Genomic DNA, 113,172 nt, shown 5'->3' with positions numbered 1-113,172 from the left:
CGGCGCATCGAGCAGCGGGCCGAATTCGTCCGCGTAGCCGAGCGCCTTCCACAGCTCGAACGTGATGTGCGGCACGACCGGGTACAGCACGCGCAGCAGCACGCCGTAGGTTTCGCGCAGCACGGCGGGCGTCGCGCCCTTCGCGCCGTCGATCGCGTTCAGCATCTTCATCGCGGCCGACACGACCGTGTTGTACTGCAAGCGCTGGTAGTCGAAATCGGCCTGCTTCAGCACGCTGTAGATCTCGCGGCGCAGCGCCTTGTCGGCGTCACCCAGCGCGGCGGCATCGAAACCCGCGCGGGCCGCGAGCGCTTCGCGGTTGCCGAAGCCGAAGCTCCACACGCGGCGCAGGAAGCGGCTCGCACCCTCGACGCCCGCGCCCGACCACTCGAGCTGCTGCTCCGGCGGCGCCGCGAACATCGTGAACAGGCGCGCGGTATCGGCGCCGTACTGGTCGATCAGCAGTTGCGGATCGACGCCGTTGTTCTTCGACTTCGACATCTTCTCGATGCCGCCGAGCACGACCGGCTGGCCGTCCGCATTCAGCGTCGCGCCGACCGGGCGGCCCTTGTCGTCGTGCGTGACCGTCACGTCGAGCGGGTTGTACCAGGTCTTCTTGCCCGCCGCGTCCTCGCGGTAGTACGTCTCGTTCAGCACCATCCCCTGCGTGAGCAGGTTCTTCGCCGGCTCGCCGAACTTCACGAGGCCGAGGTCGCGCATCACCTTGGTCCAGAAGCGCGAATACAGCAGGTGCAGGATCGCGTGCTCGATGCCGCCGATGTATTGATCCATCGGCATCCAGTAATCGGTGCGCGCGTCGACCATGGTCTCGGCGTCCGGCGCCGTGTAGCGCGAGAAGTACCACGACGAATCGACGAAGGTGTCCATCGTGTCGGTTTCGCGCTTCGCCGCCGCGCCGCACTTGGGACACGTGCAGTTCAGGAACGCTTCGGACTTCGCGAGCGGGTTGCCCGTGCCGTCCGGCACGAGGTCTTCCGGCAGCACGACCGGCAGGTCGGCCTCCGGCACCGGCACGTCGCCGCACGACGGGCAGTGGATGATCGGGATCGGCGTGCCCCAGTAGCGCTGGCGCGACACGCCCCAGTCGCGCAGGCGCCACGTGACCTGCTTGTCGCCGAAGCCGCCGGCCTTCAGGTCGGCCGCGACCGCGTCCACCGCTTCCGTGTAGCGCAGGCCGTCGTACTTGCCGCTGTTCACGCAGACCGCGGTTTCCTTGTCGCCGTACCACTCCTGCCATGCGTCGAGCGAGTACGTCTGCCCTTCGCTCGCGATCACCTGCTTGATCGGCAGATCGTATTTCTTCGCGAACGCGAAATCGCGCTCGTCGTGGCCCGGCACGCCCATCACCGCGCCTTCGCCATAGCTCATCAGCACGTAGTTGCCGATCCACACCTCGACCGGCTCGCCGGTCAGCGGGTGCTTGACCGAGAAGCCGGTCGCGACGCCCTTCTTCTCCATCGTCGCGACGTCGGCCTCGGCGACGCCGCCGCGCTTGCATTCGTCGATGAACGCGAGCAGCTCCGGCTTGTCCTGCGCGAGACGCGTGGCGAGCGGGTGCTCGGCCGCGATCGCGCAGAACGTGACGCCCATGATCGTGTCGGCGCGCGTCGTGAACACGCGCAGCAGCTTCTGCTCGCCGTCGAGTTCGTACGGGAAGCCGAAGTTCACGCCGAAGCTCTTGCCGATCCAGTTCTGCTGCATGATCTTCACGCGCTCGGGCCAGCCGAGGCCGTCGAGGTCGTTCAGCAGCTCATCCGCGTACTGCGTGATGCGCAGGTAGTACATCGGGATCTCGCGCTTCTCGACGAGCGCGCCGGAGCGCCAGCCGCGGCCGTCGATCACCTGCTCGTTCGCGAGCACGGTCTGGTCGACCGGGTCCCAGTTCACGGTGCCCGTCTTCTTGTACGCGATGCCCTTCTCGAGCATCTTCAGGAACAGCCACTGGTTCCACTTGTAGTAGTCGGGCTTGCACGTCGCGATCTCGCGCGACCAGTCGATCGCGAGGCCCATCGACTGCATCTGGCCCTTCATGTAGTCGATGTTGTCGTAGGTCCACTTCGCGGGCGGCACGCCGTTCGCCATCGCGGCGTTCTCGGCCGGCATCCCGAACGCGTCCCAGCCCATCGGCATCAGCGTGTTGTAGCCGTTCATCCGCAGATAGCGGTACATCACGTCGTTGATCGTGTAGTTGCGCACGTGACCCATGTGCAGCTTGCCGGACGGGTACGGCAGCATCGACACGCAGTAGAACTTCGGCTTCTGCGAATCTTCCTTCGTCTTGTAGGCATCGGCTGCGCGCCAGTCGCCCTGGGCGGCGGCTTCGACGTCGGCGGGTACGTATCTCTCGTGCATGGTGTGGTTCGGGCTAGGCTTTAAGCGGCGCGACGGCTCGCGCGCAGGATTGGATCGAAATCGTGCGTGCCCGGCGCGGGAACGGGCTGAGCGGTTCCGGGCCGGGAAAAACGTCGATTATACCGCCCGTGCGGGCCCGCACGGCCGGTCTCTCGCGGGCCGGGGCCCGCAACGACGGCGTATCAGGGTTTCGCGCCGGCGGCGGGCGCCGCGGCACCCGCCGGCGGCACGTCGGTCACGAAGCCGATCCGCGTGAGGCCCGCGGCCTGCGCGGCGCCCATCACCTGCGCGATCACGTCGTAGCGCGTCGCGCGCGACGCGCGCAGCCGCAACTCGGGCGGCGCGGCGCCCGCGGCGGCGGCCCGGAAGCGCGCGGGCAGCGCGTCGAGCGCCACGGGCGCGTCGTCCCAGTAAAGCTTGCCCGCGTCGTCGATCGACAGCGTGACGGATTGCGGCGTGTCGCGCGCGACGCTCGCCGCCACCTTCGGCAGGTCGAGCCGGATCGCGTGCGTCATCAGCGGCGCGGTGATGATGAAGATGACGAGCAGCACGAGCATCACGTCGATCAGCGGCGTCATGTTGATCTCCGCCATCGGCGCGGACGTCTTGTGGTGCTCGAGCCCGCCGAATGCCATGGTCGTTCCTCCGGGGCCGGCGCGTCAGGCGCCCTGCGCGCACACGAATACGTGCAGATCGCGCGCGAAGCCGTCGAGTTCCTCGGCAAGCTGCCGGACGAGCCGGCCGAGGATGTTGTACGCGAGCACCGCGGGAATCGCGACGACCAGCCCGAACGCGGTCATGATCAGCGCCTCGCCCACCGGGCCCGCGACGTTCTCGATCTGCGCCTGCCCGCTCGCGGCGATGCTGCCGAGCGCGTGGTAGATACCCCACACGGTGCCGAGCAGCCCGACGAACGGCGCGGTGCTGCCGATCGACGCGAGCAGCACCTGGCCGAATTCGAGGCGCCGCTGCGAGCGCAGCATCGCGTGCCGCAACGCGCGCAGCACGCGTTCGCCGCGCTCGACGCGCGCGGCCAGCGCGGCCGGGTCGTGGTCGTCGGCCGCGTCGCGCGCGGCTTCGGCGAGCGGCACGAACACGCGCTCGCGATCGGCGCCGGCCAGCGCGGCGATGCCCGCGTCGAGCGACGGCGCGCGCCAGAACGCGGCGAGCGCGCGCGGCCCCTGCCGCTTCGCGCGGACCAGCAGCCAGGCTTTCATGAAGAGGAAGCACCAGCTGGCGACGGACATCGCCAGCAGCACATAGGCGACGGCGTGCGTGATCGCATCGCCGCTTTCGAGGTAGTGGACAACGCCGGTGGGAATCGCCATCGGAGTTTCCTCGCGGGTGTCAGCGCAGGCCGAGCACGTCCTGCATGTCGAACAGGCCGGCGCCGCGCGCCGACAGGAAGCGCACCGCACGCAACGCGCCCTGCGCGTACGACACGCGGCTCGACGACTTGTGCGTGATCTCGATGCGCTCGCCGATCCCGGCGAACAGCACGGTGTGATCGCCGACGATATCGCCGCCGCGCACCGCCGCAAAGCCGATCGACGACGGATCGCGCTCGCCCGTCACGCCGTGGCGGCCGTACACCGCGCAGTCGTCGAGCGAGCGGCCGAGCGCGCCGGCGACGGCTTCGCCCATCATCAGCGCGGTGCCCGACGGCGCGTCGACCTTGTGGCGGTGATGCGCCTCGATGATCTCGATGTCGTAGCCGTGCGAGAAATGCTTCGCCGCGAATTCGAGCAGCTTCAGCGTGACGTTCACGCCGACGCTCATGTTCGCCGCGAACACGATGCCGATCTTGCCCGCGGCGGCCTGCAACTCGGCCTTCTGCTCGGCGGTGAAGCCGGTCGTGCCGATCACGAGCTTCACGTCGTGGCGCAGCGCGGCCTCGATGTGGGCCATCGTGCCTTCCGGACGCGTGAAATCGATCAGATAGTCGGCCTGCGCGAACACGGCGTCGAGATCGTCGGTCAGCTTGATCCCGGTGTCCTTGCCGAGAAACGCACCGGCGTCCTGGCCGAGGAACGGCGAACCGGCGCGGTCGAGCGCGCCGACGAGCTGCGCGTCGGCATCGTTGAGAACGGCTTCGATCAGCATCCGGCCCATTCGGCCCGATGCGCCGGCAATCGCAATCTTCATGGCTTTCTACACGACAGGTCTAAAGGCGGGCGGCGCATGCCGCCCCGTTTCCGCACGCCGGCCGCTTACTGCGCCGGTGCGGTGAGCGGCTGGTTCTGCAGGTTGTCCGAGCCTTGCGGGCCGACCGGCGGCGACGCCTCGTTCGACACGTTCGGCTGCGGCGGACGATGGAACTGGAACTGCGGCTGGATCGCCGGCGCGGCGCCCGGCGGCTGGCCGCCCGGCACCGGCGCGCCGCCCGAGGCCTGCGCGGCCGGCGTGAACCGGCGCGACGCCGCACCCTGCCCCGACACCTGGTTGGTCGCGCGGTTCGCCGCGCGCGCCGCCTGGGCGTTCGCATCCTGGTCGACCACCGCGCCCGGCGCCGGCTCGGTGGCCGGGCTCGCGGCGGCGGCAGCCTGCGCGGCGCTCGCGGCCGCAGCGGCTTCGGACGCCTTCTTCGCCGCGGCAGCGGCCTTCGCCTTCTTGCCGCCGCGGTCGCCGTCGATGTCGGCCAGCAGGTCGAGCTCGGACGGCAGGTTGTCGGCGCCGCTCCAGCTCGCGACGCGATCGCCCGAGAAGTTGATGACGAGGTCGCGCTGCTGGACGATCGACGTCGAGCCGCGCTTGAAGTAGAAGAGGTAATCCCAGCGATCCGCGTGGAACATGTCCGCCAGCAGCGGCGTGCCGAGCAGCGCGCGGACCTGCTCGCGCGTCATGCCGACCTGCAGCTGGGCGGCCTTCTCCTGCGACACGAAGTTGCCTTGCACGACGGTGATCCGATACGGCGTGATGCTCTGCGCGATGCGCTGCGTCACGCTGTCGTACGACGAACAACCCGCCAGCGCGACAACGGCGGCGGCAGCGATGATGGCACTCCGCATGCGACTCCTCTGAAAGTGCGAAAGCGATTCTGGGATCATTTCCTTCACCGTGCTGGCCCGCGTACAGGCCGCGCGTATATCTGGAACGGCGAAAAGCCGGTAACATTGAAGCCCTGCATTGTACTCTAGGGATGCCTAGCCATGACCAATCCGACGGATCTCAAGAATATCGGGCTAAAGGCCACCCTACCGCGCCTCAAGATTCTCGAGATCTTCCAGCAGAGCCCCGTACGCCACCTGACGGCCGAAGACGTCTACCGCAACCTGCTCAACGAACAGCTCGACATCGGGCTCGCCACCGTCTATCGCGTGCTCACGCAGTTCGAGCAGGCCGGCCTGCTGTCGCGCAGCAACTTCGAATCCGGCAAGGCGGTGTTCGAGCTGAACGAAGGCTCGCACCACGACCACCTCGTGTGCCTCGATTGCGGCCGCGTCGAGGAATTCTTCGACGCCGAGATCGAGAGCCGCCAGCAGGCGATCGCGAAGGAGCGCGGCTTCCGGCTCCAGGAGCACTCGCTCGCGATGTACGGTTCGTGCACGACCGAGAACTGCCCGCACCGCAAGCACTGAATCGCGCCACCCGCGCACGCGGCACGGCCCGGCCGGCATCTCGCCGCCCGGGCCGTGTGCTTTTTCGGCGCGCCTGCCGCGCGACCGGAATGCTTACGAAAGCCCTTCTACTCCCTCGCAGACCGGCTCGAACGCCAGCGTCCACGCGTGCTCCAGCGGGATCTCGTCGCAGTTCGGCTGCGGCCCGCCGCGATCGACGATCACGAAATCGCTGACCGCATCGAGCGCGAGCAGCGGATGATGCCAGACGCCCTTCGCATAATTGACGCCCTGCCAGCCCTCGGCCAGGAACGCGCGCATCGCATCGGGCCGGAACTCGCCGGCCGGCGCGACGACGATCGCATAACGCGACACCGCCGCGAGCGGGATGAACGCCTGGCTGCCGTGCGGATGGCGCTCCATCAGCGTGATCGCCACCGGCAGCGCGCGCGGCTGCGCGCGAAACACGCTGACGAGCGGCCGGCCGCCGTCCGCGCACACGTCGATCGTCGCGAGATCGTGAAAGCGCTCGGTCGTGCCGCCGTTGATCGGGAAATGCCGCGCGCCTTCGAGCGCGATCACGTCGCCGAACGGCGCGAACGCTTCGCGGGTCAGGCGCTCGACGCGCAGGATCGGAGTTCCGCTCATGCCGCCCCCCTCCCTCAAGCCGGCTCGCCCCACAGACGCAGGCGCGACACGCCGCCGTCCGGGAAGATGTTGAACCGCACGTGCGTGACGGGGCCGAGCGCCGCGAGCGCGTCGAACGTGTGCACGTGGTCCATCTGCAGCTTCTGCTCGCCGAGCAGTTCGGCCCAGAACATCGCCTGCGTGACGAGCGAATCGTCGGTGCCGCCCGTGACGTGCGCGGCCTGCAGCGAGCAGCGGTCGGGGAAATTGCCCTTGAAGAACGCCGTATCGACCTCGACGCGCCGGATGATGCCCGGCCGCGCGAGCGCGACGATCGCCCAGTCGTTGCCGGGCTCGCGGCGGCGCCGCGTTTCCCAGCCGTCGCCCATGTTCGCGCCGCGCCCCGGCATCAGCATCTGCGAGGCCGGGCCGAAGTGCTGGTTGTTCGCGGCCACGAGATAACCGCCGTTCTCGATCGCCGCGAGATCGACGAGCTCGCCGGCCGGCACGTGGCGCCAGTCGCGCTGCGGCTGGCCGTACACACGCAGCCGCGCAAGCCCGCCGTCCGGGTACAGGTTCACGCGCAGATGCGTGACCGGCCGCGCATCGTCGACGCTCACGTAATGGTGCGAATTGCCCTGCAGCGTCGTCGCGGGCACGATCGTGCGCCATTCGGCGTCGTCGGGCGGCGTGTCGCCGTCCACCGCGCAGGCCTCGATCGACGCGGCCGGCGGAAAGTTGCCGGTGAAGTGGCTCGTATCGAGGTCGACGCCGTAAATCACGCCCGGCCGCGCGAGGCGCACCACGCAGAAGTCATGGCCGGTCGTGCGCTTGCGGCGCGTTTCCCAGCCGTCCATCCACTTGCCGTGGTCGTCGTACTTGCCGGGAATGAACACGGCCGGCTCGGGATTGAGCATGCGCTCCTTGGGCGCGAAGAATTCGTCGCTGGCAAAGAGCGCCTGCGCGCCGAGGCGCGGGTCGGCGAGGTTCATGTAGCGCCGCGTGAAAGCCGGCGCGTTCGGATCGAGGATGGGGGCTGCCATGTCGTCTCCATTGTTTTGAGAAGCGCCGGCGCGTCGGCGCGCCGGCCGCGTGAAGGTCGGTCGCACGGGGTGGCCGGGCGGCCGGCCAAGGGCGCCCGGCCAGGGAACCCGCGCCGCGCGAGCGTCGGGGTCAGAGCGCGTGGGCCTGGTCGCCTGCGACGGGGGCGGCGCTGCCGGGCGCGTCGGCCACGTAGCGCAGTTCGCGATTCAGCACGCGCGTCGCGCGGGCGCGGTCGATGTCGTTCTCCCACACCGCGACCACCACCGTCGCGACGCAGTTGCCGATCAGGTTGGTCAGCGCGCGGGCGATGCCGACGAACCAGTCGACCGGCAGGATCAGCACGAGGCCGAGCACGGGAATCGCGGGAATCGCCGACAGCGTCGCCGCGAGGATCACGATGGCCGAGCCCGGGATGCCGTGCGCGCCCTTCGACGTGACGAGCGACACGAGCAGCACGACGATCAGGTCGTGCGTGGACAGCGGCGTGTTGGTGGCCTGCGCGATGAACAGCACGGCGAGCGTCAGGTAGATCGAGAAGCCGTCGAGGTTGAACGAATAGCCGGTCGGGATCACGAGGCCGACGGTCGAATCCTTGATGCCCATGTATTCGAGCTTGCTCATCACCTGCGGCAGCACCGCGTCGGACGACGCCGTGCCGAGCACGATCGACAGCTCCTCGCGCAGGTAGCGGATCAGCTTGAACACGGAGAAGCCCGCGAGCCGCATCACGACGCCGAGCACGACCGTGACGAACACGAAGCAACTCAGGTAGAACACCGCCACCAGATAGCCGAGCTGCTTGAGCGACGCGACGCCGTACTTGCCGGTCGTGAACGCGATCGCGCCGAGCACGCCGAGCGGTGCGAGCTTGATGATGAAGCCGATGATCCGGAAGAACACGTGCGACAGCTCCTCGATCAGCGAGTTGACGCGCTGCGCCTTGTCGCCGAGCAGCGACAGTGCCGAGCCGAACAGCACCGCGAACACGAGGATCTGCAGGATGTCGCCCTTCGCGAACGCGTCGATCGCGGTGTCGGGGATGATCTTCATCAGGTAGCCGGCCGTGTCCTTCAGGCTTTCGGCGTTCTTCGCGTACGTCGACAGCGACGCCGCGTCGAGCGAGCGCAGGTCGATGTTCATCCCGACGCCCGGGCGCGTGAACCACGCGAGCACGAGCCCGATGCCGAGCGCGAGCGTCGTCATCACCTCGAAGTAGACGACGGCCTTCAGGCCGACCCGGCCGACCTTCTTCAGGTCGCCTGCGTTGGCCATCCCGCTCACCACGACGCAGAACACGATCGGGCCGATCACCATCTTGATGAGCTTTAGGAAGCCGTCGCCGAGCGGACGCAGCGACTCGGCGAAGTGCGGGAAGAACGCGCCGAGCGCGACCCCCAGTATCAAGGCGACGACTACCCGGCCAAACAGCGAATTAAGGAATTTCGACACGGCGCTCTCCCGATCCAACGGTTGCAGTTTCGTCTGTTCATACTGGTAAGACCAGTGATGTTATGGTGGATAGTAGGAAGCCGATATAGTGGCGTCAAGGACGGACAAAATAGGGATTTCCCGCCCCCGCGCCCGTGCTTCCGGGGCCCGAAAGGAGGCGGATCGTGGCTTTCCCGTACGGCCGCGTGCACCGCCTGCGTGCGGATTACAATGCCGGTCAGACCGGCCATCGTTCACATCATGAGAAATGTTCCGCATACCGTGACCGACGCCGCCATCGCGACGATCCGCGACCGGATCGAGGCAGGCGTGTATCCGGTCGGCAGCCTGCTGCCGGCCCAGCGCCAGCTCTCCGAGGAGCTGGAGATCAGCCGCGCGTCGCTGCGCGAGGCGCTGTCGACGCTCGAGGCGCTCGGGATGCTGCGCATCCGCGCGGGCAAGGGCGTGTACGTCGAAAGCGCGCAGGCGTCGGCCGCGCATCCGTGGCAATTCGCCGAGCAGTCGTCGCCGCCCGACACCTACCAGATGCGCTATGCGCTCGAAGGCTTCGCCGCGCGGATGGCCGCGCACGTCGTCAGCGACGCAGACATCGCATGGTTCGAGGACAACCTCGCGGACCTGCACGTCGCGCTGACCGACAGCGCGCTCGACGAGGCATCGCGGCTCGACTTCGACTTCCACATGCGGATCATCCATCTGGCCGGCAACGCGGCGATCGAGTCGATCCTGCGCAGCAGCGCGGACATCATGAAGGAAAGCCAGCGCATGCCGTTCTACCGGCGCGAGCTGCTGCTGTCGACGTGGCACGAGCACCGCGCGATCGTCGACGCGCTGATCGCGCGCGACGCGGCCGCCGCCGGCACCGCGATCGAAACGCACATCGCGAACGCCGCACAGCGCGCGGGCGTCTTCTTCCCGACACCCGGCGCGTAATCCTTCCGCGCCGCCGCGCGGCCGTACCGGTCACCGCTCTGACCGATCGCGATGCGCCAGCATGCGGTCGATGAACGCGCGCGCCGCGACGCTGCGGCACGCGGCGGGTCACGCAGTGATGCGGCGGGCCGGCAATCCGGCAGTCCGTTTCCACCGCACGACAAAAAGGCACGCACCGCGCATCGCGGGCGTGCCTTTTTGCCAAGGGCGCTGCTGCCGTCGCGCGCTAACGCTGCCCCGTCACGCGGCCTCGTTCGCGAAATCGATCAGCACCTTCATCGCACGCTGGCGATCGCCGGCCAGTTCGAATGCGAGGTTCGCATCGCGCATCGGGAACACGCGCGTGACGGCCGGCCGCAGGTCGACGCGCCCCGCGTTGATCAGTTGCACCGCCAGCGCGAATTCCGCGTGAAAGCGGAACGAGCCGCAGATCGACAGCTCCTTCGCGACCACCACGTTCTGCGGCAGGCTCACGTCGCCGCCGAGCCCGAGCTGCACGACGACGCCGCGCGGCCGCATCACGTCCAGCCCGTCGCGCAGCGCGCGCGCATTGCCCGAACATTCGATCATCACGTCGAACGTGCCCTTGTCGGCGCCGTAGCGCTCGACCCAACCGGCATCGGCCGCCGCGTTGATCGTGCGGTCCGCGCCGAGCGCGCTCGCCACCGCGAGCGGCGCGTCGACGACATCGGTCGCGACGATCTCCGCGGCGCCGTGCACGCGCGCCGCCGCGACCGCCAGCACGCCGATCGGCCCGCAACCCGACACGAGCACGCGCTTGCCGATCAGCGGGCCCGCGCGCGACACCGCATGCAGGCCGACCGCGAACGGCTCGGCGAGCGCCGCGAGCGACAGCGGCACGTGATCGGCGACCTTCACGCACTGCACCGCGTCGCACACGAGCGCATTGCGGAACGCACCCTGCACGTGCGGCATCCGCATCGCGCTGCCGTAGAAGCGCATGTCGAGACACTGGTTCGGCAGCCCTTCGAGACAGTAGCGGCAGGCGCCGCACGGCCGGCTCGGGTTGACCGCGACGCGATCGCCGACTTTCACCGACGTCACGTCCGGAGCCACCTCCGCGACGGTGCCGGCGACCTCGTGGCCGAGCACCATCGGCTGCTGCAACCGGATCGCGCCGAAGCCGCCATGCCGGAAGTAATGCAGGTCGGAGCCGCAGATGCCACCCATCGCGACGTCGACGCGCACCTGGCCCGGGCCGATCTCGCCGGCGCCCTGCTCCTCGACCCGCAGGTCGTTCGGCCCGTGAATCACGACACACATGCAACGCATACGCATGACACGCTCTCCTCGTTAGACGGCGCTGGTCAGGCCGCCGTCGACGAACAACGTCTGGCCGTTCACGAAATCGGACGCGGCCGACGCGAGGAAGATCGCCGCGCCGCACAGCTCGTCGACCTGCCCCCAGCGGCCGGCCGGCGTGCGCTTGCACAGCCAGTCGGAAAACGCCGCGTCGTCGACCAGCGCGCGATTCAGCTCGGTTTCGAAATAGCCGGGCGCGAGGCCGTTCGCCTGGATGCCGTGGCGCGCCCAGTCGGCGCACATTCCTTTGGTCAGCATTCGCACCGCGCCCTTGGTCGCCGCATACGGCGCGATCGTCGGCCGCGCAAGCTCGCTCTGCACCGAGCAGATGTTGATGATCTTGCCGCGACCGCGCGCGATCATGTGCCGCGCGACCGCCTGCGCGACGTTGAACACGCCGTCGAGATTCACGCGCATCAGCGCATGCCAGTCGTCCGGGTCGAATGCGTCGAGCGGCGCACGGCGCTGGATGCCCGCGTTGTTCACGAGGATGTCGATCGCGCCGACGCGCGCCTCGAAGTCGTCGATCGCCGCGCGTACCTGCGCGTGCTCGGCCACGTCGAACACCGCATGGTCGGCCGCGAAGCCTTCGTCGCGGAACTGGCGCGCGAGCGTCGCCGCCTTCTCTTCATTGCGATCGTTGATGACGATCGCCGCGCCGGCTTCCGCGAGCCCGCGGGCGAGCGTCAGCCCGATCCCGCGGCCGGAACCGGTAATCAGCGCGCGGCGGCCGTCGAGGCGGAACCGGTCAAGCGCGTTAGCCATGGATGTCTCCTCGTGCCGGTCGAGCCGGCTGCCCATCGCGGCCGGTCTCGCATCGACGGTATCTTCGGCCGCCGGCCGGGTCCGCGCCAATGGTCTTTTTTGATCCGGTTATCATGAAAACTGATTACCGCCTTCTCGCACCCGCCGCCCCAATGGAACTCAAGCAATTGCGCGCCTTCGTCACGCTCGCGGAAGAGCTGCATTTCGGGCGCGCCGCGCAGCGCCTGTGCATCGTGCAGCCCGCGCTGAGCATGCAGATCAAGGCGCTCGAGGCGGAACTCGGCGCGCGCCTGTTCGAGCGCGACCGGCACAAGGTCGAATTGAGCGACACCGGGCGCGTGTTCCTGCCCGAAGCGCGGGCGACGCTGCAGCAGGCCGCGCGCGCGGAACAGATCGCGCGGCGGTCGAGCCGCGGCGAAATCGGCACGCTGCGGATCGCGTTCGTGTCGTCGGTCTTGCCGGCGCTGTTGCCGGCCGTGCTGCGCACGATGCGCGAGCGCTATCCGTTGATCGCGCTCGAGCTGAAGGACATGCCGACGCCCGACCAGATCGCCGCGCTGCGCGAGCGCCGGATCGATTTCGGGATGATCCGGCTGCCGGCCGCCTACGCGGGCATCGACACGCGCGTGGTGCTCGAGGAAGGCTTCGTCGTCGCGCTGCCGCTCGACCATCCGCTGGCCGCGCACGATGCGATTTCACCGGCCGCGCTGCGCGGCGAGCCCACGTTCGTGCTCGCGCGCCGCTACGCGCCCGGCTTTCACGACGAGATGCTGCTCGCATTGAGCCGCGCGGGCACGACGCTCGACATTGCGCAGGAGTTCGGGGAATTCACGACGATGCTCGCGCTCGTCGCGGCCGGGATGGGGATCGGGCTGATCCCGGCGGAAGCGGCCAGCGCGCTGCCGCCGAACGTGCTCGCGCGGCCGCTCGACCTGGCCGGCCACCGCAGCGGCATCGGGCTCGCGTGGACGGATCTCGACAGCCCGCTCAAGCGCGCGTTCGTCGATGCGATCGGGTAGGTGACGGCGGATTCTCGGCCAGAAAAAGAGCGTGCTCAAATTTCCGTAGATGTCGCGCACCGATGCACGTCAATCGTCCAAGTAAGCACAAGTGTCGCCTACGCACGAAAACGGCCACGGTGCATATGAACTTCATTCGGTATCGGTACGGCGATCTCACTCGAAAAAGCATAGGTCTAACATGGCAACCAACGAAAACATCAGAGAGCGAAATTTTTACTCAGGTTCCGAATCCGAGTTACCGTATTTAGTTAAACAGTACAGTACGTTCCAACTTCCTCATCCCCCTAGCATCCCTGGCTTAATCAACGGCGTGCTGGTTGCAGTCGAAATCGAGAATCGCCTCCGACATCTGGCCATGTTAGTTGACGCGGCAACCGATGCCTATCAAGCCAAGGAAATATTCAAATACTTTTTCACGGTCGAAGCGGTGCTCCTGTCCATGCGCCGAGTAATCGACGATCTTGTGATGTCGCTTTACTGCAGATCCCGATCAGAAGAAATAGCGAGAACTCGGCGCATTGAGGTCGACGGATATGGGATGCTATTTCGTTCCGGCAGGCCGACCGCGTTTGGCGCTGAAATTATCCGTGAGTACATTCGACCGAATGAAGAAATCGCCGAGATCCTCATAGAGTTATCGAATTCGTATAAGCACAGCTATCTACTGCCCGAAGCACGCGCATGGGGCGCCGACGTTCCGACAGTACTTGCTATCCATGCCCATCGAAACGACTATTCAAAGTCCATAACCATTCACAATCACAGCTTGGGGCAACTGGTAATTGGTTTCAATTCACTAATTCAACGAATCGTACAAAACTCGCGCAAGCATAACGTCTCGGAAAATGGAGACAAGGACGCTATCTAACGCTTAGCTGTCAACCGATGCCGATGATTATCGGCAGACCTACGCCCCGTTTCTGTCCGCCGGTCACCTTGGCGTCAAATGTTCGTTCTTCTAGGCGACCACCATCAATTTTTGACCGAACGCGGACGACCAGCCCCATGCTCTCCGAGAGGTTACGCCGGGCAATAAAAAACCCGGCCGGGAAACCCCGGGCCGGGTTCGTTCGCCACGCCGGCCGCCTTGCGGCGGCCGCGCGACGTGCACGATTACTTCGCGTTCGCGAATGCGACAGCCGTATCGAGCATGCGGTTCGAGAAACCCCACTCGTTGTCGTACCAGCTCGACACCTTCACGAGACGGCCCGACACCTTGGTCAGCGTCGCGTCGAACGTCGACGAAGCCGGGTTGTGGTTGAAGTCGATCGACACCAGCGGTGCGTCGTTGTAGCCGAGGATGCCCTTCAGCGCGCCTTCCGATGCTTCCTTCATGATCGCGTTGACTTCCTCGACCGTCGTGTCGCGCTTCGCGATGAACGACAGGTCGACGATCGACACATTGATCGTCGGGACGCGGATCGCGTAGCCGTCGAGCTTGCCGTTCAGTTCCGGCAGCACGAGGCCGACGGCCGATGCGGCACCCGTCTTCGTCGGGATCTGGCTGTGCGTGGCCGAACGCGCGCGGCGCAGGTCTTCGTGATAGACGTCCGTCAGCACCTGGTCGTTCGTGTACGCGTGGATCGTCGTCATCAGGCCGGTTTCGAGGCCGATCTTGTCGTTCAGCGGCTTGACGAGCGGCGCGAGGCAGTTCGTCGTGCACGATGCGTTCGAGATGACCGTGTGCTCGGCCTTCAGCACGTCGTGGTTCACGCCGTAGACGATCGTCGCGTCGACGTCCTTGCCGCCCGGCGCCGAGATGATTACCTTCTTCGCGCCGCCCTTCAGGTGCGCGCTCGCCTTTTCCTTCGTCGTGAAGAAGCCCGTGCATTCCATCACGACGTCGACACCCAGCTCGCCCCACGGCAGTTCGGCCGGGTTGCGGTTCGCGAGCACGCGGATCTTGTCGCCGTTCACGACGAGGTAGTCGCCGTCGACCGACACGTCGCCCGGGAACTTGCCGTGCGCGGTGTCGTACTGGGTCAGGTGCGCGTTGGTCTTCGCATCGCCCAGGTCGTTGATCGCGACGATCTCGAGATCGTGCTTCTTGCCGTTTTCATAGAACGCGCGCAGCGTGTTGCGGCCGATACGGCCGTAGCCGTTGATTGCGACGCGAATCGTCATGGTCTATCTCCTGATGGCTGAAAAAATTCGTTTCGTGCAGCTTCACGGTGCGACGCGCGCAACGGGTGGCGCGCGTCGCGTATGCTTTCAGGCCAGCACGGCCTTCACGGTCTCGACGACGTGCTCGACGGTGAAACCGAAGTACTTGAACAGCACGCCGGCCGGCGCCGATTCGCCGAACGTGTCGATCCCGACGACGCCGCCCTCGAGGCCGACGTACTTGTGCCAGAAGCTCGTCACGCCCGCTTCGATCGCGACGCGGCGCACGCCGTGCGGCAGCACGCGTTCGCGGTATTCGGCGTCCTGGCGATCGAACACGTTGGTCGACGGCATCGACACGACGCGGGCCGCGATGCCCTGTTGCGCGAGCGGCTCGACGGCCTTCATCGCGAGTTCGACTTCCGAGCCCGTCGCGATCAGGATGATCTTGCGCGCGACGATTTCCTCGTCCCAGTCCTTCAGCACGTAGCCGCCCTTCTCGATGTTCGCGATCTGCGCATCGGTACGCGGGTTGAACGCAAGGTTCTGACGGCTGAAGATCAGGCTCGACGGACGATCGGCGGCGACCGCGTGGGTCCACGCGACGGCCGTCTCGACCGTGTCGGCAGGACGCCACACGTCGTGGTTCGGGATCAGGCGCAGGCTCGACACGTGCTCGATCGACTGGTGCGTCGGGCCGTCTTCGCCGAGGCCGATCGAATCGTGCGTGAACACGAAGATCGACGGCACCTTCATCAGCGCGGCCACGCGCAGCGCGTTGCGGCTGTAGTCGGAGAACGTCAGGAACGTGCCGCCGAACGGCTTGTGGCCGCCGTGCAGCGCGAGGCCGTTGATCGCGGCGCTCATGCCGAATTCGCGCACGCCGTAGTTGATGTGGTTGCCGAGCAGCACGCCCGCGCCTTCCGGATTCGCGCGCACCGCCTTCGACGCCTTCCAGTTGGTCAGGTTCGAGCCGGTCAGATCGGCCGAGCCGCCGAGCAGCTCGGGCAGCGCGGCGGCGAGGCCTTCGATCGCCTGCTGCGACGCCTTGCGGGTCGCGACCGTCTCGGCGCGCTCGTTCGCGCCGGCGATGATCGCCGCGGCCTTCTCGGCCCAGTCGGCCGGCAGCTTGTTCGCCATCCGGCGCTCGAATTCGGCCGCTTCCGCCGGGAACTTCGCGCGATAGGCCGCGAACGTCGCGTCCCATTCGGACTCGGCCCGCTTGCCGGCTTCCTTCGCGTCCCAGGCCGCATAGACTTCCTGAGGAATCACGAACGGCTCCCACTTCCAGCCGAGCGCTTCGCGCGTCTTCGCGATTTCTTCCGCGCCGAGCGCCGCGCCGTGCACGTCGTGGCCGCCGGCCTTGGTCGCCGCGCCCTTGCCGATCACCGTCTTGCAGCAGATCAGCGTCGGCTTGTCCGACAACTTCGCCTTCGCGATGGCCGCGTCGACCGCGTCGACGTCGTGGCCGTTCACGTTCGGGATCACGTTCCAGCCGTACGCTTCGAAGCGCTTCGGCGTGTCGTCGTGGAACCAGTTCACGACGTCGCCGTCGATCGAGATGCCGTTGTCGTCGTACAGCGCGATCAGCTTGTTCAGCTTCAGCGTGCCCGCGAGCGAGCAGGCTTCGTGCGAGATGCCTTCCATCAGGCAGCCGTCGCCGAGGAACACGTACGTGTGGTGATCGACGATCTTCGCGCCGTCACGGTTGAACTCGTCGGCCATCAGCGCTTCGCCGAGCGCCATGCCGACCGCGTTCGCGAGACCCTGGCCGAGCGGGCCGGTGGTCGTCTCGACGCCCGGCGTGATCCCGTATTCCGGGTGGCCCGGCGTCTTCGAGTGCAGTTGGCGGAAGTTCTTCAGCTCTTCGATCGGCAGGTCGTAGCCGGTCAGGTGCAGCAGCGAGTACAGCAGCATCGAGCCATGGCCGTTCGACAGCACGAAACGGTCGCGGTCGGCCCAGTGCGGGTTCGCCGGATTGTGCTTCAGATGGCGCGACCAGAGCGCGACGCCGATTTCGGCCATGCCCATCGGCATGCCCGGGTGACCGGAGTTCGCTTGCTGGACGGCGTCCATCGCGAGCGCACGGATCGCGTTGGCCATCAAGGTGGTGGAGGCGGGAGACGAAGTCGTCATGTCGAGTCCGGAGAACGAGTCGAGGAAACGGGGGCACGGCGGCATCCGGAAGCTCGAGCGTCAATCGTTCCCGGCGCGCGGTGCGGCGCCTGACGGACGCGAAGCGGACGGAGCCAACGGACGGGGCTGCAAAGCTCGTCATTTTAACAGATGGGCCGGCATTTCCCTTGTCGGCGCGTCGTGTTCCGGCACGGTTTTCCGCCAAACCGCCCGCCTCCTATAATTCAGGCGTCGGAACTGCCCGCCTCCCGCGGCCCCACCCGTGAGCACGACCCTTCTCTTCCATCCCACGCCCAACGCCGCCTACGGCTTCCCGAACGCGCGCCGGCTCGCGCACGTGGCGTCGCCGCACCAGCGCATCGAAGTGTGGGAAACGCCGCAACTCGGCCGCCTGTTCACGCTGGACGGCCGGCCGATGACGTCGGTCGGCGACGAGTACGTGTATCACGAGTGCATGACGCACCCGGCCGCGCTCGCGCATCCGGCGCCGAAGAAAGCGCTCGTGCTCGGCGGCGGCGACGGCGGCGCGGCGCGCCAGTTGCTCAAGCACGCGTGCATCGAACGGATCGTGATCGCCGAGCTCGACCACGAGGTGGTCGGGATGGCGCGCCGCTATCTCGACGACGTGCACCAGGGCGCGCTCGACGACCCGCGCGTCGAGGTCGTGATCGGCGACGCCGCGCACTTCGTCGATTCGACGGTCGAACATTTCGATCTCGTGGTGTTCGACCTCACGCCGCCCGATTCGCCGGCGGCCGGCCTCTATACGCGTGCGTTCTACGCGCGGCTCAAGCGAATCCTCACGCGCTGCGGCGCGATCTCGATGCATCTCGGCTCGCCGGTGTTCCATGCCGCGCGCATCGCCGCGCTGCTCGACGATCTGCGCGCGAGCTTCGCGGTCGTCGACCCACTGTCGGCGCACGTGCCGCTGTACGGCTCGCAGTGGCTGATGGCGATCGCGAGCGACACGCTCGATGCGGCCGCGCTGTTCGCGCACGACGTGGACGAACGGCTCGCGGCCCGCCGCGTCGACGGCTTGCGCTACTACGATGCGCGGCTGCATGCGTCCCTCTTTGCCCTGCCCCGCGCGCTGCGCGATACACTGGGCGTTCGCCGCTGAACCTCGGCACGCCGCGCAACGTTCCGTCGTTCCAGCATGAGACCGGCGCAGGCGCCGCGGCGCCGATACCGTGCAACAGGAGATCTTCATGACCGATCCACGTCCGGCCAACGTGCCTTGGTTGACGCCCTACCTGACCGTGCGCAACGCGCGCGCGGCCATCGAGTTCTTCCAGGCCGCATTCGGCTTCACGGTACGCGACGTGCACGACGAGGACGGCGCGATCATGCACGTCGAGATGGCCTATCGCGGCCAGTTGATCGTGATGTTCGCGCCCGAGGGCGCGTTCGGCTCGCCCGCGCTCACGCCGAAGCGCGCGAACGCCACCGCGCCGCAATCGTTCTATCTGTATGTCGACGACGTCGACGCCACCTGGCAGCGCGCGCTCGACGCGGGCGCGAAATCGCTGAGCGCGCCGCAGGATCAGTTCTGGGGCGACCGGTTCGCGCAGATCGAGGATCTCGACGGCTACCGCTGGGCGCTCGGGTGCCGTCTCGACGCATGACCGAAACCGCCACACGCATGAATGAAGCCACCACCACCGCGGCCGTGCCGCGCTTTTTCGTCGACGCCGCGCCGCGCGCCGATGCCCCGCTCGCATTGCCGGCCGACGTCGCGCGCCACGTGCAGGTGCTGCGCCTGCAGCCCGGCGACGCGCTCGCGCTGTTCGACGGCACGGGCGGCCAGTACCGCGCGCGGCTCGTCGAGGTCGACAAGCGCGGCGCGCTCGTGCAGGTCGATACGTTCGAGCCCGCCGAGGCCGAGCCGCCGTATCGCGTGACGCTCGCGCAGGGCATCGCCGGCGGCGACAAGATGGACTGGGTGATCGAGAAAGCCGTCGAGCTCGGCGTCGCGGCGGTCGTGCCGCTGTCGACCGCGCGCGGCGTCGTGAAGCTCGCCGGCGAACGGGCGGACAAGCGCGTCGCGCACTGGCGCGGCGTCGTGCGCGCGTCGTGCGAACAGTGCGGACGCAACCGCGTGCCCGACGTCGCGCCGGTGGCCGGCTTCCACGCATGGCTCGACGCGCTGCCGGCCGCGCCGGCCGACGGCGAACTGCGGCTGCTGCTGTCGCCGCGCGCGAGCATCCCGTTCGCGTCGCTGCCCGACGCGCCGCCCGCGGGCGCCGTCACGCTGCTGATCGGCCCGGAGGGCGGGCTGTCGCCGGACGAGGAAAATGCGGCCCGCGCACGCGGGTTCACCGCGTTGTCGCTCGGGCCGCGCGTGCTGCGTACCGAGACGGCCGGCGCGGCCGTGCTCGCGGCGCTGGCGGCACGCTGGGGCGGGTGGTGATCGGCGACCGCGAGCGATTCGCTCCGGCTCGACTTCAACGCGCGGATCGTCTCAGGTTCATTCCGCGGCGATGAATTGCGTTGTCGTGTACGAGACGATCCGTGCAAGCGCATGCTCGTCGCCGGCATCGCTGCAATGACGTGAAGTACGCCCATCGGGCGTACGGCGCACTCGCCGATTCAGTCGCCAGATGCACAAAAACCCGCGCAATGGCGGGTTTTCGAGACGCTGCGCACCGGATTCCGGTGCCGGCGGCGAACAACGACCGGAAGCTGCGACAACGCGGCGTGCCGGCCCGCCGACGCGCTTACGCGAACGAGTAGAACACGCGGAACGCGACCTTGCGCTCGGCCCAGAACTCGGCCGCCTCGCGGAACACGTCGAGCAGCGTTTCGCGCCCTTCCTTGTCGAATTTCTGCGCGATCGGCAACCCTTCGAGGACGATCACGAAACCAGGCTGCGCGCCGGCCTTCGCGACGAGATCGGTGAGGCAATCGTACAGCGCGTCGTAGTTCTTCCCGAAATGCTTCGGAAACAGGAACGAGGTCGCGATCGTTTCCATCACTTCCTGCTTCGACTGCGCGGCGCCGCAATACGCATACAGGAAATGCTGGCCGAGCCGACCGGCTTCGTCGGCGAGATCCTGCACGCGGAACGCGCGGATCGACTGCACGAGATTGGGTCGCACGGTCGTGAAAAGGCTCATAGGCTCCTCGTTCGATGAAAGCCCGGGCTCGGCTTCCTGTTGCTCCGGCGTGCCACCGGCCTGCGCCGCCGCGTGCAGCTGAATCACACGCTGAAACAGATTGCCGTCGCCGGCCGCGAACAGATCCGCCGCCGCCGTATCGTGCGCGTAGATGGAGTCGCTCATGCCATTCGTCCCGAAGTCATTCAACAATACGTTTAAAACTGTTGTAGTGGTCGCCCGTGTAATAACAGTTGTCGATCCGGCGCAACGGCCCGCCACAGACGATCCGGCGCGCGCCGCGATTGCGCGCACGCGGCGTCGGCACCGTGTACTCATGGTAGTAGCCGCGCTTCGCCTTCGGCAGGATCCGCTCGCGGTTGCCGAACACGACGCCGTCTTTCTCGTACGGATAGGGGCCGCCGGCGCTGATCAGGCCCAGCGTGGTCACGGCCTCGCGCGGAAGACTGGCAGTCGGGATCGTATCGAGCCCGCTGGCGGCCACGTCGGCCGGAACGGCCTCCCGTGCGTAAGCGGCGGAAACCAGACTGCCCGTCGGCGTGCCGACGATACCCATCGCGAACATCGCGAAGACGGACGCGAGCGCGCCGTTGCGGAGCCACTTGCGTGCCATGAACCAGGGTTCCCGCTGTTAAATCAAGTAGTTGACGACCAACAAAGGCGTTAGCGTAGCGTTATTGGCCGCGCGAATCAATGTCCGTTTGGGAATCGAAAGCCACGCGACGCCCCGAATTCCGCATTTTTTACCGAAATTGCACTACATTTATCTTACATAGGATAAAATGCGTGCGGCATCTTTCGTATGGCAAGACCTGCCTCCTTGCCACACTCGCTACCCGGAGTGGAAAGATGCTGCTGTTGCTTATGGGAAGCGCGGTTGCGCCCTGCCCGCGGCGTGCCCCTTGCGGGCACGCCTCTTTTTGCCTTTGTTTACAATTTCGCCCGGCGCGCGGCCCCGGTTCGACCGGCGCCGCGCGTTCGTGTCGGCTCAGCGCGCGGCGTTGACGTCGGCCACCAGCAGCGCCGCCATGTTGACGATGCGACGAACGGTCGCCGATTCGGTCAGCACGTGCACCGGCTGCGCGGCGCCCAGCAGGATCGGCCCGATCGCGATGTTGTTGCCGGCGGCCGTCTTCAGCAGGTTGTACGCGATGTTCGCGGCGTCGATGTTCGGCAGGATCAGCAGGTTCGCTTCGCCTTCCAGCGTCGATTCCGGCAGGATCTCCTTGCGCAGCGCCGCGTCGAGCGCCACGTCGCCGTGCATTTCGCCGTCCACCTTCAGCTCCGGCGCGGTTTCCTGCAGGATCGCGAGCGTATCGCGCATCTTCTTCGCCGAAGGTGCGTTGCTCGTGCCGAAATTCGAGTGCGACACCAGCGCGACCTTCGGTTCGATGCCGAAGCGGCGCACTTCTTCGGCGGCCATGATCGTGATCTCGGCCAGCTCCTCCGGGGTCGGATCGACGTTCACGTGCGTATCGACGAGGAAAATCTGGCGGCCCGGCAGCACGAGGCCGTTCATCGCCGCGTACACGCTGCAGCCCGGGCGCTTGCCGATCACCTGGTCGATGAAGTGCAGGTGGCGGTGCGTGGTGCTGATCGTGCCGCAGATCATCCCGTCCGCTTCGCCCTTCTTCACCAGCATCGAGCCGATCAGCGTCGTCCGACGGCGCATTTCGACACGCGCGAGCTGCTCGCTGATGCCCTTGCGCGCCATCATCTTGTAGTACGTCTGCCAGAAGTCGCGGTAGCGCTCGTCGTGCTCGGTGTTGACGACCGTGAAATCGGTGCCCGGCGTCAGGCGCAGGCCGTAGCGCTGGATACGGTGCTCGATCACCGACGGGCGGCCGATCAGGATCGGCTTCGCGAGTTTTTCGTCGACGATGATCTGAACGGCGCGCAACACGCGCTCTTCCTCGCCTTCCGCGAACACCACGCGCTTCTTCTCTTCCGGCGCGGCGCGCGCGATCTGGAAGATCGGCTTCATCGTCGTGCCGCTGTGGTACACGAACTGCTGCAGGTGCTGCTTGTACGCGTCCATGTCCTCGATCGGGCGCGTCGCGACGCCGCCGTCCATCGCGGCCTGCGCGACGGCCGGTGCGATCTTCACGATCAGGCGCGGATCGAACGGCTTCGGAATCAGGTATTCGGGCCCGAACGACAGATCCTGGATGCCGTACGCGGTCGCGACGATGTCGCTCTGCTCGTGCTGCGCGAGCTCGGCGATCGCGTTCACGGCGGCGATCTCCATTTCGCGCGTGATCGTCGTCGCGCCGACGTCGAGCGCGCCGCGGAAGATGAACGGGAAGCACAGGACGTTGTTGACCTGGTTCGGGTAATCGGTGCGGCCGGTGGCCAGCACGGCGTCCGGGCGCACCTCGAGCGCGAGTTCCGGCAGGATTTCCGGCGTCGGGTTCGCGAGCGCGAGGATCAGCGGGCGCTCGGCCATGCCCTTCACCATCTCCTGCTTCAGCACGCCGGCGGCCGACAGGCCGAGGAAGATGTCCGCGCCGTCGATCACCTCGGCGAGCGTGCGGGCGTCGGTTTCGCGCGCGAAACGCTCCTTGTCCGGATCCATCAGCTCGGTGCGGCCCTTGTAGACCACGCCGGCCAGGTCGGTCACCGTGATGTTCTCGAGCGGCAGCCCGATGTCGACCAGCAGGTCCAGGCACGCGAGCGCGGCCGCGCCCGCGCCGGACGCGACGAGCTTGACCTTCTTGATGTCCTTGTTGACGACCTTCAGGCCGTTCGTGACGGCCGCGGCCACAACGATCGCGGTGCCGTGCTGGTCGTCGTGGAACACCGGAATCTTCATCCGCTTGCGCGCTTCGCGCTCGACGATGAAGCAGTCCGGCGCCTTGATGTCCTCGAGGTTGATCCCGCCGAAGGTCGGCTCCAGCGCGGCGATCACGTCGACGAGCTTGTGCGGGTCCGACTCGTTCAGCTCGATGTCGAACACGTCGATGCCCGCGAACTTCTTGAACAGCACGGCCTTGCCTTCCATCACCGGCTTCGACGCGAGCGGGCCGATGTTGCCGAGACCGAGCACCGCCGTGCCGTTCGTGACGACGCCGACCAGGTTGCTGCGCGCGGTGAAGCGCGCGGCGTTCAGCGGATTCTCGACGATCTCCTCGCACGCGAACGCCACGCCCGGCGAATACGCGAGCGCGAGGTCGCGCTGGTTGATCATCTGCTTGGTCGGGGCGATCGCGATTTTGCCGGGGGTCGGAAATTCGTGATAGTCGAGCGCGGCTTCGCGGAGCTTGGCTTTGGAGGAGGCTTGGGTAGACATGTGTCTCGTGACGGGCGGATTAGAATAACTGTTCGACGGCATTGTAGCGCCAATCACCGGCCGCCAGACCGGCGATTCGGGTGCGACAGTCGCGACAAAAATGAACTGGATGGTACAGGCGCGCCGCCGCCCGCCTCGTACAATGCCGTTCCTTCAACCGTTTCGGACCGCCCGCCGTGCCAGCCGCCCTCTCCGAGTTTTCGCTGATCGAACGCTTCTTCACGCGCCGCGCCGCCCGGGGCGCCCGCGCGTCGACGCTCGGCATCGGCGACGATTGCGCACTGATTGCGCCCCGATCCGGGAAATTGCTGGCCATTTCGACGGACATGCTGGTGGAAGGCCGCCACTTCTTTCCCGATGTCGCGCCCGACGCGCTGGGCCACAAGACGCTCGCGGTCAATTTGTCGGATCTCGCGGCGATGGGCGCCGAGCCGCGCGCGTTCACGCTCGCGTGCGCGCTGCCGCGCGCCGACGCGGCGTGGCTCGAAGCGTTCAGCAACGGGCTGTTCGCGCTGGCCGACCGATACGGCTGCGAGCTGATCGGCGGCGACACGACGAGCGGGCCACTGAACCTGTGCGTGACCGTGTTCGGCGAAGTCGCGCCCGACGCGGCGCTGCGGCGCGATGCCGCGCGCGACGGCGACGACGTATGGGTGTCCGGCACGCTCGGCGATGCGCGCGCGGGGCTCGGCGTCGCCCGCGGCGAATGGACCGCCGGCGCGCATGAAGCCGCCGCGTTCCGGCGCGCGCTCGAGCGGCCCGAACCGCGCGTCGCGCTCGGCCTGGCGCTCGCGGGCGTCGCGCACGCGGCGCTCGACCTGTCGGACGGCCTCGCCGGCGACCTCCAGCACATCCTGACGCGCTCGAACGTGCGCGCCGAGATCGACGCCGACGCGGTGCCGCGCTCGGTCGCGCTCGCGACGCTGCCGGCCGACGTGCAGCGCCGCTGCACGCTGGCGGGCGGCGACGATTACGAACTGTGCTTCACGGCGCCCGTCGCGGCCCGCGCGGCGGTCGAAGCGGCCGGCGCCGCGGCCGGCGTGCCGGTCACGCGAATCGGTACAATACGCGCGTTGTCCGCGCCGTCGGCCCAACCCGCCATCGCGTGGCGCGACGCCGCCGGCGCGCCCCTCGCTCTCACGTTGCACGGCTTCGACCACTTCCATGCAGACTGATCCGACGCCCGCGCACGCCGCGGCCGATTCCGGCGCCGCGCGGCCCGCGCCGACACGCGTGACGGCCCGCTTCATGCTGTCGCACCCCGCGCATATCGTGTCGCTCGGCTTCGGCAGCGGGCTCGCGCCGATCATGCCCGGCACGTTCGGCTCGCTGTTCGGCTGGCTCACGTTCGTCGTGCTCAACCGCTACCTGACGGTGCCCGAATGGTGGGCGCTGATCGCCGTCGGCTTCGCGGCCGGCACGTGGATCACCGGTTTCACCGCGAAGCAGGCCGGCGTGTCCGATCCGGGCGCCGTCGTCTGGGACGAGATCGTCGCGATCTGGCTCGTGATGCTGTTCGTCACGCCGGCGACCTTCGTCGGCCAGCTATGGGCGTTCGTCGCGTTCCGCTTCTTCGACATGCTCAAGCCGCCGCCGATCCGCTACTTCGACCGCCGCCTGAAAGGCGGGCTCGGCATCATGGTCGACGACCTCGTCGCCGCGTTCATGACGCTGCTCGTGATCGCGCTGTGGCGCTCCGTCGCCGGCTGACCGATTTCCCGACTCCCGTTTCCCGACGCGCATGCCAACCGATTCCGTCGTCCATCAGCTTGCGATCCGCGCAGGCAACAAGCTGCGTGACGAGCACCTCACGCTCGCCACCGCCGAATCCTGCACCGGCGGGATGATCGCCACGGCGATCACCGACATTTCCGGCAGCAGCCAGTGGTTCGAGCGCGGCTTCGTCACGTACTCGAACCAGGCCAAGATCGAGATGATCGGCGTGCCGCCCGACCTGATCGACAAGCACGGCGCCGTCAGCGAGCCCGTCGCGCGCGCGATGGCCGAAGGCGCGCTGCGCAACAGCCGCGCGCAGGTCGCGCTGTCCGTCACCGGCATCGCGGGCCCGGCCGGCGGCAGCGAGAAGAAGCCGGTCGGCACCGTGTCGTTCGGCTGGAGCAACCGGCTGCATACCGACGTCGAGACGCGCGTGTTCAAGGGCGACCGCGAACAGATCCGCACGCAGGCGGCCGCGCATGCGCTGCGCGGGCTGCTGAAGCTGCTCGACGAACACGAAGGCTGAGCGGCCCGGGCGCGCGTGGCGCGCCGCGCCCGCTTATTGGATCGCGTCGGGCTTCACGACGATCCAGTTCTTGTCCGCCGTCACCGGCAGGCCGAGCGCCTTCTGCTTCGCGGCCGATTCGTCCGACCACGCGCGGATCTGCGTCATCTGCTTGTCCTTCTTGTTGACCCACACGCGCACGCCGCCGCGCGCGACGTCGGTCGCGTTCAGCAGCATGTAGCCGTCGGAGCTCGGCGTGTCGCCCGCGACGAGCACCGGCTTCTTCCACTGGTCGATCCAGCCGACGATCGAACCGAGCTTGCCTTCGTACCACGTCATCGGGTTCATCAGGAACGGCGTGATCACGAGGTTGCGGTTCGCGGCCTCGTCGTACTTGCCGGCCTTGATCTGCAGCCGCGACGTGGTCAGCGCGCCGGTGGCCGGGTCGCGCAGCAGCGTCGTCACGCCGATCACGTTCTGCGGCTTCACGTTGTAGCCGTACTTCGGGTCGGACAGCACGAGCCGCGCGAGTTCCTCGTGCGCGGCCGTCATCACGTAGACGTCGATGCCGTTCTCGCGCAGCGCGTTGTACAGCTCCTGCATCCCGCGGAAGAAGCGCGGCGGATTCACCGTGCCGTCGACCACCTTGTCGCCCTGCCAGTAGCGGATCGGGATCGGCTTGCCGTCGGCGAGCATCGCGTCGACGTGGCGCTTCAGGCTGGCGAGCGACTGCCCGGCGAACGCCTGCGCGATCCACGGATAGCAGACCAGATCGTCGATCTCGCACAACCGGTAGTAGTAGCTCGTCAGCGATTCCTTGTAGTCGGCGGAATCCTTGAACGGGATCAGCTTCAGCGACGGGTCGAGCGAGTCGCGCGTCAGCACGCCGTGGTTCTCGAGATACGGCAGCAGCGATTCCTCGAGGTCGTAGCGGTAGGTCGTGTTGTCGGCGTCGAACACCGCGTAGTCGCCGCGGTTCGCGTGCGCGGCGATCATCGCGTTCAGCGCTTTCGCGCTGTCGGCCGGCCAGTGCGACAGGTCCGCCGCATGGGCGAACGTCATGCACAGCGACGCGGCGAACGCGCTCAGAAGACGGCGGGACAGCTTGGGCATGGCGTCGCTCCCTTCTTTGACATTTTTGTGACGGATCGATGACAAGCGGCAGCATCGCGCGAATAAACTGCGCGTATGCGATACGGAAGCGACGGAAAATTGTTCGCGTGCGCCAGGACGGCGAATACACGATGAAGGCGCGCGGCCCGCGAACGCGGGCGCGGCGGTCGAAGGCCGCCCGAGCGGGCGGCCGGTATTTCAGCGATGCGCGTTGATCGTGTCGCGCGTCTTCTGCGCGGCGAGCGCCGCGGCTTCGGCGAAATCCTCGCCCTTGCTCGCATACAGGATCGCGCGCGACGAGTTGATCATCATCCCGGTGCCGTCGGCCGTGCGGCCCGCGTTGACGGTCGCCTGCACGTCGCCGCCCTGCGCGCCGATGCCGGGGATCAGGAGCGGCATGTCGCCGACGATCCCGCGCACGATCTCGATTTCCTTCGGGAACGTCGCGCCGACCACGAGGCCGAGCTGGCCGTTCCTCGCGTTCCACTTGTTCGCCGCGAGATCGGCCACGACCTGATACAGCGGCCGCCCGTTCGTATCGAGGAACTGCAGGTCCGAGCCGCCCGGGTTCGACGTGCGGCACAGCACGATCACGCCCTTGCCTTCATGCTCGAAGTACGGCTCGACCGAGTCGTAGCCCATGTACGGGTTCACCGTGACGGCGTCCGCGCGATAGCGCTCGAACGCCTCGCGCGCGTACTGCTCGGCCGTGCTGCCGATGTCGCCGCGCTTCGCGTCGAGGATCACCGGCAGGCCCGGATGCTGGAGATGGATGTGCGCGATCAGCCGCTCGAGCTGGTCTTCCGCGCGATGCGCGGCGAAGTACGCGATCTGCGGCTTGAACGCGCTCGCATACGGCGCGGTCGCGTCGACGATCTGCCGGCAGAATTCGAAGATCGCGTCGGGCTGGCCGTCGAACTGCACGGGAAAGCGCGACGGCTCGGGATCGAGGCCGACGCACAGCAGCGAATTCGTGCGCTGCCACGCGGCGCGCAGCGATTCGATGAAAGTAAGCGGGGAAGACATGGCGGATACTCGCGGCAAACCGTTGGTAGACCGCGTATTTTACCCGCGTCGCCGCGCTGCCTCGCGTGTCGCGCCATTGCCGCGCGCATCGGCGCGCTCGACGGTGAACGCGAAGCGCCGCGTGAGCCGCTCGCCGGGCGCGAGCAGCGTCATCCCGTGCGCGGCCGCGCCGCCCGGCAGGTTCACCGCATTGATCGGATGATCGACCGGCTCGAAGCAGAAGAAATCCTCGCCCGGCGGCGTATAGAGCACGTACGCGTCGGCGTCGGCCGCGACGGTCAGCGACAGCCGGCGGCGCGGCCAGCTCACCGTCGCGTGGCCGCCCCAGCCGGTGAACGCGTGATTGACGAGCGTGGCCGGCAGCGGATACGCGACGCCGAACTGCCAGGCCGGCGGCACGCTGACGTGCCGCACCGGCAGGAAATCGGCGCCCGACAGCCACAGGCCGCCCGCCGCCGCGGCCAGCTCGGTCTCCGTATCGCGCACGAGGAACGGATGCACGCCGAGCCCGAACGGCAGCCGCGCGCGGCCCGCGTTCTCGATCGTCAGCGCGATCGACAGCGTCGCGTCGTCGAGTTCGAACGACTGGATCGCGCGGAACGCATACGGCGCGCCGGCCGCACGATCGAGCGACAGTTGCAGCGACGTGTCGGTCGCATCGTCCACCTGCCACGGCGCGAGCCAGCCGTCGCCGTGGATCGGCAGCGGCTCGTCGCGGCGGTTGCGCGGCACCGCGACCTTGCGCCCGTCGCATTCGAAGCGCCCGCCGCCGATCCGGTTCGAGTACGGCAGCAGCGGGTAGCACGCGAGCTCGTTCGGGTCCGTCACCGTCTCTGGGTGCTCGCAACGGCGGAACACCGGCATCAGCGCGCCGTTGTCGCCGCGCCAGTCGAAGCGCGCGATGCCGCCGCCGAGGTGCGGCAGCACGTCGAGCCGCAGCGACGCGTTCGACAGCGTGACGGCCGCCGCATGCGCGGCGCCGACGCCCTGCGCGAACACGGCCGTCTGCGGGCCGGGGCTGACCGGCTGGGCGGCGGCGGCCAGGCGCGCGCGGCGCGACTGGCTGGCGGACGACGATGCGCGCGAGGACGTGGCGGTCATGGTGAGCTCCTTTCCTTCGTCGAAGAAACGATGCAGGTCGTGCGAACGATCAGGCCCAGCCGCCGTCGACGATCACGTCCTGCGCGGTGATCATCCGGCTGTCGTCGGCCGCGAGAAACAGCGCCATCCGTGCGAGGTCGGCCGGCAGCAGTTCGGCGTCGATGCACTGGCCGGCCTTGATCGCCGCGCGGCCTGCGTCGTCGAGCCACAGCCGGCGCTGCTTGTCGGTCATCACCCAGCCGGGCACCAGCGAATTCACGCGGATGCCGAACGGGCCGAGATCGCGTGCGAGGCCGCGCGTCAGGCCCTGCACGGCCGCCTTCGCCATCACGTAGACGGGATAGCCGCCGTTCTTCAGCATCCAGCTGATCGAGCCGAGATTGACGATCGAGCCGCCGCCCTGCCGCTTCATGTCGTCGATCACCGCCTGCGCGGCGAAGAACTGGTGACGCAGGTTCACCGCGATGCCGGCATCGAACGACGCCGGCGTCACGTCGCCGATCGCATGGCGCGTGTCGTTCGCCGCATTGTTCACGAGCACCGCGATCGCGCCGATGCGCGCGCGGATCGCGTCGATCGCCCGGCGCAGCGCGTCGATGTCGGTCAGGTCGCAGGACAGGAACAGCGGCGCATGGCGCACGTGCGCGAGGCGTTCGGCCAGCGCGGCGCCGGCCGCCGCGTCGAGGTCGACGAACGCGACGCGCGCGCCCTGTTCGGCGAAGTGCTCGACGAACGACGCGCCGATGCCGGTCGCGCCGCCCGTGATCAGCACCGCGCGATCCTCGAGGCTCGGGTAGCGCGCATAGCGCGCGTCGCTCGCCGCCGCGTGCGTGCCCTGCGCTGATGGGTCGATGGTCATGCGTGTCGTCTCCGTGGATTCGGTCAGTCGCGTACGCCGCGGTTCTTCAACTGGTCGAGCAGCACGGCCGCGAGCAGGATCGCGCCGCGCACGAGGTACTGGTAGAACGCGTCGATGTTCAGCAGGTTCATCACGTTCTCGACGGTGCCCATGATCAGCACGCCGATCACGACGCCCGAGATCGTCGCGCGGCCGCCCATCAGCGACACGCCGCCGAGCACGCACGCGGAAATCACGTTCAGCTCGAAGCCCTGCGCGGCGTTCGGCTGGCCCGACGTGATGCGCGACGCGAGGATCACGCCCGCGAGCGCCGTCACCGCGCCCTGGATCAGGAAGATGTACACGCGCGTGCGTTCGACGTTGATCCCCGCGAGCCGCGACGCCTCCGGATTGCCGCCGATCGCGAGCGTGTTGCGGCCATAGATGGTCTGGTTCAGCAGCACGCCGAACCCGATGAAGCACAGCAGCGTGACCCAGATCGGCAGCGACACGCCGAACATCGACAGCCCGCCGAGCGCGATGAAGGTGTCCGACGACACGCCGACCGCCTGCCCCTTCGACACGATGAAGCCGAGCCCGCGCACGATCTCCATCGTCGCGAGCGTCGTGATCAGCGCGTTGATGCGCAGGTACGCGATCACCGCGCCGTTCACGAAGCCGATCGCGGCGCCGGCCGCGACCGCGGCGACGATCGCGACGAACGTGTTGTCGGTCGCGTTCAGCACCATCGCGCACAGCACGCCGGAGAACGCGACGGTCGAGCCGATCGACAGGTCGAAGTCGCGCGACGCGAGACAGAACATCATCGTGCACGCGACCATGCCGATCTGCGAGATCGACAGCGCGAGGCCCAGCATGTTGTCGATCGAGAAGAAGTGATCGACGGTCAGCGACATCGTGATGAACATCACCGCGAAGATCGCGATCAGGCTGTATTCGGTCAGATGCTGCCACCACTTCTGGCGGTCGCTCTGCTGCGGAACCAGCGCGTCGGCCGACGGCTTCACGGCGGCGCTGGCAAGGTTTTCGTTGGCTTGCATGGTGTGTCTCCTGCTCCTGCATCGCGCGGCCCGCGCCGCGCGTGTTCGATTCGATTGTCCCGGGCTTGTCCGGACGTAGCCGGCCGCGTCAGGCCGCCTCGGCCGCGCTCGTCTGCGGCAGCGCGAGGTTCAGCACCGCGTGCTCGTTCGCGTCGGCGCGCGCCAGCTCGCCGGCGATCCGCCCTTCGCGCATCACGACGATGCGGTCGGACACGCCGAGCACTTCCGGCAGCTCCGACGACACCATCACGATCGCGCAGCCGCGCTCCGCGAGCCGGTAGATCACGTCGTAGATCTCGTGCTTCGCGCCGACGTCGATCCCGCGCGTCGGCTCGTCGAGGATCACGACCTTCAGGTCGGGCTCCGCGAGCCAGCGCGACAGGATCGCCTTCTGCTGGTTGCCGCCCGACAGGAAGCGGATCTTCTGGCGCCGGTTCGGCGTCTTGATCTTCAGCCGCTGGATGAAGCGGTCGGCCGTTTCGCTTTCGGTCTTGCCGTTGATGAAGAGCCCCGCACGCAGCGAATGGCGGCGGCAACTGATGTTGATGTTCTCCGCGACCGACGCGATCGCGATGATTCCTTCTTCCTTGCGGTCCTCCGGGCACAGCACGATGCCGTGGCGGATCGCGTCGCCGGTGCGCTTCACGTCGATGCGCTGGCCGTCGAGCGTCAGCACGCCGGCGCGCCGGCGGTCCGCGCCGTACACGAGCCGCATCAGCTCGCTGCGGCCGGCGCCGACGAGCCCGAAGAAGCCGACGATCTCGCCCGCGCGCACCGAGAAGCTCGCCGGTTCGCGCAATGCCGGGCCGTCGACGCCTTCGGCGGAAAACCGCACGTCGCCGAGCGCGCGCGGCGCGTAATGGTAGATGTCGGCGATCTCGCGCCCGACCATCTCGGCGACGAGCCGCTCGCGCGGCACGTCGGCCAGCGCCTCGTGCGACGCGATCTTGCGCCCGTCGCGGAAGATCGTGCACGCGTCGCACAGCCGGTAGATCTCGTCCATCCGGTGCGAGATGTAGATCAGCGCACGGCCCTGCGCGCGCAGATCGTCGACCAGCTTGAACAGCACTTCCGTCTCGCGATGCGACAGCGAGCTCGTCGGTTCGTCGAGCGCGATCACGCGTGCATTGCGCATCAGCGCCTTGCAGATCTCGACCATCTGCCGCTGCGCGATCGACAGCCGCCCGAGCCGCGCGTCGGGGTCCAGATCGACGCCCATCTCGGCGAGCCGCTCGCGCACGTAACGCTTCGCCTCGCGCTTCCTGACCCAGCCGAACGCATTCGGCAAGCGGCCGAGCAGCAGGTTTTCCGCGACCGTCAAATCGGGCACGTACTGCAATTCCTGGTGAATCACCGCGATGCCGGCCGCGATCGACGCGGCCGCATTCGCGAACTGCACGGGCTGGCCGTCGACCAGCACGCTGCCCGCGTCGGGCTGGTATTCGCCGCCGAGAATCTTCAACAGCGTCGACTTGCCCGCGCCGTTCTCGCCCATCAGGCCATGCACCTCGCCCGCATGCACGTCGAACGAAATGCCGTCGAGTGCGCGCACGCCGGGAAATACCTTGCCGATATTGTCAAAACGCAGTGCCGCTGACACGTCGTCTCCCCACTTCCGGATCCATCGACCGCCGGCCGCCGCGTCGCCGCGGCAGCCGGCGGGCCGCTTACTTCGATGCGAGCCCCATCTCCTCGCGCACCTTCGACACGTTCTCGCGCGTCGCGAGCATGCCCGTCGTCAGCGTCAGCGGCGGCGGCGCCTTGCCCTGCGTGATCCACGCGTACATCAGGTCCGAGGTTTCCTCGCCGTGGCGCTTCGGGCTGATGATCACGGTGCCGTAGAAGCCCGTCGGCTGCGGCTTCTTGAACTCGTTCAACGCCGAATCGGAACCGCCGATGCCGATGCCGATCATGTTGTCGGCCTTGAAGCCGCGCCCTTCGGCCGCGCGCACCGCGCCGAGCACGGCCTCGTCGTTCAGGCCGTACGCGACCCAGTGCTTGAACTGCGGGTTCTTCGTGAGCGCGATGTTCGCCGCGTTGAACGCGTTCTCGGTATCGGTCTTCGCCTGCGGCGCCGCGATCACGTTCGCCTTCGGGAAGCCGGCGGCCACCAGCGCGTCGGTCGCGCCGCTCGTGCGGTCGTGCGCGGTCGGCAACTGCTCGTAGGTGATGTCGATCGCACCGACGTCCTTCATGTCCCAGCCGCGCTTCTTGATCTCGGCCGCGATGCCGTCGCCGACCTGCTTGCCGATGTTGTATGCGGAAATCCCCATGTGCGGCACCGACTCGATCGGCTTGCCCGCGCCGTCGACGAGGCGGTCGTCGACCGTCATCATCTTCAGGTTGTGCGACTTCGCCTTCGCGACGATGCCCGGCCCGAGCTTCACGTCGGGCGTGCAGATGATGAAGCCCTGCGCCTTCTGCGCGGACAGGTTGTCGATCGCGCTCATCACCTTCTCGCCGGACGGCGCGCCGATCTTCACGAGCGTGAAGCCCTTCTGCTTCGCGGCGATCTCGGCGAATTTCCACTCGTCCTGGAACCACGGCTCTTCCGGCTGCTTCACCAGGAAGCCGATCTTGACCGGGTCGGCCGCGTGCGCGACCGGGCTGCCCATCACCACCGCGGCCGCGGCGGCCAGCGTTACGAACGTTCTGCGTTTCATCTCCAGTGTCTCCTTGTTTTCATCGAACAGGATGCAGCCGCTTGTTGGTTTCGACGCAGCGTGCGCGCGGCCGTCGCACGTGCGGTCTTTCGAATCGTTACGTCAGTCGTGTCAGTCGTGATACAGCGCCGCGCGCCCGCCATCGACGGTGATGCACGCGGCGTTGATGAACGGCGCCTCGTCGGACGCCAGGAACACGGCCGTCATCGCGACCTCCTCCGGTTTCCCGATCCGCTTCATCGGCTGCAGCGCGAGCGTCTCGGCGCGCGCGGCGGCCGGATCGGGCTGCGCGTCCCACCAGTCGCGCGTCAGTTGCGTCTCGATGTAGCCCGGCGCGATCGCGTTCACGCGCACGTTGCGCGCCGCGTATTCGATGCCGAGCGCACGCGTGAGACCGAGCACGCCGTGCTTCGCGACCGGGTATGGAAAGCAGCCCGGAATGATCCTGAATGCATGCGTCGACGCGATGTTCACGATGCTGCCGCGGCCGCGCTCGACCATGCCCTCCAGCGCCGCGCGGCAGCCGTGCCACACGCCGTCGAGATCGACCGCGAAGCAGCGGCGCCAGTCGTCGTCGGTCATCGTCAGCGGATCGGCGAACACGTTGATGCCCGCGTTGTTCACGAGCACGTCGAGCGGGCCGAACGCCGCTTCCGTCCGCGCGAGCGCATCGCGCACCGCCTGTTGCCGCGCGACGTCCGCCTGCAGCGGCAGCACGCGCGCGCCGTCGCATTCGTGTGCGATCGCGGCGGCCGTGTGCTGCGCCTGCGGGAAGTCGAGATCGACGAGCGCGACGGCCGCGCCTTCGCGCACGAACGCACGCGCGATCGCGGCGCCGATGCCGCGGCCCGCGCCCGTCACCATCGCGACCTTGCCCGTGAGGCGGCCCATCATGCGGCTCCGCCGCGCGCCGCGCGCAAGCCGGCCTGGAACGCGCGCGCATTCACCGCGGTCGTATCCGCCGACTGGCCGGGACGGTACAGCGCCGAGCCGAGCCCGAAACCGTTCGCGCCGGCGTCGAGGAACGGCCGCATGTTGTCCGGTGCGATCCCTCCGACCGGAACCAGCGGCACCGCACGGTCGATCACCGCGCGCCACGCCTTCACGACCGTCACGCCGAGCTGCTCGGCCGGGAACATCTTCAGCACGTCGGCGCCGTTCGTCAGCGCCGCGAATGCTTCGGTCGGCGTTGCGACGCCCGGCGCGCTCGCCAGCCCGCGCTCGCGGGCGCGGCGGATCACGGCCGCGTCGCTGTGCGGCATCACGATCAGCGCGCCGCCCGCGTCCTGCACGCGGTCGACGTACTCGGCGCGCAACACCGTGCCCGCGCCGACGATCATGTCGTCGGGCAACGCGCGCCGCAGCGCCGCGATGCTGTCGAACGGCTCCGGCGAGTTCAGCGGCACCTCGACGATCCGGAAGCCGGCTTCGTAGAGCGCGCGGCCGTGGTCGGCCGCTTCCGCGGGCGTGATGCCACGCATGATCGCGATCAGCGGGCACGCATCGAACGCGCGCATCAGGGCGGCGTGGGGCGTGTACGGCGCGGGCAATGTCAGGTCGGACGGCATCGAGGATTCCTCTGCAAGCAGTTCATTGGTCGGCGCAGACGGGCTCGCCGTCCGCGCGCACGAGCCCGGCGCGCGACGCGATCCGCCACAGGCCGCGCTCGGTCGCCTGCGCGGCGACACGCGCATGCGCATGGCCGAATACCTGCAGCGCATCGACGTAGCGCGAACACAGGCCGCCGTCGCCGATCAGCAGCAGCGGCTGGTCCGCGAGCGCGATGCCGCGCTCCGCGAGCATCGCGTCGAGCGCATTGAGCTCATGGCCGATCAGCAGGCCGGACAGGTAGTCGCCCTGCGCATCGGGCGCGAGCCGGTCGGTCAGGCCGAGCGTGCGCGTGCTGAAAATCGTCGCGAGCAGCCCCGTGTGCCGCGCGCCGCGCGCGACCGCCACGCCGCGCACGAACGCGCCACGGTCGGGCGACGCACCCGCGCGCATCGTGCGGCCGAGGATCGTGTGATCGCGCAGCACCGCGAACAGCTCGCCGGTCATGAAGGTCTGGAAGCGTTCGATCAGCCCGTCCTTCACCCACGCCCATTTCGCATGCGTTCCCGGCAAGCCGATCAGTACGCCTGAACGATCGGCGCCAAGCGTGGGATCGCTCGCGAGCGCGCCGACGATCTGCGTTTCTTCGCCGCGCATCACGTCGGGCAAGTCGCCCGTCGCGATCACGCCCGGCACGATCGAGACTGTCGCGCCGCGCGCCGTCGTCACCGTGATGAGGCCCGCGACGAGCGCGTCGGCGCCGGCCGGCACCGCGACGTACGGCGCTTCGCGCCAGCCCTGCGCGCTGCCGACCATCCCGGCGGCGAGCACCGGCAGGCCGGGCGTGCGGTCGAGCCAGTCGCCGCACGCTTCCTCGAACACCGCGTCGAACGCACGCGCGCCGCCACCCGGCACGTGCATCACGCCGGCCGCCCGGCTGCGCGTGTCGATCGGCACACCGTGCGCGTCGTACAGATAGGCGCGCAGCGACGTGGTGCCCCAGTCGAGCGCGATCAGCGACGGGGCGGCGGAACAGGCATCCGGAACGGGCCGGGTCGAAGTCGTCATCGTTTGATCCTGCGGGTACCCTGCGGCGGGCTCCAGCCCAGTTCCGCGGAAATGGCTCGCGCTTCGCGCTGCACGAGCGGAATCAGTTCGTCCATCCGGTCGTGCGGCATGTACGGAATCGTGCTCGCGACCGACACCGCCGCGACGATCGCGCCCGACGCGTCGCGGATCGGCGCGGCCACGCAGCGGATCGACGCCTCGTTTTCCTCGAGGTCGAACGTATAGCCGCCGGCCGCGTAATGGGCCATGCGCTGCAGGAACGCATTCGTCTCGGGCCGGTTGTCGGGCTTGAAGTTGACGCCGGCCAGCGCGCGCCGCGCGGCTTCGAACAGCGAGCGCCACAGCTCGGGATCGAGGTCGAGCATCATCGCCTTGCCGATGCCGGTCGATGCGAGCGGCATCCGGTGGCCGACGCGCGAGCGCATCTCGAGGCCGCGCGTGCCGGGAATCTTGTCGATGTACAGCACGTCGTCGCCGTCGCGCACGCCGAGATGGATCGTATCGAGCGTCGCTTCCGCGAGCGCCTCCAGATGCGGACGCGCCACCGCGGTGAGCGGCATCTGTTCGAGCGCGATCGTGCCGAGCTCGATCAGCTTCGGGCCGAGCAGGTAGCCGCCCTGCACCTGGCGCAGATAGCGCGCCTGCACGAGGCTGCTGACGAGGCGATGCGTCGTGCTGCGCGTCGTGCCGAGCGCGGCGCCGATCGCACGCATGTCGCGCGCGCCGTTCGCGATCGCCTCGAGGATCGCGAGGCCGCGCAGCAGCGTCTGCGTGCCGGCCTGCTGCGCGGCGAGGTCGAGCGGCGTGCTGGTCGCGCCGATGCTGTCGGTCAGCGACGGTTCGGCCGGCATCGCGCGCCGGGCGTCGAGGGCAAGGGAGTCTGGCATCTTGGTCATGGGGCGGGGCTTCTTCAACGGAATCGGTGAAGCCGCTCGCGCGGCGCCGGAACTGCGTCCCGTGCTGCGGCGTGGCGGCGGTCGATGCACCGAGTAAAGCGCCCGGCGAACTTCATGGAAGGTGTCTCCGTGTGCGACGGGCGCCGCGCGATGCGTGGGTCCGAAGCTGTCGATGTGCTTCGGATTGTAGGAGCGCACGCACTCGGCTCCAATATTTGAATGCGTTGTCCAGATAATGAGAATTCAGGCGAGATCGACTCGGGGGCTCGCGCAACCGCCGGGCGATGCGCACGGGGGCGGAACCCGCCGTGCCGCAGGTTCCGCCCCCGTTTGCTCACCGCGTCCCGCGCTTACTGCTGGCTCGTGCCGCGCGCCTGCATGTAGCGCTGTACGTCGGCGAACGACACGCGGCCGCTGCCGCCCGCATCGATCTGCCGGAAGTGGTTCGCGACGTAGCCGAGGCCGGCCGCGCGCGCCTGCGACTCGGTGATCGAACCCGTGTTCTGCGTATCGGCCGCGCTGAACTGCCGCGCGAGCTTGCGCACCACCTGCGCATGCAGTGCGGCGCCGGTCGTCTGCGTGCCGGCGCTCGCGTGGCGCGCGGCCGGCGGCACGTACGGATCGCCGAGCTGCGCCTGGCGCGCACGCGCCGGCGCGACGGCGTCGCTCGCCTGTGCGAACGCGGAAACGGATGTGGCGGCGCCGACGCATGCGAGCGCCGCGGCAACGACGATGAAACGATTCTTCATGTCAGGCTCCAGTCTGGAATGAGGTCGACTGCCGGCGAGCGGCGCCGCCGAGGGCACCTGTCGCCGGCCTCGCGCATCAGTGCGCGGCCGCGTTGTAGAAGGTCACGAGGTCGGCTTTCTCCTGCGGACGCGACGTATCGTCGAGATAGACCATGTGCCCGCCCTGATAGTCCTTGATCGTCAGGTTCGGTTGCGTGCCGAGCCGCGCGAGGTCGAGCTCGGTCTGGTAGAACGGCGTCGCGATGTCGTGATACCCGTTCAGCGACAGCACCTTCAACTGCGGGTTCAGCGTCAGCGCCGCGGCCAGATCGGGGATCGTGTCGGGCATCGCGAGGCCGTCGTGCGTCCAGTCCCACGTGTTGATCGCATTGCTGCTCACCGAGTAGGCCGACTGCGCGGTGTACTTGAGTTCGTTCGGCAGGTAGCTGCCGATCGTGTCGGTGAACGGCTTCGTGATGAACGAGCTGGACGGATCGCCGTCGGCCGCGAGCGGGCTCGACAGGGGCACGTTCACGCGTGCGTCGTAGCGGCCGATCAGCGTGCCCGGAACGAGCGACAACTGGAAGCTGTTGTCGAAGAAGGTCGGGACCACGTTGAAGTCCGCATTCCACAGCGCTTGCTTCACGCCGGTCGAATTCACCATCGTCGTGACCAGGTTCGGCGGCGGCGGCGTGTGGCTCGCGAGGTACGCGTTCACGGCGGGCGCGTAGCTGCCGGCCGTCAGCAGGCGCATCTGGTCCGCATACTGCGGCAGGTTCGACGGGTTCGGGTTGTCGAGCTGGTAGTACGCGCCGACCGTGCCGTACGACGGCACGAAGCCCGCGCAGCTCACCGGGCTCGCGCCGTTGTTCGAGTTGCCGACATAGTCGCTCGCCATGTCGCAGTTGGTGTTGTAGTTCAGGATCGACGACTGCAGCACGATGCCGTCGAGCTTCACGCCGGCCGTCTCGAGCAGGTTCGCGAGCACGTCGGTGCGCGGCGTGCCGTACGATTCGCCGAACAGGTATTTCGGCGAAGCGCCGCGCTGGTTCACGTTCAGGTAGCGCGTCACGAAATCGCGGAATGCGCCGGCGTCCTGGTCGACGCCCCAGAACGTCTGGTTCGTGTTCGGCGCGATCGCCTCCGAAAAGCCGGTGCCGATCGCATCGACGAACACGAGGTCGGTCGTGTCGAGCAGCGTGTCCTGGTTGTCGACGAACGGGAACGTCGACGTGTTCGCGTTCGGGTCGCCGGTCTGGATACGACGCGGGCCGAACGAGCCGAGATGCAGCCACACCGAGGCCGAACCGGGGCCGCCGTTGTACAGGAACGTGACGGGCCGCTTCGCCGCGGGCTGGTTGTCGGCCGTGTAGGCGACGTAGAAGAACGACGCTTCAGGCGCGCCCGTCTGCGGATTGCGCGCGACGAGGTGGCCGGCGGTGGCCGTGTACCGGATCGTCTTGCCGTTCAGCGTGATCTGGTGGTGCGTGACGGCCGCCTTTTCGACCGCGGCGGCCGCGTCGAGCGACGCGTTCGCGCTCGACGAATAACTGTTCGGATCGTTGTACGCGCGGTCGACCTGACCGGCGGGATCGGCTGAATTCGCGGCGCTCGCCGCAGCGGACGACGTCACGTCGTCGTTGCAGGCCGTCAGAATCAGCGAAGAACACACCACCCCCAACAACAGCTTCGCTTTGCTCGCTGGCATCGTTGCGTTCCTTCTCTCGGATGTTTTTCGTGTCGAGCAGCCGGATAAGCCGCCCCCCGCCTCGATTGCGGCCGATGAGCCGAGGCGCCGGCCAATATACGCGAGCCCGCCGGCTTTGAAAAATTTGGAAATATTTGGCGTGCGGCCGGTGCGGCGCACACCTTTCAGGAATGCTTCGATTCGCGAAACGTTGCATTTCACGTCGCTTTCGCCGACTTTCGCGGTGACCGGAAACGACTAAAAAAGCACCCGTTTCGTGCAATGCCGACCAACAAAAGCAGGTAGTCGCCGATATTGCTCAGCAAATCGAAATAGACGGATTCGTCTAAAGGATCCGGCCCGACATGATCGCGACATGAATGCGCTGCGGTGCAGCAACCGTGCGCCAACGGCAGAACGGACAATGCAGCGGCGCGCCGCCGCTTACTCGGATTGCGGCAGCTCGGCCGCCCCCATCCGGCGCGCGATGACCGCCGCACGCTGCGCCTGGTAGGCCGAGCCGCGATGCGCGTCGAACCAGCGCGGCTTCGGCAGCATCACCGCGAGACGCGCCGACTGCCACGCGCCGAGCCGGCTCGCGGGAATCCTGTAGTAATAGCGTGCGGCCGCCTCGGCGCCGTACACGCCGCGGCCCCATTCGACCGAATTCAGGTAGATCTCGAAGATGCGTTCCTTGTCGAGCACCGTTTCGAGCATCCACGTGATGATGAGCTCCTGCCCCTTGCGGATGTAGCTCTTCTCGCGCGACAGGAACAGGTTGCGGGCGAGCTGCTGCGTGATCGTCGAGCCGCCCGCGACGATCCTGCCGCGCGCCTTGTTCTTCTCCCACGCCTGCAGGATCGCGTCGACGTCGTAGCCGTTGTTGGTCGCGAACGTCGAATCCTCGGAGGCGATCAGCGCCCGCTTCAGGTTGCGCGAGATCTGGTCGTACGGCACCCACTGGTGCCGGATCTGCGCGGGCGGCGTGTCGCGCGACAGCCACCACGCGTCGGTGCGCATGAATGCGGTCGAGCCCGGATTCACGAACGACCACAGCGCGATCTGCGCGAGATAGAACAGTTGCGTCGCGAGCCACGCGCCCGCGAACACCGACCCTGCGTAGACGAGCCAGCGAGCGACGCTCACCGTACGCGTGCGCTGCATGCCGCTCACCGCCACCACGTGCCGCTCCGTTCAGCTCGCCGCGAGCGCCTGGCGCAGCGCGGCCAGCACCGGCGCACCGTCCGGCCGCACGCCGCGCCAGATGAAGAACGATTCGGCGGCCTGCTCGACGAGCATCCCGAGCCCGTCGGCCGTGCGCGCGCCGAGCGACGCCGCGTGCTGCATGAACACGGTCGGCTGCGCGCCGTACATCATGTCGTACGCGAGCGTGCCCGTGCCGAACGCGGCCGCGTCGCATTCCGGCAGCGCGGCATCGAGGCTGCCGGCCGTCGCATTGATCACCACGTCGTACGGCTCGGCGCGCACGACGCCGGGGCCGCCGCCCGCGAGCGTGCAGCCCGCATCGTGCGCGGCCTGCATGAACTGGCCGACGAGCGCTTCGGCCTTGCTCGCGGTGCGATTCACGATTTCGATCGACAGCGGCGCGCGGTCGAGCAGCGGCAGCACGACGCCGCGCGCGGCGCCGCCCGCGCCGAGCAGCAGGATGCGCGCACCGGCGAGCGACACGCCGAGATTCGCCTCGATGTCGCGCACGAGGCCGACGCCGTCGGTGTTGTCGCCGTGGAGGCGGCCGTCGGCGTCGATGCGCAGCGTGTTCACCGCACCGGCCGCCGCCGCGCGCGGCGACAGCGTATCGGCGAGCGCATGCGCGTCGAGCTTGAACGGCACCGTCACGTTCGCGCCGCGTCCGCCTTCGGCGACGAACGCGCGCACCGCGGCCTCGAACCCGTCGACCGGCGCGAGCCGGTGCGTGTACTCGATCGGCTCGCCGGTCTGCGCGGCGAACTGCGCGTGGATGAACGGCGACTTGCTGTGCGCCACCGGGTTGCCGAACACGACATAGCGGTCGACGCCGCTCATCGACGCAGTTGCGTTCATGATGCGCGCCCCGCTTCGCCGTCGTTACCGCCCGCGGCCTCGCCGCCCTCTGCCGCCGCGTCGCCCGATTCGGCCAGCGCCTCGGCCTCGGCTTGCGCCGACGCGTCTTGCGCGTCGACCAGCGTGTCGTCGCCGCCTTCGGCGTCATCCTCTTCGTCGGCCGCGTCGCCGCTGGTCACGGTCGGCGCGTCGAGCACGTTCAAGAGCCGCACCGACGCCTCGATCGTCAGCTCGTCGAGCGACATCACGTCGAGCAGCACGCGCGTGCCGCGCGCATGCACGCCGAGCCCCGGCACGTGCAGCAGCAGCGGGATTTCCTCGAGGCGCACGAGATCGCCCTTCACGACGCTCGCGACCACCTGCTTCTTCTGCTCCTGTGCGAGCCAGCGCAGGCACCAGAAGTACTCCATCCGGCGCTGGTAGTCGGCGTAGGCCGTATACGTATCGTCGAAGCCCTGCACGACCGCGTAGAGATCGGCGTCCTTCGGCTTGAACGGCGCGGCGAGCTTCGCGGTGACGCCGTGCTGCACGCACGCGAGCAGTTGCCACTGGTTCACGAGGTCGACGTAGCGGCGCAGCGGCGACGTGCTCCATGCGTACTGCGCGACGCCGAGGCCTTCGTGCGGCGCGGCCGTCGTCTGCATCCGCGTGCGCTTCGGGCCCGGCGCGCCGAAGCCGCGCTGCGACCGGTAGATGCCCGGCACCGTATGGTCGTGCAGGAACGCGCCCCAGGTCGAGTTCGCGAGGATCGCGAGCTCCGACACGATCAGGTCGAGCGGCGAGCCGCGGCGGCGCGGCGTGATCGTCACGTGCTCGCCTTCGACGTAGAAGTTGTAGTCGGTGTTGCGCTGCACCTCGCGCTTCAGCCCGTAGCCCGCGCGCGCGACCTGGCGCTTCTCGAACAGCGCCTGCGCGAGCGGCCACAGCACGGCGATGTCGTCCTTGTGCGGATAGTCGCCGGTGCCGGCCGCGAGCGTCTCTTCGTTGACGAGCTCGTCGAGCGTGTTGTGGCGCAGGTTGCTCTTCACGAACACGAGCTCGGCGCGCGTCTCGTTCGCGACGATCTCCTGCGTCTCGCGGTTGACGATGATGTACAGCGACAGCGCCGGGCGATAGTCGCCCTCTTTCAGCGTGAACACGTCGACGACGTCGTCCGGCAACATCGTGATCTTGTCGCCCGGCATGTAGACGGTCGACAGGCGCGCACGCGCGATCGCGTCGACCGGGTCGCCGCGCACGATGCCGAGCGCCGGCGCCGCGATGTGCACGCCGATCCGCACCCGGCCGTCGGACAGGTGCTCGACCGAGAACGCGTCGTCGATTTCGGTGGTCGTGATGTCGTCGATCGAGAACGCCTCGACGTTCGCGCGCGGCAGGTCGTCCGGCAGCGGGCCGACCGTGACGGGCGGAAAGCCCGTGCCGTGCGGGAAGAATTCCGCGAGGAAGCGCGCTTCGTGCAGCGCACGCGGCGACTCGATGCCGCCGCAGTCGAGCATCAGCCGCGCCGGCGACACGCCGCGCGCGCCGGCCGCCGCTTCCATCGCCTTGTATTCGATCGAATTCTTGTCCGGCCGCGTCAGCAGCCCGAGCACCTTGCCCGCGAACGCCTCCGGCAGCTTGCCGGCCTTCAGCTCCTCTTCATACTGCGCCTGCACGAGCGCCTGCTGGCGCTTGCGCTCGAGCGACGCGAGCGCCATCTTGAGCTGCTCTTCCGGCGCGCGCTGGTACTGGCCGCGCCCCTTGCGGCGGAAATAGACGGGCGAGCCGTGCAGCCGCAGCACCAGCGCGGCGCGCTCGACCGGGCCGTACGTCGCGCCGAAGTATTCGGCGGCCAGCGCCGTGTACGCGAACTCGTCGGCCGGCGCGCATTCCCACAGAAAATCCAGATCGATCTGCTGCGCGGCCGTGTCGGCCTCCTGCATCAGTTCGCTTGCGGCCGGCTTGTCGAATTCGATCAGCACGTCTTTCGCGCGCACCTTCGCGCGCCGCCCGCCGGGCAACTCGACCTGAAATGCGTCGCCCTGGCGCGACAGCACGCTGCCCGCCTTGAAACTGCCCGATTCCTCGAAGAAAACGTTCACTCAGTACTCTCGTTCAGACTGCCGGGCGCCGCGTCGGCGGCGCCGCATGATGATGGGGATTCGATCGGCACGCGGCCGGTTTATGACGTCTTTCCGTCGCAAAACGCGAGAACGTCGTCGACATAGTCGGCAAATTCGCTGATCCCGTGATCGCTGCCGTCGATCACGCGGGTTTTCGCGCCCGGGTAATGGGCGAGCATCTCGCGATAATCGAGCACTTCGTCGCCGGTCGCCGCGAACAGATAGTAGCGGTCGGCGCGCGTGATCGCCGGCACGCGCAGCGCGTCGAGTTCGTGCAGGTGGCGGCGCTCGACGACGATCGTGCCGCCGCCGTGCCACAGCGGCTGCTCGCCCAGATGCTGTTCGAGATCGCGCTGCGGCACGATCGCCGGATTCAGCAGCACGGCCTTCCAGCCATGCTTTTCGGCGAGCCACGTCGCGTAATACCCGCCGAGCGAGCTGCCGATCACGGTCACGTCGCGCGCGCCCGCGACCTCGGCTTCCGCGATCGCGATCGCGTCGAGCGGCGACACCGACAGCGACGGGCACCGCCACTCGCCGGTGCGGCCGAGTTCGGCCATGCGCGCGGCGAGCAGCCGCGACTTCTGCGATTCCGGCGACGACCGGAAGCCGTGCAGATACAGGATCACGTGCGGCTCCCGAGCGCGTCGAGCAGCTTCTGGTGCACGCCGCCGAAACCGCCGTTGCTCATCACGAGCACATGGTCGCCCGGGCGCGCGGCCTCGACCACCGCCTTCACCAGCACGTGCAGGTCGTCGAATGCGCGCGCACGCTCGCCGAGCGGCGCGAGCGCTTCGGCGAGATTCCAGCCGAGCGCATCGCGCCCGGTCGGCGCGCCGTAGCCGAACACGAGATCGGCGTCGGCGAGGCTCGACGGCAATTGCGACTTCATTACGCCGAGCTTCATCGTGTTCGAGCGCGGCTCCAGCACCGCGAGGATGCGGGCATTCTTGCGGCCGATGCGCGCGCGAAGGCCGGCGATCGTGGTGTCGATCGCGGTCGGATGGTGGGCGAAATCGTCATAGACGGTCACGCCGTCCACGCTGCCGCGCACTTCCATGCGGCGCTTCACGTTGCGGAACGAGGCGAGCGAAACGGCCGCCTGCGCGGGCGGCACGCCGACGTGGCGCGCGGCGGCGATCGCCGCGAGCGCGTTCATCCGGTTGTGGTCGCCCTGCACCTGCCACGCGACTTCGCCGACACGCTCGGCTTGGCGATACACCGCGAAGCGTTCGTCCACCGGCACGCCGTCCTCGGCCGGCAGCGCCTGCCAGCCGCCGTCGACGCCGAAGCGTTCGACCTCGCTCCAGCAGCCGCGCGCCAGCACGCGCTCGAGCGCGTCGGAGCGGCCGTTCGTGACGATCCGCCCGACGCCGGGCACGGTGCGCACCAGATGATGGAATTGCGTCTCGATCGCGGCGAGATCGGGGAAGATGTCGGCGTGATCGAATTCCAGGTTGTTCAGCACCGCGGTGCGCGGCCGGTAGTGCACGAACTTCGAGCGCTTGTCGAAGAACGCCGTGTCGTACTCGTCGGCCTCGATCACGAAGAAGCTCGAATCGGTGAGCCTCGCGGACACGCCGAAGTTCAGCGGCACGCCGCCGATCAGGAAGCCCGGGTTGAGCCCCGCGTCTTCCAGCAGCCACGCGAGCATCGACGACGTGGTCGTCTTGCCGTGCGTGCCCGCCACGGCGAGCACCCACTTGCCGGCCAGCACGTGCTCGCCGAGCCACTGCGGGCCGGACACGTAAGGCAGGCCGCGATCGAGGATCGCCTCCATCAGCGGATTGCCGCGCGTGACGACGTTGCCGATCACGAACAGGTCCGGCTTCAGGTCGATCTGCTCCGCGCCGTAGCCCTCGATCAGCGTGATGCCCTGCGCCTCGAGCTGCGTGCTCATCGGCGGATAGACGCCCGCGTCGCAACCCGTCACCGTGTGGCCCGCCGCGCGTGCGAGTACGGCGAGACCGCCCATGAAGGTGCCGCAGATGCCAAGAATGTGGATGTGCATAGATGAATGCTTTCGCGCCGCCGGGCGCCGTCGATTCGGAAAGGATGCGTGTGCGGCGCGCCGGCGAGGCCGTGCGGCCGGCGCCCGGCCAACGACCTGGCCGCGACACAAAAGAGCACTATTGTAACTGACGGCCTGCGATGCCCGGCGGCCCGAACGATACGGGCGAACGGCGCCGTCACCCTCGGGCGGCGGGCCGCCGCACCCGTGCTCGGGCGCCGCGACGATCGAGTATGATTGCCGGATCATGTCTCGCAAACCTCTTGTCGACCCGCGGCGCGTCCGCGAGGAAATCGCCCAGTCCGCCGCCCGCCTGATCGCGGAGGACGGGCTGGACTACGCCGGCGCGAAACGCAAGGCCGCGCGCCAGTTGCTGGGCGATTCGCGCGTTGCAGGCGAATGGCTGCCGGATAACGACCAGATCGAGGAAGAACTGCGCGAGTACCTCGCGCTGTTCCAGAGCGACACGCAGCCGGACGAACTGCGCCGCCTGCGCGAGATCGCACTCGACTGGATGCGCCGGCTCGCCGAGTTCCATCCTTATGTGACGGGCGCCGTGCTGAACGGCACCGCGAACGCGCATTCGGATATCCATTTGCAGGCATTCACCGACAACCCGAAGGACGTCGCGATCTACCTGCTGAACCAGAACGTCCAGTACGACGTGTCCGAGACGCGGCATTTCGCGGGCCGCGGCGACGTCGAAACGCTCAGTTTCCTGTGGCGCCCGCGGCGCGACGTGGACGCGATCGGCATCCATCTCGCGCTGTATGCGAGCGACGACCTGCGCGGCGCGGTGAAGGCCGACGCGCGCGGCCGCGTCGCCCGCGCGGACGCCGCCGCGCTGCGCGCACTCGTCGCAGCAGGCGAGGCCCCTTCCGAACCGGAATGATTCAACGATGATGATGAAACGCATGTTGGCGCTCGCGGTGGTCGCGGCCGCCGCCGTTGCCGGCGGGATCGCCGCCGGCCACTGGTTCCGCGGCACGACGGACGACGGCGTCGCCGTCGCCGCGCCGGCCGCCCACGGCAATCCGGTCGACCAGCTGTGGGCGTCGTCGCTCACCGGCGTCGACGGCAAGCCGGCCACGCTGGCCGCCTTCAAGGGCCAGAAAGTCGTCGTCAATTTCTGGGCGTCGTGGTGCGGCCCGTGCGTCGAGGAAATGCCCGAGCTCGTCGCGCTGTCGCATCAGTACAAGCAGAAAGGCATCCGCTTCGTCGGGATCGGCGTGGATTCCGAGCAGAACGTGAAGAATTTCCTGCAGAAGGTGAAGGTCGATTATCCGGTCTTCGTCAGCGGCTATGCGGGCGCCGATCTGGCCCGCAATTTCGGAAATACCGCCGGCGCGCTGCCGTTTACCGTCGTCATCGACGAAACCGGCAAGATCCGCGAGACAAAATTAGGACAAATCCAGCCGGCCGAGCTGAAAAAGACGCTCGACGCGCTGTAATCTGCGCAAGCGGCGGCCTGCGCGTTCGCGGCGATTTGCCGGTCATTCGCCGCAATTTCGCGTGAATTCGCCGATACTTTGCATCCGCACCGGTAATTCTTGCGGGTCCGACGCGTCTGGCCGTTCGGCAAAACTAGACAAATTTCTCTAAATAGCGCTAAAGTTCGCGCAATTCCGCAGAAATAGAAGCGACCATGACACGATTGCTGGTGTTGCACGGCCCCAACCTGAACCTTCTCGGCACCCGGGAACCGGAGGTGTACGGCCGCGTCACGCTCGCGCAGATCGATCAGGCGCTTGCCGCGCGCGCCCAGGAGGCCGGCGCCGAACTGTCGTCGTTCCAGAGCAACCATGAAGGTGCGCTGGTCGACCGCATCCAGGCCGCGCGGGAGAAACAGACCGACTTCATCCTGATCAATCCGGCCGCGTATACGCATACGAGCGTTGCGATCCGGGACGCGATCGCCGGCGTTGGCATTCCGTTCGTCGAGGTTCACCTGTCGAACGTGCATCGCCGCGAAGCGTTCAGGCACCACTCCTACTTTTCCGACCAGGCCGAAGGCGTGATCTGCGGGCTCGGCTGGAAGGGTTATCTGTACGCGCTCGAGTACGCGCTGGACAAGCTGCAAGGCGCGTCGCGCGGCTGATTTCGCGATCTAGATTCAGCGCCGGCCGCTAACCGGCGCTTTCACGTATTGAAAGGGGAATTCCCGATGGATCTTCGTAAGCTGAAAACTCTGATCGACCTCGTTTCCGAATCCGGCATCTCCGAGCTGGAAGTGACGGAAGGCGAAGGCAAGGTGCGTATCGTCAAGAACGCGCCGCCGGTCTACGTGCAGCCGACGGCTGGGTATGCCCCGCAAGTCAGCGCGCCCGCTCCGTCGGCCGCGCTGCCGACCGAAGGCGCTGCCGCGCCGGCCGCCGGCGCCGCAGCCGCACCGGCCGCTCCGCAGGGCCACGTCGTGACGTCGCCGATGGTCGGCACGTTCTATCGTGCGCCGTCGCCGGGCGCCGACCCGTTCGTGCAGGCCGGCGACACGGTCAAGGAAGGCCAGACGATCTGCATCATCGAAGCGATGAAGCTGCTCAACGAGATCGAGTCGGACAAGGCCGGCGTGATCAAGGAAATCCTCGTCGAGAACGGCCAGGCCGTCGAATACGGCCAGCCGCTTTTCGTGATCGGCTAAGCCCGCCGCGCGGCCCAGCCGGCCGCGCGCCGCCGATGCTCGCCAGGCGCCGTTCGCGCGCCCCTCGAAGAGACGAATACTCGCTATGTTTGAAAAAATCCTCATTGCCAACCGCGGTGAAATCGCGCTGCGCATCCAGCGTGCGTGCCGCGAACTCGGCGTCAAGACGGTGGTCGTCCACTCGGAAGCCGACAAGGAAGCCAAGTACGTGCGCCTCGCGGACGAAGCCGTCTGCATCGGCCCGGCCCCGTCGAACCTGAGCTACCTGAACATGCCGGCGCTGATCAGCGCCGCGGAAGTCACCGATGCCGAGGCGATCCACCCCGGCTACGGCTTCCTGTCGGAGAACGCCGATTTCGCGGAGCGCGTCGAGCAGTCGGGCTTCACGTTCATCGGCCCGCGTCCGGAAACGATCCGCATGATGGGTGACAAGGTCACCGCGAAGCAGACGATGATCAAGACCGGCGTGCCGTGCGTGCCGGGCTCGGAAGGCGCGTTGCCGGACGATCCGAAGGAGATCGTCAAGATTGCGCGCACGATCGGCTATCCGGTCATCATCAAGGCGGCTGGCGGCGGCGGCGGGCGCGGGATGCGCGTCGTGCACACCGAAGCCGCGCTCGTCAACGCGGTCAACATGACCCGCGAGGAAGCCGGCCGTGCGTTCGGCAACCCGCAGGTGTACATGGAGAAGTTCCTCGAGAACCCGCGCCACATCGAGATCCAGGTGCTGTCGGACGCGCACAAGAACGCGATCTGGCTCGGCGAGCGCGACTGCTCGATGCAGCGCCGCCACCAGAAGGTGATCGAGGAAGCGCCGGCGCCCGGCATTCCGCGCCGCCTGATCGACCGCATCGGCGACCGCTGCGCGGACGCGTGCAAGAAGATGGGCTACCTCGGTGCGGGCACGTTCGAATTCCTGTACGAAAACGGCGAGTTCTACTTCATCGAGATGAACACGCGCGTGCAGGTCGAGCATCCGGTATCGGAGCTGATCACGGGCGTCGACATCGTGCAGGAACAGATCCGCATCGCGGCCGGCGAGAAGCTCGCGCTGCGCCAGCGCGACATCCAGTTCCGCGGGCATGCGATCGAATGCCGGATCAACGCCGAAGATCCGTTCAAGTTCACGCCGTCGCCGGGCCGGATCACGTCGTGGCATACGCCGGGCGGCCCCGGCGTGCGCGTCGATTCGCACGCGTACAATGGTTATTTCGTCCCGCCGAACTACGATTCGATGATCGGCAAGCTGATCACCTACGGCGCGACGCGCGAACAGGCGATCCGCCGGATGCGCATCGCGCTGTCGGAAATGGTCGTCGAAGGCATCCAGACCAACATCCCGCTGCACCGCGAGCTGATGATCGACTCGAAGTTCGTCGAAGGCGGCACCAGCATCCACTACCTCGAAAACCGGCTCGCGCAGAAGCAGCAGGTCGCACCGGAAGAAGCGTAAGCATGAGTTATCGCGAACTCGTCGTCGAACTGGCCCGCGAGCATGCGGAGGCCCTGTCCGACGCGCTGCTCGATCTCGGCGCGCTGTCGGTGTCCGTCGAGGACGCCGACGCCGACACGCCCGACGAACAGCCGCTCTTCGGCGAGCCGGGCCTCGTGCCCGATCGCACCGCGTGGCAGCATTCGCGCGTGGTCGCGCTGCTGTCGGCCGACCACGAGCCGGCCGTGCTGCTCGCGGCGGCCGCGAACGAGATCGGCATCGCCGAAACGCCGAAGTTCGTCGTGCGCGAAGTCGAGGAGCAGGACTGGGTGCGGCTCACGCAGTCGCAGTTCGAGCCGATCCCGATCGGCGAGCGGATCTGGGTCGTGCCGTCGTGGCACGATGCGCCCGATCCCGATGCGCTCGTCCTCGAGCTCGATCCGGGCCTCGCGTTCGGCACCGGCAGCCACCCCACTACCCGGCTGTGCATGGAATGGCTCGAGCAGTCGGTGAAGCCGGGCCAGTCGGTGCTCGACTACGGCTGCGGTTCGGGCATCCTCGCGATCCTGGCGAAGAAATGCGGGGCGAACCCCGTGATCGGCATCGACATCGATCCGCAGGCGGTCGAATCGGCGCGCCAGAACAGCGAACGCAACCGCGCGGAAGTCACGTACGGGCTGCCCGACGCCTGCCCGGACGGCGAATTCGACATCGTCGTCGCGAACATCCTGTCGAACCCGCTGAAGCTGATGGCCTCGATGCTCGCGTCGAAGGTCAAGCCGGGCGGGCGCATCGCGCTGTCCGGCGTGCTCGCGCGCCAGGCCGACGAAGTGGCGGCCGTCTATGCGCGCTACGTCGACATCTCGGTCTGGCGCGAGCACGAAGGTTGGGTATGCCTCGCCGGAACCCGCCGCGAAAGCCATTAGAATAGCGCTGTCCTTCACTCTGGCCAGCAGGCCGCCCGGCTCGACATGCTTCTTGCGACGCGCTGCCCTCATTGCGAAACCGTCTTCCGGCTGCAGCAGGAACAGCTCTCGCTGCACCAGGGGCTCGTGCGCTGCGGGCATTGCCACGAAGTCTTCAACGCCGCCGAATCGCTCGTTCCCGAGTACGCGCGGCAGCCCGAGCCGGCCTTGACCGAACCGGCTGCCGCGCCGCAGGGCGGCGACGCACGCCAGCAGGCCGCCCCGGCTCGGCTGTTCGCCACCGACGCGCCGCCCGAATTGCCGACCGGCGCCGATTACAAGCCGGAAGGCTGGGACATATGGGCGCCGTGGCTCGACGGCGGCGTCGATCCGTCGCTGCAGCACAGCGCCGAGACCGTGCGCACCGAACCGCTGATACCGCTCGCGCTTCCGTCCACGGAAGCCGGCGTCGTCCATCTGTCGGGTACGCCCGAGCCGTTCGCGTCGTCTCCGGCCGAGCTCGATGCCTCGGCAGCCGTCGAGCAACCGGCCGAACCGCATTCGCCGCAACCGCACGAACCGCACGAAACCGGGGAAGCCGCGTCGTCGCCCGCGCCCGTCGAGCGCGACCCGCGCGAGCCGCGCTTCGTCGCTCACCTGCCGCCCGAAACGGAAACCGCCGCCGAACCGGTCGAACCCGTCGTGCCCGCGCACTTCGCGGCGCCCGACGACGAACGCGCGCCGCGCGAACCGCGCTTTGCGTTCAGGCCCGCGCCCGCCGTTACCGAAACCGAAACCGCATCGGAACCCGATACCTTCGCCGGGCACGACAAGGCCCCGACGACAGCAGCGGCCGACGAACCGATCATCCAGCCAGACGTCCAGCCGGCCGTCCAACTGGCCGTCCAACCGGCCGTCCCGTTCCCCGCCGCACCGACCGATGACGATCGTCCACACTTCGCCGTCACGCGCGAGACGCGCGCGCCACAGCGGCGCGGGATGCTCGGCGGCTTTTTCGGCGGCCTCGTCGCGGCCGCGCTGGTCGCCCTGCTCGCCGCGCAACTGGCGTGGTGGCAGCGCGAAACGCTGATGATCTACTGGCCCGCCACGCAGGGCTGGTTCCGGCAGGCGTGCGCGCCGCTCGGCTGCACGGTCACGCCGCCGCGCGCGATCGACGGATTGCGGCTCGACGCGACCGACCTGCGCCAGCTCGACGGCCCGCGCGAGCTCGAACTGAAGGTGCCGCTGACGAACCGCTACCGCGTCGCGCTCGCGTACCCGTCGCTCGAACTCACGCTGCTCGACGACACCAACCACGTCACCGTGCGTCGCGTGCTCGCGCCGCGCGACTACGTGCGCCCGGGCACGCCGATCGACGCCGGGCTGCCGCCCGGCACGACGCAGACGATGGTCGTCCGCCTCGAAACGAACGGCACGCCGGCCTCGAATTTCCGCGTCCAGATCTTCTATCCGTGACGCGCCGCGGCGCGCTTGCGCGCCCGTCTCAACCCGCGCGCCCGAGCGGCGCGCTATTTCGGAGCACGAACATGAGCAAAGTTACGCTGGGTGGCAACCCGATCGATCTCGCCGGCACGTTCCCGGCCGTCGGCGCGCAAGCCGCCGATTTCAAGCTGGTCGGCAAGGATCTCGCCGATCTGACGCTCGCCAGCTTCGCCGGCAAGCGCAAGGTGCTGAACATCGTGCCGAGCCTCGACACGCCGACCTGCGCGACGTCCACCCGCAAGTTCAACGAAGCCGCGTCGTCGCTCGACAACACGGTCGTGATCGTCGTGTCCGCCGACCTGCCGTTCGCCGCCACGCGCTTCTGCACGACCGAAGGCCTCGCGAACGTCGTGACGGCATCGACGTTCCGCACCGGCCGCGCATTCGCGAACGCGTACGGCGTCGACGTGACGAGCGGCCCGCTGAACGGCCTGACCGCGCGTGCGGTGGTGGTGCTCGACGCGCAGGACAAGGTGATCCACGCGGAACTCGTCGGCGAAATCAAGGACGAGCCGAACTACGATGCAGCGCTCGCCGCACTGAAGTAAGCTTTCTTCCGCTTTCCCCTGCCGCGCCGCGCCCTTCGCGCGGCGTTGTCGCGCAGGGCCCCTCATTTCTACAGGAACGCACACCTTGGCTACGCTGATTTGCGGCTCGATCGCCTACGACTCCATCATGACCTTCGAAGGGCGGTTCCGCGAGCACATCCTGCCCGACCAGGTGCACCTCATCAACCTGAGCTTCCTCGTGCCGACGATGCGCCGCGAGTTCGGCGGCTGTGCGGGCAACATCGCGTACGCGCTGCACCTGCTCGGCGGCGATGCGCGCATCATGGCCACGATGGGCGCGTTCGACGCGCAGCCGTATCTCGACCGGTTCGACCAGCTCGGCCTGCGCCGCGACCATGTGCGCGTGCTGCCCGATACGTACACCGCGCAGGCGATGATCACGACCGATCTCGACAACAACCAGATCACCGCATTCCACCCGGGCGCGATGATGCAGTCGCACCTGAACCATGCGGGCGACGCGCCGGACATCAAGCTCGCGATCGTCGGCCCGGACGGTTTCGACGGAATGGTGCAGCACGTGGAAGAACTCGCCCGCGCCGGTGTGCCGTTCGTGTTCGATCCGGGCCAGGGCCTGCCGCTGTTCGACGGTGCGACGCTGCGCCGCAGCATTGAACTTGCGACCTATGTAGCGGTCAACGACTACGAGGCCAAGCTGGTGAGCGACAAGACGGGATGGTCCGAAGACGAAATCGCCAGCCGGGTCGACGCTCTCGTCATTACGCGCGGCGAGCACGGCGCGACCATCCGCCACAAGCAGGGCACGGAGCAGATTCCGGTCGTGCCGGCCGAGCGCATCGCCGATCCGACCGGCTGCGGCGACGCCTTCCGGGGCGGCTTGCTGTACGGCATCGAGCACGGTCTCGACTGGGCAACCACGGGCCGCCTCGCGAGCCTGTTGGGCTCGCTCAAGATCGCTCATCAAGGGCCCCAGACTTACGTACTGACGCGCGAGGAAATCGACGCACGCTTCGAGACTGCATTCGGTTACAGTCTCAAATGAATATTGTGGGAGAGCAAAGATGTTGACCAGAAAAACCCTCACGCTCGCGGCCATGCTGACGGCCACGCTGACCCTCGCCGGCTGCTTCACGGCACCGGGTTCGGCGGATGTCTATAGCGTCGGCCAGGCGCAGCGCGAACAAACGGTCCGCATGGGCACGGTCGAAAGCGTCCGCGCGGTGCGCATCCAGTCCGACGGCGGCGGCAGCGCGATCGGCACGCTCGGCGGCGGCGCACTCGGTGCGGTCGCGGGCAGCGCGATCGGCGGCGGCAAAGGTTCGATCCTGACGGCGATCGCCGGCGGCCTCGTCGGTGCGGTCGCGGGCAACGCGGTCGGCGAAAACCTCAGCACGGCGAACGGTGTCGAAATCACCGTGCGTCTCGACAACGGCGACCTGCGCTCGATCACGCAGGCAGCGAGCGGCGAAGCGTTCCGCGCCGGCGAGCGCGTACGCCTGCTGTCGAGCGGCGGCGTCACGCGCGTCACGCACTAACCGATATCCTCAGCACGCGGCGCAAGCCGCGGTCGAACGCATGTGCGAAGCCGCGCATGCGTTTTTTTTCGTCCGCCCGTTTTCGTCCGCGCTCGCGTCGGCCCGCCGATCGATGACCCATACGGACGAATACGGACGAAAAAAATCCCGCCACCTGAGCTGAGCCAGATGGCGGGACTGATTGAGTAGCGCTACTCAACCCACGGACACATGAGTGTCCGGGTGATGCTGCTCAGCCGCGATTACGGACGGCTGCCGGTCGGGAACGGCCATGCGGCTGCCGGGTTGAGCGCGGTCTTCACGCCCGATGCCGGCGCAACCGATGCGGTCGACGCGGTCGTTGCCGGCGCAGCCTTCTTCACGACGGCCTTCTTCGGGGCAGCAGCCTTCTTCGCCGGTGCGGCAGCCGTCTTCGCAGGGGCAGCCTTCTTGGCGGGCGCAGCCTTCTTCGCGGCAGCCTTCTTCGCCGGCGCGGCCTTCTTCGCAGCAGCCTTCTTCGCCGGCGCAGCCTTCTTCGCAGCAGCCTTCTTCGCCGGTGCGGCCTTCTTCGCAGCAACCTTCTTCACTGCGACTTTCTTGGCTGCAACCTTCTTCGCGGCGGCCTTCTTAGCCGGTGCTGCCTTCTTTGCAGCAACCTTCTTCACCGCGACCTTCTTCGCTGCGACCTTCTTGGCTGCAACCTTCTTCGTTGCGACCTTCTTCGCTGCGACCTTCTTCGCAGCAGCCTTCTTCGCCGGTGCTGCCTTCTTCGCGGCAACCTTCTTCACCGCGACCTTCTTCGCGGCAACCTTCTTCACCGCGGCCTTCTTCGCCGGAGCAGCAGCCTTCTTCGCAACGGTCTTCTTTGCAGCAACCTTCTTAGCAGCCGGTTTCTTCTTGGCAGTAGCCATGTTGTTCTCCTTCAGGTTCAGATGAGAGTCAGTTCAAACTACACCCTTCGTCAAAACCCGCTTCCCGCGGACGCTGTTCAGGACGTGCGCTTCGAAGCGGGCTATTCATCGGCGTACGCAGATACCGCGCGCTTACGCTAATGAATACGGTATGGCGCGCGTGACCACCCGGCCTCGCGCGCCAAATCAAGTCGGTAGCCGGCGCACCTCGCGCCGCTACCCCTAATCGCTTGATCAAGCGGACCGCCACACGGCCGTCCGCTTTTTCCGGAGGGAAGTTTGCCCATCCCACTGAAGGGTTCGCAAAGTGCCTGTCGTATCGTTGGGCCGCTAAGGCACCGGGCATGCTTTGCATCAGGCGTTCTTGCTCCTAAACCTTGGGCCGGGGCCGAGAGGCCACCGGCTGCTCCATCATGTAACGGGTTCGCTGCTGCGGGTTATTCCCAGGACAGCGCGCCCCCCGTCTGATACTCGATCACACGCGTCTCGAAGAAGTTGCGTTCCTTCTTCAGGTCGATCATCTCGCTCATCCACGGGAACGGGTTTTCCTCGTTCGGGAACAGCGGGTCGAGGCCGATCTGCTGGCAACGGCGGTTGCTGATGAAGCGCAGATAGCTCTTGAACATCGACGCGTTCAAACCCAGCACGCCGCGCGGCATCGTGTCCTCGGCGTAGCGGTATTCGAGTTCGACAGCCTGCTTGAACAGCTCGCGGATCTCGGCGCGGAATTCCGCGGTCCAGAGATGCGGGTTCTCGAGCTTGATCTGGTTGATCAGGTCGATGCCGAAGTTGCAGTGCATCGACTCGTCGCGCAGGATGTACTGATATTGCTCCGCAGCACCCGTCATCTTGTTCTGGCGGCCGAGTGCGAGGATCTGCGTAAACCCGACATAGAAGAACAGGCCTTCCATGATGCAGGCGAACACGATCAGCGACTTCAGCAGCTTCTGATCCGCTTCGAGCGTGCCGGTCTTGAAGGCCGGGTCCGTCAGCGTATGAATGAACGGGATCAGGAATTCGTCCTTCGCGCGGATCGACGTGACCTCGTGGTACGCGTTGAAGATCTCGCCTTCGTCGAGGCCGAGCGATTCGACGATGTATTGGTACGCGTGCGTGTGGATCGCTTCCTCGAATGCCTGGCGCAGCAGGAACTGCCGGCACTCGGGCGCCGTGATGTGGCGGTACGTGCCGAGCACGATGTTGTTCGCCGCGAGCGAATCGGCCGTCACGAAGAAGCCGAGGTTGCGCTTCACGATGCGGCGCTCGTCCTCGGTCAGACCGTTCGGGTCCTTCCACAGTGCGATGTCGCGGGACATGTTGATTTCCTGCGGCATCCAGTGGTTCGCGCAACCGGCCAGATACTTTTCCCACGCCCACTTGTACTTGAACGGCACCAGCTGATTGACGTCAGTCTGGCCGTTGATGATGCGCTTGTCGGCGACATTGACCCGCGCTTCCGTACCGCTGGCGGGAACAGCCGATGCTTGCGGCGGCACCGCAAGATCGCCTTCGAAAATATCACGGACCTGATGGGCGGCAGGCGTTGCAGCCTGCATTCCGACAGCCATCCCGGCGGAGGTGCGCATCGCGTTTTGCTGCGCTCCGCTCGCGGGGGTTACGGCAGTCTTCTCGTCATCCCAGTTGAGCATAAATTCTCACCATCAATTTAGAACGGTTTGTACCATCTTTTCCTGAGCGATAAAAGGGTTCGCTCACGAAAAATCCTTTTTTCGATTCGCGTTGCGACCTCGATACAACACTTTGAGCAACGCATCGTCATTCATGCAGCGCGCGATGTGAGTCGCGCTTGTATCGCGAGGTGCGCTCGACGCGTCGAACGCTGATCGAAACGCGACGTCGTCGGGGCTGTTTCGATCGCTTGTCACTGCCTGCAACGCAGGTGTCGCGTTACAGATTCCTTATCATTTTTTTAGTTGAGAGCGGCGCACACTTCAACCTCGATCGGTCGTCGTGCGCGCCGCCCAGGCCTGCTTCTCAGGTCAGGCGCACTGCGTTACTGGCACGCTTCGCACTCGTCGAAGCCGGGGTCGCCCGGACGCATCGTGCACACCGGACCGTCTGCTTCGACCGGCGCGAGTGCCGGCGCCGCGTTGACCGCACCCGACGATGCAGCGCCGCCTGCCGCACCGAAGCCGCCCGCCGCGCCTTGCGCGCCGCCGCTGCCTGCACCGCCGCTGCCTGCACCGCCGCTGCCTGCACCGCCGCTGCCCGCACCGCCCGTCGGCACCGCGTTCAGCGCGCCGTGCGCGACCGTCGACTTCTCGACGTGCGTCGCCGCCATCGTGCGGAGGTAGTAGGTCGTCTTCAGGCCGCGCAGCCATGCGAGCTTGTACACCTCGTCGAGCTTCTTGCCCGACGCGCCGCCCATGTAGATGTTCAGCGACTGCGCCTGGTCGATCCACTTCTGGCGACGCGATGCCGCTTCGACCAGCCACGTCGGGTCGACCTCGAACGCGGTCGCGTAGATCGCGCGCAGGTCGGCCGGGATGCGGTCGATGCGCGACAGCATGCCGTCGAAGTACTTCAGGTCGGCGACCATCACTTCGTCCCACAGGCCGCGCTCCTTCAGGTCGCGGACGAGATATTCGTTCACCACCGTGAATTCGCCCGACAGGTTCGACTTCACGTACAGGTTCTGGAAGGTCGGCTCGATACAGGCCGACACGCCGATGATGTTCGAGATCGTCGCCGTCGGCGCGATCGCGACGCAGTTCGAGTTGCGCATGCCGTGCGTGGCGATTCGCGCACGCAGCGTCGTCCAGTCGAGCGATTCCGACGTGTCGACCTCGACGTAGCCGCCGCGCGCTTCCGTCAGCAGCTTCAGCGTGTCCTGCGGGAGGATGCCGCGATCCCACAGCGAGCCGCGGTAGCTCGAGTAGCGGCCGCGCTCCTCGGCCAGCTCGGTCGACGCGTAGTACGCGTAGTAGCAGACGGCTTCCATCGAACGGTCGGCGAACTCGACCGCCGCTTGCGACGCGTACGGCGTGCGCAGCAGGTGCAGGCAGTCCTGGAAGCCCATGATGCCCATGCCGACCGGGCGGTGCTTCAGGTTCGAGTTACGCGCCTTCGGCACCGCGTAGTAGTTGATGTCGATCACGTTGTCGAGCATGCGCATCGCGACGCTGATCGTGCGCTTGAGCTTGTCGTGGTCGAGCGCGTAGCTGCCGTCGGCCTGCTTCACCAGGTGGGCGACGAGGTTCACCGAGCCGAGGTTGCACACCGCGATTTCGGTGTCGCTCGTGTTCAGCGTGATTTCCGTGCACAGGTTCGACGAGTGGACGACGCCGACGTGCTGCTGCGGCGAGCGCACGTTGCACGGATCCTTGAACGTGATCCACGGGTGGCCCGTCTCGAACAGCATGCCGAGCATCTTGCGCCAGAGCTGCTGCGCCGGGATCTTCTTGAACAGCTTGATCTCGCCGCGCGCGACCTTGTCTTCGTAAGCCGTGTAAGCCGCCTCGAATTCCGCGCCGAACTTGTCGTGCAGGTCCGGGCAGGTCGACGGCGAGAACAGCGTCCAGTCGGCGCCTTCCATCACGCGCTTCATGAACAGGTCGGGAATCCAGTTCGCCGTGTTCATGTCGTGCGTGCGGCGACGGTCGTCACCGGTGTTCTTGCGCAGCTCCAGGAACTCCTCGATGTCGAGGTGCCACGATTCGAGGTACGCGCAGACCGCGCCCTTGCGCTTGCCGCCCTGGTTCACCGCGACGGCCGTGTCGTTCACGACCTTCAGGAACGGGACCACGCCTTGCGACTTGCCGTTCGTGCCCTTGATATGCGAGCCGAGTGCGCGCACGCGCGTCCAGTCGTTGCCGAGGCCGCCGGCGAACTTCGACAGCAGCGCGTTTTCCTTCAGCGCCTCATAGATGCCGTCGAGATCGTCCGCGACCGTCGTCAGGTAGCACGACGACAGCTGCGAGCGGTGCGTGCCCGAGTTGAACAGCGTCGGCGTCGAGCTCATGAAGTCGAAGCTCGACAGCACGTTGTAGAACTCGATCGCGCGCGTTTCGCGGTCGATCTCGTTCAGCGACAGGCCCATCGCGACGCGCATGAAGAATGCCTGCGGCATTTCGATGCGGGTGCCTTCGACGTGCAGGAAGTAGCGGTCGTACAGCGTCTGCAGGCCGAGGTAGCCGAACTGCAGGTCGCGGTTCGCGTCGAGCGCTTCGCCGAGGCGCTTCAGGTCGAACTGCAGCAGCTTGTCGTCGAGCAGGCCGGCGTCCACGCCGCGCTTCAGGAACTGCGGGAAGTATTCGGCGTAGCGGGTCGACATCTCGGCCTGCACGACTTCCTCGCCGAGGATCTCGCGACGGATCGTGTGCAGCAGGATGCGGGCCGTGACCTGGCTGTATGCCGGATCCTTTTCGATCATCGTGCGCGCCGCGAGGATCGCCGAGTCGTAGACCTGGCTCATCGGCACGCCGTCGTACAGGTTCTTCACCGTCTCCGCGACGATCGGGTCAGGGTTAACCGCAGCGCCGAGGCCGTCGCACGCCGACACGATCAGCGCGCGCAGCGCGTTCAGGTCGAGCGGGCGCGTGACGCCGTTGTCGACGACGTTGATGCCGGTGGTCGACTCGCCGCCCGCTGCCGCCGCTTCCTCGCCCGCATGCTGGCGCTCGAGGTGACGCTTCTCGCGGTACAGCACGTACGCACGCGCGACGTTGTGCTCGCCGCCGCGCATCAGCGCGAGTTCGACCTGATCCTGGATGTCTTCGATATGGAACGTACCGCCGTTCGGGCGGCTGCGCACGAGCGCGCGAACGACGTTGTGCGTCAGTTGCTCGACCTGCTCGCGTACGCGCGCCGATGCCGCGCCCTGCCCGCCATTGACGGCCAGGAAAGCCTTGGTCACCGCGATCGCGATCTTCGAGGGTTCGAACGACACCACGCTGCCGTTGCGGCGGATCACCTTGTAGTCGGCGAACGTGGCCTGCGGCGCGAGCGCCTTCGCGCCCTGTTCGGTCCCGCCGAGCGGACGGCTCGAGGCGCTCTCGTACTGGGACGTCGCGTTGTCGGTGGTTTGCATGTGCAAAGCTCCTGGTGTTGGATGGTGCGGAGAGAACCGCGGATTAAAACGAACGCTGCGCAATGCGGTGCGCGAGCGGTAAGAGGCGAGCGATGCGCCGGGGAAGCCGGTTCGGTCGATGCGCGACAACCCGGCCGGTCGTGTGCTTCGTCATGTGTACCCTGCCCCGTCGATGTTCGCTGCGCTGGTCGCGACGCCCGGACCGCCCGGCCTGACGCGCCGCCTTGAGAACCCTGTCCGCCGACGTTGCCCGCCGGCCGGTGCCGCTCGGGTTTTCCCCTGCGACACACACTATATCTAGTACAGAACCGCTCAACTGGCACCAAGTATAGTGGACATTCGGAGGACGTCCAAACGGATAATTTGCGATAGAGGTCTTGACATCGCTCACGCGCAGACACGGCAAGGCATTGGTCGGAGAAAAAACTTTCTCCGATCAAAAAACCCCGCGATCAGTGCTGACGGAAAGGAAAGTATTCGGCGGAAAAACCGGCATCGCTCGCGAAGCGTTGCCAATCGAAATGCGGGCCCGGGTCGGTCTTGCGGCCCGGCGCGACGTCCGAATGCCCGGCGAACGCATCGACCGGGTAGCGCGCGGCGAGCGCGCGAGAGAGCGCGGCGAGCACCGCGTATTGCGCATCGTCGAACGGCACGTCGTCGGCCCCCTCGAGCTCGATGCCGATCGAGAAGTCGTTGCAGCGCGTGCGGCCGAAGAACTCGGACGAGCCCGCATGCCATGCGCGCTCGTCGCACGACACGAACTGCACGAGTTCGCCGCCGCGACGGATCAGGAAATGGGCGGACACGCGCACGCCGCGCAGGTGGCTCTGGTAATAGGGGTGCGCATCGCAGTCGAGACGATTCAGGAACAGCGCCTCGATCGCGTCGCCGCCGAATTCGCCGGGCGGCAGGCTGATGTTGTGGACGACCACGAGCGTCGGCACCGCACCCGCGGGCCGCGCCTCGAAGTTCGGCGACGGCGCATGGCGCGCTTCGCGCACCCAGCCGTTCGCGTCGACCGACAACACCGGCGCGTCGCTCATCGGGCGTCGCGGCCGTTCACGCGCGCGGCGTGGCGCTGCGCATGCTCGGCGCTGCAGAAGTATTCGCCGCTCGCGGCGATGGCATCGCCCTTCGGCGCATGCACGCCGCACTCGGCGCAGCGCACCATCGGTTCGGGCAGCGAGCCGCCGTTCGGGCGCGCGGCACCGGCGCCGGGCGCACCGCCGTTACCGGCGCCGCGACCGCCGCGCGCCTGCGCCTGTTCCTGCGCGTGGCGCAGCTTGCGCGCGAGCCACGAACCCGCGAAGAAGAGAAGAATCAGGAGAAGAATCTGTCGCATCGGAAACCTGCGGTCAAACCACGGAGCGGTGCAGCAGCACCTCGAAAACGAACCGGCTGCCGACATACGCGAGCAGCAGCGCGGCGAACGACACGAGCACCCAGCGCGCGGCCCCGCGGCCACGCCAGCCCGACGTCTTGCGGGCGACCAGCAGGCCGCCGAACATCAGCCACGACAGGATCGCGAACACCGTCTTGTGATCGAGCCGCAACGCGCGCGCGTCGACCTGCTCGCTGAACAGGATGCCCGACGCGAGCGTCAGCGTCAGCAGCACGAAGCCGGCGCCGATCAGGCGGAACAGCAGCTTCTCGAGCGTGAGCAGCGGCGGCAGCGTTTCGAGCCAGCTCGCGATCCAGCCTGTCGAGCCGTCGCGCCCGCCGCTCCTGAGCGACTGCAGGCGCCGCTCGACCATCAGCATCAGGATCGCGTGCAGCGCGGCGATCGCGAAGAGGCCGTACGCGATGTTCGCGATCAGGAAATGCAGCTTGAACAGCGGCGCCGCGGCATAGGGCAGCACCCGCACGCCGCCGAATATCAGCGGCAGCAGCGACGCGCCGCACGCGAGCGGCAGCACCAGCAGGCGCAGGCTGTCGAGCGGGAAGAAGAAGCTCTCGATCCAGTAGATGCCGGCGCCGAGCCAGAACATCGCGGACAGCGCGAACGCGAAGCCGAACACCATCGCGTCGTTCGGAAAGATCGTCATGTGCAGCAGCACGCCGTGCGCGACCAGCGCGGCGAACAGCAGCGCGCGGCCGGCCCCGCTCATCCCGGACGCGGCGGACGCCGGGACCGGCACGGCCGGCACGCTCGCGACGAGCGGCGTCGCACCCTGGCGGTGCGCACGCCAGCCTGCGACGGCGAGGCCGCCGTACAGGAATGCGGTGAGAGCATACAGTACAATATCCATGTTCGAAGTTTACACTAGGCCCCCTCCCCGCGACGGCTCCCTTTGTTCGGTTCCGCCGCGCCTTCGGGCCCCACTGTCCATCGCTCCCCATGCTCGACAATCTCACTCAACGGATGGCGCGCGTCGTCAAGACGCTGCGCGGCGAGGCCCGGCTCACCGAGGCGAATACGCAGGAGATGCTCCGCGAGGTGCGTCTCGCGCTGCTGGAAGCCGACGTGTCGCTGCCGGTCGTCCGCGAATTCATCGCCAAGGTCAAGGAAAAGGCGCTCGGCGAAGAGGTGATCAGCAGCCTGTCGCCGGGCCAGGCGCTCGTCGGCGTGGTCCAGAAGGAACTCACCGCCGTGATCGGCGGCGATTACGAAGGCAAGGCCGCCGAGCTGAACCTCGCGGTCACGCCGCCCGCGGTGATCCTGATGGCCGGCCTGCAGGGCGCGGGCAAGACCACGACCGCCGGCAAGCTCGCGAAGCTGCTGCGCGAGAAGTACAAGAAGAAGGTGCTGACCGTGTCGTGCGACGTGTATCGCCCGGCCGCGATCATGCAGCTGAAAACGGTGAGCGAACAGGTCGGCGCCGATTTCTTCCCGTCCACGCCGGACCAGAAGCCCGTCGACATCGCGCTCGCGGCCGTCGACTGGGCGAAGCGCCACTACCATGATGTGCTGATCGTCGACACGGCCGGCCGCCTCGGCATCGACGAGGCGATGATGCAGGAAATCGCCGCGCTGCACGGCGTGCTGAAGCCGGCCGAAACGCTGTTCGTCGTCGACGCGATGCTCGGCCAGGACGCGGTCAACACCGCGAAGGCGTTCAACGACACGCTGCCGCTCACTGGCGTCGTACTCACCAAGCTCGACGGCGACTCGCGCGGCGGCGCCGCGTTGTCGGTGCGGCACATCACGGGCAAGCCGATCAAGTTCGTCGGCGTCGCCGAGAAGCTCGACGGCCTCGAGGTGTTCCACCCCGACCGGATGGCGAACCGGATCCTCGGCATGGGCGACATCCTCGCGCTCGTCGAGGAGGCGCAGCGCGGCGTCGACGTCCAGGCCGCGCAGAAGCTCGCCGACAAGGTCAAGAAAGGCGGCGACTTCGACCTGAACGATTTCCGCGCGCAGATCTCGCAGATGAAGAACATGGGCGGCCTGTCGTCGCTGATGGACAAACTGCCCGCGCAGTTCCAGCAGGCGGCGGCCGGCGCCGACATGGGCCAGGCCGAGAAGTCGATCCGCCGGATGGAAGGCATCATCAGCTCGATGACGCCCGCCGAGCGCGCGAAACCCGAAATCATCAAGGCGACGCGCAAGCGCCGCATTGCAGCCGGCGCGGGCGTGCCGGTGCAGGAAGTCAACCGGATGCTGAACCAGTACGACCAGATGCGTACGATGATGAAGAAGCTGAAGGGCGGCAACATGCAGAAGATGATGCGCGGGCTGAAGGGCATGATGCCCGGCATGCGCTGATTTCGCCCGTCGGCCGGCGCGCGGGTTTTTGCCGTAGCGCGCGCCGGCCGTTCTGCTTCATCCTTATTTGTATACCGACTGCCCGCCAGAACACATGAACCGCGAAGAAGCCCTCCACATTTTCGACCACTCCGAAGAGATCGTCTCGGCCGACGCCGTCAACGCGTCGATCTCGAAGATGGCCGACGCGATCCGCGCCGAGATCGGCGACGCGTTCCCGCTCGTTCTCTCGGTGATGGGCGGCGCTGCGGTGTTTACCGGGATGCTGCTGCCGCATCTCGATTTCCCGCTCGAATTCGACTACATCCACCTGACCCGCTACCGCAACACGACGCAGGGCAGCCCGGAGATGCACTGGCGTGTCGCACCGCGCGAATCGGTGAAGGACCGCATCGTGCTCGTACTCGACGACATCCTCGACGAAGGCGAGACGATGGCCGCGATCCGCGACCGCATCCTCGACATGGGCGCGAAGCGCTTCATGTCCGCCGTGCTGTGCGAGAAGACGCTCACGAAGGCGAAACCGCTGCACCCCGACTTCTGCGGCTTCTCGGTGCCGGACCGCTACGTGTTCGGCTGCGGGATGGACGCGAAGGGCTACTGGCGCAACCTGCCGACGATCCGCGCGCTGACCGCGAACGTCTGATCGCCGCGCTGTCCGCCATATACCCGCCATACAAATAGAAAGCGGCGCGCCGGTTGCCCGGGGCGCCGCTTTTTTGTTTCCGCGCCGCCTGCTTATAACTGGTGCACGAACGCGCGAATGCCGGCCAGCAGCATCTCGACCGAGATCGCGACGAGCACGAGCCCCATCAGCCGCTCGAACGCCGCGACCGTCCGCTCGCCGAGCCACTGCTGGATCCGTTCGGCCAGCACCAGCGTGATCGCGCAGACGAGCATCGTGACCGTCAGCGCGCCGACCCACTCGAGCATCTTGCCGGGCGCCTGCGACGTCATCAGCATCACCGTCGCGAGCGCGGACGGCCCCGCCAGCGCCGGAATCGCGAGCGGCACGATGAACGGCTCGCCGCCCGCGCGCGGATCGCTGCCCAGCGCGCCGTCCGGATGCGGGAAAATCATCCGCAGCGCGATCAGGAACAGCACGATCCCGCCGCCGAGCCGCAGCGACAGGTCGGTGAGGCTCATCATCCGCAGAAAGCGATCGCCGACCAGCATGAAGAACAGCAGGATCACGAACGCGATCCCCACTTCGCGCAGGATCAGCTTCACGCGCCGCTCGCGCGGCACATCCCGCATCGCCGAAATGAACAGCGGGATGTTGCCGAGCGGGTCCGTGATCAGCACGAGGAGCACGGTGGCGGACAGGAACGTGTATTCCATCGTGTCCCCGGTCGCCGCGCTCAGTGCGCGAGCGCGGCGCGGATCTTCTCGGCGACCGTCGCCGCGGCCGCGTCGGCCGGCAGCAGCGTCGCTTCGGCGTCGCGGCGGCCCTGGTATTCGACCTTGCCTTCCTTCAGGCCGCGCTCGCCGATCACGAGACGATGCGGCACGCCGATCAGTTCCCAGTCGGCGAACATCACGCCCGGGCGCTCGCCGCGATCGTCGAGGATCACGTCGATGCCGGCGGCGACGAGTTCCGCGTACAGCTTGTCGGCCGTCTCGCGCACCATGTCGCTGCGGTCGTAGCCCATCGGGCACAGCACGACCTCGAACGGCGCGATCGACTCGGGCCAGATGATGCCGCGGTCGTCGAAGTTCTGCTCGATCGCCGCACCCAGGATACGCGTGATACCGACGCCGTAGCAGCCCATCAGCATCGGCTGCGGCTTGCCCGACTCGTCGAGGAACGTCGCGCCCATCGCTTCCGAGTACTTGGTGCCGAGCTGGAACACGTGGCCGACTTCGATGCCGCGGCAGATGTCGATCACGCCCTTGCCGTCCGGCGACGGATCGCCCTTCTTCACGTTGCGCACGTCGGCGACTTCCGGCTCCGGCAGGTCGCGGCCCCAGTTCACGCCCGCGATGTGATAGTCGACCTCGTTCGCGCCGACGACGAAGTCGCTCATGTTCGCGACCGTGCGGTCGGCAATTACCTTCACCGGCTTCTTCGTGCCGACCGGGCCGAGGTAGCCCGGCGGCGTGCCGAACCACTCGACGATTTCCTGCTCGGTCGCGAAGCGGTGGTTCTTCAGGCCCGGCAGCTTCGACACCTTGATCTCGTTCAGATCGTGATCGCCGCGCAGCATCACGAGCCAGATGGTCGGCTCGGCGCCTTCATTGTCGGTCGCGAGCACGATCGACTTGATCGTGCGCTCGAGCGGGATCGACAGCAGTTCGGCGACGGCCTCGCACTTCGCCTTGCCGGGCGTCGCGACCTTTTCCATCGTTTCGGCCGGCGCCGCGCGCTCGGCAATCAGCGGCAGCGCTTCGGCCGCCTCGACGTTCGCCGCGAATTCGGACGTCGGGCAGTACGCGATCGCGTCCTCGCCGGTGTCGGCGATCACGTGAAATTCGTGCGAGAAGTTGCCGCCGATCGAGCCGCTGTCGGCCGCCACCGCGCGGAACTCGAGGCCGAGGCGCGTGAAGATGCGCACGTACGCGTCGTACATCTTGCGGTACGACTCGTTCAGGCCCGCCGCATCCTTGTCGAACGAATACGCGTCCTTCATGATGAATTCGCGGCCGCGCATCACGCCGAAGCGCGGACGGATCTCGTCGCGGAACTTCGTCTGGATCTGGTAGAAGTTCACCGGCATCTGCCGGTAGCTCTTGATCTGGTTGCGCGCGATGTCGGTGACGACTTCCTCGTGCGTCGGCCCGATCACGAAATCGTTGTCCTTGCGGTCCTTGAAGCGCAGCAACTCGGGGCCGTACTGTTCCCAGCGGCCCGATTCCTGCCACAGCTCGGCCGGCTGCACGGCCGGCATCAGCAGCTCGATGGCGCCCGCCCGGTTCATTTCCTCGCGCACGATCGCCTCGACCTTGCGAATCGAACGCAGGCCGACCGGCAGATAGTTGTAGATGCCGCCGGCGACGCGACGGATCATGCCGGCGCGGACCATCAGCTTGTGGCTGACGATCTCTGCGTCGGCGGGTGCCTCTTTCAGGGTGCCGATAAAGAAACGGGAAGCTTTCATGCGGACGGTTCCAAAAACGGCGCCCCCAGGCGGGGCGCCCGAAAAAGTTTCAAGGTGAAAAAGCTGCGCGCGGCGAACAACGAGGGACGACGATGGCGCAGACGACGTAGCAGACTAATCAGGGACAATTCAGCCGGCGTACCCCGCGCGGATTCGCTCCGTCACGGTGCGCAGCGCCCGTTATCTGTTTATAATCAAAGCAATTTTAAAGGATTCGAAGGTGGTTGTATGCTGGATCGTGAAGGCTTTCGCCCGAACGTCGGCATCATCCTCTTGAACGCGCGCAACGAGGTGTTTTGGGGCAAGCGGCTCCGCGAGCATTCCTGGCAGTTTCCTCAAGGTGGGATCAAGTACGGCGAGACCCCCATGCAGGCGATGTACCGGGAACTGCACGAGGAAACGGGCCTGCATCCGGAACACGTCAAGATAATCGGCCGCACTCGCGACTGGTTGCGTTACGAGGTGCCTGACAAGTTCATCAAACGCGAAGTACGCGGTCATTACCGCGGCCAGAAGCAGATCTGGTTCCTGCTGCGGATGGTCGGACGCGATTGCGACATTTGCTTGCGCGCGACCGATCACCCGGAGTTCGATGCGTGGCGCTGGAACGAGTACTGGGTGCCGCTCGATGCGGTGATCGAGTTCAAGCGGGATGTCTATCAGTTGGCGCTGACGGAACTGTCGCGCTTCCTGCGCCGCCCGGCGCAGCGAGCCGAGAAGCCGCGCGGGCCGCGTGTGTCGCGCTATCCGCGCGTCATCGGCGCACAGGCCCAGACGCTGACGATTGTCGACGCATCGGTAGTCTGTTCGGAGATCGAAGTGGAAGCGAGCACGCTCGACGAGATGCCGCCCCGCGTGATCGTCGGCAAATGACGAGTTGGACTGCATGACCGGGCGCGACCTTGGTGTCGCGCCCTTTTTTTACGAGGAATGCATATTGAAAGCGATTGCTCTCGCGCTCGCATCGATCGCCGCGATGGCCGCCCTGGCCGGCTGCGCGAACTCGAAAGCGCCGTCCAACAAGGATGACAGCGAGTTCGTGTACCTGCTCGACCGTCAGGGAACCTGGAAGGAAAACGCCGTCGACACGCTGCCGCCGCTGCCGCAAACGGGCGATCTGCTGCCATTCAACGTGTCGCAGAACACGCCGCTCAAGTTCTTCGTCGATGCGAAGTCGCTCGACGTCGGCACCGACGGCGTCGTGCGCTACGCCGTCGTGATCACGAGCCCGGCCGGCGCGCGCAACGTGAACTACGAAGGCATCCGCTGCGACACCTACGAATGGCGCCAGTACGCCGGCCTGAACGCGGACCACAACGGCTGGGATCGCACCGTCGAGAACGACTGGCGGCGCATCGAGAACGGCGAGTTGAACGCCTACCACTCCGCGCTCTACCAGGACTACTTCTGCTCGAACAAGATGCCCCAGGGCTCCACCCGGCAGATCCTCGAAAACATCCGGTTCCACCGCACCGCGATGACGCAGCTGCGCTGACGACGCGCGGGGGCCCGTCGCCCGCATCGCCCCGCTGCAACGAAAAGCCCGCGCGATGCGGGCTTTTTCATTTCGACGACGAAAACCGGCTGGCGATCACACCAGCACGAGGTTGTCGCGATGAATCAGTTCGGGCTCCAGCATGTAGCCGAGCACGGCCTCGATCTCGCCGCTCGGCTTGCGGTGAATCAGCTTCGTTTCCGCGCTGCTGTAGTTCGTGAGCCCGCGCGCCACCTCGCGCCCGTCCGGGCCGACACACGCGATCACCTCGCCGCGCGCGAACGCGCCCTGCACGTCGGTGACGCCGATCGGCAGCAGGCTCTTGCCGCCGGCCGTCAGCTTCTCGACCGCGCCGGCATCGATCACGACATGGCCGCGCACCTGCAGATGATCGGCCATCCATTGCTTGCGTGCCGCCATCCGCGCCGTCCGTGCGATCAGTTGCGTGCCGATCGCCTCGCCGGCCGCCAGCCGCACGAGCACGTCGGACTCCCGGCCGCTTGCGATCACGGTATTCGCGCCGCTGTGCGCCGCCCGCTTCGCCGCGAGGATCTTCGTCAGCATTCCGCCGCGGCCCAGACTCGAACCGGCTCCGCCTGCCATCGCCTCGAGCTCCGGTGCGCCCGCATTGGCCTCGCCGACGAGCGTCGCATTCGGATCCTTGCGCGGATCGGCCGTGAACAGCCCCGACTGGTCGGTGAGGATGATCAGCGCATCGCCTTCGATCAGGTTCGCGACGAGCGCGCCGAGCGTGTCGTTGTCGCCGAACTTGATTTCGTCGGTGACGACCGTGTCGTTCTCGTTGATGATCGGCACGACGCCGAGCCGCAGCAGCGTGAGCAGCGTCGAGCGCGCGTTCAGATAGCGTTCGCGATCCGCCAGGTCGGCGTGCGTGAGCAGGATCTGCGCGGTGCGGATGCCGTGCTCGGTAAAGCGGCTTTCGTAGACTTGCGCGAGCCCCATCTGGCCGACCGCGGCGGCGGCCTGCAACTCGTCGATTTCCCGCGGCCGCTTGCTCCAGCCGAGCCGCTGCATGCCTTCGGCGATCGCGCCCGAACTGACGAGCACGACTTCCTTGCCCTGCGCACGCAGCGCAGCGATCTGGGCTGCCCAGCGGCCGATTGCAGCATGATCGAGCCCCTTGCCGTCGTTGGTCACGAGGCTGGAGCCCACCTTCACCACCAATCGCTTCGAATCCGCGATGATCGAACGCATCCTGCACTGTCTCCTGTATCTGATGCCCGCCCCGGCCGGGCCCGATGGAACGCCAACGCCGGGCGGCACGCCCGGCGCGTCAGCGAACCGTTCAGGCGTCGTCGCCCGGCGCCGCACCACCCTTCGCCGACGGCGCCTCGCGGAAACGCACGTCCGCCGCGAGATCCTCCGCCTCCGCCGCGCGATGCGCGTCCGAATGTTCGGAGAGGTAGTCGTAGATCGCGTAGCACAGCGCTTCGCAGCCCTGGCCCGTGAGCGCCGAGATCTCGAACACGGGGCCGTCCCAGCCGAAGCGGTCGAGGAAATCCGCGACGCGCGCCTCGCGCTCGTCTTCCGGCACCATGTCCAACTTGTTGAGCACGAGCCAGCGCGGCTTCTCGTAGAGCGCCTCGTCGTACTTGCGCAGCTCGCCGACGATCGCCGTCGCTTCCGCGACCGGATCGACGCTTTCGTCGAACGGCGCGAGATCGACCAGATGCAGCAGCACGCCGGTACGCTGCAGGTGGCGCAGGAATTGATGCCCGAGGCCCGCGCCTTCGGCCGCCCCTTCGATCAGCCCCGGGATATCGGCGATCACGAAGCTCTTGCTCGGCCCGACACGCACCACGCCGAGATTCGGCGCGAGCGTCGTGAACGGGTAGTCGGCGATCTTCGGCTTCGCGTTCGACACCGACGAGATGAAGGTCGACTTGCCCGCGTTGGGCATGCCGAGCAGGCCGACGTCGGCGAGCACCTTCAGCTCGAGCTTCAGCATGCGCCGCTCGCCCGGCTTGCCGTCCGTCTTCTGGCGCGGCGCGCGGTTCGTGCTCGACTTGAAATGCAGGTTGCCGAGGCCGCCGGCGCCGCCCTGCGCGAGCATCACCCGCTGGTCGTGCTCGGTCAGATCGGCGATCAGCTCGCCGGTATCCATGTCGCTGATGATCGTGCCGACCGGCATGCGCAGCGTGACATCGTCGCCGCCCTTGCCGTAGCAATCCGAGCCGCGGCCGTTTTCGCCGTTGCGCGCGAGGTGCTTCTTCGCGTAACGGTAGTCGATCAGCGTGTTGATGTTGCGGTCGGCGATCGCGTAAACGCTGCCGCCCCGGCCGCCGTCGCCGCCGTCCGGCCCGCCGAACGGGACGAATTTCTCGCGGCGCATCGACGCGCTGCCATCGCCTCCGTCGCCGGCGATGACTTCGATTCGTGCTTCGTCAATGAACTTCATTCGCCACTCCGCCCAGTATTTCCGCTATTGTGCCGCGCGCCGACACGCTTGAACAATCTGCCGTTCGGCCGATCGTACGCCGGTTGCGCGAGGGTCGCCGGCGCGCATTTGCGGCCGGCGACCCAATAAAAAAGGCCCCGCGAAGACTGCGGGGCCTTTCGGCTACGAAGCCCGTGGGTGCCTGACTCAGGCAGCCGCCGGGACGACGATGACCAGATGCTTCTTGTCCGCGCCCTTCGTCGCGAACTTGACGTGACCGTCGACCAGCGCGAACAGGGTGTGATCCTTGCCCATGCCGACGTTCTCGCCAGCGTGCATGCGCGTGCCGCGCTGACGCACGATGATGCCGCCAGCGTTGATTGCCTGGCCGCCGTACACTTTCACGCCGAGACGTTTCGACTCGGAGTCGCGGCCGTTCCGGGAAGAGCCGCCTGCCTTTTTGTGTGCCATCTGATTGCTCCTTTACCGAGGCGCTTACGCGTTGATCGCGTCGATGCGCAGCTCAGTGTAGTTCTGGCGGTGGCCGCCGTGCTTTTGGTAGTGCTTCCGGCGACGCATCTTGAAGATGGTGACCTTGGCATGACGACCGTGCGACACGACGGTGGCCTTGACGGAAGCCCCACTGACCAGCGGCGTACCGAACTTAATCGATTCGCCTTCGCCCACTGCGAGAACCTGGTCGAGCGTGATTTCAGCGTCAATGTCAGCCGGTATCTGTTCTACTTTGAGTTTTTCGCCAACGGCAACCTTGTACTGCTTGCCGCCGGTTTTTATGACCGCGTACATTGAGAACCTCACTCTGGATCCAATTTTTCCGCACACCACGCGCGGAAAACACGTGATTATACATGGGGTTAGCACCCAAGTCAAAGCCGATCGACGATTGCCGCGCGCGGGCCTCGGCCGGACGGCCAAAATCGCGCCACGGGTATGTCTGACAGACCGGCATATCGCGGATTCGACTTATAATCCGCCGCATCACCCAATTCCATCATCATGTCGTCGTCCACCGCCTCCCCCACCCTCAGCGCCGCCCACCTGCTCGCCCCGATCACCAGCGACATGGAGCAGGTGAATCGCGTTATCCGGCAAAGCCTCGCGTCCGACGTGCTGCTGATCAACCAGATCGCCGAGTACATCATCGGCGCGGGCGGCAAGCGGCTGCGTCCGGCGTTGCTGCTGCTCGTCGCCGGCGCGCTCGGCGAAACGTCGCACCAGCGGCACGTGCTGGCCGCCGTCGTCGAGTTCATCCATACGGCCACGCTGCTGCATGACGACGTCGTCGACGAATCCGAGCTGCGCCGCGGCCGCCAGACCGCCAATGCGCTGTTCGGCAACGCGGCGAGCGTGCTGGTAGGCGATTACCTCTACTCGCGCTCGTTCGAGATGATGGTCGGCGTCGGCAAGATGCGCGTGATGGAGATCCTGTCCGAAGCGACGACGATCATTTCGGAAGGCGAGGTGCTGCAACTCCTGAACATGCACGACGCGGACGTCGACGAGACGCGCTACATGCAGGTGATCCGCTACAAGACGGCGAAGCTGTTCGAGGCGTCGGCCCGCCTGGGCGCGGTGCTCGCGGGCGCCGACGCGCCGACCGAGGCCGCCGCCGCCGAATACGGCCGCCGGATCGGCACCGCATTCCAGATCATGGACGACTGGCTCGACTATGCGGGCACCGCCGAGGCAATGGGCAAGAATGCCGGCGACGACCTGCGCGAAGGCAAGCCGACGCTGCCGCTCATCTATCTGATCGAACGCGGCACGCCCGACCAGTCGGCGCTCGCCCGCGAGGCGATCGAACACGGCGGCACCGATCGCTTCGACACGATTTTCGAAGCGATCACGCGCTCGGGCGCGCTCGACCACACGCTCGAATGCGCACGCCAGGAAGCGCAGGCGGCGGCGGCGGCGATTGCCGCGTTCCCCGATTCGATCTACAAGGAAAGCCTGCTCGGGTTGTGTTCATACTCGACGTCACGGCAGTCGTAAACACGCGGCGAACGGGAAGCGCCGCCTTGTCTCGAAAAATTTCTTCACCAAAGTATTCCCTTTTAGAAAAAACATCGTTATAGTTACGTTCTTGCTTGTGACGACGCAGCGATCTTCAAGAAGACGGCGAAGTCCGAAGAGCAAAAATCGGGGTGTAGCTTAGCCTGGTAGAGCGCTACGTTCGGGACGTAGAGGCCGGAGGTTCGAATCCTCTCACCCCGACCAGATTTAAAAAAACCGTGCACCTTGTGCACGGTTTTTTTTCGTCCGGCCGCCGCGGGCCCTCGTGTCGCGCGCGACACATCGCGGTCGCCGGCCTCTGCTATATTTGCCCCATCCCTGTCCTTCACTGCCCTTTCCAACGCGTGGACCAAATTCCCTTATGGGCGCAAATCGGCGCCGTCTTCCTGCTTCTCCTCTGTTCCAGCTTCTTTTCCATTTCCGAGACCGCGATGATGGCGCTCAATCGCCATCGGCTGAAGCATCTCGCCGGCCAGGGCGTGCTCGGCGCGAAAACCACGCAGGGGCTGCTCACGCGCACTGACTTGCTGCTCAGCGTGATCCTGATCGGCAACAACCTGTTCAACACGATCATTCCGGTCCTCACGACCTCGCTCGCGCTCCATACGTTCGGCCGCAACAACCTCGCGCTGTCGATCGCGACCGGCGTCGTCGCGTTCCTGATCATCGTGTTCGCGGAAATCGCGCCGAAGATCGTCGGCGCGACGTTCCCCGAGCGCATCGCGCTGCCCGCAAGCCTCGTGATCGCCCCGTTGATGCGCGTGTTCAAGCCGGTCGTCTGGTTCGTCAATGCGCTCGCGAACGGCGTGCTGTGGGTGCTGCGCATCAACACGAAGAAGGGCCGCGACCAGCGAATGTCGGCCGACGAGCTGCGCGCCATCGTGCTCGAATCGAGCAGTTTCATGCCGACCAAGCACCGCAGCATCCTGCTCAACCTGTTCGACCTCGAGAACATCACGGTCGACGACGTGATGGTGCCGCGCCGCCAGATCGAGTCGCTCAACTTCTACGCGCCGCTCGACGACATCCTGCATCAGCTCGAAACCTGCTATCACAACCGCCTGGTGGTCTACGAAGGCGACATCGACAAGGTGCTCGGCGTGCTGCACGTGCGCAAGACGCTCACCGGGCTGCACAACCAGGATTTCGACCGCGAGACGCTGCGCACGCTGCTCGCCGAGCCGTACTACGTGCCGTCGGGCACGCCGGTGGTCCAGCAGCTCCAGTTCTTCCAGGAAACCCGGCAGCGCACCGCGCTCGTCGTCAACGAGTACGGCGAGCTCGAAGGACTCGTCACGCCCGAGGACATCATCGAGGAGCTGATCGGCGAATTCACGACGTCGATGCCGCGCAGCGAACGCGCGGGCGGCTGGGACGAGAACGGCGAATGCATCGTGTCGGCCAGCATGCCGCTGCGCGAACTGAACCGCTGGCTGCACCTGAAACTGCCGACCGACGGGCCGAAGACGCTGAATGGGCTCGTGCTCGAGATCCTCGAGGAAATTCCCGAAGACGACGTGTGCCTGAAAATCGGCGACGTGATGCTCGAAGTGATGCGCAGCGACGATCAGGCGGTACGCACTGTCAAGCTTTTCAAGCCGCGCGGCACGCGCAGCGGGCGCGCCGCCTCCCGCTAGCCGAACGGCCGACTGCCGGCGCCGCCCGCGACGCGCGATCATCTGCGCATCACGGTCAACAGGCGGCCAGCGCGCCGGCTCACATGCACTTCCCTTCCTCCGGGGCGTCGCCGCACACGCAGTCGGCGCCCGCGCACGCCGCCGCGCCCCATGCACTCGATGCGGCCCAGCTCGACGATGCCCCCGCCGTACGGCTGCTGACGGACACGCTGCACGCGGCGCGCGTGCGCGACGCGTCGGACATCCACGTCGAGCCGTTCGAAGCCGGCTGGCGCATCCGTCTGCGCATCGACGGCGTACTGCATGAACATGCGCGACCGCCGCTGCACCTGCGCGATGCGCTCGTGACGCGGATCAAGGTGCTCTCGCGCATGGACATCGCCGAGCGGCGGCTTCCGCAGGACGGCCGGCTGCGCATCGCGATCGACGGCGGCACGCGCGGCGACTACCGCGTCAGTTCGCTGCCGACGCTGTTCGGCGAAAAGCTCGTGCTGCGGCGGCTCGAAACGCTGCCGCCCGATCTCACGCTTGCCAACCTCGGCTTCGACGCGCGGCAGGCCGCCGCGATGGAGGCCGCGATCCGCGCGCCGCATGGCCTCGTGCTCGTCACCGGCCCGACCGGCAGCGGCAAGACGCTGTCGCTCTACTGCGCGCTGCAGATGCTCGATCGCGACGCGCACAACGTCTGTACGGTCGAGGATCCCGCCGAGATCCAGCTCGACGGGATCAACCAGGTCGGCGTCGCCGACAAGGCCGGTCTCACGTTTGCGACCGCGCTGCGCGCGCTGTTGCGACAGGATCCCGACGTCATCATGGTCGGCGAGATTCGCGATGCGGAGACGGCCGATGTCGCGATCAAGGCCGCCCAGACAGGCCATCTCGTGCTGTCGACGCTGCATACGAACGACGCGCCGGCCGCCGTCGCGCGGCTGCTCGACATCGGCGTCGCGCCGTACAACCTCGCGGCCGCGCTGCACCTCGTCACCGCGCAGCGCCTCGTCCGGCGCCTGTGCGTCGCCTGCCGCGTGCATTCGGACGCATCGGCGCGCGCGTTGCGGGAAGCCGGCTGCGACCCGGCGGCGCTGGCAACCGGCTGGCGGCCGTTCGTCGCGCGCGGCTGTTCCGCCTGTCACGGAATCGGCTATCGCGGCCGCATCGGCCTGCATCAGACGATGCCGGTATCGCCCGGGCTGGCCGAGCGCATCGTCGCGCGGGCAAGCGTCCGCGAACTCGCGCAATGCGTGGCGGCCGAGGGCGTGCGTACCCTGCGCGACGCGGCATTCGCGCGCGTGCTGGACGGCACGACGAGCATCGCTGAAGCCGTCGCCGCCACGCCCGCGGCGTGAACGTTCGCACGCCACCGCGCGAAACCCGCTTTGCATGGCGCGGCCGCCATCGCGACGGCGCGCCGCGCCGCGGGATCGTCATCGCCTTCGACGCGGCGGCCGCGCGTGCCACGCTCGCGCGCGACGGCATCGCGGTACTGTCGCTCGACGTCCGCGGGCCGGCCCGCCCGCCGGCGGCCGGCGCCCGTGACATCACGCGCTTCACGCGCCAGCTCGCGAGCCTGTTGCAGGCCGGCCTGCCGCTTGCACCGTCGCTCGAGATGCTCGCGCGCACCCGCACGCGCGACGGCGTGCCGCGCATCGCCGCGGGGCTCGCCCGCGAGATCGTCGGCGGCCGGCGCTTCGCCGACGCACTCGCACGTTATCCCTCGCAGTTCGGTACGCTGTATCGTCAGTTGATCGAGGTCGGCGAGGCGTCCGGTTCGCTCGGCATCGTGCTGACGCGGGTCGCGGAACACCGCGAGCGCGCCGACGCGCAATGGCGCAAGCTGCGTGCCGCGCTCGCGTATCCGGCCGCCGTCATCCTGTTCGCGCTCGCGATCTCGGCAGCATTGATGGTGTGGGTCGTGCCGACCTTCCGGCAGATCTTCGACGGTTTCGGCGCCGCCCTGCCCGCGCCGACCCGCGCGCTGCTCGCGTTGTCCTCCGCGCTGTCGGCGTGGGGCGGCGTGCTGCTGGCCGGCGCGGCCGCCACGGGGCTTGCCGCGCAGCACGCGCTTCGGCGCTCGTCCGCATTGCGCCATGCGCTCGCGCGACACCTGTTGCGCGCGCCGCTCGCGGGCAGCGCACTGGAGCGGTTCGCCGCCGCACGCTGGTGCCGCTCGCTAGCGACCCTGCTCGGCGCCGGCGTGCCGCTCGCCGATGCGTTCGCCACGCTCGAGCGCACGGCCGGCCACCCGGTGTTCGCGCAGGCTACCGCGCACATCGCCGCACGCGTGTTGCGCGGCGTGCGCCTGGCCGATGCGATGCATTCGGCCGGCTGCTTTCCGGACGACGTCGTGCAACCGATCGCCGTCGCCGAGGAAACCGGTGCGCTCGACACGATGCTCGCCGACATCGCCGCGTTGTGCGAACGTCAGCTCGACGCGCGCCTCGATGCGCTCGCGGCGCTCGGCGAACCGTTGATCGTGATCGTCCTGGGCGCGCTCGTCGGCGGCCTCGTGATCGCGATGTACCTGCCCATCCTTCAGCTCGGCAACGTGGTGTAGCATCGCAACCGACTCTGTCGCCTTTTTGCCCCGAACCTTGATCCTCATGACGCCAGCGCTCCTGCCCGCCGTTTCCGATTCGCCCGAGAGCACGCTGCTCGCGCTGGCGATGCTGCCGCCCGCGCTCCAGTATGCGTTCGCGATCGTCATCGGCCTGTGCGTCGGCAGCTTCCTGAACGTGGTCGCGCACCGGTTGCCCGTGATGATGCAGCGTGCGTGGCAGGCCGAAATCGCCGAAGCGACGGGCACCGAGCCCCCGCCGCCCGACGACGGTTATCCGCCGCGCTACGATCTGTGGCGCCCGCGCAGCGCCTGCCCGCATTGCGGCCACGTGTTGCGCGCCTGGGAGAACATCCCGATCGTCAGCTACCTGGTGCTGCGCGGGCGCTGCCGGCGCTGCGGCCACGCGATCGGCATCCGCTATGTGCTCGTCGAACTCGCGTGCGCGCTGCTCGCCGCCGTCTCGCTCGCGGCGTTCGGCCCGACCGTCGCCGCGCTTGCCGCGTTCGCGCTGTGCGCGGCGCTGCTCGCGATGAGCGCGATCGACATCCGCACCGGCTACCTGCCCGATTCGATGACGCTGCCGCTGCTGTGGGCCGGGCTCGCGCTCAACCTCGGCGGCACCTTCACGTCGCTGCGCTCGGCCGTGATCGGCGCGATGGCCGGCTACCTGTTCCTGTGGTCGATCTACTGGCTGTTCAAATGGCTGCGCGGCATCGAGGGCATCGGTTTCGGCGACCTGAAGCTGCTGGCCGCGCTCGGCGCATGGATGGGCTGGGCCGCGCTGCCGCAGGTCGTGCTGTTCGCGGCGGTGACCGGCGCGATCGTCGGGCTCGTCGCGACCTGGCGCGGCCGCATGCGCTTCGAGGAGCCGATTCCGTTCGGCCCGTTCCTCGCGGCCGGCGGCGTCGCCACGCTGTTTTTCGGCACCCCTTTCTATGCGGCGCTCGGAGGCTGACATGTTTTCAGTAGGACTCACGGGCGGCATCGGCAGCGGCAAGACGACCGTTGCCGACCTGTTCGGCGCCCGCGGCGCATCGCTCGTCGATACCGACCTGATCGCCCACCGCATCACCGCGCCGGGCGGTCTCGCGATGCCGGCGATCGAGCAGGCTTTCGGCCGCGGCTTCGTGGCCGCCGACGGCTCGCTCGATCGCGCGAAGATGCGCACGCTGATCTTCAGCGACGACGACGCGCGCCGGCGCCTCGAAGCGATCACGCATCCGCTGATCCGCGCGGAGACCGACCGCGAGGCGCGCGAGGCGCGGGGCCCGTACGTGATGTTCGTCGTGCCGCTGCTCGTCGAGTCGGGCACCTGGAAGGCGCGCAGCGATCGCGTGCTCGTCGTCGACTGCCCGGTCGAAACGCAGATCGCGCGCGTGATGCGGCGCAACGGCTTCACGCGCGAACAGGTCGAAGCGATCATCGCGCGACAGGCGACGCGCGAGGCCCGCCTCGCGGCGGCCGACGACGTGATCGTCAACGACGCGGTCACGCCCGACGCGCTCGCCGCGCAGGTCGATGCACTGCACCAACGCTACGTCGGATTCGCAGCCGCGCACTGAGCATCGCATGCAATCCTGATGGTGTACGAAATTGGCGCGTTGCTAGGGTAGAGAGGGGGCATTAGAATGTCCTTCATTGTTTCAATCCCTACCCAAGAGGCGAGCGCGCTTGATTCTTTACGAGTATCCGTTCAACGAGCGAATTCGCACGCTGTTGCGTCTCGAAGATCTGTTCGAGCGCTTCGCGTTCTTTTTGGCTCAGGAGGACCCGCGTGAGCACCACGTCGCGCTGACGACGCTGTTCGAAATCGCCGAGGTGACGGGCCGCGCGGACCTGAAATCGGATCTGATGAAGGAACTCGAACGCCAACGCCAGACGCTCGCCCCCTTTCGCGGCAATCCGGGTATCGAGCAGAACGCGCTCGAAGCCGTGCTCGGCGAAATCGAGCAGACGCTCGCGAATCTCGCGCAGATGCAGGGCAAGACCGGCCAGCACCTCGTCGACAACGAGTGGCTCGCCAGCATCCGCAGCCGCGCAGTGATCCCGGGCGGTACGTGCAAGTTCGACCTGCCGTCGTACTACGCGTGGCAGCAATGGCCGGCCGAGCAGCGGCGCCAGGACATCGCGAAGTGGATCCTGCCGTTGCTGCCGTTGCGCGACGCAGCGGCGATCGTGCTGCGGCTCGCGCGCGAATCGGGTCAGGCGTCGAAGGTCATGGCGATGCAGGGCAGCTACCAGCAGATGCTGTCCGGGCGCAGCTATCAGTTGATGCAGGTGCGGGTGTCGCCGGAGCTGCGCGTGATTCCCGAGGCGAGCGCCAACAAATACATGCTGTGGGTGCGGTTCACCATGCAGGACGGCGACGTGCGGCCGCGCGCGGTGGACATCGACGTGCCGTTCCATCTGACCCTGTGTAATCTGTAACGGCCGCGTGCCGGTTCAACGCTTTCGTATGACTACCGTCGTGAAATGTCCTTCGTGCGGCGCAGAAGTGCGCTGGACGCCTGAAAACAAGTTCCGTCCGTTCTGTTCGGCCCGCTGCAAGCAGCTCGACCTCGGCGCATGGGCCGCGGAAAAGTATCGGATCGGCGGTTCTTCCGACGAGGGCCCGTCGTCGGAAGAAGACGGCACGGACAGCCGCCGCGACAGTTGAGCGGCGCGCGCCGCCGTCCGCCAATATGGCCCGCGTTTCAGGCAGGCCGCCGCGGCGTCACTGCGACGCCGCTTCCTTCTCCAGCAGTTCGAGCACCGGCAGCGCCGCCGGCAACAGCGGCGCGACCTCGACCGGCAGCTGCTGCCACACGAACGCCTGCCCTTCCTTGCTGTGCGGCTCGCCCGTCCAGCCCGTCACCTTGCAGAAATAGAGCCGGACATACGCGTGCGGATAATCGTGCTCAAGCGTGTGCCAGCGGTGGCTGGCCGTGACTTCGATGCCGAGTTCCTCGTGCAGCTCGCGCGCCAGTGCGTCCTCGACGCTTTCGCCGGCCTCCAGCTTGCCGCCCGGGAACTCCCAGTAACCTTCATACGGCTTGCCCTGCAGGCGTTGCGCGAGCAGATACCTGCCGTCCGGCTGCACCATCACGCCAACCGCGACTTCGGTCACCTTGCGGCCGTCCGGCGCCCGCACGGCGCCTTGTGCCTGATCCGCGCTCATGCCTGCTCCTTGCGGCCCGACCAGTCCCGCGCGAACTGCCACGCGACGCGGCCCGAGCGCGAGCCGCGCTCGAGCGCCCATACGAGCGCGTCGCCGCGCGCGGTCTCGATCTCCGCATCCGGGCAGCCGAAGTGACGCAGCCAGTGCGCGACGATGTCGAGGTAGTCGTCCTGCTTGAACGGATAGAAGCTGACCCACAGGCCGAAGCGCTCCGACAGCGAGATCTTCTCCTCGACGACCTCGCCGGGGTGAATCTCGCCGTCCGGCAGATGCTTGTACGACTCGTTGTCGCTCATGTACTCGGGCAGCAGGTGACGGCGGTTCGACGTCGCGTAGATCAGCACGTTGTCCGACTGCGCGGCGATCGAGCCGTCGAGCGCAACCTTCAGCGCCTTGTAGCCCGATTCGCCGTCCTCGAACGACAAGTCGTCGCAAAACACGATGAACCGCTCCGGACGCTGCGAGATCAGGTCGACGATGTCGCCGAGATCGTGCAGGTCGTCCTTGTCCACTTCGATCAGGCGCAGCCCGTCGTTCGCGTACGCATTCAGGCACGCCTTGATCAGCGACGACTTGCCGGTACCGCGTGCGCCGGTCAGCAGCACGTTGTTGGCCGGCTTGCGCTGCACGAACTGGCGCGTGTTCTGGTCGATCAGCGCTTTCTGGCGATCGATGTTGTGCAGGTCGCCGAGCGTGATCGACGACACGGCCGGCACCGGCTGCAGGTAACCGCGCCCCTGGCGCTTGCGCCAGCGGAACGCGTGCGCCGCGCTCCAGTCGATCGCCGCCGGCGCGGGCGGCAGCATCCCTTCGAGACGGCCGAGCAGCGCTTCCGCGCGTGTCAGAAACTGTTCAAGCTTGTCCATGTCGTTCGAGCGCTCCCGATCAGGAGCGGTAATCCGCGTTGATGCTCACGTAATCGTGCGACAGGTCGCACGTCCAGACGGTGGCCTCCGCATCGCCGCGCCCCAGCAGCACGCGGATCGTGATCTCGCTCTGCTTCATCACGCGCTGGCCGTCTTCTTCCTGGTAGGCCGGATTGCGGCCGCCTGCCTTCGCGACCAGCACGTCGTCGAGATAAAGATCGATCTTGCCGACGTCGAGATCCGCAACGCCCGCATAGCCGATCGCCGCGAGAATCCGGCCGAGGTTGGGGTCGGATGCGTAGAAGGCCGTCTTCACGAGCGGCGAATGGCCGATCGCGTACGCGATCTGGCGGCATTCGGCGACGCTCCTGCCGCCTTCGACCTGCACCGTCATGAACTTCGTCGCGCCTTCGCCGTCGCGCACGATCAGTTGCGACAGCACCTGCGCGACTTCCGTCACCGCGTCGCGCAGCGCCGCATAGGCGGGCGAATCGGTCGACGTGATCGCGGGCAGCGTACTCTTGCCCGACGCGATCAGGATGAACGAGTCGTTCGTGGACGTGTCGCCGTCGATCGTGATGCAGTTGAACGAGCGGTCGGCGACTTCCTTCACGAGCGTGTCGAGCACCGGCTGCGCGACGTTCGCATCGAACGCGAGGAAGCCGAGCATCGTCGCCATGTTCGGCTTGATCATGCCCGCGCCCTTGCTGATGCCCGTCAGCGTGACCGTGTGGCCGTCGATCGCCACCTGGCGCGACGTCGCCTTCGGCAGCGTGTCGGTCGTCATGATCGCCTGCGCGGCGTCGAACCAGTTCGCGGCCTTGCGGTTCGCGAGCGCGGCCGGCAGGCCGGCCTTCAGGCGATCGATCGGCAGCGGCTCGAGGATCACGCCGGTCGAGAACGGCAGCACCTGCGCCGGCTCGATGCCGGCCAGACGCGCGAGTTCCGTGCAGGTTTCGCGTGCGTTCACGAGGCCCGGCTCGCCGGTGCCCGCGTTCGCATTGCCCGTATTCACGACCAGCGCGCGAATGCCCGCGCCGCCGGCACGCACCTTCGCCAGGTGCTCGCGGCAGACGGTGACCGGCGCAGCGCAGAAACGGTTTTCGGTGAACACGCCCGCGACCGTCGCGCCTTCGTCGACGGAGATGACCAGCACGTCCTTGCGATTCGGCTTGCGGATGTTCGCTTCCGCCCAGCCGAGCGTGACGCCGGCGACGGGATGGAGTTGGGCGGGATCGATCGACGGAAAATTGACAGCCATGGGGCACACCTGCCGGATGGAAAATGCCGGCACGTGCCGGCATCGATTGGAAGAACCGGCGGCCGCACGCGCGGGCCGCCACAACTCACGTCACTGACTGGAAGCTGCGAACGACGCGGCGCGCGTGATGCGCGCCGCCGCCGATCATGACAGCTTCCCGTGACATTGCTTGTACTTCTTGCCGCTGCCGCACGGGCACGGATCGTTGCGGCCGACCTTCGGCATTTCGCCGCCGGGCCCGCTGTGCGTCATCGCGCTGCCGACCATGTCGGCCGTCGCCGTGGCCGCCGCGGCTGCCGTGACGTTCGCCACCGGCGCGCCGGCGTCCGCGTAATCGGCATGCTGGTATTCGACGTTCTCGAGATGACCGCTGCGCTCCTCGATCTGCTCGGCGGCTTCCTCGAGCTGCTCCGGCGACTGGATCTGCACGTTCATCACGATGCGCGTGACTTCCTGCTTGATCGCGTCGAGCATCGCGGCGAACAATTCGAACGCCTCGCGCTTGTACTCCTGCTTCGGGTTCTTCTGCGCGTAGCCGCGCAGATGGATACCCTGGCGCAGGTGGTCGAGCGCCGCGAGGTGCTCGCGCCACAGGCGGTCGACCGTCTGCAGCATCACCGAGCGCTCGAACGCGCTGAACGATTCGCGGCCGACCATCGCGACCTTCGCCTCGTACTGCTCGTCGGCGGCCGTCGTCACGGCGTCGAGGATCTCGTCGGCCGTGATCGACGACGACTCGTTCACCATTTCCTGGATCGCGAGATCGAGCTGCCAGTCGTTGCGCAGCGCTTCCTCGAGCTCCGGCACGTCCCACTGCTCCTCGATGCTGCCTTCCGGCACGAACTGGCGGACGACTTCGGTGATCACCCCGTGACGCATCGCGGTGATCGTCTCGGTGATGTCGTGCGCTTCGAGCAGTTCGTTGCGCTGCTGGTAGATCACCTTGCGCTGGTCGTTCGACACGTCGTCGTATTCGAGCAGCTGCTTGCGGATGTCGAAGTTGCGCGCCTCGACCTTGCGCTGCGCCGATTCGATCGACCGCGTGACGATGCCGGCCTCGATCGCCTCGCCTTCCGGCATCTTCAGGCGATCCATGATCGAGCGCACGCGGTCGCCCGCGAAAATGCGCAGCAGCGGATCGTCGAGCGACAGGTAGAAGCGCGACGAGCCGGGGTCGCCCTGACGGCCCGCACGGCCGCGCAGTTGGTTGTCGATCCGGCGCGATTCGTGGCGCTCGGTGCCGATGATGTGCAGGCCGCCCGCGGCCTTCACCTCCTCGTGCAGCGTTTCCCACTCGTCGTGAAGCTGCTTGATGCGGCGTGCCTTCTCGTCGGCCGGAATCGAATCGTCGGCCTCGATGAACGCCGCCTGCTTCTCCGCGTTGCCGCCGAGCACGATGTCGGTACCGCGGCCGGCCATGTTGGTCGCGATCGTGATGCGCTTCGGACGGCCGGCTTCCGCGACGATCGCCGCTTCACGCTCGTGCTGCTTCGCGTTCAGCACTTCGTGCGGCAGCCCCGCCTGCTTCAGCAGGTGCGACAGCAGTTCGGAGTTCTCGATCGACGTCGTGCCGACCAGCACCGGCTGGCCGCGCTCGTAGCAGTCGCGAATGTCGCGGATCACCGCGTCGTAGCGCTCCTTGGCCGTCTTGTAGATCTGGTCCTGCTTGTCGATCCGCTTCGGCGGGCGGTTGGTCGGGATCACGACCGTCTCGAGGCCGTAGATCTCGTTGAATTCGTACGCTTCGGTGTCCGCGGTACCGGTCATGCCGGCAAGCTTCGCGTACATCCGGAAGTAGTTCTGGAACGTGATCGACGCGAGCGTCTGGTTCTCGCTCTGGATCTTCACGTGCTCCTTCGCCTCGACCGCCTGGTGCAGGCCGTCGGACCAGCGGCGGCCGGCCATCAGGCGGCCCGTGAATTCGTCGACGATCACCACTTCGCCGTTCTGCACGACGTAGTGCTGATCCTTGTGGAACAGCGTGTGGGCGCGCAGCGCCGCGTACACGTGATGCATCAGCGTGATGTTCTGCGGCGCGTACAGGCTCTCGCCCTCGCCGATCAGGCCCCATTCGGCGAGCAGGCGCTCGGCCTTCTCGTGGCCCGATTCCGTCAGGAACACCTGGCGCGACTTTTCGTCGAGCGTGTAGTCGCCCGGCTTCTCGACGCCCGTGCCGTCGGCCTTCTCTTCGCCGATCTGGCGCTCGAGCAGCGGCGGCAGTGCGTTCATCCGCACGTACAGCTCGGTGTGATCCTCGGCCTGACCCGAAATGATCAGCGGCGTACGCGCCTCGTCGATCAGGATCGAGTCCACTTCGTCGACGACGGCAAAATTCAGCGCCCGCTGCACGCGCGCGTCGGTCTCGTAGACCATGTTGTCGCGCAGGTAGTCGAAGCCGAATTCGTTGTTCGTGCCGTACGTGATGTCCGCCGCGTACGCCTGCTGCTTCTGGTCGTGCTCCATGCCGGACAGGTTGATGCCGACCGACAGACCGAGGAAGTTGTAGAGGCGCGCCATCCATTCGGCATCGCGCTGCGCGAGGTAGTCGTTGACGGTCACGACGTGCACGCCGCGGCCAGCCAGCGCATTCAGGTACACGGGCAGCGTCGCGACGAGCGTCTTGCCCTCGCCGGTGCGCATTTCCGCGATCTTGCCGTAGTGGAGCACCATGCCGCCGATCAGCTGCACGTCGAAGTGGCGCATCTTCAGCACGCGGCGGCTTGCCTCGCGACAGACCGCGAACGCTTCGGGCAGCAGCTTGTCGAGCGACTCGCCGGCCGCGACCCGCTGGCGGAATTCGTCCGTCTTGCCGCGCAACTGGTCGTCCGTCAGCTTCTCGATCTGCGTTTCGAGCGCATTGATCGTCGCGACGGTCTTTTGGTATTGCTTGACGAGCCGCTGGTTGCGGCTGCCAAAAATTTTCTGGAGAAAACCGGTTGTCATCGGATCGGATCCTGCGTCGCAGCACCGGCGCCCGGCGCGTGTTGCGCGCCCCGGCGCCCGAGCCTCGGCGGCTTAGCGAATTAGTGGACTCAAACGTCGAATTTTAGCACGCGGGGACGCATGCGCCCGCGTCCCGGCCGGACGGCCATCGCGCGCCGGGGCCGGGCGGACAGGGGCGAAAGCCGCGCGTGCGCGAGCCGGCGCGAGTACAATCGGCTGCAACGTCCGCGCGCGTACGCGCTCGAAGAATGCCTCGATGAACCGATTTTCCAAGCGTTTCGGCCCGCTCGCCGCCTATCGTCCGCAACCCGTGTCCGAAGTGCTCGGCCGCACCGACGCGTTCGCGGCGCTGCGCGCCGGCGTCGAGCAGATCGCGTCGCTGCAGCGCGACCTCGGCGCGTGCCTGCCCGATTATCTGGCGAATCACGTCGAACCGGGCTTCATCAAGGACGGCACCCTGACCCTCTTTGCCGCACACAATGCGCTGGCAGCACGGCTGCGGCAGGTCGAAATGCGGCTGCTCGGCGATCTCCAGAAGCGCGGCTGGCCGGTGACGACGCTACGGGTGCGCGTGCGGCCGAAGGACGCGCCCGAACCGCCACATGTGAAGCAGGCGCGGATGACCTCGGCCGGCGCCGCCGCGTTGCGCGACCTCGCCGATCACCTCGAACCGTCGCCGCTGCAGGCGGCGCTCGCGCGGATGGCGGCACGGCACGGCGCGAAGCCGCGTTGATCGCCAGGGCCGCAGGCGGCGGCCAGCCAATAAAAAAGCGACCCGAGGGTCGCTTTTTTATCGCTTGCGCTGAACGCCGCTCACGCGAAGGCCGTCTGCGCGTCGAACGCGAACCCCTTCGGCGCCGCCTGCGGATCGTCGAACGTCACGATCTCGTACGCGTCTTCGTGCGCGAGCAGCTCGCGCAGCAACGCGTTGTTCAGCCCGTGGCCCGACTTGTACGCGGTGTACGACGCCAGCAGCGGGTGGCCGATCACGTACAGGTCGCCGATCGCGTCGAGCATCTTGTGCTTCACGAACTCGTCGTCGTAGCGCAGCCCGTCGTTGTTCAGGATCCGGTACTCGTCGAGCACGATCGCGTTGTCCATGCTGCCGCCGCGGGCGAGACCCAGCTCGCGCATCATTTCGACTTCATGGGCAAAACCGAACGTGCGCGCGCGCGCGATCTCGCGTACGTACGACGTATTCGCGAAATCGACCTCCAACTCCTGGCCGGTCTTGTCGACGGCCGGGTGACGGAAGTCGATCGTGAACTTCAGCTTGAAGCCGAAATACGGATCGAGACGCGCGAACTTGTCGCCATCGCGAATTTCGACCGGCTTCTTCACCTGGATGAAGCGCTTCGGCGCGTTCTGCTCTTCGATGCCGGCGGATTGAATCAGGAACACGAAGGACGCGGCGCTGCCGTCCATGATCGGGATTTCCTCGGCCGTCACGTCGACATACAGGTTGTCGATGCCGAGGCCGGCGCACGCCGACATCAGGTGCTCGACCGTCGACACGCGCGCGCCATCCTTCTGCAGCACCGACGCGAGCCGCGTGTCGCCGATCGACATCGCGGAGGCCGGAATATCGACGGGCGTGGGCAGGTCGACGCGCGAGAACACGATACCCGTACCCGGCGCAGCCGGACGGAGCGTCAGTTCGACCTTGCGGCCCGAGTGGAGACCGATACCGACGGTCTTCACGATGGATTTGATGGTGCGCTGCTTCAACATGGTCTTCTTCGTCTTGATTGAGGATATCAATCAGGAGTTATATTCGATAGGCGCGATTATAGCGTAATTCCCAATTCAACGCTGTCTGAAACTGCGTATCAATCTGTTTCGACTGTTTACCCGCGCCGATACGGGACGGGCCGATGCCCGGAACGGAGGCGTTTCCGGTCATCGACCCGTGTTACAACTGCCCTGAGGCCGGCGAGCAACGTTGCCGGAAGGCAACGGCGCGCCGCACGATCAGGACGTCAACGTCGCGAGCACACTCGCCGCATCGCTCACTTCGAATTTGCCCGGCGCCTCGACGGCCAGCGTCTTGACCACACCGCCGTCGATCACCATCGCGTAGCGCAGGGAACGAATTCCCATGCCACGCGCGGACAAATCCTGCGTCAGCCCCAGCGCATGAGTGAAAGCCGCGCTGCCGTCCGCCATCATGCGCACCTTGCCCGCGGTGTGCAGATCACGTCCCCATGCGCCCATCACGAATGCGTCGTTGACGGACACGCACCAGATCTCGTCGATACCCGCCGCGCGCAGTTGCTCGGCGTGCTCGACGTAGCCCGGCACATGCTGCGCCGAGCAGGTCGGCGTGAACGCGCCCGGCAATCCGAAGATCACCACCCGCTTTCCCGCAACCTGGTCGCGCACGCTGAAGGCATTCGGCCCCAGCGTGCACCCTTCGCGCGCGTCGTCGACGAACTCGAACAATTGCGCGTCGGGCAGCGCGTCGCCCACTTGAATCATGGCTGGTCCCTCATAGCGATACGGTTTTTCAGCGTGTCGCGGACAGCACGGCCCATCCCGCTTCGCACAAGCGAAGAGGGCACCTTTCCCGGCCCGGCGTCGCATCCGACGCGGCCTGTCGTGGTCCGTGGCATCCGTCACGCCGGCGATACCGCGGCGGTGTCGCCGCGGCTTCGCCTGTGTTTGCGTCAGTCAGCCTGCTTGCGCAGGAAAGCCGGGATGTCGTACGTGTCGACCCCCTTCTCCTGCAGCGCCTGCACGTGCGATGCCGCGGTTTCGCGCGAGTTGCGCCACACCGCCGGCGTATCGAGCGCGCCGTAGTCGGCCGTGCTGACGTGATGCGCCGGCGCATAGCCGTGCGACACCGCGCTGACCGGCTGGTTGTCCGTACCCGTGCGCAGCAGCGTCATCGGTGCCGACTGCTGCTTCTTCGCCGCACGGCCCAGACCCGTCGCCACGACCGTCACGCGCAACGCATCGCCCATCGCGTCGTCGTACACCGCACCGAAGATCACCGTCGCATCTTCCGCCGCGTAGCTCTTGATCGTGTTCATCACTTCGCGCGTTTCCGACAGGCGCAGCGAACGGCTCGACGTGATGTTGACCAGCACGCCGCGCGCGCCCGACAGATCGACGCCTTCGAGCAGCGGGCTCGCCACGGCCTGTTCCGCCGCGAGGCGCGCGCGATCGACGCCGGCGACCGTCGCCGTGCCCATCATCGCCTTGCCCTGCTCGCCCATCACCGTCTTCACGTCCTCGAAGTCGACGTTCACGAGGCCGTCGACGTTGATGATTTCCGCGATACCCGCCACCGCGTTATTCAACACGTCGTCCGCGCACTGGAAGCACTTGTCCATCTCGGCGTCGTCGCCCATCACGTCGAACAGCTTGTCGTTCAGCACGACGATCAGCGAGTCGACGTGATCCTCCAGTTGCTGCGAGCCTGCTTCGGCGACGCGCATGCGCTTGCCGCCTTCGAACTCGAACGGCTTGCTGACGACACCGACCGTCAGAATGCCCATCTCCTTCGCGATCTGCGCGACCACCGGCGCCGCGCCCGTGCCCGTGCCGCCACCCATGCCGGCCGTGATGAATACCATGTGCGCGCCGCGCAGTGCGTCGGCGATGCGCTCACGCGCCTCTTCCGCTGCCGCACGGCCCATTTCCGGCTTCGCACCGGCGCCAAGACCCGTGTTGCCGAGCTGGATCACCGACGATGCGCGCGAACGCGACAGCGCCTGGGCGTCCGTGTTCATCACGATGAAATCGACGCCCTGCACGCCGCGGTTGATCATGTGCTGGACGGCATTGCCGCCAGCGCCGCCAACGCCGACCACCTTGATGATGGTGCCGTTGGTCTCGGTTTCCAGCATTTCGAATTCCATGTTGCCTCCGTCAAGAGAATGACTGCTACTCGGCCGTTATTCGGCAGGAGATCGGGCAACCCCCTGTCGCGCGCCAGCCGCCGGCACCAGCGCGAATTTCGATTCGGTTCGACTCGTCAGAAGTTGCTCAGGAACCATTCCTTCATCCGCGAGAACACCTGCCCCGCGTTGCCGGACTGCACGGCGACCTTGCGGCCGCGCATGCGCTGCGCACTGCCTTCGACGAGCAACCCCATCGCCGTCGAGTAGCGCGGATTGCGCACGACGTCGGAGAGGCCGCCTGCATACTCCGGCGCGCCGATGCGCACCGGTTTCAGGAAAATGTCTTCGCCGAGCTCGACCATGCCCGGCATCATCGAAGCGCCGCCGGTAATGACCACGCCGGAGCTCAGGAGTTCTTCGTAACCCGACTCGCGCACGACCTGCTGCACGAGCGAGAACAGTTCCTCGACGCGCGGCTCGATCACGGCCGCGAGCGCCTGGCGCGACAGCGTGCGCGGGCCGCGTTCGCCGAGGCCCGGCACTTCGACCATTTCGTCCGGATCGGCGAGCGCCTGCTTCGCGATCCCGTAGCCGACCTTGATGTCTTCCGCATCCGGCGTAGGCGTGCGCAGTGCCATCGCGATGTCGCTCGTGATCTGGTCGCCGGCGATCGGAATCACCGCCGTGTGGCGGATCGCGCCTTCGGCGAAGATCGCGATGTCCGTCGTGCCGCCGCCGATGTCGACCAGCACCACGCCGAGATCCTTCTCGTCTTCCGTCAGCACCGCCAGCGACGACGCGAGCGGCTGCAGGATCAGGTCGTTCACTTCCAGCCCGCAGCGGCGCACGCACTTGACGATGTTCTGCGCGGCGCTCACCGCGCCCGTCACGATGTGCACCTTCACTTCCAGCCGGATGCCGCTCATCCCGATCGGCTCGCGCACGTCTTCCTGGCCGTCGATGATGAATTCCTGCGTGAGGATGTGCAGCACCTGCTGGTCGGTCGGGATGTTGATCGCCTTCGCGGTCTCGATCACGCGTGCGACGTCCGTCTGCGTGACCTCCTTGTCCTTGATCGCGACCATCCCGCTCGAGTTGAAGCTGCGGATGTGGCTGCCCGCGATCCCCGTAAACACGTTGGTGATCTTGCAGTCGGCCATCAGCTCGGCTTCCTCGAGCGCGCGCTGGATCGACTGCACGGTGGCCTCGATGTTGACCACCACACCTTTCTTCAGACCCTTCGACTCGCTCTGGCCGAGACCGATCACCTCGTAGTGGCCCTCGCCCTTCAGCTCCGCGACGATGGCCACTACCTTCGACGTGCCGATGTCGAGGGAAACCAGCAGATCCTTGTAGTCTTTGCTCATAAAGTGCTCTTGCGTGTGATCTCTCGTTACTTCTTGCGCTTGTCGGTATCGGTCAGGAACCGCATGCCTGCCGCGCGAATCGCGAATCCGTTCGGATAACGCAGATCCGCGTACTCGATGTCGTTGCCCCAACGCTCCGTGACGGCCGGCCACGCGGCCACCAGGCGCTGGCTCCGGTCATGCAGCGTGTCGCTGTTGCGTTCCTTGCCCAGCTCGACCTGCATGCCGTTCGACAGCTTCACCGTCCACGCGTACCGCGCCGACAGCGTCACTTCTTCCGGCGCCGCCTTCAGCGGCGCAAACCATTTCCCGAAGTCGCGATACCGCGTGACGACTTCCTTCGCACTGCCTTCCGGGCCGTCGAACGCCGGCAGTTCCTGCTCCAGCTCGCCCTGGTTCGCGGTGAACAGCTCGCCGTCGACGCTCACCAGCTGATCGCTGCCCCAGGTCCCAAGCGGCTTGTACTCCTCGAGCGTGACAGCCAGCGCATTCGGCCACACCCGGCGCACGCTCGCGTGACGCACCCACGGCATCTGCTCGAACGCGGCACGCGCCGCATCGAGATCGACCGTGAAGAAATTGCCCTTCAGCCGGCCGACCACGCCCGCGCGCACCGTCGGCGAGTTGATGTGCTCGGTGTCGCCGTCGATCCGGATTTCCCGCAGCGCGAACGTCGGGCGCTGGATCAGCCAGTAGCAGCCGGCCGCCGCCAACACGAGCAGCAGCAGCGCGTACAGCGCGCTGGCGGCAAGGTTGAGTTGGCGAACGTTGTTCCACATACGTCGTTCCGTTCCTGCGTCAGTCGTTGAGCGTGAGCGACAACACCTTCACGACCAGCTCCGAATAGCCGATGCCGACCGCGCGCGCGGCCTTCGGCGGCAGCGAGTGGTCGGTCATCCCGGGGGCCGTGTTCACTTCCAGGAAATACGCGTTGCCGGCCGCGTCGAGCATGAAGTCCGCACGGCCCCAGTCGGTGCAGCCGAGCACGTCGAACGCGCGGCGCGCGATGCGCTTCAGTTCCGCCTCCTGTTGCGCCGGCAGGCCGCACGGGATCAGGTACTGCGTATCGTCGGCGACGTACTTCGCGTGGTAGTCGTAGAACTCGCCCGCCGGCACGATCTTGATCAGCGGCAGGTCGAGATCGCCGGCGATGCACGCGGTGTATTCGCCGCCGCCTTCGATGCTCTTCTCGACGATCACGATCTTGTCGTGCGTCGCGGCTTCCGCGAGCGCGGCCGGCAGCGCGTCGGCCGTCTTCACCTTCAGGACCGCGACGCTCGAGCCTTCGCTCGCCGGCTTCACGAACAGCGGCAGGCCGAGCTTCGCGACAATGTCGGTCGCGCGCGCGGCCAGATCGTCGCCGCGCATCACCGTCTCGAACGGCGGCGTCGGCACGCCCGTCTGCTGCCACACGAGCTTCGTGCGGAACTTGTCGAGGCCGAGCGCCGACCCGAGCACGCCGCTGCCCGTGTAGCGGATCCCGTAGAAATCGAGCGCGCCCTGGATCTGGCCGTTCTCGCCGTAGCCGCCGTGCAGCGCGTTGAACGCGCGCACGAAGCCTTCGTCCTTCAGCGCCGACAGCGGCCGCTCGGCCGGGTCGAACGGATGCGCGTCGACGCCCGCGTCACGCAGGCCCTGCAGCACGAGGCGGCCCGAGGTGAGCGATACCTCGCGCTCGGCGGATTCGCCGCCGAACAACACCGCCACCTTGCCGAAGCGTTTCGGATCGATTCCGCTCATGCCGACCTCCGCCGGGCCGCCCCAACGAGGCTGACCGCCCCCGCGGGGGGCAGCGAACGAAGTAAGCGTGGGAGTCGTTTCATGTCATGCCTTCTGTTCAGTGTGTTGCACGAGCTTCGCCGGCACGCCGCCGATCGAACCCGCGCCCATCGTGATCACCACGTCGCCGTTCTGCGCGACTTTCGCCAATGCGTCCGGCACGTCGTCGACCGTCGCGACGAACACCGGGTCGACCTTGCCCGCCGCGCGCAGCGCACGCGACAGCGCGTCGCCGCTGGCCGTCGGGATCGCCGCTTCGCCCGCCGCGTAAACTTCCGTCAGCACCAGCGCATCGACCGTCGACAGCACGTTGACGAAATCGTCGAAGCAGTCGCGCGTGCGCGTGTAGCGGTGCGGCTGGAACGCCAGCACGAGGCGGCGGCCCGGGAACGCACCGCGCGCGGCCGCGATCGTTGCGGCCATCTCGACCGGGTGATGGCCGTAGTCGTCGATCAGCGTGTACTGGCCGCCGTCCGCGCTCGGCACTTCGCCGTAACGCTGGAAGCGCCGGCCGACGCCGTTGAATTCCGCCAGCGCCAGCTGGATCGCGTCGTCCGACACGCCGAGATCGGTCGCGATCGCGATCGCCGCGAGTGCGTTCTGCACGTTGTGCAGGCCGGGCATGTTCAGCACCACCGCGAGCGGCGCGCGACCTTCGCGGATCACGTTGAAATGCATCCGGCCGTCGCGCGCGTCGATGTCCTCCGCGCGCACCTGCGCGTCCGGCGACAGGCCGTAGCGCACGACCGGCTTCGAAATGAACGGAATGATCTGCCGCACGTTCGGATCGTCGACGCACACCACCGCGCTGCCGTAGAACGGCAGGCGCTGCGTGAACTCGATGAACGCCTGCTTGAGCCGCGCGAAATCGTGGCCGTAGGTGTCCATGTGGTCGGCGTCGATGTTCGTGATGACTTCGATCACCGGATACAGATTCAGGAACGACGCGTCCGACTCGTCGGCCTCGGCGACGATGAAGTCGCCCGTGCCGAGCCGTGCATTCGCGCCGGCGCTGATCAGCCGGCCGCCGATCACGAACGTCGGGTCCAGCCCGCCCGCCGCGAGCACGCTCGCGACGAGGCTCGTCGTCGTGGTCTTGCCGTGCGTGCCGGCGATCGCGATGCCCTGCTTCAGGCGCATCAGCTCCGCCAGCATCACCGCGCGCTGCACGATCGGCACGCCCTGGTGGCGAGCGGCCAGCACTTCCGGATTGTCGGAGCGCACGGCCGTCGACACGACGACCGCGTTCGCGCCCTCGATGTTCGCCGCGTCGTGGCCGATCGCGATCCGCGCGCCCAGCGCCGCGAGGCGATCGGTCACCGCGTTGCGCGACAGGTCCGAGCCGCTGACCGCGTAGCCGAGGTTGACGAGCACTTCGGCGATGCCGCTCATGCCCGCGCCGCCGATCCCGACGAAATGAATGTGTTTGACGATGTGTTTCATTGCAGTTGTTCCAGGTTCGCGCCGGCCGCCTTCGCGCACACACGCGCGACTTCGTCGGTGGCCTCGGGCTTCGCGAGCGAGCGCGAACGTTCCGCCATCTCCGCGAGCGATGCCCGCGACTGGCCGCGCAGCCAGTCGGCGAGCAGTTCCGCCGACAGGTCGCGTTGTTGCACCAGCACGGCCGCGCCCGCATCGGCGAGAAACGCGGCGTTGGTCGTCTGGTGATCGTCGACCGCGTACGGGAACGGCACGAATAGCGCCGCCACGCCCACCGCCGCGATCTCCGACACCGTCATCGCGCCCGACCGGCAGATCACCAGATCCGCCGCCGCATATGCGGCCGCCATGTCGTCGATGAACGGCACGAGCCGCACGTCTTCGCCGGCCGCGAAACCGGCCGCTTCGTAATTCGCCTTCAATGCATCGATGTGCTTCACGCCGGCCTGGTGCACGACGCGCGGGCGCTCGCCCGGCGCCAGCAGCGCCAGCGCGCGCGGCACGACTTCGTTCAGCGCGGCCGCCCCGAGGCTGCCGCCGACGACCAGCACGTTCAGCGGGCCGCTGCGCGACGCATAGCGCGCGTGGGGCGGCTCGGTGTGCGCAAGTTCCGCGCGAATCGGGTTGCCCGTCCATTCCGCGTGCGGCAGCGCGCCGGGGAACGCGACGAGCACACGCTTCGCGAGTTTCGCGAGCACCTTGTTCGTCAGGCCCGCGATCGAATTCTGTTCATGCAGCACGAGCGGACGCCCCGACAGCGCGGTCATCACACCCGCCGGGAACGTGATGTAGCCGCCCATCCCGAGCACGACGTCCGGCCGCACGCGGCGCAGCGCGCCGAGGCTCTGCCAGCATGCGCGCAGCAGGTTGACCGGCAGCGTCAGCTTGGTCTTCAGGCCCTTGCCGCGCAGCCCGCCGAACCGCACGTACTCCATCGGAATGCCGTGTTTCGGCACGAGCGTCGCTTCCATCCCGGCCGGATTGCCGAGCCATACGACGCGCCAGCCCGCCGCTTCCATCCGGTGCGCGACCGCGAGCCCCGGGAACACGTGGCCCCCGGTGCCGCCTGCCATCACCATCAGCGTGCGTTGCGACGCGGTCATACCTTCCCTCCCCGCATCAGCAAGAATGAACGCATGTTTTGGCTACGGCCGCTTCGCTTAACTTCGCGCGCTTCGCGCACGAAGTTAGCCTTCACCGAAATCGCGTACTGACGCGGGGAGGTCATACCTTCCCTCCCCGCATCAGTACGCGATTTTCGTAATCGACCCGCAGCAGCACCGCGAGCGCGACGCAGTTCAGCAAAATGCCCGAACCGCCGTAGCTCACGAGCGGCAGCGTCAGGCCCTTGGTCGGCAGCAGCCCGAGGTTCACGCCCATGTTGATGAACGTCTGCGCGCCGAACCAGATGCCGATGCCCTTCGCCATCAGGCCCGCGAACGTGCGATCGAGCGCGAGCGCCTGGCGGCCGATCTCGAACGCGCGGCGCACGATCCAGTAGAACAGCAGAATCACGACCAGCACGCCGATGAAACCGAGCTCCTCGCCGATCACCGCGAGGATGAAGTCGGTATGCGCTTCCGGCAGGTAGTTCAGCTTCTCGACGCTACCGCCGAGACCGACGCCGAACCATTCGCCGCGGCCGAACGCGATCAGCGAGTGCGTGAGCTGGTAGGCCTTGCCCTGCGCGTAGCGTTCGTCCCACGGATCGAGATACGCGAAGATCCGCTCGCGACGCCACGGCGACAGCCACACGAGCATCGTGAACGTGCCGACCGCCGTCGCGACGAGGCCGCCGAACAGCTTGCCGTTCACGCCGCCCAGGAACAGCACGCCCATCGCGATCGCGGCGACCACCATGAACGCGCCCATGTCGGGCTCGAGCAGCAGCAGCGCGCCGACGAGACCGACCGCGAACGCCATCGGCAGGAAGCCCTTCGCGAAGCTCTGCATGTATTCCTGCTTGCGCACCGTGTAGTTCGCCGCGTAAATCGTCACCGCGAGCTTCATGATTTCCGACGGCTGCATGTTCGTGATGCCGAGCGGAATCCAGCGGCGCGCACCGTTCACGCCCTTGCCGACGTGCGGGATCAGCACGATCACGAGGCCGACGAGCGCGATCAGGAAAAGATGCGGCGCGTATTTATCCCAGGTCGACACCGGCACGCGGAACGCGATCACCGCCGCGCCGAACGCGACGCCGAGCGACACGCAGTGGCGCATCAGGAACGCGTAATCGTGATACGACGCGTATTTTGGCGAATCGGGCATCGCGATCGACGCCGAATACACCATCACGACGCCGAGCCCGAGCAGCGCGATCGCGACCCACAGCAGCGAATAGTCGAAATCGAGCATCCGGGAACGGGTCGGACGCACGCCGTTGACGACGCTGGCGAGGCCGCCCGTCGCGGCGCGCGTGGCCGATGCGACGCGGCCGCCCGCGGCGTTGCCGCCGGTGTCGCGTCGGTCGTTGAAACGGGAGACGAGGCGATCGGACCAGCTCATGGCGTCGCTCCTTTGTCGATGGCGATGGCGTCGACCGCCGCGCGGAACACTTCCGCGCGATGGGCGTAGTTCCTGAACATGTCGAGGCTCGCGCACGCGGGCGACAGCAGCACCGCATCGCCCGGCTCGGCCAGCTCGGCCGCCGCGCGCACCGCGCCTTCGAGCGTCGCGTGGTCGGCGAGCGGCACGCCCGTTTCGGCGAGCGTGTCGCGCAGCGCCGGCGCGTCGCGGCCGATCAGCATCACCGCGCGGCACCAGCGCGCGACCGGCGCGACGAGCGGCGCGAAATCCTGCCCCTTGCCGTCGCCGCCGGCGATCAGCACGGTCTTCTGCGCGAGCCCGTCGAGCGCGGCCACCGTCGCGCCGACGTTCGTCCCTTTGCTGTCGTCGACGTAGTCGACGTCGTCGATCGTCGCGATCACTTCGACGCGATGCGCTTCGCCGCGGTATTCGCGCAGCGCGTGCAGCAGCGGCGCGGCCGGCAGATCGATCGCGCGCGCGAGCGCGAACGCGGCCAGCGCGTTCGCGGCGTTGTGCAGCCCGCGGATGCGCAGCGCGTCGACCGGCATCAGGCGCTTCTGCGCGATGTCGGGCGTGTGCGCGGCGTCGCGCTTGCGCCGGCGGGTCGTCGCCTCATCCGGCGCGTCGCGATCGACGGCCTCCACCAGCCACGCGATGCCGTTGTCGCGCGACAGCCCGTAGTCGCCGTCCTGCGTCGGCTCGTTCAGGCCGAACGTGACCGTGCGCGGCGCATCGGCCGCGCCGGCTGCCGGCGCGAACTTCATCACGGCCGCGTCGTCGCGGTTCAGCACGCGCGTCGTCGTCGCGCCGAAGATCCGGCCCTTTGCCTGCGCGTACGCGTCGAAGCTGCCGTGCCAGTCGAGATGGTCCTGCGTGATGTTGAGGATCGCGGCCGCATCGGGCGCGAACGTGCGTGCGGTCTCGAGCTGGAAGCTCGACAGTTCGAGCACCCAGACGTCCGGCAACGCGGTTTCGTCGATCGCGCTCGCGAGCCGGTCGAGCATCGCCGGGCTGATGTTGCCCGCGACCGCGACCTTCTTGCCCGAGCGCTGGCACAGCAGGCCCGTGAGGCTCGTCGTCGTGGTCTTGCCGTTGGTGCCGGTAATCGCGAGCACCTTCGGCTGGTAGCCGCTCGTGCCGAGCGCGCGCAGCGCCTGCGCGAAGAATTCCAGCTCGCCCCATACCGCGATGCCGCGCTCGTTCGCGGCCGCGACCAGCGCCGCGAGCGCCGGCTCCAGCGGCGACAGCCCGGGGCTCAGCCCGACGATCTCGACGCCGCCGTCGAGCAGCGCGGGCGTGAACGCCCCGCCGACGAATTCCGCGTCGATGCCTTCGGCCTGCAGCGCGGCAAGGTTCGGCGGCGCCTCGCGGGTATCGGCAATACGCAGCCGGCACCCGTGCCTCGCGCACCATCGCGCGATCGCAAGACCCGATTCCCCGAGCCCCAGTACGAGCACCATCGGCCGTTGCCGATCTCCAAACATCTCGCCAGACATCCTTGTTACCTTTCCTTTACCGCAGCTTGAGGGTGGTCAGACCGAACAGGCACAGCATCAGCGTGATGATCCAGAAACGCACGACCACCTGCGTTTCCTTCCAGCCGGACAATTCGAAATGGTGATGCAGCGGCGCCATCTTCAGCAGGCGCCGGCCTTCGCCATAACGCTTCTTCGTGTACTTGAACCACGACACCTGCAGCATCACCGACAGCGTTTCCGCGACGAAGATGCCGCCCATGATGAACAGCACGATTTCCTGGCGCACGATCACCGCGACCGTGCCGAGCGCGCCGCCCAGCGCCAGCGCGCCGACGTCGCCCATGAACACCTGCGCGGGGTGCGTGTTGTACCAGAGGAACGCGAGCCCGGCTCCGCCCATCGCGGAACAGAAGATCAGCAGTTCGCCCGCGCCGGGGATGTGCGGAAACAGCAGGTATTTTGAATAGACCGCGCTGCCCATCACGTACGCGAACACACCCAGCGACGCGCCGACCAGCACGACCGGCATGATCACGAGGCCGTCGAGGCCGTCGGTCAGGTTCACCGCGTTGCTCGCGCCGACGATCACGAAGTAGGTCAGCACGATGAAGCCCCACACGCCGAGCGGGTAGCTGATCGACTTCAGGAACGGCAACATCAGGTCGGCGCGCGCCGGCAGCCCCATCGACAGGCCGCTCCTCACCCACGCCATGAACAGGTCGAACACGCGCACGTTGTTCGCCTCGGACACGCTGAACGCGAGATAGACGGCCGCGAACAGCCCGATCACCGACTGCCAGAAATACTTCTCGCGCGACGACATCCCGCGCGGGTCCTTGTGGACGACCTTGCGGTAATCGTCGACCCACCCGATCACGCCGAAACCGAACGTGACGAGCATCACGATCCAGATGAAACGGTTCGTCAGGTCGCCCCACAGCAGCGTCGCGACCGCGATGCCGATCAGGATCAGCACGCCGCCCATCGTCGGCGTGCCGGACTTGACGAGGTGGGTCTGCGGGCCGTCCTTGCGCACGGCCTGCCCGACCTTCATTTGCGTCAGCTTGCGGATCACCCACGGTCCGCACACGAGCCCGATCCCGAGCGCGGTGATGGTGGCCATCACCGCACGGAACGTGAGGTACGTGAACAAGCGCAAAAAGCTTGCGTCTCCTTGCAGCCATTGCGCCAGCGCCAGCAGCATGCTTCCTTCCTTCTACTCAGTGTGCGGCGGGCACCGTGCCCGCCGCGGGTTGGTTCGTCAGCGCGTCGACCACGCGCTCCATCTTCATGTACCGCGAGCCCTTCACGAGCACCGTCGCCTGCGCGCCGTAACCGGCCGCGAGCAGCGCCGACACGAGCGCGCCGACGTCGCCGAAATGGCGTGCGGTGTCGCCGTAGGCCGTGCACGCGTCGCGCGATGCGTCGCCGAGCGCGAACAGCGCGTCGATCCCGCGTTCGCGCGCGTACGCGCCAATCTCGCGGTGGAAGACCGGCCCTTCATCGCCGACCTCGCCCATGTCGCCGATCACCAGCACGCGCGGCGCCGGATGCGCGGCGAGCACGTCGATCGCGGCGCGCATCGAATCCGGGTTCGCGTTGTACGTATCGTCGACGACCGTCGCGCCGACGAGGCTGCCGACGCTCGCCTGCTTCACCTGCAGCCGGCCCTTGACCGGTTCGAACGATTCGAGCCCCTGCCGGATCGCCGACAGCGCGACGCCGGCGCCGAGCGCAGCGGCCGTCGCGGCGAGTGCGTTGCGCGCGTTGTGTTCGCCGAGCGCGCGCAGCCGCACCGTGACGGCACCCGCCGGCGTGTCGATCGCGAGTTCGCCGCCGTGCAGGCGACCGACGACCTGCGCGTCGTTCTGCCGTTCGGCGTCATGCAGCGCGAAATCGAGGATCCGGTTGCCGGTCGCCGCGACGCGCCAGATGCTTGCGTACGCGTCGTCGGCCGGGAACACCGCGACGCCGTCCGGCGGCAGCGCATGGATCACGGCTGCGTGTTCGAGCGCGACGGCTTCGACCGTCGCCATGAATTCCTGGTGCTCGCGCTGCGCGTTGTTGACGAGCGCCACCGTCGGCGCGGTAAGACGCGCGAGGACTTCGGTTTCGCCCGGGTGGTTCATGCCGATCTCGATCACCGCGAGACGATGCGCGGCCGACAGGCGCAGCAGCGTCAGCGGCAGGCCGACATCGTTGTTCAGGTTGCCGGCCGTCGCGAGCCGCGCGTCGGCGCCTACCGCCGCCGCGAAGATCGACGCGATCATTTCCTTGACGGTCGTCTTGCCGTTGCTGCCCGTCACCGCGACGAGCGGCAGCGGGAACCGCATGCGCCAGCCATGCGCGAGCGCGCCGAGCGCGGCACGCGTTTCGCCGCCTTCGATCACCGGCATCGCGATGCCCGCCGGCGCGTGCGCGACGAGCGCCGCGGCCGCTCCGCGCGCGGCGACGTCGCCGAGAAAGTCGTGCGCGTCGAAGCGCTCGCCCTTCAGCGCGACGAACAGGTCGCCCGGGCCGACCGTGCGGCTGTCGGTCGACACGCGATCGAACGTGACGCCCGCGTCGCCGTGGACGGTGGCGCCGGGAATCAGGCGGGCGGCTTCGCCGAGACTGAGCATCGTCATTCAGCGCCTCCCTTGCCGTGCGTCGCGCGTGCCGCGAGCGCGAGCCGCGCGTGATCCTGGTCGGAGAATGCGCGTTTCTTGCCCATGATTTCCTGCGTGGCCTCGTGGCCCTTGCCGGCCAGCACGACGACGTCCTCGCGTGCGGCGCCGCGCACGGCCTGCAGGATCGCGCTCGCGCGATCCTCGATACGGCGTGCGCGATCGGGTGCGGTCATGCCCGCGACGACCTGATCGATGATGCGCTGCGGATCTTCGCTGCGCGGGTTGTCGCTCGTGACGACTGCTTCGTCGGCGAGCCGCTCCACGATCGCGCCCATCAGCGGGCGCTTCGTCGCATCGCGATCGCCGCCGCAGCCGAACATGCAGATCAGCCGGCCACCGCGCGCCGCGGCGATCGGGCGCAGCGCATCGAGCGTCTTTTCGAGCGCATCGGGCGTGTGTGCGTAGTCGATCACGACGAGCGGTTCGTCGTTCTGCAGCCGGCCGCCGAGCCGCTGCATCCGGCCGTTGACCGACTCGAGCCGCTCGATCTCGGCGAGTGCCGCGTCGAACGGCACGTCGGCCGCGAGCAGCGAACCCAGCACGGCAAGCAGGTTGCTGACGTTGAACGTGCCGAGCGTACCGACCTCGACGTCCGCGTCGCCCCACGACGAACGCAGGCGGAATGCGGTACCCGTCGCGGTGGCGCGCACGTCGAGCGCGACCAGCGCGCGATCGGCGTCGGGCGCCGGTGCGTCGCCGATTCCGTACGCGATCGTGCGCACGCGGCCGGCCAGTTTCTCGAGCAGGCGGCGGCCTGCCGCGTCGTCGCGGTTGATCACCGCCGCGCGCAGGCCGCGCCATGCGAACAGCTTCGCCTTCGCGGCCTCGTACGCGTCGAACGTGCCGTGATAGTCGAGGTGATCCTGCGTGAGGTTCGTAAACACCGCGATGTCGAACGCCGTTCCGTTCACGCGCCCCTGGTGCAGCGCGTGCGACGATACTTCCATCGCCACGGCCTGCGCGCCCGCGTCGCGCAATTGCGCGAGGCTGCGCTGCAGCTGCGGCGCGTCGGGCGTCGTGAAGCCCGTCGGCACGAGCTGGCCGGGCATCCCGGTGCCGAGCGTGCCGATCACCGCGCACGGCTCGCGCAGCGCCGTCAGTGCGGTGGCGATCCATTGCGTGCACGACGTCTTGCCGTTCGTGCCCGTGACACCGATCGCGAGCAGGCTGTCGCTCGGATCGCCGTACCAGCCGCTGGCGATCTCGCCGGCGAGTTGATCGAGCGCCGGCACCGCGAGCGCGACGGGTACGGCCGGCGCGTCGACCAGCCCTTCCGGCTGATACAACACGGCGGCCGCGCCGCGTGCGACGGCGTCGGCCATGAACGCGCGATTGTCTGCCCCGTCGACCGCATACGCGACGAACACGTCGCCAGCCTTGAGGCTGCGCGTGTCGGCATGCAGTTGCGCCGCGGGGGCCACATGCTGACGCAGCCACGCGAGCGCGGCTGCGATCTGCTGATGCGCCGGATGGGAACTGCGGGCGGCGCTCATCGAACAACTCCTGGTGAATTACGGGTCGTGCTGGATACGATCATATGCTTCGCGCCGCCCCCCGTAGCCAGCTTTTGCGGGCCTTTTGCGGCGGGGGAATCCGGCGAATCGTCGGACACGACGAGCTGCTTGATCGGCATGTTCGGCGGGACGTTCAACGCGCGCATCGTGTCGCCGGCGATCGCCGAGAATACGGGGCCGGACACCTGGCCGCCGAAGTGGCTGCCGGCCGTCGGCTCGTCGACCGACACCGCGATCACGACGCGCGGGTTCGGCATCGGCGCCATCCCGACGAACGACGCGCGGTACTTGCGCGTGTAGCCGTGGCCTTCGTGCTTGTACGCGGTGCCGCTCTTGCCGCCGACGCGATAGCCCGGCACGGCCGCATCCGGCGACGTGCCGCCCGGCGCGACGACCGTCTCGAGCATCGCGCGTACTTCGCGCGCGGTGGTCGGGTTGAACACCTGCGTGCCCGCGATCGGCTGATTGGGGTCGGTCTTGAAAATGGTCACGGGCATCAGCTCACCGTCGTGCGCGATCGCCGTATACGCCCGCGCGAGCTGGAACAGCGACACCGACAGGCCGTAGCCGTACGACATCGTCGCCTGCTCGATGCGGCGCCAGCTCTTCCACGGCCGCAGGCGGCCGGCCACCGCGCCCGGGAAGCCGACCTTCGGCGCCTGGCCGAGGCCGATGCTCGTATACATGTTCCACATTTCCTCGGGCCGCATCGTCATCGCGATCTTCGTCGCGCCGATATTGCTCGACTTCTGGATCACGCCGCCGACCGTCAGCGTGCCGAAGCCGGCGTCATCGGTGATCGGCGCGCCGTCGAGCACGAAATGCCCGTTGCCCGTCTCGACGAGCGTGTTCGGCGTCACGCGGTGCAGGTCAAGCGCGAGCGATACCGTAAACGGCTTCATGATCGAGCCCGGCTCGAACACGTCGGTCATGATCCGGTTGCGCAACTGCTCGCCGGTCATGCGCGAGCGGTCGTTCGGGTTGTACGTCGGGTAGTTGACGAGCGCGAGCACTTCGCCGGTACGCACGTCGACGACCATCGCCGCGCCGGCCTTCGCCTTGAACTTCTCGACGGCGGCCTTCAGGTTCGCGTACGCGATGTACTGGATCTTGCTGTCGATCGACAGGTCGACGTCGGTGCCGTTGTGCGGCGGGATCTGCTCGGCGACATCCTCGACGATGTGCCCCATCCGGTCCTTGATCACGCGACGCATGCCCGACGTGCCGGACAGCATCTTCTGGTCGCCCAGCTCGACGCCTTCCTGCCCTTCGTCCTCGACGTTCGTGAAGCCGATCAGGTGCGCGGTGATCTCGCCTTCCGGGTAGAAGCGCTTGTATTCGTTGCGCTGATAGATGCCGGGAATGTCGAGCGCGGCGACCTTGTCCGCGACGTCGATCGGCACCTGGCGCTTCACGTAGACGAAGCCCTTGTCTTCCGACAGCTTCACGCGCAGTTCCTTCGGCGTCATGCCGAGGAGCTTGCCGAGCTGGTTGATCTTGTCGGCGTCGAGATCGTCCGGCACCGCGTCGGGAATCGCCCAGATCGCGCGCACGGGCAGGCTCGTCGCGAGCACGAGCCCGTTGCGGTCGAGGATCTTGCCGCGCGTCGCGGGCAGTTCGATCGTGCGCTGGTAGCGGCTTTCGCCCTGCTTCTGATAGAACGCGTTGCCGGGCCCCTGGATCCAGAACGCCCGCGCGGCCAGCGCGACGAACGCCATGAACAGCAGGAACACGACGAGCTTCGAGCGCCACATCGGCAGATGCACGCCCAGCACCGGGCTCGACGAGAACTTCACGTTCTGGCGCTTCGGGGACGGCTTCATCGCGCGCCTCCCTTGCCCTTGCCGGCCGTGTCGGCCGACGCCGGGATCGGCGCGTCGATCGCCTTCGCGGCGCCCGGCGGCAGCGTCAGGTATTGCGTGCGGCCCGTCGAGATCGCCTGCATCTTCAGCGAATCGTTCGCGAGCTGCTCGATGCGCGACGTCTTCGACAGCGCGCTCTGCTGATATTGAAGCTGCGCGTAGTCCTGCTGGAGCTGACGCTCCTGCGACTGCGCGCGCTGCAGCTGGATGAAGATCTGGCGTTGCTGGTTCGTCGAGTTGACGACCGACAGCGCGCAACCCATCACGATGATCAGCAGGAAGATATTGAGGCGGCTCATGGTGTGACGCGCTCCGCGATGCGCATCACGGCCGAGCGGGCGCGCGGATTCGCGGCGACTTCCGCGTCGCTCGGAAACTGGCGGCTGATGATCTTGAGCGGCGGGCTCGGGAGATCGACGGCACGGATCGGCAGGCGACGATCGACCGCAGGCGCACTCGCGTGCGCCTGCATGAATCGCTTGACGATCCGGTCCTCGAGTGAATGAAAGCTGATGACCACCAGCCGCCCCCCTTGCTCCAGCAACGACAGTGCCGCGTCTAGTACGACTTGCAGGTCCGCAAGCTCTTGATTGACGTGAATCCGTATAGCCTGAAAGGTGCGGGTTGCCGGATCCTTGCCCTTCTCACGGGTTTTGACGACGTGACCCACGATTTGGGCAAGCTCGCCCGTGGTGTCGAGAGGCCCAAGACGGTCGGACTCTGCCCGGCGAGCAACAAGCGCCTTTGCAATCTGAAAAGCAAACCGTTCTTCCCCATAATCCCGTATCACCTCCGTCAATTCCTGCACCGAAGCCCGCGCGAGCCATTCGGCCGCCGACTCGCCACGCGTCGGATCCATTCGCATGTCCAGCGGACCATCGGCGCGGAAACTGAAGCCGCGCGCCGGATCGTCCACCTGCGGCGAGGACACGCCCAGGTCCAGCAACACCCCCGACACCTTCTCGACGCCGCGCGCCGCAAGCGCGTCGCGCATCGATGCAAAGCTGTCATGCACGATCGAGAAGCGCGCATCCTCGATGCCCTGCGCCGTCTCGATCGCCCTCGGATCCTTGTCGAACGCGATCAGCCGCCCGGCCGCCGCCAGCCGCGCGAGCACCGCGCGGCTGTGACCGCCGCGCCCGAACGTGCCGTCGACATACACGCCGTCCGGCCGCGTCACGAGCGACTCGACCGCCTCATCCAACAGCACCGTCCGATGCCGCAATTCATTTCCCATCGCGGGCGTCTCCGTCACCGCAATCAGAACGTGAAATTCTTCAGCGCGTCGGGCATGCCCTGCGCCATCGCTGCCTGCTCCTTCGCGTTGTAGGTCTGCGAATCCCACAGCTCGAAGTGACTACCCATTCCCAACAACATGACTTCCTTTTCCAGTCCGGCTGCCATGCGCAGCTCGGGCGATACGAGAATCCGGCCCGCGCTGTCGAGATCGACATCCATCGCATTGCCGAGAAAAATTCGCCGCCACCAGTGCGCGTCCATCGGCAGCGCGGCGATCTTGGCGCGGAACACTTCCCATTCGGGGCGCGGAAACAGCAACAGGCAGCCGTCCGGGTGCTTGGTCACAGTCACCCGTCCTTCTGCCTGTCCTTGCAGCGCTTCGCGATAGCGAGCCGGCACCGACATCCGCCCTTTCGCATCGAGCGTCAGCGCCGACGCCCCTTGGAACACTTTCCGCTCTCCCGTTCAGGGCACCGAAGCACCCGCTCAATGCTGAGAATTTAGCCGGAACAGCCTGCTAAATCACACAAAAATACACTTTCTCACACTGTCTCCCACTTTAGTGGAAGGGTGTGGCACGGTCAAGGGAGCGGCCCGCTTTTTTGACGAATTTTGTTAGTTAGAACAAGGACTTACGCGCACAAGCTCATGCGACCCCTCATACCAAAAACCGTTATAAATGAATGAGCTAGTGCAACTTGTGAAGGTGATACGTGAGAAAGACGGGCCAGACGGGCGTGCGGACGGGGCTTTCGGGGGCGGGAAAACGAGGAGTAGGCGGGCGATACCGGAGGCGGCGAACCGGGGCGACGTCCCACGCCGCCCCGGCGCAAATCTCAGAGATAGTACGCGGTGCTCGTCATGACTTTCGACGCGGCACGCATCAGCATCCGCGCGGGCAGCGGCAGCTCGATCCCGCCGGCGTCGGTCGCGGCCTTCCCGTGCTTCACTTCGTCGATCCGCATCTGGTCGACGATGGCGCGCGACGCGGCGTCGGTGGCCGGCAACTCCGACATGTGACCTTCGAGATGGCTCTCGACCTGCCGCTCCGTCTCGGCCATGAAGCCGAGGCTGACCTTGTCGCCGAGGGTGCCGGCCGCCACGCCGATCGCGAGCGCGCCGGCATACCACAGCGGGTTCAGCAGGCTCGGCCGCGAGTCGAGTTCCTTCAGCCGGTGCGCGGTCCACGCGAGGTGATCCTCCTCCTCGCGCGCGGCCTCCTCGAACATCGCCTTCGCCGACGCCGTGCGCGCGGTGAGCTTCTGCGCCTGGTAGAGCGCCTGCGCGCAGACCTCGCCGACGTGGTTCACACGCATCAGTCCGGCCGCGTGCGTGCGCTCGGCGAGCGTCAGTTCGACGTCCGGCGCATCGGCCGGCACGGGCACCGGCCGGCTCATCCGGCTAATGCCGGTCAGCGATCGCAGGCCACGATCGAATTCGCTGATCAGTTCATCCAACACCATCCTGTTCTCCTGGCTGCAGGTGCCGCTGCGCGCGGCAAAGGCACGAGTCCGCTGCGTAACCGACTTGATTATTCAGCGGAAATTGCGGTTAACCCGTGATTTTAACCATTGTTGCATAAAGGAAACATGGCGACCTTGAGCAGCAGCATTTCGCTTTGTGGCAAAAATCGGCTTTGCTACATTACGTCCGACTTCTTGCGAAGTTGATGGGGCTCGTCGACAGAACATAACTATCCGCCCCGTCAAAAAAATTCAGTGATTCTTGGAGATCCGCTAATGAAAAAGTCGCTTCTCGCGCTCGTCGCGCTGGGCGCGTTCGCTGGCGCTGCCCATGCGCAAAGCAGCGTGACGCTTTACGGCATCATCGATGAAGGCTTCCTCTTCAACAACAACGCAGGCGGCAAGCACCTGTACGGCCTCGCCAGCGGCGTGATGCAAGGCAGCCGCTTCGGCCTGCGCGGCACCGAAGACCTCGGTGGCGGCCTGAAGGCGATCTTCACCCTCGAAAACGGTTTCGACGTGAACAGCGGCAGGCTCGGTCAAGGCGGCCTGATGTTCGGTCGTCAGGCTTACGTCGGCCTGTCGAGCCCGTACGGTACGGTCACGCTGGGTCGTCAGTACGACTCCGTCGTCGACTTCGTCGGCCCGCTCGAGGCAGGCGACCAGTGGGGCGGCTACATCGCCGCTCACCCGGGCGACCTCGACAACTTCAACAACGCGTATCGCGTGAACAACGCGGTCAAGTTCACGAGCGCGAACTACGGCGGCCTCACGTTCGGCGGCCTGTACAGCTTCGGCGGTCAGGCGGGCCAGTTCTCGAAGAACCAGGTCTGGTCGCTCGGCGCCGGCTACACCAACGGCCCGTTGGTGTTGGGCGTCGGTTACTTGAACGCACGTACGCCGAACCAGTTCGGCGGCATGTTCAACAACGGCTCGACGTCTTCGTCGGTCTCGTCGCCGATCTACGGCGCGTACGCGAACAACGCGAACACGTACCAGGTCATCGGCGCGGGCGGTGCCTACACGTTCGGCGCGGCGACGATCGGTGCGACGTACTCGAACACGAAGTTCAAGGGCTTCTCGGCAGGCCCGTTCGTGAACCAGACCGCGACGTTCAACAACGGCGAAATCAACTTCAAGTACCAGTTGACCCCGGCGTTGATCCTCGGCGCGGCGTACGACTACACGCAAGGCAGCAAGATCGACGGCAACTCGGCGGCCAAGTACCACCAGGGCTCGCTGGGCGTCGACTACTTCCTGTCGAAGCGCACCGACATCTACGCGATCGGCGTGTACCAGCACGCATCGGGCAACGTGCTCGATTCGAACGGCAACGTCCTGAAGGCAACGGCAGCGATCAACGGCCTGGCCGGGTCGAGCACGAGCAATCAGGTCGCGGCACGCGTCGGTATCCGTCACAAGTTCTAATCAGCTTGTCTGACAAGCCGCGGCATATTGAAGGCGCCTTCGGGCGCCTTTTTCTTTTCCGGGGCGGCGGTGGTGGGTCGAGCGGGTCGACGGTAGACGCACGTCGCGGCGCGCCGCCCCTCCCGCGACCGTCAGGCCGAAACGCGAGGCTTGCCGCGGCCTCCCGCACGTAACACGCGCTTCCGTCATCCAGCCCGCCCCACAGACAAAAAACCCGGCAAGTGCCGGGCTTTCTCGTTCGATCGCATCGTTGCGCGCATTACGCGCGTCCATCGCGCAGTTCACGCCGCAGGATCTTGCCGACGTTCGTCTTCGGCAGCTCCGTGCGGAACTCGACCAGCTTCGGCCGCTTGTACCCGGTGAGCCGCTCCTTGCAATAGGCGAGGATGTCCTTGTCGGTCAGCGCCGGATCCTTTTTCACGACGAACAGCTTCACGGCTTCGCCGGAATGCTCGTCCGGCACGCCGACCGCCGCCACCTCGAATACGCCCGGATGCGACGCCACCACGTCCTCGACTTCATTCGGATACACGTTGAAGCCGGATACGAGAATCATGTCCTTCTTGCGATCGACGATCTTCACGTAGCCGCGCGCATCCATCACGCCGACATCGCCCGTCTTGAAGAAGCCGTCAGCGAACATGACCTTCGCGGTCTCGTCGGGCCGGTTCCAGTAGCCGGCCATCACCTGCGGCCCGCGGATGCAGATCTCGCCGGGTTCGCCGAGCGGGACGTCGTTGCCGGCATCGTCGCGGATCGCGACTTCGGTCGACGGCAGCGGCAGACCAATCGTGCCGCTGTATTCGGTCGCCGTCACGGGGTTGCAGGTGGCCACCGGCGACGTTTCGGACAACCCGTATCCCTCGATGATCGCGGTGCCGGTCTTTTCGTACCAGCGCTTCGCCACGCCTTCCTGGATCGCCATGCCGCCACCGTTGGCGATCACGAGCTTCGACAGGTCGAGCTGACCGAATTCGGGATGGTTCAGCAGCGCGTTGTACAGCGTGTTGACGGCCGGAATCGTCGAGATCTGGTAGCCCTTCAGCTCCTTGATCATGCCGGCGATGTCGCGCGGGTTCGGAATCAGGATGCCCATGCCGCCCGTGCGCATCGTCAGGAAACCGCAGACGGTCAGCGCGAACACGTGATACAACGGCAGTGCGACGACCGTCACGAACTGTTTCACGTCCGGGAATTTCTCATGAGCCGGATGGTGCCAGGCGCCCGCCTGCAGCACGTTCGACACGATGTTCCGGTGCAGCAGCGTCGCCCCCTTCGCGACGCCGGTCGTACCACCCGTGTACTGCAGGAACGCGACGTCGTCGGGGCCGATTTTCTGCGGCTTGAACGCCTGCCGCGCGCCTTCCGACAGCGCGGCCTTGAAGCGCGTGAACGACGGCAGTTGCCACGCCGGCACCATCTTCTTCACGTTGCGCACGACGTAATTGACGAGCCATCCCTTGATGCCCAGCAGGTCGCCCATCGATGCGACGACCACGTGCTTGACGGCCGTATTGGCGATGACGGCCTGCAGCGTCGACGCGAAATTCTCCAGGATGACGATCGCCTCGGCACCACTGTCCTTCAGTTGATGCTCGAGCTCGCGCGGCGTATAGAGCGGATTGACGTTGACCACGGTATAGCCGGCGCGCAATACCGCGGCGATCGTCACCGGGTATTGCAGCACGTTCGGCATCATGATCGCGACGCGCGCCCCGCGTGCCAGACCGCGGGATTGCAGCCACGCACCGAACTCGCGCGACAGCGTGTCGAGTTCGCCGTACGTGATGCCCTTGCCCATGCAGACGAACGCGGTACGGTCCCGATACTGACGGAAGCTCTCGTCGAGCAGGTCAGGGACAGACGGATAAGGCGAGGAGTCAATTTCGGCTGGAACGCCGGGTGGGTACGATTTCAGCCAAATTTTGTCCATACCGCGCGTCTCCTCACAGATTTTCGAATGGTCGTGCTAAAACGCATCCTAACGGCTCCCCCGCCCCGAGACAACAGGGTTAGATGTCCACTTCGAACTTCCCTATCGATATCGTCTGATCATACGGCAATATTCGATCAAATCCGCTCAACTTCCACAAGACAATCGTAAAACGTCGCCGAATTGCCCAGATCGGTCAGCGCCTGGCTCGTCACTTCGTTCGCGTTCCTGCCGTCCGGCGACAGCTTCTTCCACCATATCGATAACCCGACGACCAGCCCGGCACGCGCACGATCGGTAATTCGCGCGAGCGCCTGCATCGAGCCGCGGTCATTGAAGATCCGGACGACGTCGCCCTCCGCGATGCCGCGCGCGCGGGCGTCGGACGGGTGCATGTCGAGATGCGGCTCGCCTTCCGTCGAACGCAGGCTGTCGACGTTCACGAACGTGCTGTTCAGGAAGTGGCGGGCCGGCGGCGAAATCATCGCCAGCGGATAGCGTGCGGCGAGCTCGGGCGCGGCCTCGGCCGACTCGAACGGCGGCTGGTAGTCGGGGACGGGGTCCTTGCCCATCTGCTCGAGCCGCGGGCTGTAGAACTCGCACTTTCCCGAAGGCGTGCGGAAGCCGCCGTTCGCGAACGGCGCGTCCAGCAGCTTGAGCTTCAGCCAGCCGGCCTGCTTCAGCGTGTCCCAGTCGCTGTCGAGCGCCGGATCGTCCCAGCGAAGCGCCGCGCGCGCGACCTCTTCGTCGCTGTGATAGAGCGCGGGCTCGTCGAGCCCCATGCTGCGTGCGATCCCGCGAAAGATCTCCGTGTTCGGCCGCGCGTCGCCCACCGGCGGAATCGCCGGCAGGTTTGCCATCACGTAGGTATGGCCGTACGACTTATGGACATCCAGATGCTCGAGTTGCGTGGTCGCCGGCAAGACAATGTCAGCGAAATCGGCTGTATCTGTCTTGAAGTGCTCTAGAACGACCGTGAACAGATCGTCGCGTGCGAAGCCTGCGGCGACCTTCGACGAATCGGGCGCGACCGCGACCGGATTCGAGTTGTACACGATCACCGCTTCGACTTTCGGCCCGAATGTCGCGTCGCCCGGGTGCAGCAACGCGTCGCCGATCGCATTCATGTTGATGATGCGCGGCAGCTTGTGCGGCCAACCCGGCATCAGATCCGGACGCAGCAGCGCCGCTTGGTTGACCGGTGCGGATTCCGACGACGAGAGCAGCAGCCCACCGGCCCGATCGCGCCATGCCCCGGTCAACGCCGGCAGGCTGGCGATCGCGCGCACGGCATTGCCGCCGCCGCGAACGCGCTGCATGCCGTAGTTGAGGCGGATCGAAGCCTTGCGGGTGGCGCCGTAGCGACGCGCAAGATCGATCAGTTCCGATGGGTCGATGCCGCAGATCTGCGCAACGCGTTCCGGCGGATAGGACATGGCGCGCGCCTTGAGCGCGTCGAAGCCGAGCGTATGGTCGGCGATGTAACGGTGATCGAGCAGGTTTTCGGTAATCAGCACATGCATCATGCCGAGCGCAAACGCGCCGTCGGTACCGGGCTTCAATGCGATGTGCTGGTGGCATTTCTCCGCGGTCAGCGAACGATACGGATCGATCGCGACAAGACGCGCGCCCCGGCGCTTCGCTTCCTGCGCGCGGGTCCAGAAGTGCAGGCTCGATGCAATCGGATTCGCGCCCCATATCAGAATCAGCTCGCTTTCCTCGAAGTACTCGAGATGCATGCCGACGTTGCCGCCGTACGTATATCGCAACCCCGCTGCGCCGGCTGCCGAGCAGATCGTGCGCTCGAGCCGCGAGGCGCCGAGCTTGTGAAAGAAGCGCTGGGCGATGCCCTCGCCTTGCACGAGCCCCATCGTTCCCGCATAGCTGTATGGCACGATCGCCTCCGGCGCGCGCGCGGCGATTTCACCGAGTCGACGCCCAATCTCGTCGAACGCCTCGCTCCAGCTGATTGGCATGAAACGCCCTTCCCCCTTGGCACCGACACGCTTGAGCGGGACAGTGAGGCGGTCGGGATGATGAACGCGATCCGCGTATCGGCTGACTTTCGTACACAACACGCCCTGCGTCGGCGGATGGTCGGGATCGCCCGTGACCTTGATCGCCTTGCCATTTTCGACGGTCACACGCATTGCGCATGTGTCCGGACAATCATGCGGGCAAACGGCCCGGGCTACTTGGGTGGCGGCGTTCATGGTCTTGAATGCAGAGATGGGGATTTGCAAATTTTACGTGGACACGCTGAATAACGCGTTCATTTCGCACCGATTGGGGATTATCTGACCGAAGACCAAGTGGAGGTGCCGGGTGCGGTGGAGGGAAAGCAACCGCACTGGACTGCTTGCCGGTGAGGCGCTTCAAGGCAAATGCGACCTTGATCGGAGATACGGCCAGTATGCGGCTGAATCACTAGAGATGGCAGCCATTGGGAGAATCGACGCCGCGATCGATGTGTCGGACGGGAAGTTCACTCAGGTAGGTCACCTTGGCAACGCTTTGCCCGTCCGCGTGCATTTCCATCGCTGAAATGCAAAAACCCCCGCCTTGTCGGGCGGGGGTTTCTGGCTTAGGGAGCCTGACGATTACCTACTTTCACACGGGAATCCGCACTATCATCGGCGTAGAGTCGTTTCACGGTCCTGTTCGGGATGGGAAGGGGTGGGACCGACTCGCTATGGTCATCAGGCAAAGGGGGTTGTTGCGTTGCTTCGCAGCGCAACCAATCCTGGAAGAAGCAGTAATCTTGATTTGGGTTGTGAGCTGTATCTCACACGTACGCGGTACTTCAACCGTCGTACGTCGAGTGCCTTGCACTCGACGCTCGATGTCCGTAAGCGCTAAAGCGCTAACGGGCATCGAGACAGACTTGTTATAGGATCAAGCCTTACGGGCAATTAGTATCGGTTAGCTGAACGCATTACTGCGCTTACACACCCGACCTATCAACGTCCTGGTCTCGAACGACCCTTCAAGGAGGTCAAGCCTCCAGGGATATCTCATCTTAAGGCGAGTTTCCCGCTTAGATGCTTTCAGCGGTTATCTCTTCCGAACATAGCTACCCGGCGATGCCACTGGCGTGACAACCGGTACACCAGAGGTTCGTCCACTCCGG

Annotated in this window: 104 protein-coding genes, 1 tRNA gene and 2 rRNA genes (1 of these 107 only partly in view); 35 read left to right on the top strand and 72 right to left on the bottom strand. The window is 66.9% G+C overall.

Annotated elements, in window-relative coordinates; translation table 11 throughout:
• The 5 genes from leuS to CFB35_RS02850 form a co-directional block, all read right to left on the bottom strand.
• Positions 1 to 2,373 carry the 5' portion of a leucine--tRNA ligase gene (gene leuS / locus CFB35_RS02870; protein ID WP_089464532.1) on the bottom strand. It extends 222 nt beyond the left edge of the window, so only the first 2,373 of its 2,595 coding nucleotides appear in the window; it begins with the start codon at positions 2,371 to 2,373; its stop codon lies beyond the left edge, outside the window.
• Positions 2,374 to 2,555: 182 nt separating this feature from the next.
• Positions 2,556 to 3,008 (bottom strand): biopolymer transporter ExbD, encoded by a 453-nt coding sequence (locus tag CFB35_RS02865; RefSeq protein WP_089464531.1) that lies wholly within the window; start codon positions 3,006 to 3,008, stop codon positions 2,556 to 2,558.
• A gap of 24 nt (positions 3,009 to 3,032) precedes the next feature.
• Positions 3,033 to 3,701, bottom strand: a complete 669-nt coding sequence (locus CFB35_RS02860) for a MotA/TolQ/ExbB proton channel family protein (RefSeq protein ID WP_059581034.1) — start codon at positions 3,699 to 3,701, stop codon at positions 3,033 to 3,035.
• A gap of 19 nt (positions 3,702 to 3,720) precedes the next feature.
• Positions 3,721 to 4,518, bottom strand: coding sequence for a 4-hydroxy-tetrahydrodipicolinate reductase (dapB, locus tag CFB35_RS02855; RefSeq protein WP_059581032.1), 798 nt, complete (start codon positions 4,516 to 4,518; stop codon positions 3,721 to 3,723).
• 65 nt (positions 4,519 to 4,583) lie between these two features.
• Positions 4,584 to 5,381, bottom strand: coding sequence for an outer membrane protein assembly factor BamE (locus CFB35_RS02850; protein WP_059581029.1), 798 nt, complete (start codon positions 5,379 to 5,381; stop codon positions 4,584 to 4,586).
• Positions 5,382 to 5,522: 141 nt separating this feature from the next.
• Here CFB35_RS02850 and fur point away from each other — a divergent pair, with 141 nt between their 5' ends.
• The gene (gene fur, locus CFB35_RS02845; protein WP_006400349.1) at positions 5,523 to 5,951 is read left to right on the top strand and encodes a ferric iron uptake transcriptional regulator; all 429 of its coding nucleotides are present in this window, start codon (positions 5,523 to 5,525) and stop codon (positions 5,949 to 5,951) included.
• Between the two features lie 93 nt (positions 5,952 to 6,044).
• On the opposite strand, the gene CFB35_RS02840 is transcribed toward fur, so the two are convergent.
• The 3 genes from CFB35_RS02840 to CFB35_RS02830 form a co-directional block, all read right to left on the bottom strand.
• Positions 6,045 to 6,578 (bottom strand): ureidoglycolate lyase, encoded by a 534-nt coding sequence (locus tag CFB35_RS02840; protein ID WP_059581027.1) that lies wholly within the window; start codon positions 6,576 to 6,578, stop codon positions 6,045 to 6,047.
• Between the two features lie 14 nt (positions 6,579 to 6,592).
• The gene (alc, locus tag CFB35_RS02835) at positions 6,593 to 7,600 is read right to left on the bottom strand and encodes an allantoicase (protein WP_059581025.1); all 1,008 of its coding nucleotides are present in this window, start codon (positions 7,598 to 7,600) and stop codon (positions 6,593 to 6,595) included.
• A 130-nt stretch (positions 7,601 to 7,730) separates the two neighbouring features.
• Positions 7,731 to 9,050, bottom strand: a complete 1,320-nt coding sequence (locus CFB35_RS02830) for a C4-dicarboxylate transporter DctA (protein ID WP_059581022.1) — start codon at positions 9,048 to 9,050, stop codon at positions 7,731 to 7,733.
• A gap of 210 nt (positions 9,051 to 9,260) precedes the next feature.
• Between CFB35_RS02830 and CFB35_RS02825 the strand changes: the two genes are divergently transcribed.
• Entirely contained in the window at positions 9,261 to 9,983 is a 723-nt protein-coding gene (locus tag CFB35_RS02825) for a FadR/GntR family transcriptional regulator (RefSeq protein WP_179231710.1), read from the top strand.
• A gap of 240 nt (positions 9,984 to 10,223) precedes the next feature.
• Here CFB35_RS02825 and CFB35_RS02820 read toward each other — a convergent pair whose 3' ends face one another.
• Positions 10,224 to 11,282, bottom strand: a complete 1,059-nt coding sequence (locus CFB35_RS02820; protein WP_089464530.1) for an L-idonate 5-dehydrogenase — start codon at positions 11,280 to 11,282, stop codon at positions 10,224 to 10,226.
• Positions 11,283 to 11,297: 15 nt separating this feature from the next.
• Positions 11,298 to 12,071 (bottom strand): SDR family NAD(P)-dependent oxidoreductase, encoded by a 774-nt coding sequence (locus CFB35_RS02815; RefSeq protein ID WP_059581203.1) that lies wholly within the window; start codon positions 12,069 to 12,071, stop codon positions 11,298 to 11,300.
• A 152-nt stretch (positions 12,072 to 12,223) separates the two neighbouring features.
• Between CFB35_RS02815 and CFB35_RS02810 the strand changes: the two genes are divergently transcribed.
• Together CFB35_RS02810 and CFB35_RS34080 are read left to right on the top strand one after the other, a co-directional pair.
• The gene (locus CFB35_RS02810; RefSeq protein ID WP_059608822.1) at positions 12,224 to 13,090 is read left to right on the top strand and encodes a LysR family transcriptional regulator; all 867 of its coding nucleotides are present in this window, start codon (positions 12,224 to 12,226) and stop codon (positions 13,088 to 13,090) included.
• Between the two features lie 181 nt (positions 13,091 to 13,271).
• Positions 13,272 to 13,961, top strand: a complete 690-nt coding sequence (locus tag CFB35_RS34080) for a hypothetical protein (RefSeq protein ID WP_143328687.1) — start codon at positions 13,272 to 13,274, stop codon at positions 13,959 to 13,961.
• A 245-nt stretch (positions 13,962 to 14,206) separates the two neighbouring features.
• Here CFB35_RS34080 and gap read toward each other — a convergent pair whose 3' ends face one another.
• Positions 14,207 to 15,217, bottom strand: a complete 1,011-nt coding sequence (gap, locus tag CFB35_RS02805; protein ID WP_059581011.1) for a type I glyceraldehyde-3-phosphate dehydrogenase — start codon at positions 15,215 to 15,217, stop codon at positions 14,207 to 14,209.
• Positions 15,218 to 15,304: 87 nt separating this feature from the next.
• Complete coding sequence (gene tkt / locus CFB35_RS02800) at positions 15,305 to 17,377, bottom strand: transketolase (RefSeq protein WP_059581007.1); 2,073 nt, start codon at positions 17,375 to 17,377, stop codon at positions 15,305 to 15,307.
• Positions 17,378 to 17,594: 217 nt separating this feature from the next.
• On the opposite strand from tkt, the gene speE reads away from it, so the two are divergent.
• The 3 genes from speE to CFB35_RS02785 all read left to right on the top strand — a co-directional run bounded on the left by speE (position 17,595) and on the right by CFB35_RS02785 (position 19,742).
• A complete protein-coding gene (gene speE, locus CFB35_RS02795; protein ID WP_059581005.1) occupies positions 17,595 to 18,452 on the top strand; it encodes a polyamine aminopropyltransferase in 858 nt (285 codons plus the stop codon).
• Positions 18,453 to 18,540: 88 nt separating this feature from the next.
• A complete protein-coding gene (locus CFB35_RS02790) occupies positions 18,541 to 18,957 on the top strand; it encodes a glyoxalase/bleomycin resistance/extradiol dioxygenase family protein (protein WP_059581002.1) in 417 nt (138 codons plus the stop codon).
• Positions 18,958 to 18,974: 17 nt separating this feature from the next.
• Entirely contained in the window at positions 18,975 to 19,742 is a 768-nt protein-coding gene (locus CFB35_RS02785) for a 16S rRNA (uracil(1498)-N(3))-methyltransferase (protein ID WP_059581201.1), read from the top strand.
• Between the two features lie 307 nt (positions 19,743 to 20,049).
• Here CFB35_RS02785 and CFB35_RS02780 read toward each other — a convergent pair whose 3' ends face one another.
• The 3 genes from CFB35_RS02780 to CFB35_RS02770 all read right to left on the bottom strand — a co-directional run bounded on the left by CFB35_RS02780 (position 20,050) and on the right by CFB35_RS02770 (position 23,779).
• Positions 20,050 to 20,613, bottom strand: a complete 564-nt coding sequence (locus CFB35_RS02780) for a barstar family protein (RefSeq protein WP_059581000.1) — start codon at positions 20,611 to 20,613, stop codon at positions 20,050 to 20,052.
• 16 nt (positions 20,614 to 20,629) lie between these two features.
• Complete coding sequence (locus CFB35_RS02775) at positions 20,630 to 21,061, bottom strand: ribonuclease domain-containing protein (protein ID WP_060312627.1); 432 nt, start codon at positions 21,059 to 21,061, stop codon at positions 20,630 to 20,632.
• A gap of 375 nt (positions 21,062 to 21,436) precedes the next feature.
• Entirely contained in the window at positions 21,437 to 23,779 is a 2,343-nt protein-coding gene (locus CFB35_RS02770; protein WP_319001459.1) for an NADP-dependent malic enzyme, read from the bottom strand.
• 134 nt (positions 23,780 to 23,913) lie between these two features.
• Between CFB35_RS02770 and thiL the strand changes: the two genes are divergently transcribed.
• The 3 genes from thiL to CFB35_RS02750 are packed head-to-tail and all read left to right on the top strand — an operon-like array spanning position 23,914 to position 25,979.
• Entirely contained in the window at positions 23,914 to 24,912 is a 999-nt protein-coding gene (gene thiL, locus CFB35_RS02760) for a thiamine-phosphate kinase (protein ID WP_059580993.1), read from the top strand.
• On the top strand, positions 24,902 to 25,447 hold the full coding sequence (locus CFB35_RS02755; RefSeq protein WP_059580990.1) for a phosphatidylglycerophosphatase A: 546 nt from the start codon (positions 24,902 to 24,904) through the stop codon (positions 25,445 to 25,447). Before thiL ends, CFB35_RS02755 begins: the two co-directional genes overlap by 11 nt.
• Positions 25,448 to 25,478: 31 nt before the next feature.
• A complete protein-coding gene (locus CFB35_RS02750; RefSeq protein ID WP_059580979.1) occupies positions 25,479 to 25,979 on the top strand; it encodes a CinA family protein in 501 nt (166 codons plus the stop codon).
• Positions 25,980 to 26,012: 33 nt separating this feature from the next.
• On the opposite strand, the gene CFB35_RS02745 is transcribed toward CFB35_RS02750, so the two are convergent.
• The 18 genes from CFB35_RS02745 to mpl all read right to left on the bottom strand — a co-directional run bounded on the left by CFB35_RS02745 (position 26,013) and on the right by mpl (position 45,861).
• A complete protein-coding gene (locus tag CFB35_RS02745) occupies positions 26,013 to 27,071 on the bottom strand; it encodes a hypothetical protein (RefSeq protein ID WP_059580977.1) in 1,059 nt (352 codons plus the stop codon).
• A gap of 198 nt (positions 27,072 to 27,269) precedes the next feature.
• Positions 27,270 to 28,097: an orotidine-5'-phosphate decarboxylase gene (gene pyrF, locus CFB35_RS02740; RefSeq protein ID WP_011544549.1), complete on the bottom strand. Its 828-nt coding sequence runs from the start codon at positions 28,095 to 28,097 to the stop codon at positions 27,270 to 27,272.
• Between the two features lie 39 nt (positions 28,098 to 28,136).
• A complete protein-coding gene (locus CFB35_RS02735) occupies positions 28,137 to 29,198 on the bottom strand; it encodes an aldose 1-epimerase (RefSeq protein WP_059580975.1) in 1,062 nt (353 codons plus the stop codon).
• Positions 29,199 to 29,247: 49 nt separating this feature from the next.
• Positions 29,248 to 30,057, bottom strand: a complete 810-nt coding sequence (locus CFB35_RS02730) for an SDR family NAD(P)-dependent oxidoreductase (RefSeq protein ID WP_059580973.1) — start codon at positions 30,055 to 30,057, stop codon at positions 29,248 to 29,250.
• Positions 30,058 to 30,080: 23 nt separating this feature from the next.
• Positions 30,081 to 31,097 carry an L-arabinose ABC transporter permease AraH gene (gene araH, locus CFB35_RS02725; protein ID WP_059580970.1) on the bottom strand — a complete coding sequence of 339 codons (1,017 nt, stop codon included), beginning with the start codon at positions 31,095 to 31,097 and terminating at the stop codon, positions 30,081 to 30,083.
• Between the two features lie 88 nt (positions 31,098 to 31,185).
• Complete coding sequence (gene araG, locus CFB35_RS02720; protein ID WP_059580968.1) at positions 31,186 to 32,697, bottom strand: L-arabinose ABC transporter ATP-binding protein AraG; 1,512 nt, start codon at positions 32,695 to 32,697, stop codon at positions 31,186 to 31,188.
• Positions 32,698 to 32,764: 67 nt separating this feature from the next.
• The gene (locus tag CFB35_RS02715) at positions 32,765 to 33,760 is read right to left on the bottom strand and encodes an arabinose ABC transporter substrate-binding protein (protein ID WP_059580965.1); all 996 of its coding nucleotides are present in this window, start codon (positions 33,758 to 33,760) and stop codon (positions 32,765 to 32,767) included.
• Positions 33,761 to 33,871: 111 nt separating this feature from the next.
• Positions 33,872 to 34,651 (bottom strand): SDR family oxidoreductase, encoded by a 780-nt coding sequence (locus tag CFB35_RS02710; protein WP_059581198.1) that lies wholly within the window; start codon positions 34,649 to 34,651, stop codon positions 33,872 to 33,874.
• Positions 34,651 to 35,328, bottom strand: a complete 678-nt coding sequence (locus CFB35_RS02705; protein ID WP_059580963.1) for a 2-dehydro-3-deoxy-6-phosphogalactonate aldolase — start codon at positions 35,326 to 35,328, stop codon at positions 34,651 to 34,653. Before CFB35_RS02705 ends, CFB35_RS02710 begins: the two co-directional genes overlap by 1 nt.
• Before the next feature lie 22 nt (positions 35,329 to 35,350).
• Positions 35,351 to 36,376 (bottom strand): 2-dehydro-3-deoxygalactonokinase, encoded by a 1,026-nt coding sequence (locus CFB35_RS02700; RefSeq protein ID WP_059580960.1) that lies wholly within the window; start codon positions 36,374 to 36,376, stop codon positions 35,351 to 35,353.
• On the bottom strand, positions 36,373 to 37,272 hold the full coding sequence (locus tag CFB35_RS02695; protein WP_059580957.1) for an IclR family transcriptional regulator: 900 nt from the start codon (positions 37,270 to 37,272) through the stop codon (positions 36,373 to 36,375). Before CFB35_RS02695 ends, CFB35_RS02700 begins: the two co-directional genes overlap by 4 nt.
• A 350-nt stretch (positions 37,273 to 37,622) precedes the next feature.
• Positions 37,623 to 38,021, bottom strand: coding sequence for a hypothetical protein (locus tag CFB35_RS02685; RefSeq protein ID WP_059580955.1), 399 nt, complete (start codon positions 38,019 to 38,021; stop codon positions 37,623 to 37,625).
• A gap of 76 nt (positions 38,022 to 38,097) precedes the next feature.
• The gene (locus CFB35_RS02680; RefSeq protein ID WP_059580953.1) at positions 38,098 to 39,708 is read right to left on the bottom strand and encodes a S10 family peptidase; all 1,611 of its coding nucleotides are present in this window, start codon (positions 39,706 to 39,708) and stop codon (positions 38,098 to 38,100) included.
• Between the two features lie 423 nt (positions 39,709 to 40,131).
• Positions 40,132 to 40,869, bottom strand: a complete 738-nt coding sequence (mtgA, locus tag CFB35_RS02675; protein WP_059580951.1) for a monofunctional biosynthetic peptidoglycan transglycosylase — start codon at positions 40,867 to 40,869, stop codon at positions 40,132 to 40,134.
• A gap of 12 nt (positions 40,870 to 40,881) precedes the next feature.
• A complete protein-coding gene (gene aroE / locus CFB35_RS02670; protein WP_089464529.1) occupies positions 40,882 to 41,748 on the bottom strand; it encodes a shikimate dehydrogenase in 867 nt (288 codons plus the stop codon).
• Positions 41,745 to 43,829 carry an RNB domain-containing ribonuclease gene (locus tag CFB35_RS02665; RefSeq protein WP_060312609.1) on the bottom strand — a complete coding sequence of 695 codons (2,085 nt, stop codon included), beginning with the start codon at positions 43,827 to 43,829 and terminating at the stop codon, positions 41,745 to 41,747. The genes aroE and CFB35_RS02665 overlap by 4 nt, the downstream gene beginning before the upstream one ends.
• A gap of 80 nt (positions 43,830 to 43,909) precedes the next feature.
• The gene (locus CFB35_RS02660; protein WP_060965552.1) at positions 43,910 to 44,479 is read right to left on the bottom strand and encodes a YqiA/YcfP family alpha/beta fold hydrolase; all 570 of its coding nucleotides are present in this window, start codon (positions 44,477 to 44,479) and stop codon (positions 43,910 to 43,912) included.
• Positions 44,476 to 45,861: a UDP-N-acetylmuramate:L-alanyl-gamma-D-glutamyl-meso-diaminopimelate ligase gene (gene mpl / locus CFB35_RS02655; protein ID WP_059638051.1), complete on the bottom strand. Its 1,386-nt coding sequence runs from the start codon at positions 45,859 to 45,861 to the stop codon at positions 44,476 to 44,478. Before mpl ends, CFB35_RS02660 begins: the two co-directional genes overlap by 4 nt.
• A gap of 247 nt (positions 45,862 to 46,108) precedes the next feature.
• On the opposite strand from mpl, the gene CFB35_RS02650 reads away from it, so the two are divergent.
• The 10 genes from CFB35_RS02650 (at position 46,109) to CFB35_RS02605 (ending at position 54,404) form a co-directional block, all read left to right on the top strand.
• Positions 46,109 to 46,753: a hypothetical protein gene (locus CFB35_RS02650; RefSeq protein WP_059580939.1), complete on the top strand. Its 645-nt coding sequence runs from the start codon at positions 46,109 to 46,111 to the stop codon at positions 46,751 to 46,753.
• A 7-nt stretch (positions 46,754 to 46,760) separates the two neighbouring features.
• A complete protein-coding gene (locus CFB35_RS02645) occupies positions 46,761 to 47,312 on the top strand; it encodes a TlpA disulfide reductase family protein (protein ID WP_059580937.1) in 552 nt (183 codons plus the stop codon).
• A 194-nt stretch (positions 47,313 to 47,506) separates the two neighbouring features.
• The gene (aroQ, locus tag CFB35_RS02640; RefSeq protein ID WP_089464528.1) at positions 47,507 to 47,959 is read left to right on the top strand and encodes a type II 3-dehydroquinate dehydratase; all 453 of its coding nucleotides are present in this window, start codon (positions 47,507 to 47,509) and stop codon (positions 47,957 to 47,959) included.
• A 66-nt stretch (positions 47,960 to 48,025) separates the two neighbouring features.
• Positions 48,026 to 48,499, top strand: a complete 474-nt coding sequence (gene accB, locus CFB35_RS02635; RefSeq protein ID WP_059580933.1) for an acetyl-CoA carboxylase biotin carboxyl carrier protein — start codon at positions 48,026 to 48,028, stop codon at positions 48,497 to 48,499.
• Positions 48,500 to 48,584: 85 nt separating this feature from the next.
• Positions 48,585 to 49,952, top strand: a complete 1,368-nt coding sequence (gene accC / locus CFB35_RS02630) for an acetyl-CoA carboxylase biotin carboxylase subunit (protein WP_089464527.1) — start codon at positions 48,585 to 48,587, stop codon at positions 49,950 to 49,952.
• A 2-nt stretch (positions 49,953 to 49,954) separates the two neighbouring features.
• Positions 49,955 to 50,857, top strand: a complete 903-nt coding sequence (gene prmA / locus CFB35_RS02625) for a 50S ribosomal protein L11 methyltransferase (protein WP_034186386.1) — start codon at positions 49,955 to 49,957, stop codon at positions 50,855 to 50,857.
• A gap of 45 nt (positions 50,858 to 50,902) precedes the next feature.
• Complete coding sequence (locus CFB35_RS02620) at positions 50,903 to 52,312, top strand: zinc-ribbon and DUF3426 domain-containing protein (RefSeq protein WP_089464526.1); 1,410 nt, start codon at positions 50,903 to 50,905, stop codon at positions 52,310 to 52,312.
• A gap of 71 nt (positions 52,313 to 52,383) precedes the next feature.
• Positions 52,384 to 52,887, top strand: a complete 504-nt coding sequence (gene tpx / locus CFB35_RS02615; RefSeq protein WP_050013872.1) for a thiol peroxidase — start codon at positions 52,384 to 52,386, stop codon at positions 52,885 to 52,887.
• A gap of 85 nt (positions 52,888 to 52,972) precedes the next feature.
• The gene (locus CFB35_RS02610) at positions 52,973 to 53,911 is read left to right on the top strand and encodes a carbohydrate kinase family protein (protein ID WP_059580925.1); all 939 of its coding nucleotides are present in this window, start codon (positions 52,973 to 52,975) and stop codon (positions 53,909 to 53,911) included.
• A 19-nt stretch (positions 53,912 to 53,930) separates the two neighbouring features.
• On the top strand, positions 53,931 to 54,404 hold the full coding sequence (locus CFB35_RS02605) for a glycine zipper 2TM domain-containing protein (protein ID WP_059580922.1): 474 nt from the start codon (positions 53,931 to 53,933) through the stop codon (positions 54,402 to 54,404).
• Positions 54,405 to 54,646: 242 nt separating this feature from the next.
• Here CFB35_RS02605 and CFB35_RS02600 read toward each other — a convergent pair whose 3' ends face one another.
• The 7 genes from CFB35_RS02600 to CFB35_RS02560 all read right to left on the bottom strand — a co-directional run bounded on the left by CFB35_RS02600 (position 54,647) and on the right by CFB35_RS02560 (position 62,593).
• On the bottom strand, positions 54,647 to 55,294 hold the full coding sequence (locus CFB35_RS02600) for a histone H1-like DNA-binding protein (RefSeq protein ID WP_081059044.1): 648 nt from the start codon (positions 55,292 to 55,294) through the stop codon (positions 54,647 to 54,649).
• 28 nt (positions 55,295 to 55,322) lie between these two features.
• Positions 55,323 to 55,649 carry a hypothetical protein gene (locus CFB35_RS02595; RefSeq protein WP_081059043.1) on the bottom strand — a complete coding sequence of 109 codons (327 nt, stop codon included), beginning with the start codon at positions 55,647 to 55,649 and terminating at the stop codon, positions 55,323 to 55,325.
• Between the two features lie 82 nt (positions 55,650 to 55,731).
• Positions 55,732 to 56,943, bottom strand: a complete 1,212-nt coding sequence (locus CFB35_RS02590) for a ribonucleotide-diphosphate reductase subunit beta (RefSeq protein WP_089464525.1) — start codon at positions 56,941 to 56,943, stop codon at positions 55,732 to 55,734.
• A gap of 365 nt (positions 56,944 to 57,308) precedes the next feature.
• Complete coding sequence (locus CFB35_RS02580) at positions 57,309 to 60,344, bottom strand: ribonucleoside-diphosphate reductase subunit alpha (protein ID WP_089464523.1); 3,036 nt, start codon at positions 60,342 to 60,344, stop codon at positions 57,309 to 57,311.
• Positions 60,345 to 60,796: 452 nt separating this feature from the next.
• A complete protein-coding gene (gene ampD / locus CFB35_RS02570; protein WP_059580913.1) occupies positions 60,797 to 61,387 on the bottom strand; it encodes a 1,6-anhydro-N-acetylmuramyl-L-alanine amidase AmpD in 591 nt (196 codons plus the stop codon).
• Complete coding sequence (locus CFB35_RS02565) at positions 61,384 to 61,686, bottom strand: PP0621 family protein (protein ID WP_089464522.1); 303 nt, start codon at positions 61,684 to 61,686, stop codon at positions 61,384 to 61,386. The genes ampD and CFB35_RS02565 overlap by 4 nt, the downstream gene beginning before the upstream one ends.
• 13 nt (positions 61,687 to 61,699) lie before the next feature.
• Complete coding sequence (locus CFB35_RS02560; RefSeq protein WP_059580909.1) at positions 61,700 to 62,593, bottom strand: inner membrane protein YpjD; 894 nt, start codon at positions 62,591 to 62,593, stop codon at positions 61,700 to 61,702.
• Positions 62,594 to 62,682: 89 nt separating this feature from the next.
• On the opposite strand from CFB35_RS02560, the gene ffh reads away from it, so the two are divergent.
• Positions 62,683 to 64,050 (top strand): signal recognition particle protein, encoded by a 1,368-nt coding sequence (gene ffh / locus CFB35_RS02555; protein ID WP_059580906.1) that lies wholly within the window; start codon positions 62,683 to 62,685, stop codon positions 64,048 to 64,050.
• Between the two features lie 94 nt (positions 64,051 to 64,144).
• Positions 64,145 to 64,696 carry a hypoxanthine-guanine phosphoribosyltransferase gene (locus tag CFB35_RS02550; protein ID WP_059580903.1) on the top strand — a complete coding sequence of 184 codons (552 nt, stop codon included), beginning with the start codon at positions 64,145 to 64,147 and terminating at the stop codon, positions 64,694 to 64,696.
• A 92-nt stretch (positions 64,697 to 64,788) separates the two neighbouring features.
• Here CFB35_RS02550 and CFB35_RS02545 read toward each other — a convergent pair whose 3' ends face one another.
• Together CFB35_RS02545 and CFB35_RS02540 are read right to left on the bottom strand one after the other, a co-directional pair.
• Positions 64,789 to 65,391: a MarC family protein gene (locus CFB35_RS02545; RefSeq protein WP_059638023.1), complete on the bottom strand. Its 603-nt coding sequence runs from the start codon at positions 65,389 to 65,391 to the stop codon at positions 64,789 to 64,791.
• Between the two features lie 20 nt (positions 65,392 to 65,411).
• Complete coding sequence (locus CFB35_RS02540; RefSeq protein WP_059580899.1) at positions 65,412 to 67,148, bottom strand: proline--tRNA ligase; 1,737 nt, start codon at positions 67,146 to 67,148, stop codon at positions 65,412 to 65,414.
• A gap of 228 nt (positions 67,149 to 67,376) precedes the next feature.
• Here CFB35_RS02540 and CFB35_RS02530 point away from each other — a divergent pair, with 228 nt between their 5' ends.
• A complete protein-coding gene (locus CFB35_RS02530) occupies positions 67,377 to 68,021 on the top strand; it encodes an RNA pyrophosphohydrolase (RefSeq protein WP_006496762.1) in 645 nt (214 codons plus the stop codon).
• A 13-nt stretch (positions 68,022 to 68,034) separates the two neighbouring features.
• Positions 68,035 to 68,643 carry a CNP1-like family protein gene (locus CFB35_RS02525; protein WP_059580894.1) on the top strand — a complete coding sequence of 203 codons (609 nt, stop codon included), beginning with the start codon at positions 68,035 to 68,037 and terminating at the stop codon, positions 68,641 to 68,643.
• 96 nt (positions 68,644 to 68,739) lie between these two features.
• Here CFB35_RS02525 and proB read toward each other — a convergent pair whose 3' ends face one another.
• The 4 genes from proB to rplU form a co-directional block, all read right to left on the bottom strand.
• Positions 68,740 to 69,858 (bottom strand): glutamate 5-kinase, encoded by a 1,119-nt coding sequence (proB, locus tag CFB35_RS02520; RefSeq protein ID WP_059580892.1) that lies wholly within the window; start codon positions 69,856 to 69,858, stop codon positions 68,740 to 68,742.
• Between the two features lie 91 nt (positions 69,859 to 69,949).
• Positions 69,950 to 71,062, bottom strand: a complete 1,113-nt coding sequence (obgE, locus tag CFB35_RS02515; RefSeq protein ID WP_059580889.1) for a GTPase ObgE — start codon at positions 71,060 to 71,062, stop codon at positions 69,950 to 69,952.
• A gap of 186 nt (positions 71,063 to 71,248) precedes the next feature.
• Positions 71,249 to 71,512 carry a 50S ribosomal protein L27 gene (rpmA, locus tag CFB35_RS02510; protein ID WP_006476999.1) on the bottom strand — a complete coding sequence of 88 codons (264 nt, stop codon included), beginning with the start codon at positions 71,510 to 71,512 and terminating at the stop codon, positions 71,249 to 71,251.
• 24 nt (positions 71,513 to 71,536) lie between these two features.
• Entirely contained in the window at positions 71,537 to 71,848 is a 312-nt protein-coding gene (rplU, locus tag CFB35_RS02505; protein ID WP_006025184.1) for a 50S ribosomal protein L21, read from the bottom strand.
• 210 nt (positions 71,849 to 72,058) lie between these two features.
• Between rplU and CFB35_RS02500 the strand changes: the two genes are divergently transcribed.
• From CFB35_RS02500 to CFB35_RS02460, 9 genes are all read left to right on the top strand, one after another.
• Positions 72,059 to 73,054 carry a polyprenyl synthetase family protein gene (locus CFB35_RS02500; RefSeq protein ID WP_059580886.1) on the top strand — a complete coding sequence of 332 codons (996 nt, stop codon included), beginning with the start codon at positions 72,059 to 72,061 and terminating at the stop codon, positions 73,052 to 73,054.
• A gap of 148 nt (positions 73,055 to 73,202) precedes the next feature.
• Positions 73,203 to 73,279: transfer RNA gene (locus CFB35_RS02495), tRNA-Pro, on the top strand.
• A 140-nt stretch (positions 73,280 to 73,419) separates the two neighbouring features.
• Positions 73,420 to 74,712: an HlyC/CorC family transporter gene (locus CFB35_RS02490; RefSeq protein WP_081066450.1), complete on the top strand. Its 1,293-nt coding sequence runs from the start codon at positions 73,420 to 73,422 to the stop codon at positions 74,710 to 74,712.
• Positions 74,713 to 74,795: 83 nt separating this feature from the next.
• Positions 74,796 to 76,058 (top strand): GspE/PulE family protein, encoded by a 1,263-nt coding sequence (locus tag CFB35_RS02485; RefSeq protein ID WP_059580879.1) that lies wholly within the window; start codon positions 74,796 to 74,798, stop codon positions 76,056 to 76,058.
• Positions 76,055 to 77,266 carry a type II secretion system F family protein gene (locus CFB35_RS02480; protein WP_059580877.1) on the top strand — a complete coding sequence of 404 codons (1,212 nt, stop codon included), beginning with the start codon at positions 76,055 to 76,057 and terminating at the stop codon, positions 77,264 to 77,266. The genes CFB35_RS02485 and CFB35_RS02480 overlap by 4 nt, the downstream gene beginning before the upstream one ends.
• A gap of 46 nt (positions 77,267 to 77,312) precedes the next feature.
• Complete coding sequence (locus tag CFB35_RS02475) at positions 77,313 to 78,224, top strand: A24 family peptidase (protein ID WP_059580874.1); 912 nt, start codon at positions 77,313 to 77,315, stop codon at positions 78,222 to 78,224.
• A 1-nt stretch (position 78,225) separates the two neighbouring features.
• Positions 78,226 to 78,831, top strand: coding sequence for a dephospho-CoA kinase (coaE, locus tag CFB35_RS02470; protein ID WP_059580872.1), 606 nt, complete (start codon positions 78,226 to 78,228; stop codon positions 78,829 to 78,831).
• Between the two features lie 109 nt (positions 78,832 to 78,940).
• Positions 78,941 to 79,696 (top strand): cell division protein ZapD, encoded by a 756-nt coding sequence (gene zapD / locus CFB35_RS02465; protein WP_059580870.1) that lies wholly within the window; start codon positions 78,941 to 78,943, stop codon positions 79,694 to 79,696.
• A 28-nt stretch (positions 79,697 to 79,724) separates the two neighbouring features.
• Positions 79,725 to 79,925, top strand: coding sequence for a DNA gyrase inhibitor YacG (locus tag CFB35_RS02460; protein WP_059580867.1), 201 nt, complete (start codon positions 79,725 to 79,727; stop codon positions 79,923 to 79,925).
• A 57-nt stretch (positions 79,926 to 79,982) separates the two neighbouring features.
• Here CFB35_RS02460 and CFB35_RS02455 read toward each other — a convergent pair whose 3' ends face one another.
• The 4 genes from CFB35_RS02455 to secA form a co-directional block, all read right to left on the bottom strand.
• A complete protein-coding gene (locus CFB35_RS02455; protein WP_059580864.1) occupies positions 79,983 to 80,426 on the bottom strand; it encodes an NUDIX domain-containing protein in 444 nt (147 codons plus the stop codon).
• Positions 80,423 to 81,292, bottom strand: coding sequence for an ATP-binding protein (locus CFB35_RS02450; RefSeq protein WP_059580861.1), 870 nt, complete (start codon positions 81,290 to 81,292; stop codon positions 80,423 to 80,425). The genes CFB35_RS02455 and CFB35_RS02450 overlap by 4 nt, the downstream gene beginning before the upstream one ends.
• Before the next feature lie 19 nt (positions 81,293 to 81,311).
• Entirely contained in the window at positions 81,312 to 82,553 is a 1,242-nt protein-coding gene (gene argJ, locus CFB35_RS02445) for a bifunctional glutamate N-acetyltransferase/amino-acid acetyltransferase ArgJ (RefSeq protein ID WP_059580860.1), read from the bottom strand.
• Between the two features lie 144 nt (positions 82,554 to 82,697).
• Positions 82,698 to 85,496 carry a preprotein translocase subunit SecA gene (gene secA / locus CFB35_RS02435; RefSeq protein ID WP_059580857.1) on the bottom strand — a complete coding sequence of 933 codons (2,799 nt, stop codon included), beginning with the start codon at positions 85,494 to 85,496 and terminating at the stop codon, positions 82,698 to 82,700.
• A 256-nt stretch (positions 85,497 to 85,752) separates the two neighbouring features.
• Here secA and CFB35_RS02430 point away from each other — a divergent pair, with 256 nt between their 5' ends.
• Positions 85,753 to 86,229, top strand: coding sequence for a DUF721 domain-containing protein (locus tag CFB35_RS02430; RefSeq protein WP_059580855.1), 477 nt, complete (start codon positions 85,753 to 85,755; stop codon positions 86,227 to 86,229).
• An 80-nt stretch (positions 86,230 to 86,309) separates the two neighbouring features.
• On the opposite strand, the gene lpxC is transcribed toward CFB35_RS02430, so the two are convergent.
• From lpxC to coq7, 18 genes are all read right to left on the bottom strand, one after another.
• A complete protein-coding gene (gene lpxC / locus CFB35_RS02425) occupies positions 86,310 to 87,227 on the bottom strand; it encodes a UDP-3-O-acyl-N-acetylglucosamine deacetylase (protein ID WP_059580853.1) in 918 nt (305 codons plus the stop codon).
• A 240-nt stretch (positions 87,228 to 87,467) separates the two neighbouring features.
• Positions 87,468 to 87,974, bottom strand: a complete 507-nt coding sequence (locus CFB35_RS02420; protein ID WP_059580848.1) for a peroxiredoxin — start codon at positions 87,972 to 87,974, stop codon at positions 87,468 to 87,470.
• Positions 87,975 to 88,162: 188 nt separating this feature from the next.
• Positions 88,163 to 89,359: a cell division protein FtsZ gene (gene ftsZ, locus CFB35_RS02415; protein ID WP_021159911.1), complete on the bottom strand. Its 1,197-nt coding sequence runs from the start codon at positions 89,357 to 89,359 to the stop codon at positions 88,163 to 88,165.
• Positions 89,360 to 89,475: 116 nt separating this feature from the next.
• Positions 89,476 to 90,708 carry a cell division protein FtsA gene (ftsA, locus tag CFB35_RS02410; RefSeq protein ID WP_006487138.1) on the bottom strand — a complete coding sequence of 411 codons (1,233 nt, stop codon included), beginning with the start codon at positions 90,706 to 90,708 and terminating at the stop codon, positions 89,476 to 89,478.
• Between the two features lie 26 nt (positions 90,709 to 90,734).
• Positions 90,735 to 91,487: a cell division protein FtsQ/DivIB gene (locus CFB35_RS02405; RefSeq protein ID WP_034186356.1), complete on the bottom strand. Its 753-nt coding sequence runs from the start codon at positions 91,485 to 91,487 to the stop codon at positions 90,735 to 90,737.
• 19 nt (positions 91,488 to 91,506) lie between these two features.
• Entirely contained in the window at positions 91,507 to 92,448 is a 942-nt protein-coding gene (locus tag CFB35_RS02400) for a D-alanine--D-alanine ligase (protein ID WP_034206326.1), read from the bottom strand.
• A gap of 84 nt (positions 92,449 to 92,532) precedes the next feature.
• A complete protein-coding gene (murC, locus tag CFB35_RS02395) occupies positions 92,533 to 93,930 on the bottom strand; it encodes a UDP-N-acetylmuramate--L-alanine ligase (protein ID WP_059580845.1) in 1,398 nt (465 codons plus the stop codon).
• A complete protein-coding gene (murG, locus tag CFB35_RS02390; RefSeq protein ID WP_060312589.1) occupies positions 93,927 to 95,030 on the bottom strand; it encodes an undecaprenyldiphospho-muramoylpentapeptide beta-N-acetylglucosaminyltransferase in 1,104 nt (367 codons plus the stop codon). The genes murC and murG overlap by 4 nt, the downstream gene beginning before the upstream one ends.
• A 121-nt stretch (positions 95,031 to 95,151) precedes the next feature.
• Complete coding sequence (gene ftsW, locus CFB35_RS02385) at positions 95,152 to 96,435, bottom strand: putative lipid II flippase FtsW (protein WP_059580840.1); 1,284 nt, start codon at positions 96,433 to 96,435, stop codon at positions 95,152 to 95,154.
• A complete protein-coding gene (gene murD, locus CFB35_RS02380) occupies positions 96,432 to 97,940 on the bottom strand; it encodes a UDP-N-acetylmuramoyl-L-alanine--D-glutamate ligase (RefSeq protein ID WP_089464521.1) in 1,509 nt (502 codons plus the stop codon). Before murD ends, ftsW begins: the two co-directional genes overlap by 4 nt.
• A gap of 28 nt (positions 97,941 to 97,968) precedes the next feature.
• Entirely contained in the window at positions 97,969 to 99,138 is a 1,170-nt protein-coding gene (mraY, locus tag CFB35_RS02375; protein WP_006477019.1) for a phospho-N-acetylmuramoyl-pentapeptide-transferase, read from the bottom strand.
• 16 nt (positions 99,139 to 99,154) lie between these two features.
• Positions 99,155 to 100,561 (bottom strand): UDP-N-acetylmuramoyl-tripeptide--D-alanyl-D-alanine ligase, encoded by a 1,407-nt coding sequence (gene murF / locus CFB35_RS02370; RefSeq protein WP_089464520.1) that lies wholly within the window; start codon positions 100,559 to 100,561, stop codon positions 99,155 to 99,157.
• Complete coding sequence (locus CFB35_RS02365) at positions 100,558 to 102,096, bottom strand: UDP-N-acetylmuramoyl-L-alanyl-D-glutamate--2,6-diaminopimelate ligase (RefSeq protein WP_089464519.1); 1,539 nt, start codon at positions 102,094 to 102,096, stop codon at positions 100,558 to 100,560. The genes murF and CFB35_RS02365 overlap by 4 nt, the downstream gene beginning before the upstream one ends.
• Positions 102,093 to 103,940, bottom strand: a complete 1,848-nt coding sequence (locus CFB35_RS02360) for a penicillin-binding protein 2 (RefSeq protein ID WP_089464518.1) — start codon at positions 103,938 to 103,940, stop codon at positions 102,093 to 102,095. The genes CFB35_RS02365 and CFB35_RS02360 overlap by 4 nt, the downstream gene beginning before the upstream one ends.
• Entirely contained in the window at positions 103,937 to 104,278 is a 342-nt protein-coding gene (gene ftsL / locus CFB35_RS02355) for a cell division protein FtsL (RefSeq protein ID WP_059580826.1), read from the bottom strand. Before ftsL ends, CFB35_RS02360 begins: the two co-directional genes overlap by 4 nt.
• Positions 104,275 to 105,216 (bottom strand): 16S rRNA (cytosine(1402)-N(4))-methyltransferase RsmH, encoded by a 942-nt coding sequence (gene rsmH, locus CFB35_RS02350; RefSeq protein ID WP_059581194.1) that lies wholly within the window; start codon positions 105,214 to 105,216, stop codon positions 104,275 to 104,277. The genes ftsL and rsmH overlap by 4 nt, the downstream gene beginning before the upstream one ends.
• 23 nt (positions 105,217 to 105,239) lie before the next feature.
• Positions 105,240 to 105,668: a division/cell wall cluster transcriptional repressor MraZ gene (gene mraZ, locus CFB35_RS02345; protein ID WP_006487094.1), complete on the bottom strand. Its 429-nt coding sequence runs from the start codon at positions 105,666 to 105,668 to the stop codon at positions 105,240 to 105,242.
• Positions 105,669 to 106,054: 386 nt separating this feature from the next.
• The gene (gene coq7 / locus CFB35_RS02340) at positions 106,055 to 106,681 is read right to left on the bottom strand and encodes a 2-polyprenyl-3-methyl-6-methoxy-1,4-benzoquinone monooxygenase (RefSeq protein WP_059580823.1); all 627 of its coding nucleotides are present in this window, start codon (positions 106,679 to 106,681) and stop codon (positions 106,055 to 106,057) included.
• Positions 106,682 to 106,957: 276 nt separating this feature from the next.
• Between coq7 and CFB35_RS02335 the strand changes: the two genes are divergently transcribed.
• Positions 106,958 to 108,109, top strand: a complete 1,152-nt coding sequence (locus CFB35_RS02335; RefSeq protein WP_059637989.1) for a porin — start codon at positions 106,958 to 106,960, stop codon at positions 108,107 to 108,109.
• Positions 108,110 to 108,368: 259 nt separating this feature from the next.
• Here the strand turns inward: CFB35_RS02335 and CFB35_RS02330 are convergent, their stop codons facing one another.
• The 4 genes from CFB35_RS02330 to CFB35_RS02315 all read right to left on the bottom strand — a co-directional run.
• Positions 108,369 to 110,042, bottom strand: coding sequence for a long-chain fatty acid--CoA ligase (locus tag CFB35_RS02330; RefSeq protein ID WP_089464517.1), 1,674 nt, complete (start codon positions 110,040 to 110,042; stop codon positions 108,369 to 108,371).
• Between the two features lie 137 nt (positions 110,043 to 110,179).
• A complete protein-coding gene (locus CFB35_RS02325; protein WP_059580816.1) occupies positions 110,180 to 112,255 on the bottom strand; it encodes a molybdopterin-dependent oxidoreductase in 2,076 nt (691 codons plus the stop codon).
• Between the two features lie 378 nt (positions 112,256 to 112,633).
• Positions 112,634 to 112,746: ribosomal RNA gene (rrf, locus tag CFB35_RS02320) — 5S ribosomal RNA — on the bottom strand.
• A gap of 187 nt (positions 112,747 to 112,933) precedes the next feature.
• Positions 112,934 to 113,172: ribosomal RNA gene (locus CFB35_RS02315) — 23S ribosomal RNA — on the bottom strand; the annotation flags it as partial.

The organism is Burkholderia sp. AU16482 (genome assembly GCF_002223285.1).
Classification (GTDB): Bacteria; Pseudomonadota; Gammaproteobacteria; order Burkholderiales; family Burkholderiaceae; genus Burkholderia; species Burkholderia semiarida.
This window is presented reverse-complemented; position numbering and strand designations above follow the sequence as displayed.

What these genes read in the sequence shown, in the direction of transcription:
- CFB35_RS02865 (WP_089464531.1), bottom strand. Translation starts at nt 3,008, where the DNA reads ATGGCATTCGGCGGGCTCGAGCACCACAAGACGTCCGCGCCGATGGCG.
- CFB35_RS02860 (WP_059581034.1), bottom strand. Translation starts at nt 3,701, where the DNA reads ATGGCGATTCCCACCGGCGTTGTCCACTACCTCGAAAGCGGCGATGCG.
- dapB (WP_059581032.1), bottom strand. Translation starts at nt 4,518, where the DNA reads ATGAAGATTGCGATTGCCGGCGCATCGGGCCGAATGGGCCGGATGCTG.
- CFB35_RS02850 (WP_059581029.1), bottom strand. Translation starts at nt 5,381, where the DNA reads ATGCGGAGTGCCATCATCGCTGCCGCCGCCGTTGTCGCGCTGGCGGGT.
- fur (WP_006400349.1), top strand. Translation starts at nt 5,523, where the DNA reads ATGACCAATCCGACGGATCTCAAGAATATCGGGCTAAAGGCCACCCTA.
- CFB35_RS02840 (WP_059581027.1), bottom strand. Translation starts at nt 6,578, where the DNA reads ATGAGCGGAACTCCGATCCTGCGCGTCGAGCGCCTGACCCGCGAAGCG.
- alc (WP_059581025.1), bottom strand. Translation starts at nt 7,600, where the DNA reads ATGGCAGCCCCCATCCTCGATCCGAACGCGCCGGCTTTCACGCGGCGC.
- CFB35_RS02825 (WP_179231710.1), top strand. Translation starts at nt 9,261, where the DNA reads ATGCCGGTCAGACCGGCCATCGTTCACATCATGAGAAATGTTCCGCAT.
- CFB35_RS02820 (WP_089464530.1), bottom strand. Translation starts at nt 11,282, where the DNA reads ATGCGTATGCGTTGCATGTGTGTCGTGATTCACGGGCCGAACGACCTG.
- CFB35_RS02815 (WP_059581203.1), bottom strand. Translation starts at nt 12,071, where the DNA reads ATGGCTAACGCGCTTGACCGGTTCCGCCTCGACGGCCGCCGCGCGCTG.
- CFB35_RS02810 (WP_059608822.1), top strand. Translation starts at nt 12,224, where the DNA reads ATGGAACTCAAGCAATTGCGCGCCTTCGTCACGCTCGCGGAAGAGCTG.
- CFB35_RS34080 (WP_143328687.1), top strand. Translation starts at nt 13,272, where the DNA reads ATGGCAACCAACGAAAACATCAGAGAGCGAAATTTTTACTCAGGTTCC.
- gap (WP_059581011.1), bottom strand. Translation starts at nt 15,217, where the DNA reads ATGACGATTCGCGTCGCAATCAACGGCTACGGCCGTATCGGCCGCAAC.
- tkt (WP_059581007.1), bottom strand. Translation starts at nt 17,377, where the DNA reads ATGCCGCCGTGCCCCCGTTTCCTCGACTCGTTCTCCGGACTCGACATG.
- CFB35_RS02790 (WP_059581002.1), top strand. Translation starts at nt 18,541, where the DNA reads ATGACCGATCCACGTCCGGCCAACGTGCCTTGGTTGACGCCCTACCTG.
- CFB35_RS02785 (WP_059581201.1), top strand. Translation starts at nt 18,975, where the DNA reads ATGAATGAAGCCACCACCACCGCGGCCGTGCCGCGCTTTTTCGTCGAC.
- CFB35_RS02780 (WP_059581000.1), bottom strand. Translation starts at nt 20,613, where the DNA reads ATGAGCGACTCCATCTACGCGCACGATACGGCGGCGGCGGATCTGTTC.
- CFB35_RS02775 (WP_060312627.1), bottom strand. Translation starts at nt 21,061, where the DNA reads ATGGCACGCAAGTGGCTCCGCAACGGCGCGCTCGCGTCCGTCTTCGCG.
- CFB35_RS02770 (WP_319001459.1), bottom strand. Translation starts at nt 23,779, where the DNA reads ATGCCGTCGAACAGTTATTCTAATCCGCCCGTCACGAGACACATGTCT.
- CFB35_RS02755 (WP_059580990.1), top strand. Translation starts at nt 24,902, where the DNA reads ATGCAGACTGATCCGACGCCCGCGCACGCCGCGGCCGATTCCGGCGCC.
- CFB35_RS02750 (WP_059580979.1), top strand. Translation starts at nt 25,479, where the DNA reads ATGCCAACCGATTCCGTCGTCCATCAGCTTGCGATCCGCGCAGGCAAC.
- CFB35_RS02745 (WP_059580977.1), bottom strand. Translation starts at nt 27,071, where the DNA reads ATGCCCAAGCTGTCCCGCCGTCTTCTGAGCGCGTTCGCCGCGTCGCTG.
- pyrF (WP_011544549.1), bottom strand. Translation starts at nt 28,097, where the DNA reads ATGTCTTCCCCGCTTACTTTCATCGAATCGCTGCGCGCCGCGTGGCAG.
- CFB35_RS02735 (WP_059580975.1), bottom strand. Translation starts at nt 29,198, where the DNA reads ATGACCGCCACGTCCTCGCGCGCATCGTCGTCCGCCAGCCAGTCGCGC.
- CFB35_RS02730 (WP_059580973.1), bottom strand. Translation starts at nt 30,057, where the DNA reads ATGACCATCGACCCATCAGCGCAGGGCACGCACGCGGCGGCGAGCGAC.
- araH (WP_059580970.1), bottom strand. Translation starts at nt 31,097, where the DNA reads ATGCAAGCCAACGAAAACCTTGCCAGCGCCGCCGTGAAGCCGTCGGCC.
- CFB35_RS02715 (WP_059580965.1), bottom strand. Translation starts at nt 33,760, where the DNA reads ATGAAACGCAGAACGTTCGTAACGCTGGCCGCCGCGGCCGCGGTGGTG.
- CFB35_RS02710 (WP_059581198.1), bottom strand. Translation starts at nt 34,651, where the DNA reads ATGGGCCGCCTCACGGGCAAGGTCGCGATGGTGACGGGCGCGGGCCGC.
- CFB35_RS02705 (WP_059580963.1), bottom strand. Translation starts at nt 35,328, where the DNA reads ATGCCGTCCGACCTGACATTGCCCGCGCCGTACACGCCCCACGCCGCC.
- CFB35_RS02700 (WP_059580960.1), bottom strand. Translation starts at nt 36,376, where the DNA reads ATGACGACTTCGACCCGGCCCGTTCCGGATGCCTGTTCCGCCGCCCCG.
- CFB35_RS02695 (WP_059580957.1), bottom strand. Translation starts at nt 37,272, where the DNA reads ATGACCAAGATGCCAGACTCCCTTGCCCTCGACGCCCGGCGCGCGATG.
- CFB35_RS02685 (WP_059580955.1), bottom strand. Translation starts at nt 38,021, where the DNA reads ATGAAGAATCGTTTCATCGTCGTTGCCGCGGCGCTCGCATGCGTCGGC.
- CFB35_RS02680 (WP_059580953.1), bottom strand. Translation starts at nt 39,708, where the DNA reads ATGCCAGCGAGCAAAGCGAAGCTGTTGTTGGGGGTGGTGTGTTCTTCG.
- aroE (WP_089464529.1), bottom strand. Translation starts at nt 41,748, where the DNA reads ATGAACGCAACTGCGTCGATGAGCGGCGTCGACCGCTATGTCGTGTTC.
- mpl (WP_059638051.1), bottom strand. Translation starts at nt 45,861, where the DNA reads ATGCACATCCACATTCTTGGCATCTGCGGCACCTTCATGGGCGGTCTC.
- CFB35_RS02650 (WP_059580939.1), top strand. Translation starts at nt 46,109, where the DNA reads ATGTCTCGCAAACCTCTTGTCGACCCGCGGCGCGTCCGCGAGGAAATC.
- CFB35_RS02645 (WP_059580937.1), top strand. Translation starts at nt 46,761, where the DNA reads ATGATGATGAAACGCATGTTGGCGCTCGCGGTGGTCGCGGCCGCCGCC.
- aroQ (WP_089464528.1), top strand. Translation starts at nt 47,507, where the DNA reads ATGACACGATTGCTGGTGTTGCACGGCCCCAACCTGAACCTTCTCGGC.
- accB (WP_059580933.1), top strand. Translation starts at nt 48,026, where the DNA reads ATGGATCTTCGTAAGCTGAAAACTCTGATCGACCTCGTTTCCGAATCC.
- accC (WP_089464527.1), top strand. Translation starts at nt 48,585, where the DNA reads ATGTTTGAAAAAATCCTCATTGCCAACCGCGGTGAAATCGCGCTGCGC.
- prmA (WP_034186386.1), top strand. Translation starts at nt 49,955, where the DNA reads ATGAGTTATCGCGAACTCGTCGTCGAACTGGCCCGCGAGCATGCGGAG.
- CFB35_RS02620 (WP_089464526.1), top strand. Translation starts at nt 50,903, where the DNA reads ATGCTTCTTGCGACGCGCTGCCCTCATTGCGAAACCGTCTTCCGGCTG.
- tpx (WP_050013872.1), top strand. Translation starts at nt 52,384, where the DNA reads ATGAGCAAAGTTACGCTGGGTGGCAACCCGATCGATCTCGCCGGCACG.
- CFB35_RS02605 (WP_059580922.1), top strand. Translation starts at nt 53,931, where the DNA reads ATGTTGACCAGAAAAACCCTCACGCTCGCGGCCATGCTGACGGCCACG.
- CFB35_RS02600 (WP_081059044.1), bottom strand. Translation starts at nt 55,294, where the DNA reads ATGGCTACTGCCAAGAAGAAACCGGCTGCTAAGAAGGTTGCTGCAAAG.
- CFB35_RS02595 (WP_081059043.1), bottom strand. Translation starts at nt 55,649, where the DNA reads ATGCAAAGCATGCCCGGTGCCTTAGCGGCCCAACGATACGACAGGCAC.
- CFB35_RS02590 (WP_089464525.1), bottom strand. Translation starts at nt 56,943, where the DNA reads ATGCTCAACTGGGATGACGAGAAGACTGCCGTAACCCCCGCGAGCGGA.
- CFB35_RS02580 (WP_089464523.1), bottom strand. Translation starts at nt 60,344, where the DNA reads ATGCAAACCACCGACAACGCGACGTCCCAGTACGAGAGCGCCTCGAGC.
- ampD (WP_059580913.1), bottom strand. Translation starts at nt 61,387, where the DNA reads ATGAGCGACGCGCCGGTGTTGTCGGTCGACGCGAACGGCTGGGTGCGC.
- CFB35_RS02565 (WP_089464522.1), bottom strand. Translation starts at nt 61,686, where the DNA reads ATGCGACAGATTCTTCTCCTGATTCTTCTCTTCTTCGCGGGTTCGTGG.
- CFB35_RS02560 (WP_059580909.1), bottom strand. Translation starts at nt 62,593, where the DNA reads ATGGATATTGTACTGTATGCTCTCACCGCATTCCTGTACGGCGGCCTC.
- ffh (WP_059580906.1), top strand. Translation starts at nt 62,683, where the DNA reads ATGCTCGACAATCTCACTCAACGGATGGCGCGCGTCGTCAAGACGCTG.
- CFB35_RS02550 (WP_059580903.1), top strand. Translation starts at nt 64,145, where the DNA reads ATGAACCGCGAAGAAGCCCTCCACATTTTCGACCACTCCGAAGAGATC.
- CFB35_RS02545 (WP_059638023.1), bottom strand. Translation starts at nt 65,391, where the DNA reads ATGGAATACACGTTCCTGTCCGCCACCGTGCTCCTCGTGCTGATCACG.
- CFB35_RS02540 (WP_059580899.1), bottom strand. Translation starts at nt 67,148, where the DNA reads ATGAAAGCTTCCCGTTTCTTTATCGGCACCCTGAAAGAGGCACCCGCC.
- CFB35_RS02530 (WP_006496762.1), top strand. Translation starts at nt 67,377, where the DNA reads ATGCTGGATCGTGAAGGCTTTCGCCCGAACGTCGGCATCATCCTCTTG.
- CFB35_RS02525 (WP_059580894.1), top strand. Translation starts at nt 68,035, where the DNA reads ATGACCGGGCGCGACCTTGGTGTCGCGCCCTTTTTTTACGAGGAATGC.
- proB (WP_059580892.1), bottom strand. Translation starts at nt 69,858, where the DNA reads ATGCGTTCGATCATCGCGGATTCGAAGCGATTGGTGGTGAAGGTGGGC.
- obgE (WP_059580889.1), bottom strand. Translation starts at nt 71,062, where the DNA reads ATGAAGTTCATTGACGAAGCACGAATCGAAGTCATCGCCGGCGACGGA.
- rpmA (WP_006476999.1), bottom strand. Translation starts at nt 71,512, where the DNA reads ATGGCACACAAAAAGGCAGGCGGCTCTTCCCGGAACGGCCGCGACTCC.
- rplU (WP_006025184.1), bottom strand. Translation starts at nt 71,848, where the DNA reads ATGTACGCGGTCATAAAAACCGGCGGCAAGCAGTACAAGGTTGCCGTT.
- CFB35_RS02500 (WP_059580886.1), top strand. Translation starts at nt 72,059, where the DNA reads ATGTCGTCGTCCACCGCCTCCCCCACCCTCAGCGCCGCCCACCTGCTC.
- CFB35_RS02485 (WP_059580879.1), top strand. Translation starts at nt 74,796, where the DNA reads ATGCACTTCCCTTCCTCCGGGGCGTCGCCGCACACGCAGTCGGCGCCC.
- CFB35_RS02475 (WP_059580874.1), top strand. Translation starts at nt 77,313, where the DNA reads ATGACGCCAGCGCTCCTGCCCGCCGTTTCCGATTCGCCCGAGAGCACG.
- coaE (WP_059580872.1), top strand. Translation starts at nt 78,226, where the DNA reads ATGTTTTCAGTAGGACTCACGGGCGGCATCGGCAGCGGCAAGACGACC.
- CFB35_RS02460 (WP_059580867.1), top strand. Translation starts at nt 79,725, where the DNA reads ATGACTACCGTCGTGAAATGTCCTTCGTGCGGCGCAGAAGTGCGCTGG.
- CFB35_RS02455 (WP_059580864.1), bottom strand. Translation starts at nt 80,426, where the DNA reads ATGAGCGCGGATCAGGCACAAGGCGCCGTGCGGGCGCCGGACGGCCGC.
- CFB35_RS02450 (WP_059580861.1), bottom strand. Translation starts at nt 81,292, where the DNA reads ATGGACAAGCTTGAACAGTTTCTGACACGCGCGGAAGCGCTGCTCGGC.
- argJ (WP_059580860.1), bottom strand. Translation starts at nt 82,553, where the DNA reads ATGGCTGTCAATTTTCCGTCGATCGATCCCGCCCAACTCCATCCCGTC.
- secA (WP_059580857.1), bottom strand. Translation starts at nt 85,496, where the DNA reads ATGACAACCGGTTTTCTCCAGAAAATTTTTGGCAGCCGCAACCAGCGG.
- CFB35_RS02430 (WP_059580855.1), top strand. Translation starts at nt 85,753, where the DNA reads ATGAACCGATTTTCCAAGCGTTTCGGCCCGCTCGCCGCCTATCGTCCG.
- lpxC (WP_059580853.1), bottom strand. Translation starts at nt 87,227, where the DNA reads ATGTTGAAGCAGCGCACCATCAAATCCATCGTGAAGACCGTCGGTATC.
- CFB35_RS02420 (WP_059580848.1), bottom strand. Translation starts at nt 87,974, where the DNA reads ATGATTCAAGTGGGCGACGCGCTGCCCGACGCGCAATTGTTCGAGTTC.
- ftsZ (WP_021159911.1), bottom strand. Translation starts at nt 89,359, where the DNA reads ATGGAATTCGAAATGCTGGAAACCGAGACCAACGGCACCATCATCAAG.
- ftsA (WP_006487138.1), bottom strand. Translation starts at nt 90,708, where the DNA reads ATGAGCAAAGACTACAAGGATCTGCTGGTTTCCCTCGACATCGGCACG.
- CFB35_RS02405 (WP_034186356.1), bottom strand. Translation starts at nt 91,487, where the DNA reads ATGTGGAACAACGTTCGCCAACTCAACCTTGCCGCCAGCGCGCTGTAC.
- CFB35_RS02400 (WP_034206326.1), bottom strand. Translation starts at nt 92,448, where the DNA reads ATGAGCGGAATCGATCCGAAACGCTTCGGCAAGGTGGCGGTGTTGTTC.
- murC (WP_059580845.1), bottom strand. Translation starts at nt 93,930, where the DNA reads ATGAAACACATCGTCAAACACATTCATTTCGTCGGGATCGGCGGCGCG.
- murG (WP_060312589.1), bottom strand. Translation starts at nt 95,030, where the DNA reads ATGACCGCGTCGCAACGCACGCTGATGGTGATGGCAGGCGGCACCGGG.
- ftsW (WP_059580840.1), bottom strand. Translation starts at nt 96,435, where the DNA reads ATGAGCTGGTCCGATCGCCTCGTCTCCCGTTTCAACGACCGACGCGAC.
- murD (WP_089464521.1), bottom strand. Translation starts at nt 97,940, where the DNA reads ATGTTTGGAGATCGGCAACGGCCGATGGTGCTCGTACTGGGGCTCGGG.
- mraY (WP_006477019.1), bottom strand. Translation starts at nt 99,138, where the DNA reads ATGCTGCTGGCGCTGGCGCAATGGCTGCAAGGAGACGCAAGCTTTTTG.
- murF (WP_089464520.1), bottom strand. Translation starts at nt 100,561, where the DNA reads ATGACGATGCTCAGTCTCGGCGAAGCCGCCCGCCTGATTCCCGGCGCC.
- CFB35_RS02365 (WP_089464519.1), bottom strand. Translation starts at nt 102,096, where the DNA reads ATGAGCGCCGCCCGCAGTTCCCATCCGGCGCATCAGCAGATCGCAGCC.
- CFB35_RS02360 (WP_089464518.1), bottom strand. Translation starts at nt 103,940, where the DNA reads ATGAAGCCGTCCCCGAAGCGCCAGAACGTGAAGTTCTCGTCGAGCCCG.
- ftsL (WP_059580826.1), bottom strand. Translation starts at nt 104,278, where the DNA reads ATGAGCCGCCTCAATATCTTCCTGCTGATCATCGTGATGGGTTGCGCG.
- rsmH (WP_059581194.1), bottom strand. Translation starts at nt 105,216, where the DNA reads ATGGGAAATGAATTGCGGCATCGGACGGTGCTGTTGGATGAGGCGGTC.
- coq7 (WP_059580823.1), bottom strand. Translation starts at nt 106,681, where the DNA reads ATGGTGTTGGATGAACTGATCAGCGAATTCGATCGTGGCCTGCGATCG.
- CFB35_RS02335 (WP_059637989.1), top strand. Translation starts at nt 106,958, where the DNA reads ATGAAAAAGTCGCTTCTCGCGCTCGTCGCGCTGGGCGCGTTCGCTGGC.
- CFB35_RS02330 (WP_089464517.1), bottom strand. Translation starts at nt 110,042, where the DNA reads ATGGACAAAATTTGGCTGAAATCGTACCCACCCGGCGTTCCAGCCGAA.
- CFB35_RS02325 (WP_059580816.1), bottom strand. Translation starts at nt 112,255, where the DNA reads ATGAACGCCGCCACCCAAGTAGCCCGGGCCGTTTGCCCGCATGATTGT.